The following is a 100,976-nucleotide window of genomic DNA, read 5'->3' as shown; positions in this document are numbered from 1 at the left end:
GTTGAAAGCACCGGTCTTGAAAACCGGCGTACGTTAATAGCGTACCTAGGGTTCAAATCCCTATCTCTCCGCCACTACATAGAAAGCCCGTTGAGAAATCAACGGGCTTTCGTCGTTTTGCCATTTAGCAATTTCCTTCAGTTACGTCTCCGGTTAGAAATATAACTCTCAAATGCGATGAGAAATGACCGACCAGTTCGTTGTACGGTTACTTATTGAAACTAACTGAATTTCAAGTATAAAAAAGCCCACGCTAATAGTTTGGGCTTTTCAATATCAGATGCTTGATGTGGCAATTAGAACTCTTTTGGTGCAAAACCTGTCATCACATCTAGGCGCAGCTCTTTACCCACTTTCGTTAAAGGGTGAACGATGACTAGGCCGCGAACGCGTTTCTTTAGTTTGCCGATATCAGCCTGTTCTTCTTTAGTGATTTCACGAGAGAATGGCATATCAAGCAGGCTTTTACGCTCTTTGTTTAGCTCGTAAGTTTGCTTGTGTTTTAATTGATTTAGCTTCTTCGTAAGCTCTTCAACTTCATTCGTGAATTTAGTAATCATTTCTTGATCACCACGAGAACGTGCCCCGTCAAGTTTACGCTGGCATGTATCTAGACGGTTGTGTAGCTTTTGAATATCAGTTTTAATGCTCATGGTAATTGGACTCAAATTTTTAATAGTCGAGGAGTATAGCATAGCTGAATTTCTACGCTCTACTATACTGCTTGATATCTCCATTTACTTGATTAATTCATTGCCTGAAGTCACTCCAGAGAAGAAGGCTTTGACGTTATTCAACGTAACAGAAGCAATGTTATTGAGAGCCTCATACGTGAGGAAAGCTTGGTGACCCATAAACAATACGTTATGGCATGCTGATAAGCGACGGAAAACGTCATCGACAATCACATCATTCGATTTATCTTGGAAGCACAAGTCTTTTTCGTTGTCGTAAACATCTAACCCGAGCGCGTCTATTTTGCCTTGTTTCAGTGCTTCGATTGCCGAGACAGAATCAAGCAGTTCCCCATGACTGGTATTAATGATCATTACATCATCTTTCATTTTTGCGAAGGAGTGTTCATTCAGAAGGTGGTAGTTTTCTATACTCATTGGGCAGTGAAGAGAAATGACATCCGCGTGAGTGTAAATATCTTCAATTGTACAGTAACGAGCTCCCATCTCTATTGCGAGTGGGTTTTCGTATGGGTCATAGCACAGCGGTTCCATGCCAAGCCCTTTTTAGATACGCATTGTCGCGATGCCAATTTTGCCCGTGCCGACCACCCCAACGTTTTTACCATAGAAATTAAAGCCAACTAAGCCCTCTAGAGAAAAGTTAGCGTCTCGAGTGCGTTGGTAGGCTTTATGTAAGCGGCGATTTTAAGGTCTCGTGGGTCTAAATCAAAAATCGGCAACACAAGTATACGAGCCAGGTCCCTTACTATTTGCAACGAGGGCCCTTCGGGAGCGTGTCATTGAACCGATTTATGCGTCATACAACTTGGAAAGTGCAGGCTATTACACTGCGTTGTTTTCCTTGCTTACTTTCGGTAAATAAGGAATCAATGACAGCGCTCTGAATCCTGCATCTTGAAGTCACTTGGGTATATAAAGTAAGACTTCATGGAAGCATTGAGTAGTTAAATTTGCTGATATTAAGTTTGCTTTAATATGGCCTTCTGACTAGCATTGCCTTTCTTTTGTATTCCTTTGTGTTGGTTAGGCGTTTCAAACGATGTCGATAAAGTGGTTGTCTCTATTCTTATGTTGTTTTTTATCTATGGGTGCACAGGCGGCAGTCGATCTTGTCAAAGTAGATAAATCGAAGCGCAGAATGTACTTGTTGGAAGAAGGCGTAGTCGTTAAGGAATATCGTATAGCGTTAGGGGCTAATCCTAAGGGACACAAACAAGAAGAGGGCGATAATCGTACCCCTGAGGGAGACTATACGCTTGACTACATTATCGAAGATTCAGCGTTTTACCGCTCTGTACATATCAGCTACCCAGACGCAATTGACCGTCTTGAAGCGCATCGAAAGGGAGTGTTACCTGGCGGCGATATAAAAATCCATGGTCTTAAGAATGGTGAGACGCAATCTTCTCAGTATATTCAGAGTTTTGACTGGACGAATGGTTGTATTGCAATTACTAATGAAGAAATGGAAGAGTTTATTAAGCTGGTAAAAATGGGAACCCCGATTTCCATTGAATGGTAATTTTTTCTTTCCGTAGGTTCCCGAGCGAGAGTGTAAATAGCATTTAATCCATGAATCGGCGAGGATAATCACTGAAGATACCATCCAGTTGCGGTAGGTGCTTTAGCTTCCTTGGGTTATTTACCGTATAGCACATTACTTTGTAACCGGCTTGCTGGAGCTTTTTGATCTGGCGTGCGCGTACCCAGTTAATGTTGAGGTTACAGCTATAAGCATTCACTTCTTCCAGTAATAGCCGATCTTTCTTGGTAAAAAATTCACTGAGTACCCCTAGGCGGTGACCACCGCAATGTTTATATAGTGCTTTTATGACTTCAGGGCTGAAGCTAGATAGAAGCATTTTTTCTTTAGATAGTGCCCCTTTAGCCAGTGTGTGTGCAAGCGTTTTAGCCACTTGTTCTGCGGGATGGTGGTCAACCTTAACTTCAATGTTTAAGTTGAGTTCATTCTCAGCAGCAAGAGTAAGCAACTCAGAAAGCGTCATGATTTTCTGGTTAGAAAAATCAGGGCTAAACCAACTTCCAAAATCTAAGGCCTTCAGTTGTTCTAATGTCAGTTCATCGACACGTCCTTGGCCATTGCTGCATCGGTTTACCTTATGATCATGGCAAACAACCAGTACATTGTCTTTGGTTGGTTGGACATCGACTTCGACCCAATTAAGACCGAGATCGATGGCGGCTTGAACACTGGCTCTGGTATTTTCTGGGAATTCTCCTGCCACGCCACGGTGGCCAATTAAAAGCGTTTGCATATACATTTTTACTTTGTAAGTGATTGGTTCAGATTGTACTCCTTTTTTAATCAGAACATAGGGATAGCTCAGTATCTAAAGAGATAAATCATGCTTAATTCGCGCATTTTAGGGACAAAACGCCCTTACTTAGTCGTCCTTACGATGGACAAACCTGTTGGGAATGCAACTTGAAGTAATATAAATGGTTGGACTTTTATACGCTTACCACCCATTTTTTAAAGGCAATGACTGTGTGAATACATCCTTTAATTATCAGGGAGAGCAGCATGAAAATTGGTGTGATTGGCGCAGGAGCGGTTGGCGTTGGGGTATGCAATTATCTTTTGACCCTGGGTAGCGTACGTGAATTAGTTCTATTGGATAACCATTTACAACGAGCAGAAGGGGAAGTTCTCGACTTTCGGCATACTGCTGCATTGACCTTTTCTAAGAATACACATATTACCGCTAGTGATGATTATCTGGATTTGTTGGAAGCAGATATTGTGGTTATTACCGCTGGTGCACAAATCAAACAAGGTCAGACTCGTATCGATATCGCGGAAATTAATGCAATTGTGGGGGTTGAGATCGCACACAAAGTGGAGCGAGTTGCGCCTAATGCAATACTTATCGTGGTATCAAATCCTTGTGACATTGTCGCACATTTTATTACGATGAATACGGGTTTTGATACGAACCAAGTGATCAGTAGCGGTTGTGTCATTGATACAGCACGCTTGATGAGTATTGTTGCAAATCGAGTGAACCTGGATCCTAAGAATGTCTTTGGTTATGTGTTAGGTGAGCATGGTAGTCTTTGTTTTATACCCAAGAGTGTGATTTCTATCGCTGGACAATCGGCTGATTACTATTGTGATGCTCATAATATTGAACGGATCGACGCCGATGAATTACTTGAAGCCGTAAAACAGGCAGGTTATGAAATCTTTCGCCGTAAACACAATACTGTTCATGGCATTGCAGCGAGTGTGTTTCGCATTATTCAAGCCATTAAAATTAATGAGCGCTCGGTGCTTCCAGTTGGCACCATGATGTCAGGGCAATATGACATAAATGGCGTTGTACTCAGTTTGCCTACGATTGTGGGTAAGAAGGGCGCAGACTCAGTACTGATTCATCCATTTAATGAAGATGAGCTAGAAACGCTTCAATCAATAAGTACCCATTTACGAATGATTGTTGAAGATGTCGCAAAGGCTACAGGACTAAGGATGTGATTTTCTGCGAGAAAGAGGCATATCTTACGTGTGAGAGCCCACAGGAAAGTGGGCATTTTTGCGTTTATGAGCCGCCGAAAAAAAACATAAAAAATGAGATTGTTAAATTTTTGAATGAGTAATAAAATACGAATTATTATTATTTGCGTTTGTGTATTGGTTTTGTGATGTCTCGTGTTTTGCTCGTAGATGATGATGTTCCATTGTGTGAATTATTAGAAGCAGTATTGCAGGAAGAGGGGTATACCGTTTCGTCCGTTCATTGTGGGGAGAGTGCTCTTCAGCATATGGAAGAGATGTCGGTGGATATCGTTCTTCTTGATGTGATGTTACCTAACCTTAGTGGTATACAGGTTGCACGTCGTATCTGTCAGCGTTTTGCGACGCCTATTTTGATGCTGACTGCTTTGAATGATGAAAACTCGATGTTAGAGGGCTACCAATCTGGAGCCGATCAATTCATCGGCAAGCCATTTAACGTTGCAGAGTTATTGATGCGAATTAAAGCGATTCTTCGTCGAGTGGGGCTAGAGCGACAAAGACAGGTGATGTACGGCACCGTACAAAGCATCAGTGAGCAACTGAATAGCTTACCGCTTACTGGTACCGAAGCTGAGCTATTGAACTATTTAGTGAAGAATCAGGGAGTGGTGATCTCGAAAGCGGAATTGCAAATCAAGGTATTGAAGAAAGAGCTTTGTCCTTTCGATCGTAATTTAGATATGCATATCAGTAATATCCGCCGAAAATTAGTGGGTGCTGGTCTATCGAAGCAACACATTAAAACGTTTCGTGGCAAAGGCTACAGCTACCTTGAGGTTGTGGCTAGTTGATGAAATTGGTTTGCCCTCCTTATATTGTTCAGCGTAAAGGTAGTCTTGCTTTCCAGCTCTTTACTTACATCACCGCCATCGTTTTTAGCATTTTGGCCGTTCAGGCGGTCGCTGAACAAGCGTTAGTCAGGGCCATGTTGAAGATCCCTCTGAGTGTAAAAGAAGAAATGTTGGATCTTGCCCATCAAGCGAATGTTCTTATCGAAGATGGTGATATGGATGAGCTCGCAGATTGGGCGAATGCACAGCACTTCTATTTGTTTGTCTTGGATGAAAACTATCAGCCGTTAACGCATCGAATGATGCATCCATACTTTGAATTTAAACTGAGATTCAAAAGAAGCCTTGATGAGCAACTCGAAGGTAGAGTAAGTCGACCGATCATCAATATTCCCTTAGTGAATAACAATAGCTTAGTTATTAAATTGCCTCACCAGTTGCATCCGGATCATGATTTTGTTTTGTATTTCAGAGTGTTAAAGGTAGTGATTGCGGCGGTGATATTGGCGCTGTTTTCATTGCTTCTAGCAAGACATTTGCAACAACCATTGGATCGATTAAGAGAGGCGAGCAAAAAGCTAGCGAATGGGGATTTTAATGTCAGTGTCGTAAATGAGTTGAAATCCAATATTCGCGAGTTTAACGAGCTAGCTCGTGACTTCGATAATATGACTAAAGAGATGCATTCTCTGGCTGAAAAGCAGCGTCGTCTGATTCGTAACGTTTCTCATGAGCTTCGTACCCCACTTGCTCGTCAAAACTTAGTCTTACATCTATTGCGTAAACGTGTTGGGGAAAGCGAACAAAGTTTAGTGACACGGCTAGAAGAAGAATCCAACGAACTGAATCATTTGATCGGTGAAATCATAGAATTTAGTCGACTGGAGAATGCACATTACGGCACAAAAATAACGTCCAGTGATTTAGAAGAGTTACTTGCTCCTCAAGTGGAGCGTTGTAAGATCGATTTGAAACCAGCGCAAGCATTGACATTTGTTTGTGATGCAGTGAACACGACTGTGCAATGTGATGAAAATTTAGTGCTACGTTGTTTGAACAACTTAGTAGGAAACGCCATTAAATATGCCGGCGATTCTGCGCGAATAGACATTTCACTAGCGGATAAGAATATCGAAACACATCGTGAAGTCATTATCACTATTGCTGACAATGGTCCTGGTATCCCTGAGGGTAAACTTTCGGATATCTTTGATCCATTTACTCGATTGGACGCCTCCCGAGACAAAAAGCAAAGCGGTTATGGGCTAGGGCTTGCCATTGTAAAGGAATCGATGCGAATGATGGGAGGCACCGTTACTGCATCTAACCGTGATGAAGGGGGGCTTGTGGTTACCTTGTCGTTTCGACAATAACAAAGTAGCGAAATGATAGAGGAGCTCAGCTACTTGCTCAAAAGAGCTATGAATTCCGATCTCTCTACACAACAATCCAAATGCAAAGAATGTAAATTTAATGCTAATGGTAATTATTATCATCTATATTCACACCTAAAATAATTCAAAGGGAATCGCACTGGTGGAATGTGTGGCCCGAAAATAACCGGAGTGAAGGATATGTTTACTAAGAGCCAGTTGGCATTAGTGATCGGTGCAGTGCTAGCAGCGCCTGCAGTGGCAGAAGTTCAAAAAACAGATGAGCACTTAGTGGTAGAAGGGCGCGAGTTCGGTTACAAAGCCGATACCAACAGTACGGCAATGCGCATGGAAATGATGCAACTGGAAACGCCAGGGCAAGTGGCTGTGATTGATGAAGCGGTTATCGATGAGCAACGTGCCAGCACATTAGGTGAAGTCCTGAAAAACGATGCGAGTGTCAGTGCGGGAGGCACAAGCCGTAACCGTGAGCGTTTCTCGTTGCGTGGCTTTGAACTGAGCAGCTCGGATGGCTTCCTGCGCGATGGGAGCCAGCACTGGTCACACTACCGTCAACCAATTGAGCTTTTAGAGCGAGTTGAAGTTCTTAAAGGTCCTTCAGGTCTCCTTTACGGCAATTCTGAACCAGGCGGCCTTATAAACATGGTTTCGAAGAAGCCAACAACAGAAACACAAGCTCATTTGAGCCAAGATATTGGTTCAAATGATCACTCTCGCACAGTGTTGGATGTGAGTGGCGCACTTAACGAAGCAGAAACGCTGCGTGCGCGTGCGATTCTTGCTAAAGAGAGCTACGGCTCATGGCGTGAATACGGTGATGGCACTAAGCCACAGACTGACCGCGTAGTAGGTGGTCTGGTTGTGGAATACGACATCACGGAAGATATCATGGTGTCGGCTCACTATGACCGTACTAAAGATGACGGAAGTGTTGATTCAGGTGCATACATTGTGGACGGTAAACCAGTCCGTGGTGATAAGTACATCTGGGATGCACAATGGTCAAAAATTGACAACGATGTAGAAAACTACGGCATCGATATCAATGCGCAAGTGACAGATAGCGTAAATGTGAAAGCGGGTTATAACCGTCAAGACTTCGAACGTTTTGATGTGGAATCTTATCCAAGTTTCAGTAAATACGCTCAAGATAACAAGATCATTCATTCAGGAAATGAGCGTACAGATAATTGGGTATTTGATACGGCGTATTTAGATGTGACCACAGATTTTTCTCTGCTTGGTAGTGAAAACACATTTTTGATCGGTGCTAACTATTTAAACTACAAATATGACCGCTTTCAAGAATACTACTCAGCAGTTGAAATTGAACCTGGTCAGACTGTTCCTCGCCCTGGTTACTCAGGAAAAGCAAAAGAGTCTACATCTGAGTACGATACTTGGGGTATCTATGCGCAAAATATGATGACAATTAACGATCACTGGCAAGTACTTGCGGGGGTTCGTTACGATGAAAAGCGCACTGATGAGCATACTGAAAGCCAAGTATCACCGAAGCTAGGTGTGATTTTCCACCCAGCAAGCAACGGCTCGATTTACGTCCAGTACTCTGAGAGCTTTATGCCTCAAGGCACAGTTAATAGCACTGATTACACTAACGATGGTGAAGATCTAGAAGCCGAACGTGGACTCTCTTACGAAGTGGGCACAAAGTGGGAATTGTTTGACGAGCGTCTATACGTTACGGGGGCGTTTTTCGATATCACCTTAGAAAACATCGCGTTGGATGTTGAAGACGGTGTGAATGCTAGTGGCGATGTGATGTACAAGAAGACTCAGGATGGTGAGCAAGTACACCGTGGTGCAGAAATCTTAGTGCAAGGTTTTGTGACGGATGCGCTTTCACTAACGGCCTCTGCCATGTACTTAGATGCGGAAATCACGCAAAGTGCGGATTACAAAGGCAATCGCCCTGCAGACGTTCCTGAGTTTTCAGCAAGTGTTTGGTCTAGCTACAACGTTCACAGTAACACCGATGTAAACCTAGGTTTATTTTATGAAGGTGAGCGCTACGGAGACGCAGCGAACACATTTAAGAAAGATGGGTATGCTCGCATTGATATGGGCGTGGCGTACACATACAAGTATGATGAGAACTTGGATATCGTGACTCGACTCAATGTGGAAAACGTGTTTGATACTCATTACTTCGCTGGTGGTGGTAGCACGAATAGCCAACAAGCAGGAGCGGGTGAGGTCGTGATCGGCGAAGGCCGAAATTATATGGCGGCAATCCAGTTCAAGTACTGAATAAGCTGACGAAGAAAGGGGAGGGGTAGGCTTCCCCTTTGCTATACCCAAGTCATTTTCGTTGAAACGCGAACCTTGAGATTACTTGGGTATAGTGTTTCTAGAATTAAGATATGTAAACTCGTATGAATCTAATGAAATCAAGTATTGCGTTGTTGCTCTCATCGGTTTTGATTCCCGTTCACGCGGAAAATCTTAACGATGCACAAGCCATGCAGAGTAAAACTAACCAAGCGTCGGCAGTGAGCCAAAAACGCATTGATATAAGTGCAGAAAAAGCGCTGACTTTAGAAGCTGAGATTGAACAGCTGCAGGAAGAAGTCAGCAATTTGACAATTTATCGCAACCACCTCGCGAGCCTTGTTGATAGCCAAAACCAAGAAGTAGAAAGTCTTAACGAGCAAATTGAGCAGATTGCTCAGACTCGTCAAGGCGTGGTGCCTTTGATGTACCACATGCTCGATGGTCTTAAAACGATTGTGGCGGAGGATAAGCCAATTCGTAAGGCGCAGCGTGCAGCGCGTATCGAAAAACTCGACGCTATGATGATCCGCGCAGATGTCACAGATGCTGAAAAATTCCGCCGAATTTTAGAAGCGTACCAAATTGAAATGGATTACGGCACTAAGATCGGTGTTTACCAAGGTAAGATCGCCTTGGGTAGCAAGGACCAAATTGAAGCTGATATTCTTTACCTAGGCCGCGTATCGCTTATTGCACGTAGCTTGTCAGGTGAACATTTCTGGCGTTGGTCACAGCAACAAAATGTGTGGCAAGCGGTTGATCCTAATCAAAAGCCAGATCTCGATAAAGCCTTTGCGATGGCAAACAAACAGATCGCACCGAGCATGCTTACTTTGCCTGTGTCTCTAAACGTTGCGGAGGGCAAATAAATGATGAAGAAATGGCTATCGGTCGCATTGATTTCTTGTACTGCGCTTCTCTCTCACGCCACATTTGCAAGCGATGCTCAAGCTTCAGCGAACAAAACCTTGCTGCAGAAAGCGCAACAAGAAAATCGTCAACAACAGTCGCACAACATCGCTCGTGAGTCTGGCTTTATGCAAACCCAACAAGAGCTGCAAGCAATGAAAAACAAGCTTGTGGCTGAGCGATCAGCGCTGCAAGCAGAAGCCGATACACTAGCGGTGACGTTCAGTGAAAATGAAGCGGAACTTGCGCAGTTAGAAGAAAAGCTACGCCTTGAAACTGGCAGCTTGGGTGAGCTATTTGGTGTGGTTCGTCAAAATGCTAAAGAGCTGGAAGCAGAACTTAAGTATTCTGTTACTGGTGTAGATGCAAACTCATACCAGCAAATTATCGACGATATCGTTGCCGCTAAATCACTACCAACGTTGCCGCAGCTTGACGCGATGTGGCGCAGTATGGAAGAGCAAGTTAAAGCAAGTGGTGAGCTGGCGAAGGTGTCATTCACTCTGCTTGATGGTGAAGGTCGTGAACAAACGGTCAACGGTGTTCGCCTTGGCTCATTGGCGCTGCTAAGTGACGCTGGTTACGTGAAGTGGAACGGTCAACGCGGTGATGCGGTGAATTACCTTCGCCAACCAGAAAATGGTCCAACAGCAAGCAGCTTAAAGACCGGTGACATCGACTCAGTGGTGATTGACCCCTCTCGCGGCATACTCCTTGAGCAACTAGCAAACTCGCCAACGATGGCCGATCGCCTGAACGCTGGTGGTGTGGTTGGTCAGATCATTCTTGGCTTGTTAGCGATTGGTTTGATCATTGCGTTGGTTCGCGGTGTATCACTAATGATTGCCCGTCATAAAATCGCCAAACAGCTTAAGAATCCAACTCAACCAGAAGATAACCCACTTGGTCGTATCCTTGCGGTATACCAAAAAGACAAACATCGTAGCGTTGAAGCATTAGAGCTTCGTTTATTAGAAGCGGTGGTGGATGAGCAAACGCATCTAGAAAAAGGTTTGTCGATGCTGAAACTGCTTGCGGCACTGGCACCGATGCTTGGTCTACTGGGTACGGTAACAGGCATGATCGAAACTTTCCAAGTGATCACTCAGTTTGGTAACGGTGATCCGAAAGTCATGGCTGGCGGTATCTCAATGGCACTTGTTACCACTGTACTTGGCTTGGTTGCTGCGATGCCGCTGCTTCTGGCACACAACGTATTGAGCTCTCAAGCTGAGAACATTCGCAATATCCTTGAGAAGCAGGGCATTGGTCTTGTGGCAGAGCAAGCGGAGCGTGATATGGCAAAAGGTCAAAAAGCACCGAACACTGTAGCGGAGAACGCAGCGTAATGGAGCAGATCCTACTCAACACATTGGGTTTGATCAGCCAGGATTGGGCCTCAACTTTGATGCGCTTCATGCAACAAGGTGGCCAAATTCTATGGTGGTTGGCAGCCGTTGTTGCGGTGTGCTGGTTACTGGTGATGGAGCGTGTTCTTTACCTAACAACGGAATTTCCAAAGGTGAAGAAACAGCTTTTTAAGCAGTGGTCAGCAAGAGCCGATCATCACTCTTGGTACGCGCATCAAATCCGCGAAGGATGGATTGCCAAAGCGCACATTGAACTGAACCAAAACCTTTCAACCATCAAAGTACTTGTGGCGATCTGTCCAATGCTTGGTCTATTGGGAACGGTGACTGGCATGATCACGGTGTTTGATGTGATGGCTACACAAGGCAGCAGTAATCCAAAATTGATGGCTTCGGGTATTTCACTTGCGACGCTGCCAACCATGGCAGGTATGGTTGCAGCACTTGCTGGCATGTTTGTGCATGCGCGCTTAAGCAAGGTGTGTGAGCGCAAAGCCCTCCAGTTAGAACAATCTTTAAGGAGTCAGAAGTGAGACTCGGACGTAGAACTCATCGACAGGATGAAGCACAGATCGACTTAACCTCGATGCTGGATATTGTCTTCATCATGTTGATTTTCTTCATTGTGACTAGCTCATTTGTGCGAGAGTCTGGTGTGGAAGTGAATCGCCCCCAAGCATCGAACGTGGTTAGTCAAAAAGACGCGGGCATTTTTATCGCGGTAACCGCAGCAAATGACGTGTACATCGATAAACGTTTGGTAGATATCGAGCGTGTGGAAGCCGCCATTGAGCACCTATTGCTTGAGCAGCCAGACGCGTCGCTTGTGATTCAAGCTGACGAACATGCTTACAACGGTACGGTTGTGAAAGTGATGGATGCGGCAAAGGGTGCAGGCGTGAAGAACATCGCGTTGGCGGCGGAGAAACCTTAATGGGCAGGCTGTTACTCGCACTACCAGCGTCAATAATGATTGCGGTGAGCCTGTTTAGCTTTATGGCGTGGATGATCGATAAAGGCAATCAACGTGCACCTAAACCTTCGGAGGCGGTGCGCTTTGATATGGTGATGGTAGAGAACGATGCTGATGTGCAACGTCGTCAACGCGCTGTACCTGAGCAGCCTGAACCACCAAAATCGCCAGAGCCGATGAATTTGTCTCAAGCTGCAACTCAAGCAGAGCCAATGAGCCAAGTAACGCCAATCAGTGCATTGGGTCTGAACACCGCACTGGATGGTATTGCGATCAGTGCACCGAACCTGAAAGGTATCATGGGTAACCAACAGGCAATGATGCTATACAGCCCAGAGCCTCGCTATCCAAGTAAAGCGGTTAAGCGGAAGATAGAAGGCTACGTGACGATGCGCTTTACAATCGATGCGACAGGCCGCCCTAAAGATATCGAAGTGATTGATGCTAAGCCTAAGAGAATGTTCGAAAAAGAAGCCATTCGTGCATTGAAGAAGTCGAAGTATCAGCCGAAAGTCGAAAACGGTGTTGCGGTCGAGCGCTTTGGGCAAACCAGAAGAGTGGAGTTCAAGTTAGCCAAATGATGAAGCAATTCTTAATTGGTGCAGTATTAAGCCTGAGTGCTTTTACCACTGTCGCGAATGAACTGAGTCAGTACACAGCAACTCGCGTTCAGCGTGCTCATAACCTAGCACAAGAAGAAAAGCTGCAAGAAGCCATCTCCACGCTTGAAAGCCTCGACTTATCTCGCGAATATGATCAAGCGTTTGTTGCTCGGATGCTGGGTATTTTCTATTGGCAAAATGAGCAAGTTAAGCCGGCTATCAAACAACTGGAGAGCGCAGTAAATAGCGGTCTTTTGAACGACGAGCAAGCTTGGCAAACACGTAAGATGCTGGCCGACATGTTGCTCAACGAGCAGCAGTTTACTAAAGCTCTGCCTCACTACTACGACTTGAGCAAATCAGTGTCAAAGAAGCAAAAATCGCACGATATTTGGTTGCGTATCGCACAGTCCCACTATCAGCTAAATCAATGGAACAAAGTGCTTTCTGCGATGGCTCGATACGAGAAGTTGGGTCTGCCAGATAAGATGGCACCACTGTCGATCAAATTGTCTGCGGAACTTGAACTGAAAAAGTGGCAACCCGCAATAGGTACGATCAAACGTTTGATAGCGATTGAGCCAGAGCGTGTGGAGTGGTGGCGACAACTTGTTGCGCTTTATTTGCGAGTGGATGATGACAAGCGCGCACTTGACTCTCTAGCCCTTGCTAAATTGCAAGGCGTTACCTTGAATCAAGATGACTTGAAACTTCTTGCTCAGCTGTATGGCAAGCGTGGTATCCCGGAGCGAGCAGCGAAAGTGTTGGCTGAGTTAAATGACATTAACTCAGACAGCAAACTGAAAGCACAACAAGCGACGTATTGGCAAATAGCGAAAGAGTGGCAGAAGTCGATTGATAGTTGGCGCGTAGCAGCCAAATTGGATCGTCAATACTATTGGAATCTGTCGCAACTGTTAGTTCAGGAAGGTCATTATCAAGATGCGCTTGTCGCTTTAGATAACGTTCCTGGACGCAAAGCGGATGTCGCATTGGTGAAGACTCGTGCGTACTATAAATTAAAGCGACTCGACGATGCCCTCGCTAACGCGAAACGAGCCAATGAGATTGAACCATCCACTCAAGCAGATAGTTGGGTGAAATACCTCTCTCAATTGCGTCACGCAAAAGAGAGTCAAAGCGGCTAGTCTGTTATTGAAAGAAGCCTAAAGACCTGAGTGCAAGCTCGGGTCTTTTTGTTTCAACCCTTCCAGAAACGCTATCGTTGCAGAATATTGAAACGTAAATAATGTAAATTAAATGCCAATACGAATGATTATCACTTAAATTGCAATTCATGGTTATTGGTGATGATTATTTTCTATGTTGTTCAAAAGCAAAGGTGTTCAAACTTGGGCTCGCCGCCTGCACATTTATGTTTCTATGGCGCTTTTAGCGGTGACGCTTTTTTTCGCGTTGACAGGGATTACCTTGAATCGCCCTGAGTTGTTCGAGCGCAGTGAACCCATCATCCAGCAATACACTCTGACTATTCCCTCTCAGATCCTTTTTGAAAGAGAGGGAAACTTTCAACCAAATCGTTCGGCGTTGTTGGATTTCCTTACTCAAGAAAATGAACAGCGTGGAATGCCATCAGCTTTGGACGTCTACACCGAAGTAGAAAATGGAGAATTGGTATTAGGCGAGCTTTCTTTGGATTTTAAAGGTCCAGGTTACAACGCCACCGTTTTTGTTGATATGACAACGGGCCAAGCTGAAATTGAAACCACCCACTACGGCATTGTTGCGCAGCTTAATGATTTACACAAAGGGCGTAATAGTGGCGACACGTGGAAGTGGTTTATCGACATAACAGCAGTGTTAATGGTGTTTTTTGCCCTGACTGGTGTGTGCCTGTTGTTACCAAAGAAGAAAACATTCAGAACGTCGATGCAGTGGATGAGTTTAGGCACCGTATTGTCGTTCGTTATTTATTTTGTTGCTGTGCCATAACAGGTCATATAGAGAGAACCCTATGTTAAACGCAGGTCGATTCTTCCGTCGCCCCCCTTTTTATAAGGCTGCACTTATAGCCGCGCTGATTCCACTTCCTCTTTTGGCGGAACCACTACCAGATAATGCCAAAGTCGATGTTGAATTTGAGTTACCAAAAATCGATACCTCAATGAACGCACGTCCTTATGTGGCGGTTTGGATTGAGGATGAGAAACGTAAACCAGTGAAAACCATCCAGCTTTGGGTTGGTAAAGATGAATGGTTAAAAGACCTTCGTAGTTGGTGGCGCAAAGTCGGTCGTTACGATCGTGAACTGGTTGATGCGGTAACATCAGCAACTCGCCCGGCAGGTCAATATCGCTTTGTTTGGGATGGTACCAACGATGACGGTCAGCGCCTTGAGCAAGGTGGCTATACATTGCATGTAGAAGTCGTGCGTGAGCACGGTGGTCGCAACTACCTGCGTCAAAAAATTCAGTTAGCAGACAAAGAAGCACGCTACCAAATCAAACCAACGGAAGAGACGGGCGTAATCACCGTCAATTACCAAGTCAAGTGATAGAGAAGGAGTAATAATGAAGACCAAAATGAAAGCGGTGGCACTAGCAAGCGTAATGGCAATGGGTTTAGCTGCGGCGACAACGGCACAAGCACATCCCCGTTGGGTTCTTCCTTCTCATTTCACGGTGTCGAAAGAAGGTGGTGATTGGCTAACGTTCGATGTAACCGCATCTCACGGTACGTTTGTTTTTGATAAACCCGCAGGTAGTGAACAAGCGTTTGTGATCATGCCAGATGGTCGTTCTGAGCGTCCTAATTTTGTCGTGCGCGGGAAACGCCGCTCGATGTTTGACTTCTATTTCGAAGAGGAAGGCACACACAAGGTCGCGATCAACAATCAACCGAGCTATTACACCCAATACAAGGCGGGCCGTCGTGACACGGTCAAACGGGCAAAAGCGAGTAAGGCTGACCGTGCGAGCGTTATTCCAGAAAAAGCACGCGATGTGGTGACTCTGCTAAGCTACACCCGTGCAGAAAGCTACGTAACGGTTGGTATGCCGACAGAAAAAGTGTTTGAAATCGAAGGTAAGTGGCTTGAGATGAAGCCGCTTACGCACCCTTCAGACATCATTGAAGGTGAAGAAGTGATCTTCCAATTTTTCTTTAATGGGGAACCTCAACAAGGTGTGACTGCGGAAATTACTCGTGAAGGTACGCTTTACCGCAACCATCAAGAGCAAATCGATGTAGTGAGTGATATAGATGGCAAAATTACATTCACGCCGGAAGTCGCTGGTCGTTACCTGATGAAAGCCAACTATAAAGGTGAGCTGAAAAACGACCCTCTAGCAGATAAAACCAGTGCGAATGTTCACCTGACGTTTGAAACTCAACTTAACTAAGCAAATTGTGGCTCACCGTTAAAGGGGAGCCACTTTGGAATGACCATGAACAGCACCTCCATTCTCAAAATCTCTTTATTGTTCTTCGGACTGGCATCGTTTCAGGCTATTGCACATTTTCCTTTGATGAGTTGCCATCTAGAACAAGAAAAAGTGATCTGCCAAGCTGGCTATTCGGATGGCTCAACGGCAGTGGACTTTGATGTCGAAATGTACGACTACGATGATAACTTGATTGCCAAAGTAAGAACCGATAGGCGTTCCATCGCAGAGTTCCCTCACCCGAAAACGGATTTCTATCTTGTGTTTGATGCGGGTCATGAAAACCCCGTCGAAGTAGATGTGGTTGAGTTACAAGAGAAATGAACACACAAATCGTTCGACCTAATAATGGTAATCGAGAAGGAAAGTGGGTGGCATTGACCGTCACCGTAATCCTTACGGCATCAACGTTCTTATTACCGTACCACCAAGCCGAGACCGAGCACTCGGAAGTGTTCGCTCATCAAGTGTCGATCACTGACCTTGCGCAAGAAGAGGTTGCCATGGTTGCTGAGCTCAAACTCGCTCATGAAGAAATTCGAGATCTTCGTGTAGACGCTGACACGTGGCCGGAAGTGAGTGAGTTAGAAGCATTTTGGATTGCACCATTTGTACAAGACCAAAGTTGGCAGCGTAAAGGTTCGCACCAATGGAAACGACTCGGTTCCGGACTTTATCTCGGGCTGAGACAGGATGAACAAGGTGCAGCGTCTATGCTCCTCGATAGCCGTAATGCTCAGGCAGACATCTGGTTTTCACAGGCTGTTGGTATTGTGCAAGCTAGCGCCTTGATGAAGCAAGAAGATCGTCAACGTCAAGGTTGGCTGCAAATCGTTCTCGTGCCGTCACCTTCTTCCAATTCACATGATCACTAAGTTCAACATAAATGAAAATAACGATGATAAAACGTGTTCTATTACGCCGTATTATGGCCGTAAGTGTGTTGCTTGCGGTCTCTGCTTCGAGCATCGCTGCAGATAAGCTAACTATTGGTATCACTCTGCAGCCTTATTACAGTTACGTTAAAGCTGTGGTAGGGGATAAAGCGGAAATTCTTCCGCTGGTGGATGCGGGGTTTAACCCACACAACTATTTACCACAGCCGAATGACCTAAAGCGCTTAAATCAAATGGATGTCATCGTGGTAAATGGCATTGGTCATGATGATTTTGCGCTGAAAGTGATTCAGGCGGCCCAGCGAAATGATCTTGTCGTGATTGAAGCGAACGAAGAAGTGCCTTTATTGCCTGCGATGGGGCAATCGGTGGGCAAAGGCGCGGTTAACCCGCATACTTTTGTTGGCCTATCGACCACGATTCAAAAGGTGTACACCATTGCGAGTGAACTGAGCAAGCTCGATCCTGACAATGCAGTTTACTACCGAAAGAATGCGCGTAACTACGCCAAAACATTTCGTTTGTTAAAGCGTGACGCCATGTTGTCTTTAGGCCAATTGAATACCGCTGGGATGAAAGTAGCAACGACGCATAATGCCTATGGTTATATCTTGCAAGAGTTTGGTGTCGATGTGGCTGCCGTGATTGAGCCTGCTCATGGCGTTGAGCCAAGTGCGAGCCAACTGCAAGGAACCATCGAGAAGATCCGTCAATCTGGCATCGATGTGCTGTTTTACGAACTGAACATGCCTAACCGCTTTGTCGATACGATTGAAGAAGCGACAGGTGTTCAGCTTTATCGCTTTTCGCACATGACGCATGGGGAATATGAAGCAGATAAAGTTGAAGTTGAAATGCGTAACAACGTGGCGACGCTAATCGACGCGATGAAGTTTGTAGCAAGTAAGCACGAGCAGGAGAAAGCCTGATGCTCGGTCCGTCTATTTCAATCGATGGGGTGAGCTTGCAGTACGGCGGTAACCTTATTCTTCAAAATATCCAAACTCAATTTGAGGCGGGTCAATGCCACGTGATCATGGGACCAAATGGTGGCGGAAAAACGTCGCTGTTACGTTCTGTGTTGGGCTTAACCCAATTTACGGGGGATATCTCGATGCATTGGCCAAACCTTAAGCAAAACCAGCAATTAGGCAAAATTGGCTACGTACCACAAAAGGCGATGTTTGAGGCAAGTTTACCTCTGACAGTGATGGATTTTGTGTTGCTTAACCAAACACGCGTACCTCTGTTTTGGCGAAGAAAAACCAAACAAACTCAACAAGCGCTAGCTCAACTAGATCGTGTGGGTATGGCTGCCCGCAGTGATCGTCGAATGGGGCAATTGTCCGGCGGTGAGCAACAACGCGTGTTATTTGCGCAGGCGTTATTAGATGATCCAAGCCTACTCGTGTTAGATGAGCCAACAACAGGCATGGACGAGCAAGGGGTTCGTTATTTAGAAGGTTTGATTCTTGAAGTGGTGGCAGAAGGAAAAACAGTATTAGCGGTTCATCACGATGTCACAGCGGTGCGCCGCTTAAATGCACAAGTACACGTAGTGAATCGCCAAATTGTGGCTTCAGGACATCATTTAGAAGTGCTAAGTCCAGAGCGTATTGAATCTCTATTTAAGCATTACACAGCAAAAGTGGAGGCCGCATAATGGAGTGGTTAAGACAACTCGCACTTCGTGGCGTAGAAGCTGGCTGGTTAAGTGAAAGCTTCGCTTACGCCTTTATGGTTAATGCGATTGTTGCTGCGTTAATTCTAGGTCCGCTGTTAGGTGGGCTCGGAACATTAGTCATTGCCAAGCGTTTAGCATTTTTTTCTGAAGCGGTAGGTCACGCAGCACTGACAGGCATTGCCATCGGCGTTTTACTTGGAGAGCCACCGGAAAATCCGTTTATTGGGTTGTTCAGTTTCTGCATGATATTCGCACTATTGCTGCATTTTGTGCGTAATCGAACCAATGTTCCTTACGATACACTTGTTGGGGTTTTTCTCGCATTGGCTTTGGCCGTCGGTGCGGCATTGCTGATGTACGTGGCTCGTAAGATCAACATTCATATGCTCGAGAACGTGTTGTTTGGCTCAATTCTCACGGTAACAGACAGAGACATCACGATTCTGGCGGTGAGCTGTTTGATTATCCTGCTACTATTGATCCCGACATTTAACCGAGTTTTACTCACCTGCATCAGCCCGGACATCGCGCGTGTGCGAGGCTTCAATACCAGTTTTTATGATTATTTGTTTGTCATGATGATCACTCTGGTGACGATTGCGGCGGTAAAGATCATTGGTGCAGTGCTCGTGGGGGCACTCTTATTGATCCCTGGCGCGACGGCAAGGTTGCTGACTAAGCGAATGGGTAGTTTCGTTCTGCTTTCATCATTGTTGGCCACCGTCGCTTGCCTGATTGGTGCCGTTCTTCCTATGGAGTTTGAACTTCCTATTCCGTCAGGTGCATCAATCATTATTGTCTCGGCAGCGTTCTTCCTAGCCGCGACGATTTACCGAATCATGAATAACGCGTGATCCTTAATCCGAATAATAGAATATGAATACAAAAAAAATAAAGATGAGCTTGAGTTTGGTGGTGATGAGCACATTGACACCATTTACGTTTGCTAAAGATATCTTAACCAGCACGCCGGTTACCTACATGATTTCACAGCAGTTGATGCAAGGAACGGGTATTGAAACGACGTATTTACCACCTAAACGTTATGGTATTGAGCGTGTCGCTAACTGGTTTGCGAATCAAGGTCAAGAGCAAGTGATTGAAGCGGGTAAGTCGGCAACGGTGGCGATTACTCTAGGGGCAATTTGGCACCAAGACCCGACTTATGTCTATGCAAGACAAGGTAATATTCGATTGATTGAAATTGATGCATCGCAAGCGATTTCTCCTCGTGCTCAAGGTGTTGCCGTATTGACTCTTGATAAGGGTAAAACGTCGAAGTACGCGTGGTTGAACTCGGTTAACTTGATTCGAATGGCATCGATTGTCGGAGAGGATCTGCAAAAAATTTACCCTGAGCACCAAGAGGCGATTGAGAAAAACCATCAGGGTCTCATGCTAAAAATGCGTGAACTGATTAACCAGCAGCAAGAAGCGATCTTTGAAATGGAAATGGATTCAGTCATATTACTCGATGAATCGTTGGAAGACTTTGCGTCAGGCAATCAACTGTTTGTTGCTGGTCGTCAATTCAAACCTGAGTTGGAGTGGTCAGAGGCAGATAAACATTCTTTAAAAGCTCAATTTGAACAGGATAAAACACTAAGGATCGTGACGAGTAGACGACCGTCAAATATGCTAAAGGCTCTGGTTTCACCGCACAGAATACTGCAAGTTGACTCTGTTGATCGTATGGGCAGTAAAAGTATCAAAATTGAGAAGCCACTCGCACGTTGGCGATTGTGACACGGTAAATACCACACAAATTATGAAGTGGAATGAAAAGTTCCCTTTTTTATTGTGATTTAGGTTAAATAATAACCAGAAATGTAGATGGTTTAGGGGGAAAGCATTTGTTTCAGCTGTGTTTCATTACTACCTTGTTACCTGTTCGTTGCGATTGATGTCTAATTTCTTGCTGTCGGGGCGAACCGGTACAAACAACTATATGGATGTTAACAATGAAAATGAAAACTCTAGCCGTTGCAGTGGCGGCACTAGCATGTGGTACACAGACTTTCGCAGCAGAAATCTATAACAGCGATGGCACGTCAATGTCTATCGGTGGTTACGTTGATGTGGGTATTGGTGAATACTTTGAAGACAATGTAGGCATACACCAAGTGTCTCCACGCATCAATGTCGTTGGTAAGCAAGACATTGGTAACGGCGTAACAGTCGATGCAAAAGGTGAGTGGGCTCTAAACTACCTAGACGGTGGCGATACTTCATTCACTACTCGTTTAGGTTACATTGGTGCGACGCACGCAGAACTTGGTCGTGTAGTAGCAGGTACTCAGTGGTCACCTTACTACGATGTAGCAGGCGTAGCGGATATGCCAATCGCGTTTGCCAATGACTTCTTGTACTACAATCACGGTAATTTAGGTACAGGTCGTGCGAATAAAATGCTGAGCTACAGTAATGCTTATGAGTTTGGCGACGGTTTTGGTTTAGGCTTAGCTGTGGGCTGGCAAGGTAAGTATGAAGGTTATGATGATCGTGGCCAAATTGCACTGGGCACAGAGCTAGCAGGTTTTGGTCTAGGCTACACATACAGCGGCGGTGATGTAAAGGTTGGTACTAAATCAGAGTCGGCGACGTCTCATGTGATTTCTGCTAATTACGGTGAATACGGTTCAGGTCTGTATGCAGCCATCGTATACGGTATGAATGATCATTTCTTCACTTACGATGGAACGACATACGCGAAAACCGTTCAACTTGACGGTCTATTGGCGTACGGCGTCAACGACTGGACATTCAGTGTGAACTACGAGTCGGTAGAAGACGACAAAGCGAGTAAGACGCTTTACAGCGAGTCGGCGATTCAAGCTGAATACGCTGTGACATCCGCTTTCTATACGTTTGCTGGCTACCAGTTTGACCTAGGCAACGATATTGGTAACAAAAAGAACGATTGGTGGACAATCGGCGCTCGTTACTACTTCTAATAAATAGAACCGTTTCTTCTGCCTAAACACATTTATTGTGTTGACGCCTACTCGCTATGAGTAGGCGTTATTCTTTTGCATTTTCTTGTGGAGGAGAGTCATCGCTTAGACTCAAAGAGAATGCGTAAAAATACCCGCAAGTTGCGGGCATTATTTCGGAATTAGATGAACGTTTACTTGGCTTCTAGCAGATCTAGGAAGAAGGCATATTCTAAGGCATCTTCTTTTAGTCGCTTGAATCGACCAGAGGCACCGCCATGACCTGCCTCCATATCGGTTTTGAAGATTAGGACGTTGCTGTCTGTTTTCATCTCACGCAGTTTGGCTACCCACTTCATTGGCTCAAAATATTGAACCTGCGAGTCGTGCAATCCTGTTGTCACAAGCATGTTCGGGTAATGTTGCGCTTTTATATTATCGTATGGCGAATAATCAAGCATGTAGTCGTAGTAGGCTTTATCGTTTGGATTGCCCCACTCATCGTACTCGTTGGTGGTTAGAGGGATGGATTCATCCAGCATTGTCGTAACCACGTCTACGAATGGTACGTGAGCACCAATACCACGATATAACTCTGGCGCTTGGTTGATAATCGCGCCCATAAGCAAGCCTCCGGCGGAGCCTCCTACCGCAAAAACTTTCTCTTTTGCACCATAGCCTTCTTCAACCAAACCTTTTGTCACATCAATAAAATCGTTGAAGGTGTTTTGCTTGGTTAACTTCTTGCCATCTTCATACCATGGACGACCAAGCATTTCAGAACCACGAATATGGGCAATGGCGTATACAAAACCGCGATTGAGCAAACTTAAGCGAGTCGAGCCGAAAGTAGGCTCAATGGTTGAGCCATAAGAGCCGTAACCGTATTGATAGATAGGATTTGTGCCATCTTTCTTGAACCGATCTTTACGATAAACCAGAGAAACAGGTACTTTCTTTCCATCACGAGCTGTGATCATTATACGCTCGGATTGATAATCATCGGCATTAAAATCGCCCAGTACAGGTGTTTGTTTCATGGTCTCTGACTCTCCGCTATTGAGGTCGAAATCATAGTAAGTACCTGGCGTAGTTAAGCTACTGTAGTAAATGCGAACCTTGGAATTGTCCAGTTCGTTGTTGCCAGTGAGATAGGCAGCAAAGGCGGTGTCGTTGAATGTTAGCGGGAACTCTTTCCCTGTTGAAAGCTGACGAATCTTGACGGTTGAGAGACCATCCGCGCGTTGCTCGTAAACTAAGTGATCATCAAACAAATCGAAGTCGACAAGCTGAGTCTCATTGTCAGCGGCGATGACATCTTGCCATTTAGCGCGATCATGCATTTCGTTTTTATGAACTTTCATCAGACGGAAATTTACGGCTTGGTAGTTCGTGTAGATGTAATACCAGTCATTGAGCTTCGCAATGCTGTATTCGATACCTTGTTCACGCGGGTAGAATGGCTCTGCTTTTGCGTCAGGATCGTTTGCATCAATTAGAGAGACACCACTGGTTTCAGTGCTGGAGTGCCAAATATAAACTTGCTCATTATCCTTACTTGTACTGAGGTAAGTGTAATAGGCGCTATCGGTTTCTTCGTAGATCAGTACATCTTGGCTTTGTGGCGAACCCAATACATGGCGGTACACTTGGTAGCCAAGCAGTGTTTGTGGATCTTTCTTGATGTAGTAGAAGGCTTGGTTGTCGTTCTGCCATGCTATCGCGCTTGATGCACCTTCAATTTCATCGTTGAGGTATTCACCTGTCGTTAGGTCTTTAATCTTGATGGTGTAAATACGACGACTGAGCGTATCTTCGCCATAAGCCAACATGTTTTCATTTGGGCTCACGTATAAACCGCCGATATTGAAGAACTCGTGCTCTTTCGCTAGCTCGTTGACATCCAAGATAACTTGCTTGTCTTTGCCAGCAAAATCTTTGGCTCGTAGATGCACTTCGTATTCATTGTCGCCTGTGACTTCATTCGAGTAGTAGTAACTGCCTTTACGAACCGGTACTGAATTGTCGTCTTTTGCAATACGGCCTTTGATCTCTTCGAACAGTTGCTCTTGAAAGGCTTCGGTGTGCTTTAGAACTGTTTCCGCATACTGATTCTCTTGCTCAAGATGCTGCAAGATTTCTGGATCTTTACGCTCATCATCACGCATCCAGTAGTAGTTATCGACACGAATATCGCCATGAATTGTCATTGCATGAGGAACTTTCTTCGCAACGGGTGCTTGTGTTTGTTGAGCAATGAGCTGCGATTGGGAGTGGTGGTTCATGGTTGGTATTCCTTGATTGCTGCATCCAGCGACGAGCGCGACCGATACGGCGAATGTGGTTAAAGTGAAACGCATCTGTATATCCCTATTTTGTACTTTGCTCGTTTTAGTATCAGCACCTCTTGTTGTTGAGAGTTAAGGTACGTTTGTATTCTTCCGGTGATGTATATAAGCAACGGCTCTTTTTAGCAAAGAATAGCGGAGATGTTAAATGCTAAAGCTGGCGGATGGGAGCTTGGAGACAAGAAGCGTGCAACAAAAAGAGACACACTTTTCAGCATGTCCCTTTGAATAAGGTGAGGTCACTAATTTAGATTGCCAATGGCATTTCGTTCGAGTGATCGTGTTTGTGATTCACCCAGCGTAATCCTAGCATTGCGATGATTGACATTGCCATCATCAAGACACCAAGTGGCATTTGATCTTGAGCCGGGAAAAACGACGCGAATAGTGTCGCAATACCCGCACCTAGGTTTTGCATACCACCCAAAATCGCACCACCCGTCCCCGCGTGATATGGGAATGGTGAGAGTGCGCCTGTTGTCGCTGCCGGGAACAAAATACCAGCACCCAAGAAGTAAATGGTTGCACCGCCAATCAGAGTTAACGCTGTCGTTAGACCAAACAGACCCGGAATCAACACGACTGCTGAGCCAACTAGGATAGCCACTAGACCTACATTCAGAGCGCGGCGCTCAGAGCGACGTTGTGCAATGTAGCTCGATAAGCCAGCGCCGACTAAGTAACCCGGGATCGGTAATACAAACAGCAAGCTTACTGTGGTTGCTGGTAAGCCAAGTACACCACCTAGTAGCACACCAGCCGCAGCTTCAAATACTGCGACACCAGCAAAAGTAGCAACAAGCACCAATAGGAAACCTTGGAATCGTTTGTCAGACAGTACGAACTTGTAGCTCTTTGCAACGGATTCATATTTGCGTCGCTCTTTTGGTAATGTTTCCATCATGCTTGTCATCATGGTGATCACAACGGCGATACCAAATAGAGCAAGGAATAAGTAGCTAGAGCGCCAACCGAAAGCTTCTGTTAGGTAACCGCCCAACACTGGTGCAATAAGTGGTGAGAAAATTACACACATGCTGATCAAACTGTTTGCGCGGTGCAGTTCTGCACCTTCAAAGCAGTCACGAGTCAGAGTACGAGACATTGCGCCGCCACAGCCGATCCCCAAGCCTTGAATAAAGCTACCTGCTAGGAACCATTCGTACTGGTGTGCGAACAGCGCCACCAACGTACCGATGATGTAGATGATTAAACCGACGATGATGATCGGTTTACGGCCAAGGCGATCAGACAATGGACCGTACACAAATTGCGATAGACCATAAGGGATTAGGTAACACGCCATTACCGCTTGAAGTGAAGACGCTGAAACTAAAAATTCACCCGCCATATGACCGATAGAAGGTACGTACATCGTTTGAGTCATTTGACCTACGGCAGTCAGGATTGCAATTAAAAAGGTAAGTTTCGCTAATGGAAACGAGGCGGGCATTTGCGTATCTCTCCAAAAAATTAGGGCGTAAAAAACTTTAGCTCTCTATGGCAGAGTGCAGAGTAAATTAATTGATTAGGGATTCTAGGCGCGAGATATTAGAGCTTGAATGCAGAGTTAGCAATCATAAAGTGTGAAGTTGAACAAGATAAAAATCTATGATTTTGATTAGAAAAACTAATCTTTTTTTGCAGGAGGGCTCAAGACAAAAAAAAGGAGCCGAAGCCCCCTTTGTAATACATGCGTTATGCGCGACCTGAAGCGTATGCGTATAGCAGTTCTAGTGCGATCGTCGCGCCCGCTAGAGCGGTTACATCACTGTGGTCGTAAGGAGGGGAAACTTCCACCACGTCCATACCCACGATGTTCATACCAGCAAAACCACGAATGATTTTCAGTATCTTGTCCGAGTTTAGGCCACCACATACTGGTGTGCCTGTCCCTGGAGCAAATGCCGGATCAAGACAGTCAATGTCAAACGTAACATATACTGGTTTATCAGCAACCGTGCGGCGTACCTCAGCCAGAATCTCTTCTACTGACATGTCGTTTGCCTGCATCGCGTTGATGACATTGAAACCGTGATCTTGTTGCTCATATTCAGTACGAATACCAATTTGCACTGAGTTCTTTGCAGAAATTAGACCTTCTTTCGGTGCATGGTAGAACATGGTGCCATGGTCGTAAGAACTGCCGTTTGCGTAAGTATCAGTGTGCGCATCGAAGTGAATCAGTGCCATTTGGCCATGGTGCTTCGCGTAAGCACGCAGGATTGGCAGCGTGATGAAGTGATCACCACCTAAACCTAGCATGGTCTTGCCACTCTTTAGAATTTCGCTTGTCGCTGCTTCTAGACGGTAAGTGAAATCCTCTGCGTCACCACAATCGAACACAAGGTCGCCGGCGTCGATCACTTTCAATTTATCAAATACGTTGAAGTCCCATGGGAACTTCTTGCCTTCCCAAGCAAGGTTGACTGACGCACGACGGATCGCATCTGGCCCCATACGAGCACCAGGGCGACCAGAAGTCGCCATGTCCAGAGGAACGCCAAGCACGACAACGTCAGCGTCTGCCGATACAGGGTTTTTGATGTACGGTCGACGTAGAAACGACATAGAGTTGGAGTAAAGCGAATAATCGGTTTTAGTAAACAAATCATTCATATTAGAAGTCCTCTAAATAGGTGTAGCCAGCTAAACCTTGTTCCAGCTCAGCTAGGATTTGTGCTTGTTCATTGGCTTCAACACGCTCGGAAACCAATTGTTTGTAATTGTCACGAATCGCATCTACGTCGATATGAACGTAACGCATCATGTCTTCTACGCTATCACCTTCGTTGATGTAGCTGATCTCAAATTGACCATTCTCATCAACGTTGACTACTGCACTGTGGGTATCACCAAATAGGTTGTGCATGTCACCAAGGATCTCTTGGTATGCACCTACTAGGAAGAAGCCCATTAGGTACGGCTTGTCTTTGCTCCATGCTGGTACGGGTAGCGTGCTCTCAATGCCTTGACCGTCAACGTAGTTGTCGATTGCGCCATCGGAGTCACAAGTGATGTCCAACATCACCGCACGACGCTCTTCCATATCACCTAGACCAGAAAGTGGTAGAACAGGGAATACCTGATCAATACCCCACGCATCTGGCAGAGATTGGAAAAGAGAGAAGTTCACGAAGAACTTATCCGCAAGACGTTCGCTCAACTCATCCAAAATTGGACGGTGGAAGCGGTTCTTAGCACTCATCTGGTGATTTAGCTCGAAGCAAATGCGCAGTGACAATTGCTCTGCCCATGCTCGTTGTTCGAGGTTCAGTACGCCAGTAGCAAATTGCGAGTGTACCTCTGCCAAATCACTTTGGGTATCATTATAAATTTCAATCAGAGCACGCGCATCGGTACCATCTTGTAAGTTCTCCCAGCTGCGCCACATATTCTGTAGCAAGATAGGGGCATCTTCTGCGGGTGCGAACACGTCTTCTGGCTGGTATGTTTCTGTACCAATCACGTTCGAAATAAGTACGGCGTGGTGTGCCGTCAATGAACGGCCAGATTCTGAGATGATCACTGGCATTGGTTGTTCGTACTGTTGGCATACATCGCCAACAGTATTGACGATGTTGCGTGCGTATTCAGCCAAACCGTAGTTCATTGAGTTCGAAGATTGACTGCGAGTGCCGTCGTAGTCGACCGCCAAGCCACCACCCACATCGAAGTAATCAATGTTTGCGCCCATTGCGCGCAGTTCACAGTAAAAGCGAGCAGACTCGTTCACACCATTGCGTACGTCACGGATGTTCGCCATCTGTGAGCCTAGGTGGAAGTGCACCAATTGCATGGTGTCGAGCTTGTCTTCGCGTTTTAGGCGCGCAATCACGCTTAATACTTGCGATGCAGACAGACCAAACTTAGATTTTTCACCGCCGCTCGCTTGCCATTTCCCCGCACCTTGAGACGCTAGGCGGATACGCAAACCGAGACGCGGGGTGACACCCAAACTTTTCGCTTCTTCAAGCACCAAATCAAGTTCAGTCAGTTTCTCGAGAACGATAAATACTTTATGACCTAGCTTTTCACCAATAAGCGCAAGACGTACGTATTCACGGTCTTTATAGCCGTTACATACGATCACAGAGCTGCCTTGTTGAGCAAGAGCCAGTACTGCAAGAAGCTCAGGCTTACTGCCGGCTTCAAGTCCTAGCTGCTTCGTCTCAAGTTGAGCTTGGCTTGCAAGGATTTCATCAACGACTTCACGCTGCTGGTTTACTTTAATGGGATAAACCAACAGGTATTTATTCGGATATTGGTATTCTTCAATTGCTTGGTTGAAAGCTTGGCAAATACCGTGCACACGTTGATGCACGATTTGCGGGAAGCGTACGAGTACAGGCAGATTTAACTGCTTCGCTTCTAGCTCATTCACAATGGCACTGAAAGGGATTTGGTGTTTACGGTCACTACGAGGTGATACATATACCTCGCCTTGGTCATCAATTCCGTAGAAGCCTTGGCTCCAGTAGTGAACGTTGTAGTCCGCGCGAATGCGGTCTAATTTGGATGCTTTTTCCACATCGAATCTCACAAAAATGTACTTAAGTTCTTAATTTAATAGAAGAGAAAGTACAAAAAAGCAAATCATGAGGCGATAACCTCATACCCTGACACGAACTCCGTGTGCGCGCATTAACGGACAAAAGCCAATTGGAGTCTAATGATTAAAATTACCCGTGTCGATTAGCATTTGTTATTAGTGAGGGGGTAACGATTTATTTAACAGAGTGTTCATCCTACTGTTATAGTTGGTCTGACCAGTAGGAAATTGGTTACGACGAATTATCAACATGATCAAAGGACAGATTTTTGCGGCTTCACAGAATTCAAGGGTACATACAGACGATGTATCTCGCGGAGTATCCAGATAAGCTAATGTTGCTTGATGGAGCAAGTCGGGCAGATATTCTTCATCTTAAAGACTTTATCGAGCATCAGCTTAATCGCCGTTTTTCCGACCTTAAATTAGTCATTGTCACCCATATGCATCCAGATCACGCTGGAGCTGCGCATAAGCTTCGTGAGTTGACAGGATGTAAAGTGTTGGCAGCAAAGCGAGAGCATCATTGGTATGGTGGTTTTGACGGTTGGCTTATGCATTTGACCGATTTAATTTTGGCTAGATGGATGGCGAACAGAATGCGCAAGCCGAAGCGTAATTTATGGTACTCGCGAAAGCTTCGTCCTGATCTTGAGCTATTGGATGGTGATACCATCCCTGGGTTTGAAGATTGGCAAGTGTTGGAAACGCCGGGGCATACCGACCGAGATTTATCGGTTTATCATCCAGAACAAGATTTGCTCTATGTCGCAGACTTAATGGTGCAGGTGAAGAATCACTTGATTGCACCGTTTCCTATCTTTCATCCGAATCAGTATCGTCAATCGTTGTTGCGAGTCTTTGAAATGAATCCAACATGCTTGTTGGTTGCCCACGGCGGAGAAGTCGATTTCGACCATACTGCTTATCAACATATTATGAATACTACGCCTACAAGACCGATCACACATTGGCGAGTGACAAAGGTAAAAATAAAAGGCTTGGTACGCTCTCTATTAAGAAACAAAAAAGCAAATTAAAGAAAGGCGTAAAGAGCCAGATGAGTGACTGTGAAGTTCACTCATCTGTAGCTACGGGGGATTATGGCGCCAGTAGGTGCGATTGGCTAGGGTCTACCAGAACTTTGTCTGCCATACCCTGACGGCCTAACAACATCATGTAGGTCATTTTACCACGGTTCGTTAGCGTAATATCGATTGGCCATTCTTGACCGCCCATACGCAGCATCGTGGTGATTACGTAACGGTGTTCGAATGTACCATTTGATGACTTCACCTTACGGTTTGCTTTCACTAGAGCTTTGCAGCGAACCACTTGCTCTAGGTGATAGACATCTGGGTGTAAATCGAATTCTACGTAAGATTGACCGTCTTTTTCAAAACACTCAAGGTTATCTACGTGAATAGAAGAAGTTTGTGCACCAGTATCAATGCGCGCTTCTAGGTGAGTAATCCCTAACTCAGGTAAGCAAATTGCTTCGGCGTTCCCAATGATCATTTTCTGATTCATAGTGTCATCCTAGCGACGAGTAACAGTGAGAGTCTAACGTGTAGACACTCACTTGTACCCACCTAAATAAGTTAAGATGGGTATTAAACAAATATCAACCTTTACCGCGAGTACGGTTAGCGTTTGGTTTTGCATTCTTCTCAATAAAATCGAAGATCATGCCAGCAACGTCTTTCTCTGTCGCAGTTTCAATACCTTCAAGACCTGGAGAAGAGTTAACTTCCATTACCACAGGGCCGTTCTTTGATTGAAGAATGTCGACACCACATAAGTTTAGGCCCATCACTTTCGCTGCGTTGATTGCCGTTGCGCGCTCTTCTTTGCTTAGCCTAACAAGTTGAGCTGAGCCACCTCGGTGAAGGTTCGAACGGAATTCGCCTTCTTTTGCTTGGCGTTTCATTGCTGCGATAACTTTGTTACCTACAACGAAGCAGCGAATATCAGCGCCGTTTGCTTCTTCAATGAACTCTTGCACCATGATGTTGGCTTTTAAACCCATGAATGCTTCGATAACGCTCTCTGCGGCTTTTGTTGTTTCAGCAAGAACAACACCGATACCTTGAGTACCTTCAAGCAGTTTGATAACCAGTGGAGCGCCACCAACGTTTTTGATCACGTCTTGGATGTTATCAGGGTGGTGAGCAAAACCGGTACGAGGAAGGCCAATACCTTGACGTGATAGAAGCTGCATCGAACGTAGCTTGTCACGAGAGCGGCTGATTGCGACTGACTCGTTCACACAGAACGTACCCATCATTTCAAACTGACGCACAACAGCGGTACCGTAGAAAGTGATAGAAGCACCAATGCGTGGGATCACTGCGTCGTATTTTGGCAATTCTTCACCCATGTAGCGGATTCGAGGGTTGTTACTCGTAATATCCATATAACAGTGCAGAGTATCGATAACATCAACTTGATGTCCGCGCTCTTCACCCGCCTGCTTTAGGCGCATAGTGGAATATAGATTCTCATTACGAGAAAGAATAGCAATACGCATGGCAATTCCTTAGTAAGTCAGTACCAAATTAAAAATGTAAGTATAGAGTATAGCGAGAGTGTGTGAATGATGTGACAGAACCCACTCTTCAACAACGATTTAGAATGGTGGTTGGACAACCACGTCGTCAGAGGGCGAACCTTAGGGGGTTTTCTTAATGGATAAAAACGAAAAAAAATAATTGAAACGATAAAAATAATTTATTGTACGCTCAGCCCTTACTGTGTGCGACTGTCAAGGGCTAGAGGAAGAAAAATATTGTGAAAAAGCAATATTTTTTGGAATGAATGTAAAGAAATAAAGTGATGATTTGACCACGAATATTAAACGTTTAGAGAATAGTTTAAAACGAATTTGGTAACTTAAGTTGCTATTTTGCCCCATGCACCGCGCCATCAATCACACCTAATAATACTTCTTTGATGGTTTGATAGCGCAGAGGTAATGTGCGGCTGCGTTTTCTGACTAAGAACAAATCCTCATAAACGGGTTGTTTTAGCTCCGCGACATACAATGCCTCTCTTAATGGAAAGCTCTCGACAGCGCTGCGCGGTAAAACGGTAAAGCCGAGCCCTTTGCTTACGGGTAAAAGTATTTGGCTGAGTTGGTTTACATATCCAGAACGCGGCATGCCACTGACTTTTATTTCATTTAGTAAAGGTTCGGCACATTGGTCGAAAAATAGTGTCATGTAATGCTCGGCGTCAGGGTGTCCGATAACACCACAGCTTTTCAGTAGTTCCGGAGTTAGCGTTGTTCCTTGGTAGGATTTCGGTAAGATCAGACACAAAGTCTCTCGACCAATTTGCTCACTTTGGAACACACTTTTATTTGGTGAGTGGGTCACAATACCCATATCAATTCGACCGTCAGCCACACCATTGAGTATGGACTGGTTCGGGGCTGCTTCTAACTGAATCGATAAGCCACGATGTTGCTTTTGTTTTTCTAATAGAGGCGGAAATAACATCAACGCGAGAGAACCAGAACACGCGAGCTTGCAATAACCTGCAAATGGGTCATCGAAATTTAAATCTTCTAATAGACTTTTCTCTTTCTCTTCTAACTCGAGCGCGTAGGCATACACCATTCGACCTTGCTCGGTCAGTTCAAAACTTTTGTTTTCACGTTTAATGAGAGGGTGATTACACGCCTGTTCCAACTTTTTTATATGCTGGCTTACCCCCGGCTGTGTCATATAGAGCTTTTCTGCGGTCTGAGTGAAATGACCGACCTCGACTAATGTTTTGAACGTGTGTAACCAAACAGGATTGAGCATAGAGTGTTGTGTGCTAAGACGTTTGTTAAGATAAGTTGCAGAAATAATAGCATTATGCAGGCGCTTGATCAGAAATGACAGGCAAAATAAAACCCCGCCTGATTTCCCAGACGGGGCTTATTCTCTTTTGCAGCAATCCAGCTACTATAGGTGCTCCCTGCATCTATCCTTGATTGTGGTTAAGTCCTTTAACCGAGTTCCTTGTTCATCGCCTTCCTAGCGGTGTCCATTCTGGCCTATCATCCTGACGGGCGAACTCTATCCAAGAGCTTAACTACATCCTTGCTGATAACTCATCCTAAGCTACCAAATCTTCATCCTGAAGATACCTAATCCATTAGGCTTTTTCCTGTTCCTGTCAACTTCCTGTCGACGAAGACAGTATTGATGTTTTGTTGATGACTCTCAATCGCCTTAGAAAAAAAACTTTTGCAGTATGCCTTGGTTTTGTTTTTATTATTCCTATAATTCAGTTGTTTACTATCAAATTCGCTTTGTTCTTATCTGGTGATGGGAGATTGGCTTACGCGGCTTGTAAGAGATCTCGCACAAAGATTCGGGTTGATGTATGGCAATGGCTCTATTTCCCTTTTTCTAGAATGTGATCAGTTTCACGATAAGTTCGAAAGCAAAGAGATTCCGTGATCACAGAGGGAGAACAGCTTCGGTTTTTAGATTGAGGATGTACTTGATTGCGTATCGTATTCGATAGGCGTAAGAAGATGGAACACGCACTTTACTCTTAATCGAAGAGTCGTTATTAAGATTTAATGACAGATGAATTACGGAACTTGATTGCCATTTTTCTGTCATATGTAATGAGTAACTTAACCGTATCATCAAGATGAAAATGGTTTAATTGGTTAAAAAATGAACGTGCAAAACCGATATTTATCATTATGCTGTGAAATTGGTCACAGTTAATTCGTTCTATCCCCTATAGATTGGAGGGGAAATAACCTTAGACAATAAGCTCATGAAGAGCGTTACCTATATAGATGAGGGAGATTGCTATGAAAAAGATGAGAAGGGCTCAGCTACACCGTGTACGTATCCAATACTGGAAAGATACGAAAACTGAGACTGCTAGAAAAGCATAGTAAACCACACTCGACGTCACTGAGCTGGCAATGGAATTCTAATGTTTCCCTTTAATTGCCAGCTCTACAAGCACTTAATACCAACTCCGATTAGTTCCTAATTATTCCTGTTTGTAAAAAACAAAAAGCCAGTCCTAAGACTAGCTTTCTCTACCATTGGTTTTTACGTTGTACTACCAGATTATAGGTAGTTTGCGTCAACCAATTCACCTGCTTTTACGCTGTTTACTTCTGGGCGAGCTTGTAGCCATGCTACTACCTGCGCTTTTTGTTCTTCTGTTGCGCTGCTGTAACGCTCAATTGAACATAGGAAGCCTTCGAATAGCTCAAGACCACCGCCACCAAAGCATAGGCCTAGGCCATCAATGTAGTCGATAAAGTCATCAACGAATGCATCGTAACGGTCAAAGTCGTTGATGTCAGTTTCGCAGCTGATATCGAAACCTAGAATTGCGAATTCACCTAGGAACAGCTTCTTACGAAGACGACGATTTTTGTTATCGATTTTATCTAGTTTCATGATTATCTCTCGTGGATGATTTAAATATACCTAAGTAACCTCAAGATGCTAGGTTCAGCGAGTGTGCCTTGATTACATACGAGGCACGAGTTGAAGTCACTCGAGTATAAACCTTATACCCCCAAACTTAGCTTAGCCCAAGCAAAATCGGGAGTATGTAGAGTGGATAGGTGCTTTATAGCATCTTTTAAACACAAAGTTCACAAAGATGGATTATTTCCGTCACTTTTCTCTTTCACACTTCCTTTCGAACATGATTCATAAACCGATAACTCACTCATACATTGGGAAAGTAACACCATGAGCAAGCAAACGTTCGATGCAACACGCTATAACCATAGTAACAACAAGCCTTTTGAAGAAGTACTGGAAGCGAGTTTGTCTCGTCGTAGTATCCTGAAAGGTGGGATCGGCATGGGGGCCATGACTGCGTTTGGTACATTTGGTCTGTCTGGATGTAATTCTTCAGGCTCAGGTTCGGTGGCTTCTGCTGGAAGTGGCTCGGGCGTATCAAATGCGGTACTGAATTTCGATTCCATTCCAGGCTCATTAACTGATGCGGTCGTTGTGCCTCCAGGCTACATCGCACAAGTTTTGGTGCCTTGGGGGACGCCTTTGAATGCACAAGGTAATGCCTGGAAAGATGATGGCAGCAACAGCAGTGCTGATCAACTTAACGCATTAGGCATGCATCATGACGGCATGCATTTCTTTCCATTGAACGACAGCACAAAGGATGGTTTGCTGTGCATTAACCATGAGTACATTGATACTTCGGTACTGCATCCAAATGGACCCACGGTAGAGAATGGTGTACGTACAATTGTTGATGAAGTCCGCAAAGAAATTAACGCACATGGTGTGTCAGTTGTTCGTATTCAACTAGAAGACAATATGTGGAAGTTGGTGGATACCGACCCACTAAACCGCCGTTACACTGGTGCGACAGTCATGGATCTGTCTGGTCCTGTTGCACACACTGCTCTCACCGTGACTCGCTTCTCGCCGGATGGTAGCCAAGCGCGCGGTACACTAAATAACTGTGGTAATGGCTCTACGCCATGGGGCACTTACCTAACGTGTGAGGAGAACTGGCCGGGTTATTTTGTCAATGCGGGGGTTCGTACGAAAGAGCAAGATCGTATTGGTGTGGATGACGAAAGTACGCGTTATTTATGGGAAACGCTAGCGGGTAATGCCGATGAGCGTTTGGATGAGTTTACGCGATTCAATGTCGAACCAACGGGAGTCACTGCGATGGACGATTATCGTAACGAAGCAAATGGCCATGGTTACATTGTTGAAATTGACCCTTACACGCAAAACTCTCGCGCTAAGAAGCGTACAGCGCTAGGTCGTTTCCGCCACGAAGGCTGTACATTCGGTAAGCTTGAAGCAGGTAAGCCCGTTGTATTTTACTCTGGTCACGATTCTCGTTTTGAGTATTTGTACAAATTTGAATCAGCAGCTGCCTGGGACCCTGCAGATGCAAATCCAGCGAACCGTTTGGCAACGGGTGATAAGTACATGGATGAGGGTACGCTCTATGTGGCACGCTTCAATGAAGATAGCACAGGTGCTTGGTTGCCACTGACGCTAAACGGAACGACCGTTTTTGGTGGTACGTTGGCAGACAGCTTTAACTCGTTGGCAGAAATCATTCTTAATACGGCTGGTGCGGCTGACCTTGTTGGTGCGACGCCAATGGATCGCCCCGAGTGGTGTACAGTAGGTCCATTCACCGGTTCTGTGTACCTAACGCTCACCAATAACACTAAGCGTAAAGACGATACCAACCCTGCCAACCCGCGTTTGAACAACAAGTTTGGCCATGTGATTCGCTGGGATGAAGGTGAAGCAGCAACAGAGTTTACTTGGGATATCTTTGTGTTTGGTGCTCCAGCAAATGGTGATGCGGATACTAACCGATCTAGCCTGACGGAGCTTAACCAGTTTGCAAGCCCTGACGGTCTGGCGTTTGATCCGCGTGGGATTTTATGGATTCAAACCGATAACGGTGCGGATGAGGTGGAAGAATACACCAACGACCAGATGCTCGCTGTCGTGCCATCAAAACTGATGGATGAAAATGGCAATCAGGTCGTGATTGGCGCAGATAACCAAGCTGAGTTGAAGCGATTCTTTGTTGGTCCAAACGGCTGTGAAGTCACGGGGTTTACCATCAGCCCAGATTACAAATCCTTGTTCGTGAACATTCAACACCCAGGTAACTGGCCATACAGTGACAATGCTGCGGAAGCCACACCAGCGGGGATGAAACTGCGCCCACGTGCCGCGACGGTTGTTATTCGCCGCGAAGACGGTGATGAAATCGGTGTTTAATCGACTGAATGGCGAGAATAAGAAAAGCCCTGCGTTTGCAGGGCTTGGTTAGTTTCAATGATTCAGTTGTCACTTAAAGCTTTTAGTTTAAAGAAATGGCACTTTATATTTCAGTAAGACTAGCTTTTAAGTGAGCCACCAGCAGTACGAATCACATCTTGATACCAGAAGAAGCTCTTCTTGCGCTTACGTTCGAGTGTGCCTTGACCATCGTTATGACGATCAACATAAATAAACCCGTAACGCTTGCTCATCTCGGCAGTGGAGTTAGCGACTAGATCGATTGGTCCCCAGCTTGTAAAGCCCATCAGTTCCACGCCGTCTAACATCGCTTCGTGCGCTTGCACTAGGTGATCGTTAAGGTAAGCGATGCGGTAGTCGTCTTGAATCTCGCCATTTTCATCGATTTCATCACGCGCCCCTAGGCCGTTTTCCACCACGAACAGTGGCTTCTGGTAGCGATCGTGTAGGAAGTTTAGTAGAACGCGCAGACCTTTCGGGTCGATTAACCAGCCCCATTGACTCTTTTCAAGGTATGGGTTTGGTACGCTATCGACGATGTTGCCGACTTCTTTCTGTTTCGGATCCGCACTCGCACAACCACTGGCGTAGTAACTGAATGAAATAAAGTCGACGCTTGCCGCTGCGATCTCTTCCACATCGCCCGCTTCCATCTTGATCTCAATGCCGTTTTCACGGAAGTAACGCTTCATGTAGCCAGGGTACTGACCGCGAGTTTGTACATCGCCGAAGAACAACCATTTGTTGTTTTCATGCATTGCCGCGAGAACATCATCAGGGTTACAGGTGTATGGGTAGTTGAGCGCGCCAAGCAACATATTACCAATCTTGCCGTTTGGTACGATTTGCTGACACAGTTTTACCGCTTTCGCATTTGCCACTAACTGGTGGTGAATGGCTTGGTAAATGTCTTGTTCACTTGCATTTTCTTGCAAACCCACGCCAGTAAATGGTGCGTGCAAAGACATGTTGATTTCGTTGAATGTTAGCCAGAGTTTTACCTTGTTTTTGTAGCGCTCGAGCACAGTACGTGCATAGCGTTCGAAAAATTCGATGACGCGACGATCGCCCCAACCGCCATAATTCTCAACAAGCGCGTAAGGCATTTCGTAGTGAGACAAGGTTACGAAAGGTTGAATATCGTGCTTCGCTAATTCGTCAAAAATTTTATCGTAGAACGCCAAGCCTTCTTCGTTCGGCTCTAGTTCGTCACCGTTTGGGAAGATTCGGCTCCACGCCAAAGACAGGCGCAGACAGTTGAACCCCATCTCTTTAAATAGCGCGATGTCTTCGGGGTAGCGATTATAGAAATCGATCGCCACGTCTTTGATGCCAGGCGTACGTTCTTCACGGGTTTGATGCGGACTCAAGATGCCGTTTGGCAACATGTCTGATGTCGATAACCCTTTCCCCCCAAGGTTGTACGACCCTTCTACTTGGTTTGCAGCAATGGCACCGCCCCAAAGAAAATGCTCAGGAAACGTAATCATGTTTCTCACTCTTTATTGTTTTGTAGTGTATGTTTTCAGTGTTAGAGAATAGTATAGGTCAAGGAGGGATTCTTGTATTGAGATCGTGCTTTTCTCAAACAGCGGGGATGCCTATTTTTAATGATGATTTTGTAATCGATAGAAATTCACGCCGATTTGAACAATAAGGTGAAGGTCAATCCATTTTGTTTATTCTTATGTGCGGTAATTTGCCCGTTCATATCGCGCATATTGTTTGCGGTGATCACGAATCCCAATCCTAAGCCTTCACCAATTTTCTTCGAGGCCTGGAAGGGTTCAAACATCGATTCTAGCTGCTCATCCGATACGCCACAGCCATTGTCACTAATGAGCAACTCTACCTGATTATTGGTTGGAGTCACGATAAGGTTTAGCTGCGAGCTTTCTGTATTTTTCATCGCATTTAATGCCTTAGAGACCAGGTTTCCTAACACCTGAAGCAATCTGTTCGCTTCGCCCATGATATTGGGTAAATCTGGGGAACGTCTCATTGTTGCACAGATCTATTTGCCACCACAGAGAGAGAGGGAAGAGGATTCGCTGATTTTCTTTGAGCACTTTGCTCGGCAGAATAAGGTGGTGAGCCAAGCATTAAGTGAGGCGCTTACTCATGGCCGGGTAACGTGCGTGAGTTGCAAAACGTGGCGATGCGGTTTGTATTGGATGATACGGTTTCGGTGATGGAAGTACTATCTAGCCGTCCCTCGTCAACGACCGAGGAGGCACAGTCTGGTGTACCACTTGCGATTCAACTGCATAACTTTGAACGTAAATCTTGCACGATACGTTGGTTAGGCATCAGGGCGGTATTGCTGGAGTGATGTTAGAGTTGGATTTACTTCATAGAACGCTCAATCAAAAGATGCAAACGTTTGGTCTGAACCGTTCTGATTACACCAGTTAGTTACGCACTTTGTTGGTAAAAAGGTCGGCCAAACTCTTCTTCTGTAGAGAGTACGGTGACTTTATCTCTGCCTTGTTTTTTGGAGTGATATAGGGCGTGGTCTGAGCGTGAAATCACATCGTGCAAGCTTTCAGTTTTATCCTTTTGAGCAACACCAAAACTCATGGTAACAGGCTTTGGACTATTCTCGAAGCAAGGTTCGGTTCTCACCAACTCTCTTAGCTTTTCTGCATGGGCAGCCGCCTGAGTTGCGGTATGACATGGCAGTACTATCATAAATTCATCCCCACCAAAGCGAATTACTTGAGCTGAAGGTGGTAAATACCTTGTCATTAGCTTGGCCACTTTCACTATCGTTTCATCACCCGACAGATGACCACAGGCATCATTAATGTGCTTGAAATTGTCGATATCAGTCATGATGATACTGAGATGTTCTTGTTTTAATCTGGCTTTTTCGACGATCTCAGGAATGACACCTTCCATTGCCCGACGGTTTAACAGCCCCGTTAAGGCATCCTGAGCGGAAAGTTCTTTAATTGAGGTGAGTAGACGTGCATTGATGAGCCAAAGCATACAAAAACTCATCGACACAACCAGGCAGATACTGAATAAGAAGGTGAGCTGGTGGATAAGCCCTGCTGTCATGAAACTGGTGAGCTCTACGTCGAAATGAGACCAAATGACCCGTGCGGCCATGAAAATGCTGAACCCGCATAGAGAAGTTGCCATACCAATCATTGGCAGTCGATGATCATTGTTTTCCCCTTTCATCATTGCAACAGCACTTGCGAGTGTTACTGTAGACAAATAGATACTAATGACAATAATTCGCATACGAATAGACGGGACGTGAAAGGTGAAATAATAGGTTAGCCCGCTTGCGATGGGCAAAGCGACCGTTAACCAATTCGCGACTTTGAGTGAGTAAGCGCGGAACACACTCACTCCATATAATGTGAGTAAGAAGCCTAGCAATATGATGGTATTTGAGGCAACGACAGTGACCCAATCGGATACGCCGTTTCGAAAACTTAGCAACATTGGGCCAGCACCAATGAACAACAGTGAAATAGCGAAGCACGTGAGCCCCGGAATTTTACGTTGGCTGTATTGGTAGAACATGAGTCCAATAGAGTAGATACAAGAGAAAAGAATAATGGTGAAATTGAGCGTTCTTATATCTAAAGAAAAGTTGTCCATGTTGCCTTGCCATCCTAGCATCCTGACTAAGTAGTTATTAATCCTTTACTTATTTGCAGTAAATGTTCGCTATCTTAGACTAATTCGTTTCCGTTGTCTTGGACCGATGACACTTTACAGCTAAATAGAAAGAAGCCCTTTCCGTGGGCTTCTGTGGTAATGGCTTAACGTGTAGAGTTTGCCAGTAGGATTTTTTGTTCAGATTTGTAGGTTAAGATACTCATGCAGACGATTACTACAGTGGGCACAATCCAGCTTGTAAAGTAGTGATATAGCGGCATGTTATTATCTAGACATTGGTTTGCTGCTTCTGGCATGTAACCGAGGATGTGCAATGCATCTACGCAGCCAAATGCCAGCGCGGTAAACACGGTTACGACAACCATCATCTGTGACATCTTGTTACGTATAGGCGCCATGATCATCAACGCAATCGCGACTGGATGAAGTGCCACAACCGTTGGCAATGTGATGGCTAGTAGCTGCTCAAGGCCTACGTTAGCGATCAACCCTGCCAATACCATGGTCGTGATCACGCCACCTTTGTAGCTCACTTTGCTAAACGTGTTGTCGTAGAACTCGCTGCCCGCAGTGGTGACACCAATCGCTGTGGTCAAACATGCCAGTATCATTACGGCACCTAGCAATAGTGAACCAAACGCACCGAAGTGATTAAAAGTGAATGCCGTTAGGATGTCACCGCCGTTGCTAAACTCGAAACCTAAGTACGAGCTAGTCGAGCCAATATAAGCCAATGAGGTGTAGACAAATGCCATTGCGATGGCGTACATCAATGCGGCGATAAGCGTGTACTTCGCCGTTGCTTTCGGGCAGTCCACCCCCATGCTGCGAATAGCACGGAAGATGATCCAACCAAAACCGATTGAACCTAGCGCGTCCATGGTCATGTAACCTTGCGTTAAGCCTTCAGCAAAAGCGCCATTGATGTATGGACCACTTGCTTGTGTGAGTTCACCTGCAGGGTAAACCAAAGCCGTGATCGATATTGTCACTAGGATTGCCATCAATGCTGGCGTCAGAACTTTCCCCAAGTTATCGATCAACTTACCTGGATAAAGCGAAAATAGGATGGTGATGACACAGAACGCGATGGTGAAAGGCACTAAAGCGGCGTCGCCAAACATGGGCGCGAAGCTAAATTGGTAAGCGACGGTAATGGCTCGTGGGATCACGAATGCAGGGCCAATCACGATAAACACCATCACCCAAAAACTGGTTGCCAAGGATTTAGGCAGAGCTGCGGTTAGATCGTAGCAGCAACGCCTGATGGGCGTTTTAAAGCAAATTGTAATTGCGCAGTTGCTGACATGGGTGATCCTTAATGGCGAAAAAATACCAAGGAATACGTTTACCTTGGTGTGCTGATACCGTAGCAACATAGGGGTATGGATACAACCCTGCAGTAGAAAATAAGCTGATCTGGTTGATGTATGTTTATGAAGTGGTGGATTGAACTGGACGCTAGGTTATAAGTTGGACTATATGACTTTTCATTTCATTAACACTCTATGTTCTGGTGATTTTTAGCTCAGTCTTTAGTGTTTTTTGCTAGTGTCGATGTTTATCAAATAAACAAGCTAGGGCATTGCGCCTTAACTTCTTGTTGCCAAGACGTTTACTTAGTGGTTTTCACCTTATCATCATAATTGGCAAAAAATTCTCATTCGCTATTGGGGGATTATCTCTTATCGATCACAACTCATTAACTTTTTGAGAAGTAAAATGGAAAAAGCGCACCTATAAATAGGCAAAATATTGCTTATCAGTTTAATGGTAAATAAGCGGATTTTTGCTTATCCCGTATGCTATTAAGTAATTCAATTAAAATAATGACTTATAAGATTGAAGCAGAATTGCCTAAGGTGGTTTGTTGTTAATTAGTATTTAGCATAGTGTGAACTTCAATCGCAAAACGACTACACGGAGAGTAATAATGAAAATGAACAAGCTGGTTAAGGCTCTGGCTGTTGCAGTAACTTCTTTTGGTATTGCTGCTAATGCTGCGGCGGAAGAGCGTAGCTACATTCTTGCCACTGCATCAACAGGTGGCACGTACTACCCAGTGGGTGTCGCACTTGCCACGTTGAGCAAAGTGAAATTGGCACCCAAGCACCACTTTTCTTTATCTGCAATTAGCTCTGCGGGCTCTGGTGAAAATGTAAAATTGCTCAATGAGAACGAAGCGCAATTCGCTATTCTTCAGGGGCTGTACGGCGCTTGGGCATGGTCTGGTGAAGGTCCTTACGCGAAAAGCGGTCGCCAAGATCAGTTGCGTTCAGTTTCTATGTTATGGCAGAACGTTGAACATTTTATTGTTCGAACTGAGTTCGCTACAACAGGCACAGTTACTGACCTAAATAACTTAGACGGCAAGAAGTTCTCTATTGGTAAGAAGAACTCTGGGACAGAAAACTCAGGTCGCCAGATCATGAAAGGTTTAAACGTTGACCCTGAAAAATTCAACCTTGCATTTATGGGCTATGGTGGTAGTGCGAGTGCACTACAAAACGGTACTATCGATGGTATGAATACGCCAGCAGGTGTACCTGTTGGTGCCGTGACTCAAGCCTTTGCGGCATTAGGTAAAGATATCTCTATTCTTTCGTTTACCGATGAGCAAATCAAAGAGGCGAATGGTACTTATAACCTTTGGACCAAGTACGAGATCCCTGCTAACACTTATCCCGGTTTGGATAAGCCAATCACAACCATTGCTCAACCAAATTTCCTTGCTGTGCGTGACGACATCTCGGAAGAAGACGTTTATCAGCTAACGAAAGCGGTCTACGAAAATTTACCATTCCTACAAGGCATCCACAAAGCGACCAAAGCAATGGCGATTGAAAAGGCGATTGCTGGTTTGCCAGTGCCTCTACACCCAGGTGCTGTCCGTTACTACAAAGAAATGGGCGTTGATGTCCCATCATCATTGATAGTGCAATAGTGCCCACTTTGCCCCGAGTAGAAGCTTGGGGCACTTTCGCCCGCGTTTAGGTTTTGAACTTTCTGAGATGGAACAAAAGGCAGCAGGATTTAGTGGCCTTTGAGTCGAATGTAACCTCGGGTAGCCACACACGCCTTTGAGCTTGGAGTAAGAGATGAGCGACTCAATTGAAAAGGGATTGCAGAAATTTGAGCTACCCACTCGCAGTGACTTCCCATGGGTGACCACCACCATTACGGTGTTTGGTGTCGTACTTTCTATTTTGCATATCTGGTTTAACACCTTATCGACGCTACCAGAGTTGTGGATCTCCGCCACCCATTTCGCGGGATTTGCCGTGATTTGTGCGCTTTGGTACCCGGCTCATATCTCTCTTAGACAGAGCAAAATGGCCTTGGCGGTAGACGTATTGATTGCATTGGGCGCGATCGCTTGTTTGATCTATATTCCTTTTGCTGAAGATGCCTTGTATGAACGTGGCGTGAAGTTTGTGACTAGTGACTGGGTATTTGCCATCATGGCCATTCTCATCGTGATTGAGCTGATCCGTCGCACAATGGGCTGGTTTATTCCGGTGCTGATTGTGGTGTGTTTGAGCTATGTTGTGCTGTGGGGGAAATGGGCGACGGGAATTTTTCATTTCCCCGGTTTGAGCATGGAAACCTTGCTTTACCGCAGTTTTTATTCTTCTGAAGGGATGTTTGGCTCCATTTCTCGCATTAGCTGGACGTTCGTGTTTATGTTCATCCTCTTTGGTGCGTTTTTAGTCCGTTCTGGCGTGGGGGATTACATCATCAATGTGGCTCGTGCAGCTGCTGGCAAAATCATCGGTGGTCCGGGCTTTATTGCGGTCATTGGCTCTGGTTTGATGGGCTCGGTTTCTGGCTCTAGTGTTGCCAATACCGTATCAACCGGTGTTATTAGTATCCCTCTTATGCAGAAAGCTGGTTTTCCTTCCCGTTTTGCAGCAGGCGTCGAAGCGGCGGCATCAACGGGTGGGCAGCTTATGCCACCAATAATGGGGGCTGGGGCGTTCATTATGGCGTCTTACACGCAAATCCCTTATGTGGATATCATCGCAGTATCGTTTGTGCCTGCGTTGATTTATTTTTTATCGGTCGCTTTTTTCGTTCGCATCGAAGCAAAACGCAGTGGCGTACAGAAAATCACGACGAGTGAAGAATCGCTAGTTAAGGTGCTTATCCGTGGATGGCACAATCTGATTCCACTTGTCGTTCTCGTCACGCTACTGGTACAAGGCTTCACGCCAACGTATGCCGCAGGACTTTCCATTATTTCTGTGGTGGTGGCATCTTGGTTCTCTAAAGAGCATAAGATGGGCCCGAAAGCGATCATCGAAGCGCTCTCTCAAGGCGCGAAAAATATGGCCACGACGGCGGTGTTGCTGGTGGGCATCGGTTTGGTGATCAATGTGATCAGTACAACCGGTATTGGGAACACCTTCTCACTGATGATTGATGGATGGGCAAATGGGGACTTGTTTATCATGTTGATATTGATTGCTCTGGCGTCTTTGGTTCTTGGGATGGGCTTACCAGTAACGGCCGCATACATTGTATTGGGGACGCTTTCTGCACCTGCTCTGTATAAATTGATCGCCGAAAATCAATTACTCGAGCTGATGATATCGGGCCAATTGCCAGAGCAAGCAAAAGCGATTTTTATGCTTGTGGCGCCTGATAAGTTGGAACTCTTGAATGCACCAATGGCATTAGAAACTGCAAAAGAAATGGTCGCGCTTGTGCCCGCTGACTTTATGGAAACTCTGCTAGAGCAAAGTTTGGGTATCGAGGCAGTAGGGTTAGCATTGTTGGCCGCGCACCTGATCATTTTCTGGCTATCACAAGACAGCAATGTAACGCCTCCGGTTTGTTTGACTGCATTTGCTGCCGCGACGATTGCCAAAACGCCGCCGATGCGCACAGGCCTAATGGCATGGAAGATTGCTAAAGGCTTGTATCTCGTTCCATTACTCATTGCCTATACCGGTTTAGTAAGTTGGGATGTGACCTCTGTACTAACCGTTGGCTTTTTTGCGATCATTGGTACTTACTCGCTCATCGGTGCGATAGAGGGGTATCTAGAAGGGCCTCTGAATCTCTTGCTCAGATTTGTTTTGCTGGCATCGGGTACGCTATTAGCGTGGCCAGATATTCCCATCTTGGTTCGTGTGGCTTGTTGCACTGTCTTTCTCGCGATTTTTGTTTACAGTGGTCGTAAGTTCAAATTACAACAATCTCAACTTTCGGTGTTATGAGAGGCCGTATGAAACCTGTCTATGACTACATTATTGTTGGTGGCGGTATTGTCGGTGTTTCTACTGCGTGGCAATTGCAGCAACGTTACCCAGACTGCTCTATTTTGTTAGTCGAGAAAGAAGCTGATTTTGCTCAGCACCAAACCGGACACAATAGTGGGGTGATTCATGCTGGCGTTTACTACGCACCGGGCAGTTTGAAAGCCGATTTTTGTAAGCGTGGTGTAGAGCGAACCCTCTCTTTTTGTGCGAAGCACGATATTCCAGTTGAGAATTGCGGCAAGCTTTTGGTCGCAACCAATGAGCAGGAAGTTGATCGCATGAACGCCCTTTATGAGCGTTGTCTTACCAACGGTATCGAGGTAGAACTGCTTGACAAAGCACAACTGAAATCGGCTGAGCCGCACATCACCGGTTTAGGTGCGATTTACGTTAAAGCGACCAGTATTGTCGACTATCGTTTGGTGACAGGGCAGATGGTAAAAGAGTTCCAAAAGCTCAGTGGACATGTGAGCTTGAAGACAGAAGTTATCGCGATAGAAGAGCAAGGCGAAGAAGTGCAAATTACTTGTACTCTTGATGGAAAAACCATGCACCTGAACGCCAAGTTTTTGGTCACATGCAGTGGCTTGATGGCTGATCGCATGACGAAGATGATGGGTATCCCTACCGATTTTCAAATCATTCCGTATCGTGGTGAATACTATCGCCTAGACAGCAAACATGACCACGTAGTGAATCATCTTATCTATCCAATCCCTGATCCTGATTTACCATTCTTAGGTGTTCATTTGACACGCATGATTGATGGCTCGGTCACTGTGGGGCCAAATGCGGTGCTGGGCTGGAAGCGAGAAGGATACGGGAAAGTAAATTTCAGCCTGCACGATACATTGAAAATGCTCAGCTTCCCGGGTTTTTGGAAAGTCACGCAAAAGCATCTTAAAACGGGGTTGGATGAGTTCAAAAACTCATGGTGGAAATCAGGGTATCTAAAGCGGGTCAATAAATATTGCCCAAGTATTCAAGTGGAGGATCTTAAACCTTACCCAGCAGGAATCCGTGCGCAAGCGGTTCTTTCTGATGGAACCTTGGTGCATGACTTCCTATTCGCAGAGAGCGCAAGAAGTCTACACGTATGTAATGCGCCATCGCCAGCAGCCACATCTGCCATGCCAATCGGAGAGTACATTTGCGATAAGGTAAATGGAAAGGTTTAAAAATAGCAAAGGCGACGTGGTCGCCTTTGGTTATTGAATCGATTCAGAGCTTAAGGTTTACTGTTTGGACAGAGAGCACCTTTCTTGGCGTGTCTTTCGATCATGTAGTCACCACGAGAACTGTGGAATACCATTGCATTCCAGATCTCCCCATTTTTTAACTCGAACTCGATAGCGTAGCGTGTACCCGCAACCACTTGAGTTCGGACTTGATTGATCTGTTTAAGCTTGTCGGTGGCGTTCATTTGATGCAAAACCATGTTAAGAGAGCGCCGTGCATCAGGGGTGACTTCAGACACTTTCCAGCCGCCAGCAAGCCCTTTTTCCGGCGAACAGATGGCCTGCATCTTTTTCTTCATCTCTTGAGACATCTGCTTGTCAACCGCAAGAACTGTATTTGCTAATGGTAGAACAGAAATTGAAAGCATCACTGTCCAGAACATCCTCACATTCATAAAAGCACTCCATTGTTTTATTCTTGAATCAGTATATACCTAATCAGTTGAACCTGCGGGGTTCGTTGTGATAACACTGGCCAAGTCTTGTTATTTAAACGCTCGTTATTCGATTTACATGAGCACATAGCGTATGAGGCTACTAACAATGAAGAGAGCTAGCACGCTTATTAACCAAATGCAGATGAACCAAAGAATCGGTTGGAATTTCATTAATGATACCCTTCTCCTTGTTTTATCTTGCCTCGAAATACCCAGTATGAGTAGACGGTATAAGCAATGATCAGTGGTAGTAATACCGCACTACCTGTGAGCAAGAAAATTAAGCTCTTATCTGGAGCGGCAACCTCTTGATAAGTCAGTGCAAAGGGGACTAAGTAAGGGAAAGTACTTACACCAAAAGCAACAGCAGAAATAAAGAATAGGCCTATTGCTAAAACATAAGCTTTTACTGGTTTGTGTTCTAGCAATGCTTTGAACAATTGCCAAATCAAAATGGCCGCAGCGATAGGTAAGATAAAAAACAGCAGCGAATTAGGCATAGAGAACCAGCGCTGAAAGACCAACTCACTACTAATTGGCAACCATAAACTGGCGATAAAAATACTCGCGACCATCGCCAATCCCCAGCGGCGGGCAACAACGTAGTATCGACGGATCATGTCTTCAGGCAGTTTAATTAGCAACCAACAAGCCCCGAGTAAAATGTATGCGCATACCAGCGCAACACCGCAAAACAAACTGAAAGGAGAGAGCCAGTCGAACCAACCTCCATTGTATGCTCGATCACTTACATCAATACCTTGAAGCAATGTACCCAACATGATGCCTTGCATTAAAGCCGCAGTGAAGGAGCCGATAAAAAAAGCGCTATCCCAAAGAAATTGTCCGCGTTGCGTTCTAAAACGGTACTCAAAAGAGACCCCACGTAAAATGAGCCCAAGAAGCATCAGAATAAGAGGGGCATAAAGAGCGGGCATGATAATAGAATAAGCGAGGGGAAATACAGCAAACAACCCACCTCCACCAAGTACTAACCAAGTTTCATTACCATCCCAAACTGGCGCGATACTGTTCATCATCATGTCGCGTTCGTCCTTACTATCTGCGCTGAGAAATAGGATGCCGATACCGAGGTCAAACCCATCGAGCACTACGTATATCAAGACTGCAAGCCCAATGAGCACGTACCAAATAAGTGCATAATCCATGTCTGTTACTCCCTAAGTCAGATGATTGGAGTGGGTGATGATGTCGGTTTCTGAACCGTCTGGAAGTCGACTGTCTAAGCCTTCTTCATAGCGTGTTGGCGACTTTCTCATCAGACGGAGAAGATAAAAGAATCCCGCACCAAATACGGTGAAATAGACAACGATAAATGCGGTGAGGGAGACACTCACTGCCGCAGCATCAATGGGAGAGGCGGAATTCGCTGTCGTTAGCAAACCATAAACGGTATAAGGTTGCCTACCGACTTCAGTGGTAATCCAGCCGGCTAATACTGCGACAAAGCCGCCCGGAGAAAAGAATAGACAAGTTCGATACAGGGCCGGAGAATCAAACAGTTTGTTATGTTTTCTGAGCCATAAACTCCACAACCCGATAAGAAGCATAGTGAACCCAATCGCCACCATTATGCGAAATGACCAGAAAACAATACTGACGGGTGGGTGCTCTTCTTCTGGGAAGGCGTCAAGCCCTTTCACTTCACCATTGAGATCATGCGTTAAAATCAGACTTCCTAATTTAGGAATTTCAAGCGCGTATTCTATTGTCTTCTCTTCTTCATTCGGGATACCAAACAAGATCAATGGCGCACCTTTATGTGATTGATAATGCCCTTCCATTGCAGCCACTTTGGCGGGTTGATGCTCCATTGTGTTTAGGCCATGCATGTCACCAGCAAGTATCTGTATTGGAGTGACGATCGCCGCCATCCACATCGCCATTGAGAACATGATGCGTGCCAACGGGTTATGCTTTGCTTTGAGTAAGTGGAACGCGGCTACGCCAGCGATGACGAAGGCGGTAGTTAAGTATGCTGCCAAGAGCATGTGAACTAGGCGGTAAGGGAAGGAGGGATTGAAGACAATATCCCACCAATCTTCCGGTATGAATTGACCGACCTCGTTGATGCTATAGCCAGCTGGCGTTTGCATCCAACTATTGACAGAGAGGATCCAGAACGCCGAAAGAAAGGTGCCAAAAGCAACGATACAAGTGGCAGCAAAATGCAGTTTCTCTCCCACTTTGTTGATACCGAAAAGCATGACCCCGAGGAAACCTGCCTCCAAGAAGAAAGCGGTAAGTACTTCGTAGCCCATGAGTGGACCAAGAACAGGGCCAGTTTTGTCTGCAAAGACACTCCAGTTTGTGCCAAATTGATAACTGAGAACGATGCCACTAACTACGCCCATGCCAAAACTGATAGCAAAAATCTTTAACCAATATCGGTAGATTTGCATGTACTGTTTGTTGCCTGTTCGCAAGTACAGCCCTTCAAGCACAGCAAGATAGCTTGCAAGTCCGATCGTAAATGCTGGAAAAATAATGTGAAACGAGACGGTGAACGCAAATTGAAACCGCGCTAAATCGATGGCAAGAGTATCCATTAGTTCTCTCCCTAGTACACATTATGTAGACAGTTAGTTACGCTGAATAAGTGGGAACAGATTAAAAACGATCGCTTTTCGTTATCTGGCGTAATACTTCATATGTTCGTGATCAAAAAGGGGGACAGGAACAATGAGCTTGAAGCGTTATTTTGAAAAGGTCTCACCAAAGTTTGAACCGAGAGGCCAGTACCACAAGTTCTACCCACTCTTTGAAGCTGTCGAAACCCTTTTTTATACGCCGGGTAAAGTGAATCACGGCGCTACCCACGTTCGAGACAGCATAGATCTAAAGCGCATCATGATTATGGTATGGTTAGCCGTTTTCCCCGCGATGTTTTGGGGCATGTATAACATCGGTCAGCAATCTAGCTATGCTTTGTTGTATGGTCTTGACCAAGCAGCAGCGAAACAAGCTATTGATGCTTCTTGGGGGCTGAGTTGGGTTTGGGGGTCGGTTGAAGCGGCGAGTCAAGCCGGTTGGGGGAGTAAGCTACTCGTCGGCGCGACCTACTTTCTACCCGTCTACGCGACCGTGTTTATCGTCGGTGGTTTTTGGGAAGTGTTGTTTGCCATCGTCCGTAAGCATGAAGTGAATGAAGGATTCTTTGTCAGCTCGATTCTGTTTGCCTTGATTCTCCCTCCAACCATTCCATTATGGCAAGCCGCGTTGGGTATCACTTTTGGTATCGTGGTGGCGAAAGAAATCTTCGGTGGTACGGGACGAAACTTCTTAAATCCCGCTTTGGCAGGACGCGCATTTTTGTACTTCGCTTATCCCGCTAACATGTCTGGTGGTGCGGTGTGGATTGCTGCGGATGGGTACTCTGGCGCAACACCACTTAGTCAATGGTATGAAGGCGGTCAGAGTGCCCTGATGAACAACATGACGGGACAACCTATCTCATGGGTGGACGCATTTGTTGGTAACCTGCCGGGCTCGATGGGGGAAGTCTCGACTTTGCTGATTGCACTCACAGGTTTGGTGCTGATCTTTATGAAGATAGCCTCATGGCGGATTGTTGCGGGTGTCTTTGTTGGCTTAGCCGTGACGTCGTTACTGCTTAATGCGATTGGGTCGAATACCAATCCTATGTTTTCTATGCCGTTCTATTGGCACTTTGTGATTGGTGGTGTAGCGTTTGGTACCTTCTTTATGGCGACAGACCCAGTATCGGCCGCATTCACTAATGGCGGTAAATGGGCTTACGGTATCTTGATTGGTGTGATGACCATATTTATCCGCGTACTCAACCCAGCCTACCCGGAAGGCATCATGTTAGCGATTCTGTTTGCCAACTTGTTTGCTCCTTTGTTCGACTACATGGTCAAAGAGAACAACATCAAGCGCAGAATGAAAAGGGCTAAACCTTCGTAAATGAGGCGAACTTCACTGAAGTTTGATTGAAAACTGCACTATATTAAAAAAGGTCAGAGACATGGGGTTTCTGACTTTTCTTTTATCAGGAGGACGAAGACGATGAGAATTAAGGCTATTCTCGATAGCCGTTTGGTGCTGTCGTTCTGGTACAACCTAGACTACTGCTTGTCTCTTCTTAGTAAAATCTCTGTGCGTTAATTTCCTCAATGCACTCGCATTGAGAAGCAATTTATTTGTTTGTTTTTAATCTTACGCTTAAGTGCGTAGGGTCATATGTATAAGGAAATTAACAATGAAACGTATCCCAGAACCGTTCCGTATCAAAATGGTTGAGCCTATCAAAATGACGACCTTGGCTGACCGAGAAATTGCCCTTAAACAGGCGGGTTTTAACCCCTTTCTGCTTCGCAGTGATGATGTGTATATCGACCTACTGACCGACTCTGGTACAGGTGCTATGAGTGATAATCAGTGGGCAGGAATCATGATGGGGGATGAATCCTATGCTGGCAGTCGCAATTACTACAACTTGTGTGATGCGGTAGAGCATTTCTTTGGTTACAAGCTCACTGTGCCTGCACACCAAGGTCGTGGTGCGGAGCAAATTTTGTTCCCTGCTTTGATTGAGCGAATGCGTCAAGTCAGGGGCGGTACAACACCGGTATTCATCTCTAACTACCATTTCGATACGACAGCAGGCCATATTGAGCTTAATGGTGGTAAGGCGATCAACGTGGTGACGGAAGAAGCATTTGATACTACGACCCCCTATGATTGGAAGGGCAATTTCAACCTTGGTAAGCTAGTGGAAACCATTGAAGAACATGGTTCAACTAACATCTGTGCCATCATTACGACGATTACGTGTAATAGCTCCGGTGGTCAGCCAGTGTCGATGGAAAACATGCGCAGCGTGTACGAAATTGCCACCCAATACGACATTCCTGTGGTGATTGATTCGGCTCGTTACTGTGAGAATGCGTACTTTATCAAGCAGCGTGAAGCGGGATATGAGGATAAGTCGATCCTAGAAATCATCCGCGAGATGTACCAGTACGGTGACATGTTAACGATGTCGGCCAAGAAAGACCCAATGGTGAACATTGGTGGTATGTGCTGTATTCGCGACCACCAAGAGTTGTTTCAGGCCGTACAGACTCGATGTGTTCCTATGGAAGGTTTTGTAACATATGGCGGTATGGCTGGCCGTGATATGGAAGCGCTAGCTCGTGGTTTGTATGAAGGGGCTGATGAAGATTTTCTTCATTACCGAATTAGTCAGGTACAGTACTTGGGTGAGCGTCTACGTGAAGGCGGAATTCCTATTCAATACCCAACCGGTGGTCACGCCGTATTCGTGGATGCAGCGAAAATCTTGCCACATATTCCCGCAGAGCAATTCCCGGCACAAGTGTTATGTAATGCTTTATACCTAGAAGCGGGAATCCGAGCGGTAGAGATTGGTTCACTATTGCTAGGGCGTGATCCAGAGACGGGCGAGCAAAAAGCGTCCGAGCTGGAGCTAATGCGTTTGACCATTCCTCGTCGTGTTTATACCAATGACCACATGGATTACATCGCTGATGCGATCATCGAACTTAAGAACCGAGCGCATGAGTTAAAAGGTTTAACGTTTGACTACGAGCCTCCGGTATTGCGCCACTTTACTGCTCGATTCCGTGTTATCGATTAGAATGGCATTGGATAGGAAAAAGGCCGCGAAATTCGCGGCCTTTTTAGATTCGAAAACATGGCTTCTAGTGATCATGCTAACTTTAGCGTGATCCGCACAAACTGTTCATCTTGGTACAGCACTTCGTAATTGAAGGTGTTGCTTGCATAAATACTGCCTAGGAACAAAGAGCGTTGGCTCATAGGTCCGCGGAAAAGCATCGAAATTGGTGCAATTAGGGCATTATTGTCGTCGAAGTGCTGGTTTAAGTTATCGGATAGCACACACAATAAGCAACCATGTTGATCATGAGATAAGTCGACATCTTCAGGACGAGAGAGCAATACGGTCGTGCCTAACTTTTTCTCGATTTCGTTAATTAAAAGTAAATAACTGTCGAGATGAGGTTGCGGATTACGCGGTTTATCGGCACCAACACAACGCTCAAGCAAGACTTCAAGGTTACCATTTTCCCCTTTTGCTTGTTGAGTTAATGACTTTAACGGCTTTTTAATCAGCTTGTAGCGATTGCTTTTTAGCTTAGGTTTAAGCCACTTCTGTAGCAGATCATTACGCTCTTTTTGGGGAAGATTTCGCGAGGATGCGTGGATTTTGAAGTGTAGGTGTAATAGGGCGTGCACCGCTAGTTCGCTAAGTAATTGGTTAGCATCTGCGGATGGTTTTGCCTGCTTAGAACTTTGCATTACACTCTAGGTTTCTCTTAGGAAAGATAATGGTGCCGAGAGAGGGACTCGAACCCTCACACCTAAGGCACTAGCACCTCATGCTAGCGTGTCTACCAATTTCACCATCTCGGCATCATGATACTCTGCGTAAGCAGAGGCTTCCGAAAGAAGCGAGTTAGATTGTATATCCAAAATCCATCAATTGGCGAGAATAAAATTACGTATTTCTCGTGTTTGATGTTTGATTGCGTATTTATTACTCAATTTAATGGTGTTCATGGCTCAGTTTTACCTTAAAGCCCTGCTTTTTATACAAGTATGGGCCTTGAATGGCATCTTTGCTTGATTCTTGAATGCTTGAACGTTTGCGTAATAAACATAATGAAACTCTCTTTTTGTTGACTATACTTGCGTCCCGTTTAAGTGGGAAATAGGGTATAGCTGTTCAAGCCCCTTACCCATACAAGCCGCCACATGGATCAGGCAGAGTGTTAATCTCGACCGCAGTGAATGACCCCACGGATCGGACCAGCTACGTTCAATTGCTTGTATAAGGTAAAAAATAAGATCTCGAACTATCCGTTCTATCACCAATTTGGATCTGCGAGTGCGCTGCCACTCGATACGTTGTTCCTTTCTTGTGCCAATTCCTTTGGCGTTTCTTTCTTTTTCAATGTTCAGTAGGTCCGATTCATGAGTGTTCTATTTAGTCTATTTGGTATTGTTGCACTATTAGGTTGTGCGTTCCTGCTGTAAGAGAGTCGTTCTTCAATCAACTGGAAAACCTTGGTGAAATGTTCGGTTTTGCGGACATTACGCTACAAGCGATTTTCGGTTATCTATTTACGCCTCTGGCGGGGTTGATTGGTGTCCCTAGTCACGAAGTTTTAGCGGCGGGTTCATACATTGGTCAGAAGGTGATAATGAACGAGTTCGTAGCATTCATTGACTGTGTACAGCACAAAGCGATGCTATCTCAACATACCCAAGTAATTATTATTTTTACGCTGTGTGGTTTTGCGAACATTGGTTCGATTGCGATTCAGCTAGGTTTTATCGGTGTGATTGCCCCTGAACGTCGTAAAGATGTGGCAAACATGGGGCTAAAAGCGGTAGCTGCGGGCACACTCGCAAACTTAATGAATGCTTGCTTAGCCGGTATCTTTATTTCGCTGTAAGTGATGGCCAAATAAATATTTGAACAAAACCCGTCTATATGGCGTTTTTTTTCTTATCTCATCAATACGTAAGCAATATGGCCTATTGCTTTGTGGCCGGTTTTAACTCATAACAACGGGTTACGTTACTATGTGCCTAAAAGTAAGGTTGATTCGTTCACCTTTAAGTTTCGCTGTTTTGGGCACGGCATGTTTCCAGTGATGCTGTAGCTCACCGGCCATGATCAGTAGAGAACCGGGGGAAAGTTCGTATTCAATTTGAGTTTTACAATGTAAATTTCTGAGCACAAAACGGCGGGTTTCGCCCAAGCTTAGCGAGGCAATGACGGGATTTGCTCCTAGCTCCGGTTCATTGTCTTGATGCCACCCCATGGAATCTTGTCCATTGCGATATAAATTGGCCAACACTGAGTTGAATGTGGTTTGAGCAACGGCTTCACTGCGCACTTTGAGCTCATTTAGATCTGGAGTTAATGGGGAGGGGGGCATGGTTAGGCCGGAGTATGTATAAGCAGTATCACCATACCAAGCTTGTAGACGTGGCTGACGCACCGAACGACCAAATATCATAATGTGTTCTTGATGCCACGGTAGTGTCGATCTCAAACGAGAAAAATAGTGCTCCGCTTCTATTTCGCTTAGAAAATCAGGTTGGTAGTAGATTCTGCCATGACTGACATCTTGCCAAAATGAGCTTTCAAATAAATCACCTTGTTTATCCATATTGGTCATCCTGTTTTGGTCATAAAATTGCGGAATAATTCCCCGCACCATTAGTGGTTTTGGTTATGATTACTATAGGTAAGTTATTTAATTGTGGTGAATACTTATCACTTTTGTGTGTCAAATTATGGGGGGTGGCGCATGTCTTATTCACCCAAAAAGCAGCACTATTTTGTACTTTTCTTTGCCACTTTTATTTTGGTCTGTGTTGCGACGATAGAGCTGTTGCATCAAAGCCAGAACAAGCTGCGCCAAGAGCGTACGCAAGTCAAAACTAAAGAGCAACTGTCGCTTCTAGGAGCGAGCTTAGAAGCCTCTTTAATGGCTGACATCTATAAGGTCAGTACGCTTGCGGCGACCATTACTTTGCTGCCCACGCATGATTATCATGAACTGAATAGGATTGTGAATCACATTCTAGATAAAAGCCGACACATCATCAGTATTGGTATTGCAGAAAATGAGGTTTTACGTCGAGCATATCCGAGACAAGGCAACGAGAGCGCTGTTGCTGAGCATTCTCGTATTCTGGAAGAAAAAGCCAGAGAGATTGAAGACATTGTTGTCGCCGGCCCGGTGAGCCTAAAAGAAGGCGACCTGATCCTTACTGTGCAGGTGCCAGTATTTTTTGATCCTCCCATTAATAAGAACTACTGGGGGTCCATCAGGGCGACGATCGATTTAAAAGCGCTATTTCAAGATATTGGCGTGCTGAATTTCTCGTATTTATACCCTTTAACCATTAGAGGTTACGATAACCTTGGTCAGTATGGTGATGTGTTCTTTGGCGATCACAATGAATCAAAACAAGTGTATGGAAGAGAGAGGGTTCACTTTCCTAACGGAGGGTGGCTCATGGCAGTACACTCTAATGGTGAATCAGATAACCAAGTGCCTTGGTATATTTTTAATTTGGCTCGAATAGTTGGTTATTCGATCTTATTGGTCTTAATTTGTGCGATGATCGTCATCTACCGCTTGTATAGCATTGCAGATAGCCGTGCCTTACACGACGAGCTTACTAAATTGCCTAACCGTCGCTATTTCATGCAATCTTATAAACAGCAGTTTGAAATCGCTCAGCGATACAAGAAGCGCTACAGTTTTGCATTGATTAATATTGATCTGGATAAGTTTAAACATATCAATGACACTTTCGGTCATGATGCTGGCGACAAGGTATTGATCGCTTGTGCTCAGCGCGTGAAGCGTACTCTACGTCGTTCCGATATTGTCGCGCGCGTAGGAGGCGATGAATTTTTGGTATTAGTGCACAACCCCGAAACGGAAGAAAATATTCGAGCACTCTTAAATAAACTCAGAAAGGCGCTGTGCTCTACACCCGTAAAATATGACGGCCAACAGATTTACTTTAGAGCCAGTTTGGGTTATGCCGTGTTTGATTCTGAGATTGAGTCCCCTGAAATGATGATGAAGATTGCTGATGACTGGATGTACAGGCAAAAGCGTCGTGTCGCGGGAAGGGATAAGTAATGGGGAAATCATTTTGCTGAGAAAAGCATAAGTAATAATGCCATTGGTGGCATATTTATACTCGATTGCATTTTGCAATTGCATATTGCAACTTGTTGCTTAAAAAAGCGACAGTGTGCATGAAAAAGAACGGTGTGTCGCAAGTTTAAAGTTGGCACGTATAATGCAATTACTTAACTGACCCTTATTAAGCCGAGGGTCATCTAGCCAACTGACGTTGTTAGTGAATACAGATTGTTCACAGATATATATCGCCAATCACCTTTATTGTGGTTGGCGTTTTTTCTTTTTACAGTTCAATCGATTGAATACCACCCTCTGAGTTTTCAGATTCATGACATTTGCTATAACAGCTTGGCTGTCTTGGGCACACCGCGCCTCTAGAACAAATTAACCTTGCCTGTGTTTGAATTCCTCGTTCAATCCAATTGATGTTGAGGATTTTGGCGATGGTGGTGAGATCTTTTTTGATATGCGGTGGAATTACGCTACTTCCCCCTGATGCGACACACAGTGACTTGAGTTCTTCTGCGATGGATAACGCATCCCCTCCTTGAGCCGAGATAGCGGGATTAAGATCGATACCCGCACACAACACACGATTGTTACCAGCAGGGTCAACAATATTGATCGACTCACAACAGTATATCCTTGGTTCATTCCCCACGTTTAAAATTGAAATTTGAGCAGAGCTGGTATCAAGAGGTTGTGATAACCGTCTAAATACCGCCCAGTGTTGACAAGGATCGTTAACCGTGCGCATGTTTCCCCACGGTAGAGGGATACCGTTACCGCGATAGACCGCTTTTAATTTACCCGGGCCATAAGCATCAAAATAGTGCCAGTGAGGGTATGGGGATACGACCGTCATACGTCGCATTGCGACAGAGGGAGAAACCCCCGCTTTTTTATGTACCGAGATTTCGTAACCTGAGCGGTCAAGTAACTGGCGAAAAGGTACTTTCGGACACAATAACGCCCCCGCAAAGAAACTAGATTCAAAGTCACGCCATGCTTGCAAAATGTCTTGAGAGTTAAGACCAGAGTCTGATGCCGATCCGTCAGGTTGATCCCAGTTGTTTTGTTGGCCGATGGACAGTACGTTGCTCATTCCATCACTACTGTGTAGTACTCGATGGCCAATATAAACCGCAAGATCGTATTTCAGCCGGGTAGGGTAGTCACGCATGAGCTTGTTGAGGTAAATGGTGCCTGGTGCTTCCATAAATGAGGTTACCAGTTGCTTGGCGCTGACGCCTAGTTCATCAATGACGTCTTGTGGTGCTCGCTCTACCCAACGAATGTTCAATCCCATACTTTTAGCGATATCAATCAGATCTTCTACTGATAAATTTAAGCGCTTCAATCCGACCTCTTCTGCTGCACGCTCTAAGTCTGGGAAATGGTTTTGGTGGTTTTCTTGGTGAGCACGAATTAACAAGTGGGCAAACTGCCTGCCAGTGATACCCGTTTGGGAAAGCATCTCAGGAATGGCAATTTGCAGAATATCGTTAGAGAACAAAAAGCTTGGTTCTAACGCCATGCCATTGATGCCACCTCGATTGCCTTTGTTAGGGGTGATCGCTTCTAGCTCTGGCTCATCGTCTAAAAACCAAGCTGGTTCTTTTTGAAAAACTTCGGCAATCACCTCTAGCATATCGACGCTAGGAACCCGCTTTCCTCGTTCTATCATCGAAAGGTACGAAACGGATGGTGCGTACTCCGGATTAATTCTTACACAACGCGCAGACAAATCCTCCATCGTTAAATGGTTATTTTTCCTTAAGTTACGAATCTTCGTCCCTAAGAAGTGAGATTGGCGAATGAGGCTTTTTGACACAGACATTTTGTAAAATTCACACTGTAAAATTTTTGTTGTGAAATTGTAGTCAATATTTCGCTAGTCTTCATAATAAGCAGGCAAAGAAATTTACTCTCCACTTCACAAATTTGCCTGAAACTTAAACGTCAGTTTTAAGTTTTTACTCTAACTAGTGTGTTAAGTACGAGGATATGACGATGAATATGCTGAACTTCGATAAAAAAGAAACCCAACAACAACGTCCGTTTATCGCTGAAGCTGTATTTGCCGTCGAAGCGGTAAGTGCTGAGCAGCAGAGTGAGAAACAGGTGAAAGCGAAGCAACTACTCGACCGTATGTTTCCGTTGGAAAAAGGGTCACACCAAGATGTTTCAAGCTATGTGATTGATTACCGACATGTGCTGGTTTTCTTTAAAGATGGAACCCATAGTGGCCTGAAAAGCCCAAAACACTTTGTGGCTTATACGGGTGAAAAAGAAGACCCAAAATCCATTTTGTTTAAAGACGAGTCAGGCAGTCATGTTGAAGTGCTGTTTGGTTGTCATAAAGGCACGGGATGTATTGAGCTAATGGATATCAATGACATCCAACTCGAAACACGTACGACATTCAGCCCAGAGCTAACGGGCAATGCAACAACGGCGATGCGTCACTGGATTAGTCTTATTAAAGGCGATAAGAAAGGCAAACCAATGGCGTGCAGTGAAGATAAAGAATATACGGCTAAAAATGGTGAAGATTACTTTTTAAGTTACTGTTACAGAATGGATTAATTTACATTCAAGAGTCAGAATAACAAACCCCCAAGCATAAGCTTGGGGGTTTGTGTTTTGAAAAAGCCGTTTAGACGGGCATGACACGGTTCCGGCTTAGCTGTTTGGCTTCATAGAATTGTTTATCAGCTTTATTAATCAGCGATTCTAGCGTATCAACGATTTGGTACTCTGCCACGCCAAATGACGCAGTGATGCTTTGTACCTGTGTGCCAGAGCGTTTATCGGTGACGCGTAATTTTTCAATCATTCGCCGCAGTCTGTCTGCGTACTTGAAACCAATGCGAAACGACTTGTTTGGTACAATCAACGCAAATTCTTCCCCGCCAAAGCGGTAGGCACTAATACCATCTCGACAGCTTTTTCTGATCGTGACTCAGTGAGATTCGTAAGAAAAGTTGGAATATGGTTTCATGTAAAGCAAGGAGTGTCTTGTGAGCATTAAGGTGGGTCTGTACTGGTTTACAAATGATTTGAGAGTTCATGATAATCGATTGCTGCAACATGCATCCTCAGAAGTAGAAAAGCTCATTTGTCTGTATTGTTTGCCTAAAATTACGCCTTTTTTGGCACACTTTGCGCAAGAGCGTGAGTTTGGTCGGGTAAAACAACAATTTTTAGAGCAATCATTACATGATTTAGATAAATCTCTTATTGGGTTTGGGCAGCGATTATTTACAACGGTATGGGAGCCGCGAGTGGCGATCATCCACGCCATTAAGCAGTCAGGTGTAACGCACCTTTATGTAGATGCAGTTCCTTCTTCTGATGAGCAAAGTGTGATCCAAACCATCAGAACTCAATGTCCGCACATTTGTGTCGTTCAACATCATAATCGTAGTTTGTTCAACATTGTGCAGCTCCCCTTTACTCTCGATGCATTGCCCAAGACCTTTACTCAGTTTCGAAAAAAGACCGAGAAGCAAAAGGTCAAGTTACCCGATGAAATGGTTAAATCGCTTCCCCCACCACCTCCTGAATTAGATTGGCTTGTCTTATTAAGCTCGGATGAGGAAAGCAAATCAGCGTGGCTAAAAGGTGGTGAGCGGGCTGGGCTGATACATTGTGAACGATACTTTTTTTCGTCATTGGCGAGTCAATATAAAGACACTCGTAACAGTCTTGATGGTATAGACAACTCAACGAAATTCTCTCCTTGGCTAGCACATGGCTGTATTTCACCGAGGACCATTTTCGCAATGCTGAAGCACTATGAATGTCTCAATGGAGCGAATGACTCTACCTATTGGATTTATTTCGAACTTCTTTGGCGTGAGTATTTCTATTGGTATGCTCGCAGATACGGAAAGCAACTTTTTCAATTTGCTGGTATTCGAAACCAGCCGCCGCTTACCACATTTTATGCGCATCGCTTTTTGCAATGGAAGAAAGGTGAAACGCCTTTCCCTATCGTAAACGCTTGTATGCACCAACTCAATGAAACGGGCTACATGTCGAATCGTGGCAGGCAATTGGTTGCAAGTTGTTTGGTGCACGAACTTGGCCTTGATTGGCGCTATGGCGCAGCATATTTTGAATCACAACTGATCGACTACGATGTGGCATCGAACTGGGGAAATTGGCAATACCTGGCTGGAGTCGGAGCCGATCCGCGAGGGTCACGACAATTCAACCTCGAAAAACAGACGCAGATGTATGACCCATATATGGAATTTATTGACCGATGGCAAGGCCGTTGTGCTGGCGCCCAGTTGGACAGCGTGGACATGGTCGATTGGCCTATCGTGATGGAAAGCCAAGAAAAAACCTCGTCCTAGGAGAAGCCGTAATGCAATTTGAAGCCGTACGATTGGTTTTGGGCGATCAACTCAACAGTGAGCATTCTTGGTTTAAACAACCTGACGAAAGCATCCTCTACCTGATTGCAGAGCTTAAGCAAGAGAATACCTACGTGACGCACCATATTCAAAAAGTGTGTGCGTTCATCTCTGCAATGGAACTGTTTGCAAAAGAGCGCCAAAGCGAGGGTCATCAGGTCTTGTATCTTTCTTTAGATGACACCCAGCCTTTCGATGCTCTAGAGCAACTCTTACAGCATTATGTGAGTGACGTTGGTGCAATCAAGTTTGAATATCAACGCCCAGATGAATACCGACTTTTGGAACAGTTAACGAGACTCAAGATTGAAGGGGTTGTGACGCGATGCGTTGATACTGAACACTTTTTATTACCTTTTGAAGAGATTGAATCACAGTTTCCGCAAGGTAAGCACATCATGATGGAGCACTTTTACCGCCGCATGCGTAAGCGTTTTAATATCTTGATGCAAGATGGCAAACCGTTAGGAGGGAAATGGAATTACGACGCTAATAACCGAAACAAGCTCAAAGCCAAAGACATTGAACAACTGCCACATCCCTTGATGTTTAGTACTGATGTGAGTGTGATTACTGATCGGTTAGCGCGACATAACATCAAAACAATAGGCAACCTTGGGGGGGATTTGATCTGGCCGATCAATCGCGCGCAAAGCTTGTCCTTACTCGCTCATTTTTGCAAAGTCTGTTTACCACTGTTTGGTCGCTTTCAAGACGCGATGACGGGGAAGCATGATGCTAAGTGGAGCTTGTATCACAGTCGGATTTCTTTCTCGCTTAATAGCAAGCTGCTGCACCCCAAAGAAGTGATTGATGCGTCACTCAAGGCATTTCATTCCAACGCTGATATTGATATCTCTCAAGTTGAGGGTTTTGTACGACAGATACTAGGCTGGCGGGAATACATTCGCGGCGTTTACTGGGCAAACATGCCTGCTTACCAGAAAAAGAACGAATTGGGAGCAGAAAGAAAGCTGCCCAACTTCTTCTGGAATGGCGAAACGAAAATGGCGTGCATGCGAAACGCAATTGGGCAGTCGCTAGATTATGCCTATGCGCACCACATCCAACGTTTGATGGTCACGGGTAATTTTTGTTTGCTAACGGAAGTCGACCCCGATCAAGTGGATGAGTGGTACCTCGGCATCTATGTCGATGCCATTGAATGGGTAGAAATGCCGAATACGCGAGGGATGGCGCTATTTGCTGATGGTGGCATTGTTGGCACAAAACCCTATGCGGCGAGTGGTTCTTACATCAACAAAATGAGCGATTACTGCAAGGGCTGCCATTATGACAACAAAGCACGTAGCGGTGAAGGCTCCTGTCCATTCAATAGCTTATATTGGCGCTTTATGAACAAACACGATAAACGTTTAGCAACCCACCCACGAATTAGGATGATTTATCGCTCTTGGGACAATATGGAAGAGCAGCAACGTCAAGCGATACTGGATACCGCAGAACACTACATAGAAAACGCGGAGAACTTGTGATGGAAATACTCATCGTCGGTGGTAATGGTGGAATTGGTTTGGCGATGGTGCAACAAGCAGCGGCTCGTTTTCCTCATGCTCGGTTGCACGCAACGTACCGCAATCAAAAGCCCAGTTGGTCGCATCCTCATGTTATCTGGTATCAAGTGGATGTGACGCAAGATGCCCAAGTCAAAGCGCTCAGTGAGCAAATTGAACAAGTTGATTGGTTAGTGAACTGCGTGGGTATGTTGCACACTCAAGATAAAGGCCCAGAGAAGAACCTTAATGCGCTCGATGCGGATTTTTTCCATCTCACCATTGCTGTGAATACTCTGCCGAGTTTGCTGTTAGCGAAATACTTTACACCCAAGCTAAAACGCAGTGCCGCGCCCAAATTTTCCACCATATCGGCCAAAGTCGGCAGCATAGGAGATAATCAACTAGGCGGTTGGTACAGCTACCGCGCATCAAAAGCGGCGTTAAACATGTTCCTTAAAACCATGTCGATAGAATGGCATCGAATGGTCAAACATGGCACGGTGCTTTCACTTCATCCAGGTACGACGGATACCGCCTTATCAGCCCCATTTCAAGCGAATGTGCCTGAGGGTCAGTTGTTTACACCAGAACGTGTGGCAAATGATTTATTGAGCTTGATAGAAAACTCAACCCCTCAAGATAGCGGGGCATTTTGGGCTTATGATGGCACGTTATTACCTTGGTAAAAGATCAGGGCCTTTAAAAGTTAGAATCAAAAAGAGACGATGGGCGAGTGCCCTACATTTTCTTTGTTTTTACTTCTTCGACAACGCTCAGAACAATAAATGATCTCTTCCCAATTTCGCGCCCACTTCTTTCGCCAAGAAAATGGGCGTTTACACACAAGACAAACCTTTATCGGCAGATTGGACTTAAAACCTTTCATCGCTCTGATTGTTCACTCCTCTTGGTTTCACCTTGCTTGATACCGCTTGATTTTAGTCGAGTGTAGCTGTTTGTTGAGTATAGCTATTTGTTGAGTAGTGCTACTTGTTAGGAGTGGCTACCTGTAGCATGAGGCTATTTATCGAATAAATACAGGTAATCGCCGTAACCTAGGCTCGCCATCTTGTTGACAGGGATAAACTCCATCGCAGCGGAGTTCATGCAGTAACGTAACCCGGTTGGTTTTGGACCGTCTTTAAATACGTGACCAATGTGAGAATCACCAAATTTACTGCGGATCTCGGTGCGAGGGTAGACCAATTTAAAGTCGGTCTTCTCGACGATGTAAGCTGGGTTAATTGGTCGAGTAAAGCTTGGCCAGCCAGTGCCTGATTTGTACTTGTCGGTAGATGAGAAAAGTGGCTCACCAGACACAATATCAACGTATATTCCGGCTGCCTTGTTGTCCCAGTACTTGTTGTCAAAAGGACGCTCTGTTCCCTCTTCTTGGGTGACGTAGTACTGTAGCTCGGTCAGTTTTGCCTTAATCTCTTTGTCGGAGGGTTTAGTGTAAACCTTTACTTTGGTTTGTAATTCCTGTTCTTCAATAAGCTGACGTAGTGTTTTGGGATTCTCTTGGCGATCGTCACCAAAAACTTTATCTAAGTATTTGTCTCGGCCAGATGCGTAGCGATAGTACTTATATTTCAAGCTACTCTTTTTGTAGTAATCTTGATGATACGTTTCTGCGGGGTAAAATTTTTCAAACGCGATCAGTTCTGTTTTGAGTGGCTTTGGATAGATCATTGCTTTATTGATTTCCATCATAAATTGCTCGGCAATCTGCTTTTGCTCTGCATTATGGTAGAAAATTGCAGGGCGATATTGAGAACCACGATCGACAAATGAGCCTTTGTCGTCCGTAGGATCGATATGACGGAAGAAATAATCTAGCACTTGCTCGTAACTCACTACGTTAGGGTTAAACTTCACTTCGATGACTTCAATATGGCCAGACTTTCCCGAAGAGACTTGGCGATAGGTCGGGTTTGCTAAATCACCACCTGAATAACCAGACACAACGTCCAATACTCCCGGCAATTGTTCTAAATCCGATTCAGTACACCAAAAGCAACCACCCGCTAATGTCGCAATGTCGGTAGTGCTCGATGCGTTGGCTTTACCCATGGTGTCGGCAGTCCCCACTTTGCTGAGTAGAATAAGCAGGACAGGAGTAACCAAAGCGAATGCCCACAGCAACTTAGATACTTTCTTCATAGCAGCCTCAAACGTTAGTTTCGTTATCAGTATTACGTAACAAGACAGGATAAGGCGTGAAAAAATTGCAGTGTTGTTGAAAATTCCTTTGCCCTTTTTGACCAGAAAGTTACAGTAACGGCACGAAACAAGCACTCATCGAGCGAAAGTAGAGTCGGTGAGTTGGATAGCAATATGAGGGAAACCATGCAAGCAGAAGTTAAATGGGTAGAAGGCTTTAAGTTCCTTGGTCAGTCTCAATCTGGTCATTCAGTGGTGATGGATGGCAACGGCGGCGCAACGGCACCAAGCCCAATGGAAATGGTATTAATGGCTGCTGGTGGTTGCAGTTCTGTAGACGTTGTTGATGGTTTGAAAACGGCGGGTCAAAAAGTTACTTCTGTTAACGCAAAGCTTACAACGGAGCGCCGTGAAACAGCACCGCGAATTTTTACACAAGTGAATATCCACTTTGAAGTTTCAGGGGAAGACCTAGACTCCGAAATCGTAGCTAAAGTAGCGGCAGATTCACTAGAGAAATACTGCTCAGTGTGTTTGATGCTCGGTAAAGGCGTAGAGATGACTCATAGTTGGGAAATTGTATAAACCCCTTTGCAAAATCACAAAATAGGAAAGAGAAAAGCGCGAGCTTTTCTCTTTTTTTATCAATATTTTGCATTACTCTATTAACGTCAAAAGTTGTAGGAATAATCCAGTGACCGAATTAGAAAAAATGATGTCTGGGCAAGTCTTTGATGGTGGAGACGAAGAGATTGATGCGATTCGTACGAATGCAACCAAAACGTTACTCAAGTTGAATAGCAGCACCGATGCCGAAGAGCGTATTACCTTACAAGCAGAGCTACTAGGCAAGGTGGGAAATAGCTATATTCAACCACCATTTCATTGTGAATTTGGTAAAACCATTGAGATCGGCGAGCAGACTTTTATCAACATGAACGTGGTGATGCTTGATGGAGCCAAAATCACCATCGGTAGCCACGTTCTTATCGGCCCTAGTGTTCAGTTTTATACCGCTTCGCACTCTCTGGATTACCGCAGTCGACTCAAGTGGGAAACGTTTTGTAAGCCGATCACAATCGAAGATAGTGTCTGGATTGGTGGCAACTCGGTGATCAACCAAGGCGTGACCATTGGTGCTCGCTCAGTCATTGCAGCTAACTCAGTGGTAAACAGTGATGTCCCACCAGACTGCCTTTACGGCGGCACGCCTGCCAAGTTGATTCGTCGTCTGGATCAAGAGAACTCGTTAAATGCTGCACCTGAATAGCGCGCAAAATTATGTAGAACATGCGTAGATTGGAAATATAATGCCTTATAAATTTCTAATCAGTGATGACAAAAATGAGAAAGTTCTACGTAGTTGAGGGTGATATCAACGCCAAGAAAGCAAAATTAGCTTATCCAACATTGGTTTTGTGTGAGAAGTGTGTCAATCACTATGTCGTCATTAGCGAAGGTGAGAGAACGTATCAAGAATGTACTAAATGTGGTGCAGATAAGTCTTAACGTCTCCCTGAATGGTAAAACACAAAAGCCACGGTTTCATTCTAAAAACTCGTGGCCTGTTTGTTTTAGCGTGCAAAGATGTATGTCGATGAGTAAAGACTAGTCAATTTTTACTGTCGCCCATACAAAGCGGTGGTCAGAAGACACTTCTTTATCTGTACCTCGATCCCTAACTCGAGAGTCATTAAATAACAAACGACCCTCTTCGCCTTTTGCTTGCCAATATACGCCTGTATCTACCACATCAAGGTCAGCAGATGGCACCGCGTAATCCACTCGTGAGCCAAACGTTGCAGTGCGTGTTTCTGGGTTAAGGGTGACCTTTGCTGTTGTCTTCGTGCGTTGCCCCTGCTGATTCTGGTGTGTTCTGTTGGCCGACGTGATCAACAGTTTGATTAACTAAAGAATCACTCATTAGCTCTAATACACCGTTGAATCGAGCGTCTGTTGCATTGCCAAATTCAGTATCTGCGTTTAAGTCCCCCCATCAATTAAGGGCGGCGTATTCTAAATTATCAATTCCAATAATAAACGTTTGCGGCGATCGTCTGACTCGTTTGGGGCAGCAGTTAACGAACTTAGAATGAGATTGCTTTTTGAATCAGCCATTTTGCGTATTTCGAGCGAGAGTGAGGAAAAGAGTCTCGAATAAGAGATTTTCATTGAGAATAAGACCATCTAAACTACTCGCCAGAAATGACCTTGATATTGGAAAGAAGAAAATGAAATACGACTGGATCTTGTTTGATGCTGATGAAACCTTGTTTCACTTTGATGCCTTCAAAGGTTTGCAGCTGATGTTTTCTCGCAAAGGCGTAGATTTTACTGAGCAAGACTTCGTGCACTACCAAACGGTCAATAAACCACTATGGGTCGATTATCAAGATGGTAAAGTGACGGCAGAAGAGTTGAAGCATAAGCGTTTCACCGAGTGGGCTGAAAAGCTGAGTACGACGACGGCAGAATTGAACAGTGCCTTTCTAGAGGCGATGGCAGACATCTGTACGTTGTTGCCAGGCGCAAAAGAGCTGATGGAAGCGCTGCATGGTAAAGCGAAGATGGGGATCATCACCAACGGGTTTACCGAACTGCAAGCGATTCGACTAGAGCGTACAGGAATGGCGAACTACTTTGATCATGTGGTGATCTCTGAGCAAGTTGGCATCGCGAAACCGGATTTAGGTATCTTTGAATACGCGATGGGGCAAATGGGCTACCCATGTAAAACTCGAGTACTGATGGTGGGGGACAACCTGCATTCCGATATTCTTGGTGGTCATAATTTTGGCATTGAAACTTGTTGGTTGAATACTACCGGTGCAAGTGTTGATGGCCAAATAGCACCAAACTATACGGTTGCTTCATTAGATGAGCTAAAAAGTATCCTTGTTGCGTAGATATCGTAGATTACCTAGGTGACCTTGGCTACCTAGCATGCAAAGTTCGTCTTAACCTGCTAAAAAGGCTTTAGGGACCGGATTGAAAACACCATCGAATGCACGATGGTGTTTTTGTTTTATTCATCAACTATCACATTATTCATCAACAATCACGGCTTCGAGGTTCCCCCATGGCTCAAGTGCGACATCTTGCCCGCCGTTCCAAATAATAATCGGCAAAGGATCGGGTTTAACATATTCAGAGAAAGTGGAATCTGAAATTAGATCGGTCGATTTGACGGGGAACACCAGCAAGTCAGCAAACATAACCTGTTGATCGTATTTTAGAATATCGGCCACTTTCCCCCAATAAACAAAATCATTGGCTTCCATCCATTCTATCGTGGGATTGGTCTTGAGTATTTGAGATGCTGGTGGATACTGAATATCAACGTCTAGCACTATTCCCTCTGTGCTGTCTCTTAATCTAACTTGAATCCCATCGTTAATGTTCTCGGTATAGGTGAACTGATCGGATGGCGGCTCGATTAATTGCGCTAAAGTAGCCGGGTTAGAAAAGTCCATACCGGGTAGGTAACGTTCCAAAGCGATGATCGGATCAAACCCGCCGATGTTGGTTTGTGCCTCTAAGACGCTGAACCTAGGTTTAGGGTCGGATTCTTCTGGGTTGATGACATAGGTCGACCATTCTGCTCGATAGCCATTGAGGTTTTGTCCCACCGATTGATAAATATTCAACGATACGGCGTAAACGGCTTTATGTTGCTCTGGATAAAAACGCATTTTGGCGAGCTTAAATGAGGGGGGTATAAAGGCTTTTTCAAATGCACGGACACGATGAGTGGCAATTTCAAAGTTGATAAACAGCGTCTTTGGTGCGTTCAGCAGTGAGAAGAACATCTTCGGTTTTTCTATGCCATAAAGAATGCCCAGACCTTGGTAAATATCTAGTAGAGCATAGTATAAGGTTGGTAGGGTGTGGGCTGGAAGCACAGCGGGTTGAGATTGAGCGATACCAAACAGCGTTGCAAATACGTCTTGTGGATCTTGCCCTTCCAGAACACAACCGATGAGGTGGGTGAAAAGCTCTGAACTATTGCTCGATTGTGTCGCTAGCGCACATGCACTAACACCACCAGCAAGTACTTGAGCAGGAGAAGTGACGGGTTGAACTAGGAACTCGCTCGTTTCCGCCAGTACAAATGCTTGTGGTGATCCTATAACGAACTGCCCCCATGGAAAGTCATGGTGGATGTCGATAGACCTTGGCTTGGTTGTGACGAACTTAGCACTGACCGAACTGCCATCGTAATAATAGCGGGAGACGCTTCCCATTGGCCCCAAGACTGTTTCACTTGCATCAAGATACCACTGTGAAAAGTGCAGGCGTTTGTTGATTTCTGTTCTGTCGGCTTTTTTTGTCTTGAGCGGAACCGTCCAATGTAAATTGCCCTCATTCGTTAGCAGTGTGCCGGACCATTGTTGAGGCAATGAGGTGAGTTGTATTTGCGCTGGTGTTAGATTGGATAGTTGCAACAAGTCAGTTCCAGGCGTCGCTTTATAGCTGGCAAATCGATACAGATACGTGGTGTCACTTCCTGAGAGTTGAACAAACGTTTTTAAGTCGACTTTATAACCTTGCTCCGCACGGGTAGTGAGTCCGATATCCGCGATAACATAGAATTTTTTCGGGAATAAAATCTCTCTTAACCGTTGCCATCCCTTTTCTTCGAGGAATGTGTCAAAGCGCGTGGCATCCGCTGGAGAACGATCAATGACGACTGGTTTGACGCTCGTGATCTGGTAGGGTGGAAAGATGCCAACACTGCTTGAAAATGCGTGTATTTGGGAGGGGGCGAGCTCCCATATGATGAGCCCGCGATCGTTTATCTCATAAGGAAAAATGGGGGGCTCCTGACCGGAGATGGTGGCTTGTCGAAATGCCGCATCTAGCCTTGCTCCGCCAAATACGTTGTTTCTAATTTCCGTCAGTATCTGCTTTTCTTCTAATGAGATACGGAGTGCGGGGTTGGTGTTGGCAAGTGTTGTTGAGCCTATCAAAGTGCAAAACACCAGGCTGACAACCATTGTCAGTCGAACGATCGCTTGAGTATTCATGAAAGGCCTCCTTGCCTACATTAGATATGTCACCAAGCAAGTATAGTTAATCCATAGGAAGATAATTTTAGCTTTTAAAATATCCATTGGAAGTTACTGGGTTGTGGTATGTAAGATAAGCAAAGAAGACAAGGGAAAACGCCGAATAATCAGCGCTGTCAGTGGGGAGCTTAGTCTACTTATGATTGCAGCTCTTTTTCACCCAGTTTGAAATAAATCTTGCCGACAATGACTTCAGAGATCAAGATGGTGAACACGACGGCAAAGAAGGCGACCACACCATTCCATGGGCCACTGAAGTTGATTTTGTCACCAAACAACAGGTTGATGGCTTCAAGCATGATGAATTTCGACCCGACTAAAATGACGTATGTCGAAAGTCCGCGATAGATCTTCGGGGCAGTGCCAGGTTTTGATTTAAAGTACTCTGCAATTTTGTGTTCTGCTTTAATTGAAAGTTTCAGGAGCAACTGAAGTAATAGTGCTGCTGCAAACGAAATCGTAAACGAATCAATGGTCACGAAATCCCAATATTCGTCGTAGAAGTTCAGTACCGTCAGGTCTACCAATACCGCTAAGGTATAACCAACAAACAGACGTTGTGGCGTGTTAAAACCGTAGACTTTATCTGCTGCGCTCATAAGAACCCTCAATCAAATAGTGAACAAGTTTGCAAAGCCTTGCCTTGCGCTGATGGAATAACTATAGAAGTTCATTTGATCTAAAAATTGCCATTTTACGACATGTGCTCAAATGAAAGGCAGTAGGCCGTCTATAAATGCCGGCGCAAACCGCGTTAGAATGGAATTTGATTATGGGAAGGAATCATTATGGCAGACATTAAACAGCTCGATAGTAAAGTGGTGTATCAAAACAAGTGGATGACGGTGCGAGAAGATAAAATTTTACGCCCGAGCGGAGCCGAAGGGATTTATGGGGTGGTGGATAAACCAAACTGCGTCGCGATTCTGGCAATCGACCATGGGGAGATCCACTTAGTTCAGCAATATCGTTACACCATTGGTCAACGTTGCTGGGAAATTCCTCAAGGGGCATGGGAGTCAAACCCAGATGCTAACCATTTAGAATTAGCGAAAGGCGAGCTGCGCGAAGAGACAGGGCTACAAGCGGGGACGATGGTGTATGTTGGTCCTCAGTTTATCGCGTATGGATTTTTGAATCAGACTTGCCATGTTTATTTTGCTAGTGACTTATGTGACGTTGGCAACCACCTTGACGCCGAAGAAGAAGATCTCATAGCGCGTTCTTTCCCTGTTGAAACATTCGAACAGATGATGATCGATGGTGAAATCAAAGACTGCGTTACCATCGCCGCGTATGGGTTAGCCAAGCTCAAGCGTATTGTGTAGCTTTCCCGGTTAAGGCTGTGCTTGCTCCCCGTCATTCGGCCAATCTCGTACGTGAACATCCATCTGTGGGAAAGAAATTTCGATACCATGTTGTTTAAACAGCTTGTCAATTTTTGAGTTGATGATGTGTAAGGTTGGCAAGCGATGATCAATTGAATTTATATAGACACGTAACTCAAAGTCCAAACTGCTTGCACCAAAAGACAAGAAAAATACCGAAGGTGCGGGATCGTCAAGCACAATAGAATGCTCTTTGGCGACATCATAGAGTAGTTGTTCTACTTTTTCGATGTCGGAACCGTATGCCACGCCAATCGGTATAACAATTCGTGTAATGGAATCGCTGAGTGACCAGTTTATCAGTTTTTCAGTAATAAACGTTTTGTTGGGTACCACGATTTCTTTATTGTCCCAATCAATAATGGTCGTCGCTCGTGTCTGGATTTTACTAACCGTACCGGAGAGATCATTAATAGTTACGATGTCTCCAATGCGGATTGGGCGCTCAAATAATAAGATCAAACCAGAAATAAAGTTAGCGAAAATCTCTTGCAAGCCAAAACCGAGGCCCACACCAAAGGCCGCGACCAGCCACTGCAATCTTGACCATTGAAAACCGAGAGTAGAAAACGCAAACATGACACCAGCCATTAAAATTAAATAGCGTAGAAGAGTCGTTATCGCGTATCCCGTACCAGGACCAAGCTCTAGCTTTCGCAACACCAACAATTCCAAAATACCAGGTAAGTTGCGGATACCAACGAAGGTCACTAAGAGTGTGATAACGGCATAAATGAGCGATTGAAGTGTCACGTCAACCAATGTTGAACTACCGCTGATCACTTCGCTGACTTGCCATACGATAACTTTATCGAGCCAACTGGTCATTTCTAAAGCACTAGACCAGAGTGTAAGCAGCGCGATGACTAAACCGATTAAAGACAATCCTTTCAATAGCGTGGTCGATTGTTCATTTATTTCTTCGCTATCCAAGCCCTGAGCGTCAACGTCTGGTAAGTTTTCTTTTAGCCGAGCTATTTCCTCGGGCTCTTCCTCTTGTTCGTGCAGTTGTGCAATTAACTCTTCACGTCGTGCGAGTAAACGTTGATAATTTAGTTGCCGATATTCAAGTTTAAGCCAGCGTTCTCCCAGCTGATAGATAAATAACCCACCTAGCAGCAAGAAAATGGTCATCTGCTGATAGACTAGGAACAACCAAGATGCAACAGAAAGCCCCATCACACTCAATATGATGATGGCAATAAACGAACCCAAAATAATGCCCTTCAGCAAGAAGAATCCCACCCCTTTATGAAGCGGAGCAGGAAGTACCAACGAAATCCGGTCAGACTTAAGTAATCCTAAGTAGCCGAAGGTCATTATTGTTATCAAAATTAAAAATAATAGCCTTGAAACTTCGGCTTGTTCATTGTTTGCGACAACTTCGGCGAAAGTGACGGTGAGTAAAAAGGCAGTGATAGGAATGCAGAGTTGGTTACTCTTAACATTAAGAAAAGTACAGACCTGACTTGGCCACTTGAGATGAACCTCTAACAGCCCATTTTCTTCGCTCATACCATGAATGAGCTCTAAGACGAACAGAGCAAAGGCGCTTGCCATTATTAGTACTTTTGAGTCGTTAAAATTAGGAGAAGGCCAGAGCCAATATAACATCATGGCAGTACAGGCAAACCATATTGGTAGAATGAAAGCACGGCATATCACCAATAATAATAGGGAGACACTGTTTTGGAATCGGTCCTTTATAGGGTGACCATATACTTTTTTATATTGAGCACTCAAACGTATGGAGTAAGCATCGGACTTCCGACGGAGATAAAACAAAATTAGGGTGTAAGTCAGCACAAGTATGCTTACAAACAGTAATGAAGAACGGTTTAAGCGTTCCGACATGGATGAAATAGGATGTGAAGTTCCAAACCACACCTTAGGGTCAAAATGAGCCATGTTTTGCCACAAAGGTGGATTACTTCGTGCCCAGAGTTGTTGCTCTTTCAGAAAATTACGTGCATTTTCAACCTCCAATGCGTATTGATTAATGCTTACCTGCAGTTTGCTTAGTGCAATAATCAATTTCTCATAGTCGTCAATAAGCTTTTCAAGTAGTTGTTTAGAAAGAATATTTATACGATCTGTCGGTTGTGCAGGCGTATCATCGTTCTCTTGTGTAGACGTACTACTTTCTTTGTCTAATAACTGGGTGAGTTCATATTTTCGAATGTGAGCATGTGCGATCTTATCAGGGATCACCCTGTCTTCTACCTTTTTGGGTAGCCTTCGTAATTGAACGCGAAGAGAGGTGCCAAAGGCGGGGCTGTTTTTTAACCACGCTATGTTTTCTCTTACCAAGCTTTGCTCTTCGGATAAGTTGTGTAGCTTCAATTGGTATTGTTGGGTGGACACTCGAGTGTCATCGATATCAAGTAATACACTTTCCAGTTCGCCTGCGCGCTGACGTAATTGATCAATATCTTGTTGTACTTTTTTTGATGGGTCGACGATCCTCTCTGCGCTTGCTTTTGCTTCAGCAATTAATACTTTTACCGAGGCTTGCTCCAATTTTGTCAGATTATTTTGCAGCTTTTCTAAAACGGGTGAGGCTAACTCTAGTTTTTTTTCGAGTAGTTGCTGCTTGAGTTGAAGTAATTCAAAGCGTTCATCCAAGCTTTGTAAAGCCATAGACGTGGCTGCTTGTTTTAACTTCAATCCTTTTAAACGTGTCGCTGCAAGCCATTGGTCGACTTGAGAATGTGATGAAGGTTTGATGATAGTATCTTTATCTGTTTTGACTAACGTTGCTTTTTCTATCTCTTGATTGAGTTTGGCGAGCGAAACGGGCAGTGTTTTTCGATCTTCGTTAAGTTGTGTTAGGTTTTGAGCATTGGAGCTCAAAGTAAACTGCCATTGATTGATGGCGGCTTGAAGAGATGAAATTGATTGCCAGAGGTCATTGTAATTTGTCGTTTCCTTTGTATTAAATATGTCTAATGAGTTTGCTTGAGCGATTTGCTCCAGAAGTTGTTTTTTTTGTGCTGGGAATTGATGGATAACATTTTGATAGTTTTTGGTTAATGACTGCTGTGTCGCAAATGCAATGATTTCTTTCAAAAGGGTTTCGTATTGTGCGATCTTGGTTTTATCTTTGGGGGATTCATTATTGAGTCGTGTGATTTCACTTTTCAAAAAATCAGTTTTTGGTAAATTTTGGGCAGTAACGAACGCAGATGTGACCAAGAATACAAAGGCGAAGAACCCCACATAAATCTTATATAATCCACTGTTTAACCGTATCTTCAAACTCTACCTCAACTTGCTCTAATCTCGTAAAAATAAGTGTATACGCTAGTTTAGATGGTCGCCTGTTTTCCGTACCCTAAAACAAAAAACGCCCCAGTGTGAAGTGGGGTGCTGTCATGCACCTATTTGGTGATGCATAGATGGCGATTTCTGCGGTAGTATTCTTCTAGTTAGGTATGCTTGGCAGAACTCTAACGTAGATATTGATTGAAATTACCAGTCAAAAGGGTGTAGAAACGGTAACGCTAGTGAGACATATGATATTGTCGCAACAGAGAAGGACTCCTCGTGCAGTACGTAAAAATTAAAGATTCAATTGTTGAACAGATAGAAGCGGGCACGCTCTCCCCTCGACAAAAGTTACCTGCGGAGCGAAAATTAGCCGAGTCCTTCAACACTACACGTGTCACTTTACGTGAAGCATTGTCGTTACTGGAAGTCGAAGGCCGGATCTATCGTGAAGATCGCCGAGGTTGGTTTATCGCGCCAGAGCCATTGCGTTACGATCTAACACAAACGCTCAACTTTCAGGCTATGGCTAAGGCACAAAACCGCATACCAAAAACACAATTAGTCGCGGCGAAAAGTACGTTAGCGAATAAGCAAGCGACACGCTTATTGGACTTGCAACCGTTTTCTGATGTCTATCGTATTGATCGCGTACGTTATCTGGATGAGCGACCAGTGGTATACGTGACGAATTACGTTCGTCCAGATATTTTTCCAAACCTATTGGATTTCGAACTCACTGGCTCGTTAACAGATATTTGCCGTGAACACTTTAGTGTCGTGTATCAAAGCACTCGTTATCGGATTTCTACGAGTACGTTAATGGGGGAAATGGCTCAAGCACTTCGCGCCACCTCTGGCACTCCTGCGATGGTAATTGAACGCATCAATTACAATCAACATGGTGAGCAGATAAGCTGTGATATCGAATATTGGCGACATGATGCCATCAGTATTGAGTCTGTTACAGCGTTTACTCAATAGTAGCGCATTTACCGTTTGGGAGCGTGTCACTGAAGCACTTTCTTTGTTAAATAAACAATATCGTCAAGCAACTTGGAAGAGCCAACTATTACTCTGTGCTGTTTCCCTTGAACTTGAATCAGTGACCACGCTCTGAATGCTACCTCTTGACGTCACTTGGGTATAGGATCTGTTGGGGCGTTTATTTTTATTATGAGTTTGGTGTCTTGCAACTATTGATATATAGAGGAACCATTTTAACTTAACTTTAAACTGGCTAATGAAAACACTTGTTAGGATAGAGGCAATAGCTATCAGCTAACTATCGATTTAGTCTAAAATTTGTATTGGATATATTTATAGCCAAATATATCTATTAAATAATGACTAATCAAAATTTTTTAATGTTCCGAAGTCATTTCTGGTCTTTATTAATGCTCTCTATTGTTCGAGTATTTATAAGCTCGAAGTTTAATGTAAGTAAAGAGCACATTATGAAACGTATAATCACTCTAGCAAGCCTTGTCACCTTGACAGTGGCACCGGGCACCTTGCTCGTAGGTGGTTTCTTTTGGGCGGGTAATACTGAGACCATAAGTGGGGATGTTGTTGATAGAAAACAAGCAGCATACGAGATAGGATTTGATATGATTAAAGACTAACAGAGAATGGCTTCAAGTCCACATCGGAAAGAGTTTGTCAATAGTTATGGTAATGTTGACCGAAAATCATTTTCTATTACTAATACGAAAGTAACGGTGGATGAGTTTCCTCAGTATTATGGCGAAAAAGTCTATCAATCAGTATTAAAAGTTAAATATGAATATCCTATTCGTGAACTTAGGTGTCGTTAGGTTTTATTATAAATTTATTTTTTAAGTAGCGACTTATTGATATTGAATAATGGGGGTGCCCCCCATTATATTTATTTTCCACGAGGAGCTTACGAGTTGGTGGTTATTGCGCTTTGCTATTAATTATCCCACATTACGTTATTTTTTTCTCGTGACGCTGCAGTAAGAAGTTCAATTAATGGAAGCGCCCTATTTTTTAAGCTAACAGCATGCTCTGTCATATCTTCGTCATCTGAAAGGCTTTTTATTTCTGGCAAATCACTTTCATTATCGAGCGCGATTTTTAAATTATTGAGTGCCGCTGGCACGTCATCGGCGAGGATCGCACCTGGGATCTCGGTACTATGCCCCATCATTTTAAGCATATGTAAAGCTATATCGTGGAACATGATGACGTTTGAATAGGATTTACAGCTAAATGTGACAAGCATCGTTAGTTATCCTTATGATTGAATAGATACTTTGGTAATCTTAGCTCATATTTTTTCTTATGGAGCTGAAAATTAGATGACCGATAAAGTGTTAGGTACCGAGTTGGGAAAGTTTGGCTACACTGATTGTTTTGGCTTTAAATACAAGATCAAAGGATGAAAGTGATAGGGGGCACTTTACCTTTATGATAGCCTCAGTGTTTAAAACTCAGATGCAAAAGGTGAGTAAAGATAATGAAAGTATTCAGCAATTTTGATAGTGGCAGTATTCACGTAGTGAACGCGGATGACAAAAATAACATCCGACTAAAAATACCGAATGACAACATGTCAGAATTCTACCAATGGTTTCACTTTCGTCTAGAGACAGAAGCCGAGCAATCGCACACGATTAAATTATTGGATTTGGCAAAATCAGCCTACCCGGAGGGCTGGCAAGGTTATGATGTGGTGGCGTCTTACGACCGTGAGGAATGGTTCCGTATTCCCACTGAATTTGATGGGGATACCCTGACCTTTACTGTGATTCCTGAGCATCGTTCTATCTACTTTGCTTACTTCGCACCTTATACGTACGATCGACACCTAGACCTGTTACACATGGCGCAAACTGCTCACCATTGTCAGTTAGAAACGTTAGGCCACACCATCGATGGCAACGACATGAGTTTATTGACTTTTGGTGAGCCAGAAGAGGGCAAAAAGAAAATTTGGATGATCGCCCGTCAGCACCCGGGTGAAACCATGGCTGAATGGTTTATGGAAGGGATGATTCAACGCCTTCTTGATGAAAATGATGCCGTTGCGCGTGCGCTATTAGAAAAAGCAGTGTTGTATGTTGTTCCAAATATGAACCCAGACGGCGGTATTCGTGGTCACTTGCGCACTAATGCAGTCGGTGTGAATTTAAACCGTGAATGGCAAACCCCATCTATGGAAAAAAGTCCGGAAGTATTCCTAGTACGTGAGCGAATGTTAGCAACAGGGGTGGATATGTTCTTGGACATTCATGGTGATGAAGCGATTCCATACAACTTTGTTGCCGGCTCTGAGGGGATTCCATCCTACGATGAGAACCTTGCTAAGTTAGAGGCGATGTTTAAGCAGGCGCTTTTAACCATTACGCCAGAATTCCAAGATAAAATTGGTTATGACAAAGACGAGCCAGGTAAAGCTAATTTAACGGTAGGCTCTAATTGGGTTGCGGAGCAATTTAAGTGCTTGTCTTATACGATTGAAATGCCATTTAAAGATAATAACAACTACCCAGATCCGCTTTATGGCTGGTCGCCGGAGCGAAGTGTGTTGTTTGGTCAGGATGTCTTAACGGCAACGCTTGCCGTTTCGGACGAAATTTGACCACATACATTCACAGTCCGCTTTTTGCGGGCTGTGCTACCTGTGAGCGATTCGACGCATCTATTTGCTAGAGTTGCTACCGTTTATGTGATGGCCGGTGATGAGAAACAGCTCGCACCAACTGGCTCTTTAGGTGAAGAAGTGCAACGTTTCGAAGACATGTTTGATGATGTTAGCAATGGTATGGATACAAACGATGTTGCGACAGGCTTGAACGAAAAGCTCGGTTCTGAGCCAGCGTCTGTCACTGGCTATCGGAAGGTTACATCCAGTTGAAGCGGTTGGCGGAACGTTCTCCGCCAATCATGGAAGATCTTCATGAGTTTGAAGGCGCTAAGCGCAGGTTATTCACAAGGCGGTGCCATATGAATCATCGCTAATCCGCCTAATGAGGTCTCACGGTATTTCTTGTTCATGTCTTTACCGGTTTGATACATAGTTTCGATAACTTTATCTAATGATATAAGGCATTTACTGGTGCGCTTTAAGGCCATGCGAGAGGCGTTGATGGCTTTAATTGCCCCCATCGCGTTTCGTTCAATACATGGCACTTGAACCAATCCCCCAATGGGGTCACAAGTCATACCCAATGAGTGTTCCATGGCGATTTCGGCGGCGATACAGATTTGTTCATTACTGCCCCCTCTTAGTGCCGTTAAACCCGCAGCGGCCATAGAAGAGGAGACACCAACTTCACCCTGACAGCCAACCTCTGCACCCGAAATCGATGCATTCGTTTTGTATAAGATTCCAATCGCACCAGCGACAGCGAGAAAGTCTTTAAGTTGCTTAGTGTCGAGTTCTTTGATGAAGCGATGGTAGTACATCAGTACTGCGGGAATCACACCCGCAGCACCATTGGTTGGAGAGGTCACGACTTGTCCTCCTGCCGCATTCTCTTCACTGACAGCAAAAGCAAACAAGTTAATCCAATCCATGATCTCCATTGGATCATTTTCAATCGCCGCATTGGCTTCAAGTTTCTTCAGTAGATTTGGCGCTCGGCGAGTGACGTTCAGCCCACCTTCCAAAATTCCTTCGGTATCGAAACCTCGTTGCATGCAAAGTGACATCACTTTCCATATTTGTTGTGCTTTTTGGTCAATGTCTTCTTGTTCACGAAATGCGCGTTCGTTTTGAAGGATCATTCCACCGAGGCTTAGACCGTTTTGTTCAGCTTTTTCCAGCATTTCATCAGCAGAAGAGAACGCGAAGGGGACTTGCACTTCCGTTTCGTTACAGCCGTGTTCTAGTTCTGCAGCGGTAGCGATGAAGCCTCCGCCGATGGAGTAGTAAGTTTCGAACGCCACTTGTCCGCCTTCAGCATCAAATGCGGTGATCATCATACCGTTCTCATGCAAGGGAAGATTATCGCTGTGGAAGACAATATCGTGAGCATAGTTGAACGCGATCACATGGACGCCTGAGACCGATAGAGTGCCATGTTCAATAGTATGTTGCAGTGCATTTTTGGCGCTCGACATTTTGATGGTATCAGGACGATTTCCCATCAAGCCAAGTACAACGGCACGGTTAGTATGATGGCCTTTTCCGGTCAGTGACAAAGAACCATAAAGGTCAACTTGCACCTTGTGTACTTTCGACATAGAGTCACTCAGTAGTTGAGTGAAATGGTAACCTGCAAGCATTGGACCATTAGTGTGTGAACTGGATGGGCCTACACCAACCTTAAAAATATCGAAAATCGACAGCATAATGAACTTCCTGTAGCCGTAGACCTTTCGCAAGGTCATTTAGAATAACATTGTTAAGTAGATGTTAATGTCGGGAGGGGGTATTGGCAAAGTGAATTTTTGTATACAAATCATTCAGTGCAAATTGGGGAAATGAGAACTTGGTAATGACGTTAGATAAGGTGGTCCTCGTTCTTGGTAAGCGGTTAGTGAACGATGAGCTGACTCTCGAGGGGCGAACTCGAGTAGAAGCATTAGTTGAGGCGTTAACGGATTTGCGCGTTGAAACGACGGCATTAGTCTTTTGTGGTGGCGTGACACGGGGTCAAACCGTCTCTGAAGCCGATGCCATGCTCACCTACTTTCGTCAGCTAACAGCCTCTGATTTCATGCCTTTTCCTCAGAGCCAAATCATCCTAGAAAACCAGTCACTTAATACAGTGCAGAATATGCAAAATTCAGTGGTAGCGTTGCAGCGAAGCGGGCTTTGCAAGAAGGACCAGCGGATTCAAGTCTCGTTGTTGTCCAATGATTACCACTTAGAGCGCATTTTAGAGATTCAAACCTTGATGGATGAACAAGGCTTACTGCGTGTGCTCAAAACGGGGAGTTTAGAGGCGGGGATTGAGTTAGATATTCCGATTGATATTAATCACCACATCAGCGCACACTATCCTCATGTTGGTACTTACGCTGAGGCGTTTTTATTGTCTGATGAACTCACAACGTATCGTGTGTATTTGGAGGGAGTGAAGAACAAGGCGTTTAAGCGAGACTTAGTTCAGGTGCAAGCCAAACCATTAGCCATTGCTCTCAAGGCGATAGAAAATCTCCAAGCTTTGCCTTTAGAACAAGAGGTTCTACGTCAAATCTCAGAAATGAAAAAGGCCATCGAGATGACGGCCATTGATGATTCAGTTCTAGCAGCAGAGCAAGCGTTGACGGTGCTCCATCCGATCCTCACAGCGTTAAATCAACGCCTCGATCCGGAAACTAGCGCTTTAGCTCGCGGTGAGTACGTACAGCACTCAATACAATCTAAGATTGCGAAAGCGTAATGAGGGTGAGGCTACGATGGGTTGCTTTCTTTGTGGTTGCTACGATAGTACTCCCACTGCTCAATGCGTTCATTTTCAGATAGAAGACAGTAGGTTATGCGTTCACCATTTTCCGTTACAGTTTCAAGTTCCCCGCCTTGTTGTACGCAGTATACTGCCGCTGGGTTTGACATTGATGTGTACTCTGTAGAGCGAGTTGCGCCTTCATAAGTTGAACAACCTGCAAGAACCATCGTGGCAGACACTGCTGTCATTAAACTTGTTTTTTTCATTCTTTATCTCCACATGGGATGAGCGACTATTGCGTTGATTATAGGAGACTTTAAGAAAAAGATTGTCTTCTGTTTGTTAAAAGCATGATCCGGTTAGGATATTTTAGAAATTGCTCGCTGTTTAAACAATTTGGCTTCAATCGTATCCAAATTGAAACTTGGGAAAGCCGATGAAATTCGGTAGTATGCGTGCAAAATATTCATAGCGGAAACCTCGATGAGACATCTAAAATCGACCACGCACCCAGATATTGAACATCTGGATGATAAAATCATCTTTCAGCGTAATGCTGCGCGAGCCATCGTGTTAGACGGTGAAGATGTATTACTACTCTATACAGAGCGTTACCACGATTACACTTTGCCGGGCGGTGGTATCGATGCGGGTGAAGATGTCATCGCAGGCTTGGTTCGTGAGCTAGAAGAAGAAACGGGGGCGAAGAACATTCATAGCATTAAGCCATTTGGTATTTTTGAAGAGTTTCGTCCTTGGTATAAAGAAGATGCAGACGTGATGCATATGGTTTCGTATTGCTATACCTGCAAAATAGATCGTGAACTGGGTAAGACCGCTTACGAAGACTATGAGGTGAAGAATGGTATGCGACCAGTCTGGATGAATGTACACGAGGCGATTGCACACAACGAAAAGACCATGGCAGAGAGCCCGAAAAAAGGGATGAGCATTGATCGCGAAACTTTCCTTCTACAGTTGATCGCGAAGGAACTGTTGTAATACCAATAACAGTAAGTAAATGAACAGTTATTTAGTATGATTGGGATAATAACCCACCGATAAAAAGTCAACGCCAGTCATAAAAAAGTCCGAGTTCCTCCCCCGGAACTCGGACTTATTCCAGACGCGCAAGCGAAGCGTCATTCTTATGTTCTATTTCGATACTCTAATTTTGTATCAATATGTTTATGCCAATAACAATAGCCGCTTTGTATTTGCTGTGTAAATAATTAATAGGCAAAAAATATTGATTTTCATTTTTTTCGTAAAGACCTGTGATCAATATCTACACATATTGCAAGTTTTTTGGCTAGATTCTCACCGCTCGTATTGGATTTCTTAATTTTGAGATAGATTAATTGAACTTTTCGACGCGTGTTGGAAGTGAGATCACGTACTTAGGGATTCATGACGCAAGGAAATGTAATTTTACATGCTTCTGACTTTGGCTGATTCATCATAAATCGATCAGCGGTGGCAGGCGGCCTAGGTCAATAAGTGGTTGCGGGTGATGTACCGATGGCGATGAAAATAATAATAAAGGCTGAAAAGAGTCACTGCGCAGTTTACTAACATCAACTAATTGCTCTAACGCATAAAAACGTTGGACGTATTGTTGCGTCTCTTTTGGCAATGTTAGCAGATTAAAATCGTCGGTTCCTGCTCGTTTTATTGCTCTTGCAACTCGACCTTCTCCAGCATTGTATGCCGCTAACGTTAGGGTGATGTCGTGGCCAAATTTTTGATATAGGAACGCTAAATAAGCTAGCGCAGCTTGAGTGCTAGCTTCGGCGTCAAACCGTTGGTCATTGTCTGATGACACCTGTAATCCAAATCGTATTGCGGTCGCCGGAATTAATTGCCAAAGCCCGGCAGCATTTGCATGGGAAACCGCATCTAGGTTATAGGAAGACTCCAACATTGGCACTAATACCAAGTTAGCTGGCAGCGACTTCAGCTTTAATTGTTTAAAAATGTGGTCTATCAATGAGCTGGCTGAATCAAGACGTTCGGCAATTTGCGACTTATAAGGGACGAGCACTTGATATTGGTGTTGAATATCATCACGGTGTGGTTTTGCATGAGCGGATGAGGAGGGACTCACTAAAGATAAGGCAACGAAAAGAAAGCCCACAGAGGAACGCCGGGAAGGTATTAATGTCTGCGGGCAGAGCGAAAATCGCTTAGAAAGAGCGCTCTTCATAAGTATGTTGCACAGGTTGCTTGAGTTGACTGACTAACTCTTGGAACGCTGCAGAGCTTTGGCCATTACTCTGATTGTCCTGTTGGCATTGTTTCACAAAGGATTCCAACAGTGTCCATTGCTTTCTTGCTTGCGTGCCAATTTTAGATGGCAAGGCATTGAAGATTCGGTTCACACTGGCTTCATTACACGGCAACCCAAGAGCTCGCATTAGCTGGCTTCTTTCACTTGCAGAGCGACCAAGCTGATTCAAAATTGGCATTTGCTTTAGAATGTTTTCGTTTAGCGAATCGCCATCGAATTGCAAATACAATGTTTTTTGTTGTTGAATCAGCCCCAATAGTTGTTGGTAGAGTTTGACGTCTTCTGCGATAGAGCGAACAAACTGCTGAATGTGCTGTGATGCCGCCGTTGCCATGCTTGACTCCTAATGAGATGCGTTATTCGTGCCCAGTGTGGAATTGCATCACTGCTTTCGACAGCGCTTTGGTGTCGAGATTCAGCTCGCCACGTGCTAATGCGCTGCGGATCTGTTCGACCTTTGTCATGTCAATGTCTGGCAGTGATTGCATTTCTGCTTGAGCACGGTCTATAGCCGCGGTATTTGCTTGAAATGCGGGCTCTCGGTTTTTGCTCTGTACGATAGGTTCGACAGGCTTTTTGCTCGCTTGCTGAAATTTAGTTTGTGGGACATGACCGCCCGTGACTTTATCGATTTTCATGTTGTGGTCCTTAATCATCATGTTCTAAATCGATTAGGCGACCAGGGTTTGATGAACATTAAACTTTAATTTTTACTCGATATCGATACTGGATGACGAGTAGTAAAGTGAGAAAATGTTACCTTGAGTCCAAAATCAGAATTGAGTATGGACTTGATTCACCCCTGTCACAACCGCCCGAATGACTTTACCTGAACCGATGTTCTCAACCTTAATCTGATGTCCTCTCTTTCCGTTTTCTAAGGCGACGCCCTTGGTGCTAGCACTAAATCCATCTTTGCTAGCGATGATGATCACTTCGTTGCCTTTTTCAATAAGTGGCGGAGCGCTGAGGTTGGTTGGATCAATCATTTGGCCAGCTCGAATACGGCGAATGGTTTCTAGCCCAATGGCTTGGTTTGTCTGTGTGTAGAAGTCGTCTTGACGAGAAATCGTTCGCGACTCAATTTTTAAGTTTGAGGTTGAGATGGATTCGTTACGTCCAATCGCAGTGGTGGCAACGAGAACCGGAAGTGTCACCTTAGATTTGATAGTCACATTGATTCGCCATTGAGAGTTGACATCTTCACAACTGACAGCTCGTTTTAAATTACCAATAGGCAACGGACGATTATCTCGTCCTGTGATTGCCAAAGGTGAATTACAAACGGGCAGATGATTGGCAGAACCTGGTACCCAAATTTGATAGTCCAGTTGATAATTTCCCCATTGGCGGGACTGTGCGACTTGCGCTACTTCTTGTTCAAACTGTTCGCTGACGATGGCTTTGAGCTCATCTACCGTCAGGGTTTTCTCATTAGCAATGGCATTCAACGAGCTTGCAATCAGAGCCAAACCGCAAAGCAGCATGATTGAGGGAAATCGACCTTTCCCCTTCTTTTGAATGGTTTCCGCAATCCGGAAGCGATGCTTCCCTGTCTGTTTATAATTCATTGATATATAAGAATAATTTTTATGGCATACATCTTGTTTTAATATTCGATGTATTCGAGCCGACTTTAAGGAAAGATGCATGGCGATCACATTCGAAAATGCGTTAGGTGTACATCCAGAGGCACTCAATTTTCGCGTTCAGCGTACCAAAGTCCTCGCCAGTAACCTAGCAAATGTTGATACACCTGGGTACTTGGCAAAGGACCTAAGTTTCACCACCGTGATGAATCAAATGTCAGCGGGCAGTGTGAACAAACCAGTGCCGAAGCTTCAGGTTGAGGCGCAATATTCGGTGCCTTACCAAAACAGCAAAGACGGCAACACTGTAGAACTGGGCGTGGAACAAGCCAAGTTCACGCAAAACAACATGGACTTTCAAACCAGCCTGACGTTTCTCAACATGAAATTCAGTGGCTTGGCGAAAGTGATTGAGGGACGTTAAACATGTCATTTACTGATATCTATTCGATCACTGGCTCGGCGATGACGGCGCAAACCGTTCGTCTGAACACGGTAGCCAGTAACCTGGCCAACGCCGATGCAGTGTCTTCGAATCCGGATGATGCCTACAAAGCACTGAAGCCAGTGTTCGCAACTGTGTATCAAAAAACACAGCTGGCGACGGAAAACGGTGTTTATCCGAATGCGGAAGTGCGCATTGTCGATGTGGTGCAGAATGCGGGTCAGGCAGAAAAACGCTTTGAGCCAAACAACCCGCTAGCGAACGATGAAGGATATGTGTACTACCCAGACATTGATGTGGTTTCAGAGATGGCAGACATGATGTCCGCAACGCGCAGTTTTGAAACCAACGTGGAAGTGTTGACGAATGTGAAAAGCATGCAGCAAGGTCTGCTTCGACTAGGGCAGGGTAATTAATGAGTCTCGCACAATACACCGCGCTTTCTTCTGATGCGCCAGTCGCGACCACTGCTAGTGGCGACACAGGTGGCATTTCCGCGAACCCGTCGGATATGAACAGCGCAACGTCACTGCAAAACGAGTTTATTTCGCTAATGGTGGCACAGATTCAAAACCAAGACCCACTTAACCCGCTTGATGGCACGGAGTATGTCAGCCAGTTAGCGCAATTTTCTCAGGTTCAAAGTACCGAAAACATGTCGATGCTCATGCAAAACAGCATGGTATTGCTCGACAACATGCAGGTACTTTCAACGGCGGGCTTGGTTGGTCAAACCGTGTATGTATCATCAAACGAGTTTGAACTTGGTGAAGGCTTGCAAAGTGGCAAAATTGAGCTAGAACATGGCTCGAACCAAGTCGCATTGGTCGTCAAAGATGAATTCGGTCAATCGACCAAAGTCCCACTAGGTGCACACGGTGCGGGTGACGTCGAGTTCTCTATCAGTCCAGAAGAACTTGGTTTGAAGCCGGGCAAATACACCGTCGCGGTGGAAGTTCAAGAAGGGCAAAAGAGCCCAAATGTTTTGCTGGCAGGCACGGTTGAGCAGGTACGTATTCCTAGCTCAGGTGGCGCAGCACTGGTCAATGTCCAAGGCGTTGGCAACGTTCCTTTCTATCAAATCACTCAGTTTGGTGCTTAACCAAATAAGGAAATCAGAGGTTATTTATGAGTTTTAACATCGCACTTAGTGGTCTGGACGCGACCAACACAGAGTTAAATACCATCAGTCACAACATTGCCAACGCATCAACGTACGGCTTTAAAGGTGGTCGCACAGAATTTGCAGCGGTTTACAACGGCATGCAACCGGGCGGCGTAGAAGTCGCGTCGATTTCTCAGAACTTCGATAAGAATGGTTCGGTGACAGGCACAGGTCGTGCAATGGACTTGGCGATCAACGGCAGCGGCTTCTTTGTGACGAAAGATCACATGGGTCAGATGCTTTACACTCGCGCAGGTGTGTTTGGTACTGACAAGAACAACTTCGTAACCGCAAATAATGGTGCCAAGTTGCAAGGTTATAGCGTAGACAACAATGCTAACCTTCAAACTGGTTCTGTTGGTGATATTAAAGTTTCTACGTCTTCACTAAATGCTAAAGCAACCGATAACCTTGACTTTGTGGCGAACTTTGATGCAAGCGCAACGGCAGTCGATCAAGCGATTTACCCATTTGATTCTTCCGATCCAAACTCATTCAACTCTTCTTACACCAGCAAGGTTTATGACTCACTTGGCAACTCGCACACAGTAACTCAGTACTTCACGAAGACATCAGATAACGAATGGCAAGTGAATGTGGAAGTCGACGGTGCGCCAACGATACCAGCAACGGCTCAAACGGTTCAATTCAATACCGATGGCACGCTGGCATCTCCAACGGGTTCTTTCAACGTTGCATTCCCTGCGGCGGGCGCAAACGCAATGAGCATTGATATCAGCTTGAACGGCAGCACTCAGTTTGGCGCTGCGTTTGGCGTGAGCACTAACAACCCTAACGGTTACACTTCAGGTGAGCTTGCGGGCGTTCGAGTGGAAGACAACGGTATGGTTTATGCGACTTACACCAATGGTCAGTCTCAGTTACAAGGTCAGGTTGTATTAGCCGATTTTGCTAACACGCAAGGTCTATCGAAAGTGAGCGGCACGGCATGGACACAGAGCTTTAGCTCAGGCGCACCAATCATGGGTGTTCCGGGTACGGGCACATTGGGTGACTTAACACCGGGTGCGTTAGAAGGCTCTAACGTCGACTTAACTAGCGAACTTGTCGCGTTAATGACGGCGCAGCGTAACTACCAAGCCAACGCGAAAACCATTTCGACCAATGACAAGCTGACTCAAGCTCTGTTCAACGCGGTGTAATGGGAGAGTCGCATGGATAGCTTGTTATTTACTGCCACGTCGGGTGCGAGCCGAGTCCTCAAGGCTCAGCACGTGCGTTCGAACAACTTGTCGAATGCTGACACCGCAGGTTTCCGTGCCGATATGGAGCGCGTTCGCAGTGTTGAACTACAAGGTTCGGGCTTTGATGGCCGCACCATGGTGGTGACCAACTCCGCCGCAACGCGTTTTGATTCTGGCGACATCATGAAAACTGGCCGCCCTCTCGATGTGGCGATCATGGGTGAGGGTTACCTCACCGTTGAAACACCTGCTGGCAATGAAGCTTACACGCGAGCGGGCAATATCAAAGTCGATACCTTTGGCGCAATGAGTATCAATGGCTTCCCTGTTGTGGGTGAAAACGGCCCTATGGTGGTGCCTGATTTTCAGAAGATTGAAATCAGTGAACGTGGCCGTGTGTCTGTCATTCCACCGGGTGGCGGTGCAGAAGTGGAAGTGGGCACCTTAAAGCTAGTAAAACCGACAATCAACCAACTGCAAAAAGAGAGCGACAGCTTGCTACATAGCGTAGATGGCGTGCCTTTCCCTGCGGATGAAACCGTGCAGCTTTCTCCAGAGCACATTGAGGGCAGTAACGTGTCTGCCATTGATGAACTGCTGAGCGTGATGTCGCTGACGCGTAACTTCGAAATGCAAGTACGCATGATGAAAACCGCAGAAACCTTGGCGCAAGCCGGAAACAAATTGATGGCGGCGAGATAACCCTTACACGAAGGGATTCTCGTCCAAAGGAGATAACCAATGCATTCAGCATTATGGGTAAGTAAGACGGGCATGGCAGCTCAAGATACGAAAATGACTGCCATCTCTAACAACCTAGCGAACGTCAACACGGTCGGCTTTAAGCGCGATCGCGTGGTGTTTGAAGACTTGTTCTACAGCATTCAGCGTCAACCCGGTGCGCAAGTCGACCAAGTGAATGAACTACCAAGCGGTGTTCAGCTTGGTTCCGGTGTTCGTGTTGTGGGAACGCAGAAAGTCTTCACTCAGGGCAACACTCAAAATACCACTCAAGAGTTGGATTTAGCGGTGATGGGACAAGGCTTTTTCCAAATCGAAAACTCTGACGGTCAGATCATGTATACGCGTAATGGTCAGTTCCACATCAACTCAGAGGGTTTGATGGTCAACAGCCAAGGCTTGCCACTGGAACCGCAAATTCAAATCCCAGACAACGCGATTTCGTTCTCTGTGGGTGTGGATGGCACGGTAACGACAACCTCTGCAGACGATCCAACGCCGCAGCAACTGGGTCAGATTACGCTAGCGAAGTTTATCAACCCAGCGGGTCTAGAAGCTGTTGGTGGCAACTTATTCCGCGAGACAGAAGCAAGTGGTCCTGCGGATGAATTGATTGCGGGCGAAGACGGTGCAGGCAGCATCAAACAGGGGGCTTTAGAAGGCTCAAACGTGCAAGTAGTGGAAGAGATGGTCGACATGATCACCACTCAACGCGCGTACGAGATGAACGCCAAAGTAGTCTCTGCCGCAGACGACATGCTGAAGTTTGTCGCGCAATCGATGTAAGTAAGAAATTGGTGATGATGAAGGAAAAAGCAATGAAATGGCTATCGAAGAGTTGGGCAGTTGCCGTCGTGTTGCTGGTGGGGTGTGCGGGTCGTGATGAATTTATTCCACCCGAGCCAAACACAGAGGAATACGCGCCACCAGTGTTGGATTACACCTTGCCAGAGACCAAGTCCGGCAGCCTTTATCGTCACCAATACACAATGACGTTATTTCAAGATCGCCGAGCCTACCGAGTCGGTGATGTTTTGACCGTGCAGCTCTTTGAAGAAACCTCTTCAAGTAAGAAGGCAGGCACACAGTTTGGCAAAAGCTCAACCGTAGACTTTGCCGCGGCAACCATTGGCACCCAAACCATTGATGAGCTAGGCGTGAGTATTGATGGCAGCCGCAACTTTGATGGCAGTGCATCCAGCTCGCAAGGCAACAAATTACAAGGTGCGATCACCGTGACTGTGCATGAGGTATTGCCAAATGGTGTGCTTCGCATTAGCGGTGAAAAATGGCTGCGACTCAACCAAGGCGATGAATTTATCCGGCTCACAGGCATTGTGCGCGTTGATGACATCAACCGCAGCAACCAAGTTTCTTCTCAGCGTATTGCTGATGCTCGTATTACCTACGCAGGTCGCGGCGCATTAGCCGATAGCAACGCAGCCGGGTGGCTGACGCAGTTCTTCAACAGCCCATGGGTACCATTCTAATGAAGTCTATTAACGCATTTTTTACTTCTTTTCTATTGGCTTTGTCCTTGGGACTTCCTGCCACTTCACAAGCTGAAGTGGAAATTCCGATCATGGATTTGGTGGATGTTCAGGGCATCCGAGAAAACCAATTGGTTGGTTACGGTTTAGTGGTGGGTTTGGCCGGTCAAGGTGACCGTAACCAAGTGAAATTCACCGCTCAATCCATTACCAACATGCTGCGCCAATTTGGGGTTCAGATTGATGACAGCATGAACCCAAAATTACGTAACGTGGCGTCCGTAAGCGTTACCGCATCCGTTGACCCAATGGCTGGCCCAGGTCAAACACTGGATGTAGTGGTTTCCTCTATCGGTGATGCGAAAAGCTTGCGTGGTGGCACATTACTGTTGACGCCACTGCGCGGTATTGATGGCGAAGTGTATGCCATCGCTCAAGGCAGTGTGGTGGTGGGGGGCTTATCCGCCGAGGGTAAAAGTGGCTCTAAGGTAGAAGTAAACACACCAACCGCAGGTCGCATTCCAAATGGTGCAACGTTGGAGCGAGAAATCGAAACTGACTTTAACCAGCGTGACGAAATTACTTTGAATCTACGCAAACCAAGCTTTACGACAGCAAAGAACATCGCCCGTGAAATCAACAATACCTTTGGCCCAAATGTGGCAAAAGCGATCAACAAAGCGCGTGTAGAAATGCGTGCGCCAATGGATACCCAACAGCGTGTCACCATGATGTCGATGTTGGAAGAAATGAGCGTGGAAGAAGGCCGTAAACCGGCTCGAATCGTATTCAACTCTCGTACGGGTACTGTGGTGATTGGTAAGAATGTTAAGGTTGGTGAAGCGGCAGTAAGCCACGGCAACTTGACCGTTCGAATCTCCGAATCTCAACAAGTCAGCCAGCCTAACGCGTTTGCTGATGGTGAAACCAAAGTCGTGGATCAAACCCAAATCGAAGTAAACGAAGATCAGGCGCAAATGGTGATTTGGCCTCCGGGTACGGAACTGAACACCATTGTCAACGCTGTAAACAGCTTAGGTGCTACGCCAACGGATCTGATGTCGATTCTGCAAGCATTGAACGAAGCGGGTGCGCTTAATGCTGAACTTGTGGTGATTTAAGGAGTTAGCGATGAAGTTAGATACGAGCGGCGATCAAGCTCAACTCAATACCATGCTGTATCACGACAACAGTGCCCTAGCGAGCATCAAGAAAAGTCGCGACCAAGAAGGTGCTCTTGAAGTGGTTGCGGGTCAATTCGAGGCGATGTTCCTACAAATGGTGCTGCGTCAAATGCGCAGCAGCAGTGATGTATTGGCCGACAAAGACAGCCCGTTTGCTAGCCAGCAACAAGGCGTGTTTCGCGATATGTACGATGGACAATTAGCGATGGAGTTGGCGAAAAAACAGAACTCCGGTATCGCCAATATGCTGATCCAGCAACTTAGCCCTTCAATGCGCGAAGTGGCGTTCGACCAATCACGCAATGTCTCTCCAGCAAACGATGGAAAAGAGGTCAGTCTTGAACGCAAATCACAACTTGAAAAGGGTGACATCGCGATGACAACCGATGCAGTTAATCCCATGCAGCAAGCGGTCGCCTCTGTTAAACAAGTGCTCGGTGAAGCCGGAATGACGACCGCGTTTACTCAGCCGCTGATTAGGAAAATGGAGCTGTAAATGAACCTTGTGAATATCGCCCTTTCAGGCTTAAACGCGAACCGTGTGGCGTTGGATGTGACCGCGCAAAACGTGGCTAATATCAACACACCGGGATACAGCCGACAACAAGCGCTGATGGCATCCGTTGGTGACGGTAAGTACAACAAACTCAGCCCTGGCATGGGTGTTGAAGTGACGAGTATTCGTCGCGTAACGGACCAGTTCTTGGTTAAGCAAACATGGTCTACTAACAGTTTAGCGGCTTATTCGGCAGGCTATACCAGCGCGATGAGTCAGCTTGAGAACACGCTTGGCGCTGATGGATTCAGTGTTTCAGCAGGTTTAGATTCCTTTAACGCCGCACTTAATGATGCCACGGTAAAACCGGAATCGATTCCATACCGTCAGCAAATCATTAATGAATCAGAAGCGTTAGCGCGTCGTTTCAATACGCTAACTGAGTCTCTTCATAATCAACACAAAGACATGAGTGACCAGCGTACTGCGGCGTTGAACCATGCCAATAGCTTGATGGCGAACATTGCTGATGTGAACAAGCAGATAGTCGAGATGCAAGGCATAGGCGGTAACCCAGCTCAATTGATGGATACTCGTGATGCGTTGATTGGCGAACTTTCTCAGATTGTTGAAATCAAAACGACCGACCAACCAGACGGCAGCATGCAAGTGACACTGGCTTCTGGTCAGCCATTGGTGATGGGATCGGATTACGGTCAGCTAGCGGCAAAACCAAACCCAACTGACCCATATCTTGCCGATTTGAGTGTCGATTTTGCATCGCAAAGCTTTGTCATTGACCACTCGGTAGGCGGCAAGTTGGGTGCGATTAACGATTATCAAACCGAAGTGCTAAAGCCAAACCAAGTTGCTTTGGATGACATGGCTAAAGCGTTGGCGGATGAATACAACGCAGTGCTGGCAACAGGGCAAGATCTCAACGGCAATCCGGGCACACCATTGTTTAGTTACGATCCTGCAAACCCTGCTGCAAGCCTAACCATTACCGATATCAGCGCGGAAGAATTAGCATTCTCCAGCGACGGCACGCCGGGTAATGCGGATGTATTGAATGACCTGATTCAACTTAGCAATAAGCCGGTTTCAGTCACTGGCTATGGTTCGCTGAGCTTGAACGATGCGTTCACCGCAATGGTCGGTGAAACAGCGATCAAAGCACGCCAAGCAGAAGCGGATTACGAAGCCAAAGCCGCAATGAACAAACAAGCGCATGCGGCGCGCGACAATGTTAGCGCCGTTAACAGCGATGAAGAAGCGGCAAATCTGATGACATTCGCTAACGCACACAACGCCAACATGAAAGTTATTAGCACCGCTAACCAGCTCTTCGACTCTGTATTGCAGTTATTCTAAAAGGAACCCGAGATGCGAATCAGTGACAGTCAATTTAGCCAGTTGATGCTGCAAAGTCTGCAAACCAACAACGCAGGTTTAGGGCATGTTCTTCAACAAATGGCCACGGGTGACCGATTAACCAAGCTTTCTGATGACCCAATGGCGTCGATTAAGCTGCTGAACCTTGAGCGTGAAAACAGCGCGATCGGCCAGTATCAAAGTAATATCGCCAACCTGAAAACCACACTTTCTGCCCAAGAAACCCACTTGGACTCCATTAATGAAAGCCTAAAGAGCGTGCGTGATTTGGTGCTTTGGGGCGCGAACGGCACATTAACCGATGAAGACCGCAGTGGCATGATCATCGAGCTAAAAAGCTACCGTGATTCGATTGAGTCTTCATTCAATGCCCAAGACGAAGAAGGCCACTACCTGTTTTCAGGTACTCAGACGGACAAGCCTGCGGTGAGTAATGCTGGTGGTGCGTACCAAGTTGATGGCAACAGCGACAAACGCGTGGTAACCGTTGCAAAGGGCGTGACCATGGATTCCAATATGACGGCAAAAGAGATCCTGGAACTTGGTGGTGGCGATAATGTGTTGAACCAAATCGACGTTTTGATTGCGGAATTTGAGAACCCGAGTCCGAATTTTCAAGCGGAGGTAGACGCGAGCTTATCTGCGATTGATGATACCTTGGCGAACGTACTGGGAGCGATGACAGAAATCGGTGGTCGCCATAACAACCTTGACCTAATGGACAGCGCACACGGTGAAAACAAACTGTTCGTTGACAAGGTGACCAGTGACTTATCGGCATTGGATTACAGTGAAGCATCAGTACGTTTAAGCAACTACATGGCCGCGTTACAAGCAACGCAAGCTAGCTACGTGAAGATCAACGATCTCAACCTGTTTGATCGTATTTAAGGAAGTTTTGTATGGTGATGAGCACAGTAGAGGTAAGACCCCATAGCATACGCTTAGGTGGGCAAGAACAAGCCTCTATCATGCCAACCCGCTCAGCGGATTCGAGCAGTGCGATTAAGCCGCGTCCTACGCAAGTTCAGGCTGACACCGCGTCAGCCTATTCTGTTTCCGGTATTCAGCTTACTCAAGGTCAGCAACAAGCAACAGCGGTACAAATTGCCTGTAAATCGTTGCAAGTGATTGGTAAGGAGCTGACTCAAATCAAGCGAGGTTTGACACAAGCCGTCAACCAAGGTGCACAGAATGTCCCTGGTCTGCAAGAAGGGCTCGTTCGTTCTAAAGCATCGATTCAACAAGTGGTTGAGCAAGCTCGTTTTGATGGGCAGAAAGTGATTGATAACGAACTGCACCTCAAGCTGGATAAAGCGGATATCCGTCGATTCTCGATCCCCGGTTTGAACGTGCATCGTTTGAGTGAGAAAGCTGAGCAAATCCGCTTGGACTTTCCGCAAGGCCAATCGGTGATGATCCAATTCGATGGTCAAGCCGATGGTGCACGTACCGTGAAAATGCTCGACCGCAGTTTGATTGCGATGGGCATGCGAGCATCACTGGCAGAAGATGGCACCATCTTGTTTGAAGCGCACGAGACTGCATATCAACAAATGCAGCAAAAAGTGTTAGTGACGGGTGAAGGTCATCGTTTTCCTGCAGGGCAAGCGAATGTGCTGAACCTAAAATCAGAACCGGATGGCATCGCTGAGTTAAGCTTTGATTTAGGCTCTCGTGATGGCATCAAACAGACCATCGCCAAAGTGAACCAGCATATTAGACAAGTGCAAAACAGCTTGGAAGAAGCCAAAGTGTTTCACGGTGAATTGAACTTACAAATGCGCTCTGTGCAGAGTCAATCTAACCAGATGAGTGTTGCTGATGTAAATGCGAAGCTCGATGACTTTATGGCAAGCTCAGGCCAGTTTAGCTCGACATTCCAAGCGCTCAATGCACAAGCGAATGTGCGTCGCCATACCGTGGTGGCGCTGTTGAAATAGCCCTTCAAGAACACTCCAAGATTCCCTTCTCAATTCACCAGTGGTTGCGTAACCTAGAAACGAGTTGGGAATCACCGCTATATAATCCTGAACTCTATTCCACTTGTTCCACCGATTCCGCCACTGAGCGATGCAGTTTTTGGAATAACCATCCCAATCCAATCAGTGATGCGCCTAAGCCTAAGAAGCTGATCGCACGCCAGAAACCATCCAGTGAGCTTACATCCCACAAGAACACCTTCAGCGCGACACACGCTAACACTGCCAGACCAATACGCTGAATTGTCATTGCTTTACGTGTTGCGCCTACCCAAGTCAGTATGCCACCGACAATCAACCCGGCAATCGAGTAGGTAAAAAGCTCAGCCATGCCAGTCGGTTGAGCTAGGGTCATCGAGACAGGTTGCCAGAACTGACGAACCGACATACCTAGCCAAGCGGTCGCTAAGATAAGCCCAAAACTTGCGACTACAGGGCGCGGGATCTGTAATGTGTTCCAACGCTTGTAAGTGGTGACTAGTAAAATAACCGCAGGCAGCAGCCATCCGAGTGACAGCATGTTGAATACAGGCATAGACTCCGCGGAAACATTATTGATCATCAACGGCGACTCAAGGCTATTGAGTAGCATCATCAATACAACAAAGGTGCCCCAAAGCAGGTAGCTGTAAGCTTGATAAACCCGTGCTAGTTTCTGCGCAAACTGGCTGCGATAGCTATAAACCAAACCCATCACTAATGCTTGGTTAGCAAACACAATCGCCGAAGTGAAATCGATGTCGCCAAGGTAGCCGTATTGCCCTGTCAGCCAGTAGTTGGTTTGGGTGAACACCGCCATCAAGAACACATGTAAGAACGCACCTTCAAACCAATTGGCGAGCTCTGTATCTGAGCGATGCAATACGGTACGTGCGTAAGCAAGAATTGCCAAAGAAGGCAGATAACTGATCAGTACCCAAGCCCAGTGACCAGCATTGACAGGCTGCCACTGTGGAATAAAAGGTAATAAGGTCAGACGAACGACCAAGATGCCCATTGCGACTTTCACGGCCCAATTGGCAGGGCGGAACAGGTTAATTTGAGTTTGCAGCGCCATTACCGCCACTTGGATCGAAATGGCAGTGGTGAACCAAGTGTCACTTAGCCAAACAAAAGCCGTTCCGGCAATGATGGCATGCATGATGGCAGAACATTCCAGTGCTACAGCTTGAAGACGGTGTCCAAGTACTAGGTAATAAAATGCGACGAGTGCGGTGAATGCGGTCCAACCCAGAACGTGACGGCCCATAAACTCATCGGCGTAGAGCAAAGTTATCAGCGCCATTGATGGGGCGAGGACAAGCAACAACATCAGCGCGATTGGTGAACGATCACCAGCAAGGGTTTGGCAAAGTGTTCGTAGTGCGGTCAAAGTAATGCTGACTGCCAATGCCACTAATACCCATGTTTGTGCGTCGGGCATGTAAATGGACTCTAGTGCAATGGAGAGCAGAAAAATTGCGGTTGCGGTAATCAACGTGCTTGGAAGGAATAAGCGTAAAGACCAACTTTGGCGAATCGCAGGTAGCCAGATTAATGCCAGCAGAAACGTATATAGATACAGCATTTGTGTGATATTAATTGTCGGCATCCGAGCGAGTGCAGACAGCATCAAAAGAACAAGTGTCAGTGCGATGGCTGTTGGCGGATGCGTCCACTTGCCGTGGCAATGACGATAACGTGGATGGAGTGCCCACCCCAGCCTTGGTACAGCAAAGACCAGATATAAGGTTAATGATAGGAAGATACCCAACCATGAGAATAACGTGTCAGTTGGCAGGCGTTCGATCAAGACCAACATCCACAACAGGTGAGGGATAGTAATACTAGGCGACAGCCACGCTCGCTGGACGGATTGCATCAATAAGGTCGCGGCGAAGGATATTGCGCTGATGTAGCTCGCCAATAGGTAGTAATTGGGCTCGGTTCCTGCAACCCACAACGGCGCTGAATATCCACCAATGAGACCAAGCACAGCCATCAACGGGCCTTGGCGCAGAGACAGCGCAAGACTAGAGAAAGCGGCACCCGCTAGGATAACTAAAGAAACACTCGGCAATAGCAGCTGATAAAAAACAAAGGCAAAAATGACGGTGCAGTAAACGCCAGTTAAGCCTGTTCCGGCAATGGCAGCGGGGACATACGTAAAGCCGTGAGCTCGTTTGGCACGCTCGGGGTTTTTCTGCTCTTTGCGGTGGAACCATTCGCCTGCGAGGACGGTGGCAAGGGAGAGCGAGAAGGCAATGGTGACGCGCATCAGAGGGGAGAGTTCAATATGACTGCCAATCACTTGCACTAAATAGCCACCACCAATCAGCATGGCGATCGCGCCAACCCAAACTAACCAGTTCTCTTGAATGTTGGCTAGTAACTTATTGGCTTGTTTTTCAAACACCGACTCGTTGATTTGATTAAGGCGAGCAATATGAACGTCATCGGAGTCTGGATTGCAAGGTTCAAATATTAGTTTTTGCTGATGTTGCAATTGTTCGTTGACGGCGAGTTCTTGGATAGGATCTGACGCGATCTCAAGATCATCTAAGGTGGTGAATGCATTCGATGAAGAGGGCGATGACTCAACATTTGACGTCGGTTCAAAGCGTTGCTGGCTTTGAGGTGTGACGCACTCGGAAAGGCTTGAGCGTAACTCAGCTAACTCTTTATGCAGTTGAGATATTTCATCTTCCAATCTCGACACTCGGCCGACCGCCTTCAATGTAATGAGCATGGCGAAAAATGCCAAAATCACCGCTAATAAGGTAAACAACGCGTACTCCCTATCTAACAATGATGACGAATGTTCTGATTTGTCATCGCTTGTATTATTAAAGGTTAGTCCACTGTGTTACAGGCGAGCGAAATGTACAACATGGGTCGTAAAATTTGGGAGATGAGCGATTCATTATTAATGAATGGCAATGAAAACTGACAGCTTACCAATAGTGGGCTAAGTTCAAATTTTTCAATTATTTTAATTTCTTAGCGAATTAACTCTTATTAAGCAGCAAACTCTTGTGCTTGTTTGTGTGCGTTGAAAGAAGAGGTAACTGGCGCATCAAAGACGAAAATATCCTTGATGCGACTTCGTGTTTTATGATTCAGATTTAGTTAAGTTTACCCTCATCTAACGCTGCACTGACCCAAACCAGAGGTGCATTCCAGTTGATGGTGATCTCATTGAGCGACCAGGCATTGATATTGTCTTTGTAACAGGTTTGACCGATACAATTGCCTTTCATGCCCGCGGCAATAGGGTCACTAAAGTTGATGGAGTTTGGCCCTCCAATCAGCGCACCGGGTGCAGGTGCGGGTGAATTTTCATCAACGGCTTTTGCCCAGAAGCGGTGATGTGGATTTTGCGCTGCGCGAGTGCCGTAGCCTGTGACATATGAGATGTTCATTGGGTTTGCGCCCAGTACATAGTCCATCGCGTTGGCTACGGATTTCAAGTAGCGTATATCTTGGCTAAAGTCGTTGGCATAGATAAGGAAAATGCTGCGATTTACAAGGTTGGAATTTGAACCCCAAGGGTAAGACTTCACGCTGTAAGGAATGTGGTAGCCTTCATTTTTCATCTGGCCTACGTATTGGTTTGCGGTGTGGATAATCGCCTGACGTGCCTTAAGGGTCACGCCCTCTCCCAAGGTATGTGGCACAACCGCTAAACTGATGGTGCCAAGTGGCGCAGTATATTGCCAGAAGATGTCGCCATCGGTGGCCTGATTACCTTTTGGTGTTTCTAGGTAGTGAGGTGAAGCTTCTAGGAAGGCTTTATAGTTAGGGTTTCCTGTCGCAATAAAGAGCTCAGTTGCCGCCCAGTAAAAATCATCGCTTAGTGACAGATCATCATAAGGGCCAGAGCCGGTAAAGTTGTCATAAGCATAGATCTCAGGTAAGCGATTTGCCGCTTTCCAAGCGTTTTCAGCCGCCGTTAAACACTGTTTGGAGAAGCTCGCATCGATGTTTTTCCAGATACGTGAACATTGAGCACCAATTGCGGCAAGGTTGAGTGTTGCTGCTGTACTTGGCTGACCAACATAACGTTTTTGAGTGTCTTTGTGTGGAGGGAGAGGCATCCCTGTCCATACTTCATCGGCAATTTTATGGAACGCTAGGTGTGAACCATCAACTTTGCTCAGTTGCAACTTTTTGCCATCTGACTGGTCACCAATTGGCGCATACACCATTTTGCCTTGCGGAATTTGCATTGCAAGCATGAACTCTATATTCCAACGTGCTTCAGAAAGCAGCGCATTGACCCCGTCTTGTGGCTCAGGAATTTTTGCCGAGCCATCAGAGAATGGCAGCGCAGCGCCCTCGACCCATGTGCCACGTTCGTACAAATTTAGCAGGGTCCATGTCGTGATGCCGCTATTCACCGTGTATTTACCGTGATCGCCAGCATCATACCAGCCACCCGTGACGTCAATCGAAAAGTCACAGCCAGGCCAGTCATTGCCCCATGCGTCTTGCTTGTCGTAGCAGGTGACAATATCTTTAGTATGGCCAGCAGGTCTTGCTAGGTCGTCCCGTTGGACATATTGTGGCTTAATCTCAATACCACTGCGGTTTTGGTAAAAATAGGAAAACGCGTCGTGCTTCAATGAGTGGTAGATGTCATTGCGAATATCAAACGGGAACCCCGTTTCGTCATCAACGGTGATGGTCAGCCCTTTTTGCTGTGTGGTGTAATGAGACAGATCGATGCGGTGCAGATTTTCACCCGAGGCTGTATTGAGGCCAAACGGCGTGGTTTGGCCTAGGTCAATACTGATACCTTGTGCATTTTTAAGTGTCCAACGCAGTGGTTCCGTAGATTCAGACGCCACGAAAATAAATTTGTCGGCCTTTGGCAAAAAACCAACCTGGTTTTGACGAATTGGTGAGGTTTCTGCGATATGAATATACGGCTTACCGTCAATGGAAACGTTGGTGATACAAATGGTGGCAGGCTTCTGTGCGCCCATTTGGAACTGAAACTCACCGCCAGCGTCGCTATCGTGCTGCTGAGTAAATTGATAGCGATAAGACTGTGTGGTTTTACCAATCCGCGTGTCTTCAGTAAAGTAGTGAGTATAAGGAGGACCTTCATGTTGAATTAGGGTTTTAACCTGAGTATCGACATCGGCTCTCGCATCGAAACTGATGGTGTACTCTTGGCCTTTCTCAAGCCCCACACCACCGTGGCCTAAAATAATGCTCCAAGCATTGGTGCCAGGATTGGTTATCTCCATGCACGCTTCGTCGCCACTGGTGTCAATCGAGCCCCCCGCTGTCCACCAGCCATCGATGCCATTGGTAAAGTTGCCATTTCTAATCATTTCATCTGCTTGAGAAGCAGCGGTGAATGACAGTGAAATAACAAGGGATATGAGCGTCATATTCTGTTTTTTCATAGTGCCTCCGTATTCATTAAAGTAAGCTTACAAGGGCAATGTGTGGTTGGATATTGAACGATATGTGATTGTGAACTTGGTGGGCTTTGGTTTTCGAGTTCGTGATTGCACTTGCGAGATTAGGCCAGTACATGAATCAGTTTCATCGCAAAATGGATTATTGTGGGTCAGTAAATGGAAGTTTAATGAGGTCGTATAAAAAGCACTAAGGCTCGATTATAGTCTCAAGTCATTGTCCATGTTGAGATTGCCATTTGCCGTTTTGGCATGGCGAGGCGGGTATTCGAGTGTGTAACCGCATTGGTAGAATATTTTTGACTACGCCCTCGTTTTTCACTGTACTAGTATGGAAAGGTATCGAGAAGGTGCAGGGTTCTGGAGATAAGTGCAGGCGATTGGGTGCGGAAAAGAAGATAGGTTATTTCTAAATTTTCGCATTGACGTCAATGTTAAGGATCGCAACAATGCGCCATTATTCCACTTCAAGGCTACATTATGGCACCGCAGACTAACCGAAAAGACTTACACCTAGACGCTGTTTTACATCATGACATGAGTATGAAACACAAAACAGCGGGTTTCGAGTCTGTCGAATTTGAACATTGCGCTTTGCCAGAATGTGATTTTAAAGGCATCGACTTATCTACAGAATTCTTAGGTCACCAACTGGCGTTGCCATTTCTTATTAGCTCAATGACGGGCGGCGCGAAAGAGGCCGAGATCATTAACTGCCGCTTGGCAGAGGCTGCGAGTGAAATGGGTATTGCGATGGGGGTTGGTTCGCAGCGCGTAAGCTTAGAAGACAGTTTACATTCAGGGTTAGGTAAAACCATTCGTGACCTAGCTGATGGCGTGCCTTTGTATTCCAATTTAGGTGCCGCCCAACTAAGAGATAAACAGCGTCTCGACAATGCACAACGCGCAGTCGACT

The 100,976-nt window shown here is 45.4% G+C and carries 92 protein-coding genes, 1 tRNA gene and 5 pseudogenes (1 of these 98 only partly in view); 59 read left to right on the top strand and 39 right to left on the bottom strand.

All coding sequences use genetic code 11. The features are described 5' to 3' along the window. Positions 1-296: 296 nt before the first annotated feature. Together ACVA54_RS09985 and ACVA54_RS09980 are read right to left on the bottom strand one after the other, a co-directional pair. On the bottom strand, positions 297-653 hold the full coding sequence (locus tag ACVA54_RS09985) for a YibL family ribosome-associated protein (RefSeq protein ID WP_119464274.1): 357 nt from the start codon (positions 651-653) through the stop codon (positions 297-299). Between the two features lie 84 nt (positions 654-737). Continuing rightward, positions 738-1,382: pseudogene (locus ACVA54_RS09980) on the bottom strand (NAD(P)-dependent oxidoreductase); the annotation flags it as partial. A gap of 355 nt (positions 1,383-1,737) precedes the next feature. Between ACVA54_RS09980 and ACVA54_RS09975 the strand changes: the two are divergent. Beyond that, positions 1,738-2,220 (top strand): L,D-transpeptidase family protein, encoded by a 483-nt coding sequence (locus ACVA54_RS09975; RefSeq protein ID WP_099078343.1) that lies wholly within the window; start codon positions 1,738-1,740, stop codon positions 2,218-2,220. Between the two features lie 43 nt (positions 2,221-2,263). Here ACVA54_RS09975 and ACVA54_RS09970 read toward each other — a convergent pair whose 3' ends face one another. Beyond that, positions 2,264-2,974, bottom strand: coding sequence for a glycerophosphodiester phosphodiesterase family protein (locus ACVA54_RS09970; protein ID WP_099078356.1), 711 nt, complete (start codon positions 2,972-2,974; stop codon positions 2,264-2,266). Positions 2,975-3,243: 269 nt separating this feature from the next. On the opposite strand from ACVA54_RS09970, the gene ACVA54_RS09965 reads away from it, so the two are divergent. The 20 genes from ACVA54_RS09965 (at position 3,244) to ACVA54_RS09870 (ending at position 21,511) form a co-directional block, all read left to right on the top strand. After that, positions 3,244-4,197 carry a lactate/malate family dehydrogenase gene (locus ACVA54_RS09965; RefSeq protein WP_119464275.1) on the top strand — a complete coding sequence of 318 codons (954 nt, stop codon included), beginning with the start codon at positions 3,244-3,246 and terminating at the stop codon, positions 4,195-4,197. Between the two features lie 167 nt (positions 4,198-4,364). Further along, positions 4,365-5,030: a response regulator transcription factor gene (locus ACVA54_RS09960; RefSeq protein WP_446649567.1), complete on the top strand. Its 666-nt coding sequence runs from the start codon at positions 4,365-4,367 to the stop codon at positions 5,028-5,030. After that, the gene (locus ACVA54_RS09955) at positions 5,030-6,403 is read left to right on the top strand and encodes a histidine kinase sensor domain-containing protein (RefSeq protein WP_446617374.1); all 1,374 of its coding nucleotides are present in this window, start codon (positions 5,030-5,032) and stop codon (positions 6,401-6,403) included. The genes ACVA54_RS09960 and ACVA54_RS09955 overlap by 1 nt, the downstream gene beginning before the upstream one ends. 201 nt (positions 6,404-6,604) lie before the next feature. Beyond that, a complete protein-coding gene (locus tag ACVA54_RS09950) occupies positions 6,605-8,695 on the top strand; it encodes a TonB-dependent siderophore receptor (protein ID WP_446649566.1) in 2,091 nt (696 codons plus the stop codon). 125 nt (positions 8,696-8,820) lie between these two features. Then, positions 8,821-9,588: a DUF3450 domain-containing protein gene (locus ACVA54_RS09945; protein ID WP_172438056.1), complete on the top strand. Its 768-nt coding sequence runs from the start codon at positions 8,821-8,823 to the stop codon at positions 9,586-9,588. Beyond that, entirely contained in the window at positions 9,589-10,977 is a 1,389-nt protein-coding gene (locus tag ACVA54_RS09940; protein WP_446649565.1) for a MotA/TolQ/ExbB proton channel family protein, read from the top strand. Then, a complete protein-coding gene (locus ACVA54_RS09935; protein ID WP_099078336.1) occupies positions 10,977-11,531 on the top strand; it encodes a MotA/TolQ/ExbB proton channel family protein in 555 nt (184 codons plus the stop codon). The genes ACVA54_RS09940 and ACVA54_RS09935 overlap by 1 nt, the downstream gene beginning before the upstream one ends. Next, complete coding sequence (locus tag ACVA54_RS09930; protein ID WP_099078335.1) at positions 11,528-11,932, top strand: ExbD/TolR family protein; 405 nt, start codon at positions 11,528-11,530, stop codon at positions 11,930-11,932. Before ACVA54_RS09935 ends, ACVA54_RS09930 begins: the two co-directional genes overlap by 4 nt. Further along, positions 11,932-12,552: an energy transducer TonB gene (locus ACVA54_RS09925; RefSeq protein WP_099078334.1), complete on the top strand. Its 621-nt coding sequence runs from the start codon at positions 11,932-11,934 to the stop codon at positions 12,550-12,552. The genes ACVA54_RS09930 and ACVA54_RS09925 overlap by 1 nt, the downstream gene beginning before the upstream one ends. Further along, on the top strand, positions 12,549-13,721 hold the full coding sequence (locus ACVA54_RS09920) for a tetratricopeptide repeat protein (protein ID WP_119464282.1): 1,173 nt from the start codon (positions 12,549-12,551) through the stop codon (positions 13,719-13,721). Before ACVA54_RS09925 ends, ACVA54_RS09920 begins: the two co-directional genes overlap by 4 nt. Before the next feature lie 175 nt (positions 13,722-13,896). Next, the gene (locus ACVA54_RS09915) at positions 13,897-14,526 is read left to right on the top strand and encodes a PepSY-associated TM helix domain-containing protein (RefSeq protein ID WP_446649564.1); all 630 of its coding nucleotides are present in this window, start codon (positions 13,897-13,899) and stop codon (positions 14,524-14,526) included. A 22-nt stretch (positions 14,527-14,548) separates the two neighbouring features. Then, on the top strand, positions 14,549-15,088 hold the full coding sequence (locus tag ACVA54_RS09910) for a DUF2271 domain-containing protein (RefSeq protein WP_099078331.1): 540 nt from the start codon (positions 14,549-14,551) through the stop codon (positions 15,086-15,088). A gap of 16 nt (positions 15,089-15,104) precedes the next feature. Then, the gene (locus tag ACVA54_RS09905; RefSeq protein ID WP_099078330.1) at positions 15,105-15,935 is read left to right on the top strand and encodes a DUF4198 domain-containing protein; all 831 of its coding nucleotides are present in this window, start codon (positions 15,105-15,107) and stop codon (positions 15,933-15,935) included. A gap of 45 nt (positions 15,936-15,980) precedes the next feature. Then, positions 15,981-16,301: a hypothetical protein gene (locus ACVA54_RS09900; RefSeq protein ID WP_099078329.1), complete on the top strand. Its 321-nt coding sequence runs from the start codon at positions 15,981-15,983 to the stop codon at positions 16,299-16,301. Next, complete coding sequence (locus ACVA54_RS09895) at positions 16,298-16,852, top strand: DUF6162 family protein (protein ID WP_099078328.1); 555 nt, start codon at positions 16,298-16,300, stop codon at positions 16,850-16,852. Before ACVA54_RS09900 ends, ACVA54_RS09895 begins: the two co-directional genes overlap by 4 nt. Positions 16,853-16,875: 23 nt before the next feature. After that, positions 16,876-17,802, top strand: coding sequence for a metal ABC transporter solute-binding protein, Zn/Mn family (locus tag ACVA54_RS09890; protein ID WP_099078327.1), 927 nt, complete (start codon positions 16,876-16,878; stop codon positions 17,800-17,802). Next, positions 17,802-18,536 (top strand): metal ABC transporter ATP-binding protein, encoded by a 735-nt coding sequence (locus ACVA54_RS09885; RefSeq protein WP_446649563.1) that lies wholly within the window; start codon positions 17,802-17,804, stop codon positions 18,534-18,536. The genes ACVA54_RS09890 and ACVA54_RS09885 overlap by 1 nt, the downstream gene beginning before the upstream one ends. Continuing rightward, entirely contained in the window at positions 18,536-19,411 is an 876-nt protein-coding gene (locus tag ACVA54_RS09880; RefSeq protein WP_099078325.1) for a metal ABC transporter permease, read from the top strand. The genes ACVA54_RS09885 and ACVA54_RS09880 overlap by 1 nt, the downstream gene beginning before the upstream one ends. Before the next feature lie 22 nt (positions 19,412-19,433). After that, the gene (locus tag ACVA54_RS09875; protein ID WP_446649562.1) at positions 19,434-20,303 is read left to right on the top strand and encodes a metal ABC transporter solute-binding protein, Zn/Mn family; all 870 of its coding nucleotides are present in this window, start codon (positions 19,434-19,436) and stop codon (positions 20,301-20,303) included. A 215-nt stretch (positions 20,304-20,518) separates the two neighbouring features. After that, a complete protein-coding gene (locus ACVA54_RS09870; protein WP_446608901.1) occupies positions 20,519-21,511 on the top strand; it encodes a porin in 993 nt (330 codons plus the stop codon). Between the two features lie 173 nt (positions 21,512-21,684). Here ACVA54_RS09870 and ACVA54_RS09865 read toward each other — a convergent pair whose 3' ends face one another. From ACVA54_RS09865 to speA, 4 genes are all read right to left on the bottom strand, one after another. Further along, on the bottom strand, positions 21,685-23,850 hold the full coding sequence (locus tag ACVA54_RS09865; RefSeq protein ID WP_446608900.1) for a S9 family peptidase: 2,166 nt from the start codon (positions 23,848-23,850) through the stop codon (positions 21,685-21,687). Positions 23,851-24,085: 235 nt separating this feature from the next. Continuing rightward, positions 24,086-25,291 (bottom strand): multidrug efflux MFS transporter EmrD, encoded by a 1,206-nt coding sequence (gene emrD / locus ACVA54_RS09860; protein ID WP_446580678.1) that lies wholly within the window; start codon positions 25,289-25,291, stop codon positions 24,086-24,088. A 245-nt stretch (positions 25,292-25,536) separates the two neighbouring features. Continuing rightward, positions 25,537-26,457: an agmatinase gene (gene speB, locus ACVA54_RS09855; RefSeq protein ID WP_099078320.1), complete on the bottom strand. Its 921-nt coding sequence runs from the start codon at positions 26,455-26,457 to the stop codon at positions 25,537-25,539. 1 nt (position 26,458) lies between these two features. Then, positions 26,459-28,369, bottom strand: a complete 1,911-nt coding sequence (speA, locus tag ACVA54_RS09850; protein ID WP_446649561.1) for an arginine decarboxylase — start codon at positions 28,367-28,369, stop codon at positions 26,459-26,461. A 326-nt stretch (positions 28,370-28,695) separates the two neighbouring features. On the opposite strand from speA, the gene ACVA54_RS09845 reads away from it, so the two are divergent. After that, positions 28,696-29,430, top strand: a complete 735-nt coding sequence (locus ACVA54_RS09845) for an MBL fold metallo-hydrolase (protein ID WP_172438054.1) — start codon at positions 28,696-28,698, stop codon at positions 29,428-29,430. A 61-nt stretch (positions 29,431-29,491) separates the two neighbouring features. On the opposite strand, the gene ACVA54_RS09840 is transcribed toward ACVA54_RS09845, so the two are convergent. The 4 genes from ACVA54_RS09840 to ACVA54_RS09825 form a co-directional block, all read right to left on the bottom strand. Beyond that, on the bottom strand, positions 29,492-29,920 hold the full coding sequence (locus ACVA54_RS09840; protein ID WP_099078317.1) for an ATP-dependent zinc protease family protein: 429 nt from the start codon (positions 29,918-29,920) through the stop codon (positions 29,492-29,494). A 94-nt stretch (positions 29,921-30,014) separates the two neighbouring features. After that, positions 30,015-30,920 (bottom strand): 30S ribosomal protein S6--L-glutamate ligase, encoded by a 906-nt coding sequence (gene rimK / locus ACVA54_RS09835; protein WP_099078316.1) that lies wholly within the window; start codon positions 30,918-30,920, stop codon positions 30,015-30,017. 370 nt (positions 30,921-31,290) lie between these two features. Next, a complete protein-coding gene (locus ACVA54_RS09830) occupies positions 31,291-32,199 on the bottom strand; it encodes a LysR family transcriptional regulator (RefSeq protein ID WP_119464293.1) in 909 nt (302 codons plus the stop codon). A gap of 1,281 nt (positions 32,200-33,480) precedes the next feature. Beyond that, on the bottom strand, positions 33,481-33,819 hold the full coding sequence (locus tag ACVA54_RS09825) for a YggL 50S ribosome-binding family protein (protein WP_099078313.1): 339 nt from the start codon (positions 33,817-33,819) through the stop codon (positions 33,481-33,483). A gap of 300 nt (positions 33,820-34,119) precedes the next feature. On the opposite strand from ACVA54_RS09825, the gene ACVA54_RS09820 reads away from it, so the two are divergent. Then, on the top strand, positions 34,120-36,162 hold the full coding sequence (locus ACVA54_RS09820) for a PhoX family protein (protein ID WP_446649560.1): 2,043 nt from the start codon (positions 34,120-34,122) through the stop codon (positions 36,160-36,162). Between the two features lie 119 nt (positions 36,163-36,281). On the opposite strand, the gene ACVA54_RS09815 is transcribed toward ACVA54_RS09820, so the two are convergent. Together ACVA54_RS09815 and ACVA54_RS09810 are read right to left on the bottom strand one after the other, a co-directional pair. Beyond that, complete coding sequence (locus tag ACVA54_RS09815) at positions 36,282-37,673, bottom strand: glycoside hydrolase family 1 protein (protein ID WP_099078311.1); 1,392 nt, start codon at positions 37,671-37,673, stop codon at positions 36,282-36,284. Positions 37,674-37,819: 146 nt separating this feature from the next. Next, a pseudogene (locus ACVA54_RS09810) lies at positions 37,820-38,170 on the bottom strand (ATP-binding protein); the annotation flags it as partial. A 7-nt stretch (positions 38,171-38,177) separates the two neighbouring features. Between ACVA54_RS09810 and ACVA54_RS09805 the strand changes: the two are divergent. Beyond that, positions 38,178-38,598: pseudogene (locus ACVA54_RS09805) on the top strand (sigma-54-dependent Fis family transcriptional regulator); the annotation flags it as partial. Here ACVA54_RS09805 and ACVA54_RS09800 read toward each other — a convergent pair. Further along, on the bottom strand, positions 38,599-39,801 hold the full coding sequence (locus tag ACVA54_RS09800) for a GGDEF domain-containing protein (protein ID WP_099078355.1): 1,203 nt from the start codon (positions 39,799-39,801) through the stop codon (positions 38,599-38,601). Between the two features lie 164 nt (positions 39,802-39,965). Then, positions 39,966-41,225: a branched-chain amino acid transport system II carrier protein gene (gene brnQ, locus ACVA54_RS09795; RefSeq protein ID WP_446649569.1), complete on the bottom strand. Its 1,260-nt coding sequence runs from the start codon at positions 41,223-41,225 to the stop codon at positions 39,966-39,968. Between the two features lie 530 nt (positions 41,226-41,755). On the opposite strand from brnQ, the gene ACVA54_RS09790 reads away from it, so the two are divergent. The 3 genes from ACVA54_RS09790 to lhgO all read left to right on the top strand — a co-directional run bounded on the left by ACVA54_RS09790 (position 41,756) and on the right by lhgO (position 46,264). Further along, a complete protein-coding gene (locus ACVA54_RS09790; RefSeq protein WP_099078308.1) occupies positions 41,756-42,766 on the top strand; it encodes a TAXI family TRAP transporter solute-binding subunit in 1,011 nt (336 codons plus the stop codon). A gap of 154 nt (positions 42,767-42,920) precedes the next feature. After that, positions 42,921-45,044 (top strand): TRAP transporter permease, encoded by a 2,124-nt coding sequence (locus ACVA54_RS09785; protein WP_446642907.1) that lies wholly within the window; start codon positions 42,921-42,923, stop codon positions 45,042-45,044. An 8-nt stretch (positions 45,045-45,052) separates the two neighbouring features. Next, complete coding sequence (gene lhgO / locus ACVA54_RS09780; protein WP_099078306.1) at positions 45,053-46,264, top strand: L-2-hydroxyglutarate oxidase; 1,212 nt, start codon at positions 45,053-45,055, stop codon at positions 46,262-46,264. Positions 46,265-46,314: 50 nt separating this feature from the next. On the opposite strand, the gene ACVA54_RS09775 is transcribed toward lhgO, so the two are convergent. The 4 genes from ACVA54_RS09775 to ACVA54_RS09760 all read right to left on the bottom strand — a co-directional run bounded on the left by ACVA54_RS09775 (position 46,315) and on the right by ACVA54_RS09760 (position 49,331). Continuing rightward, a complete protein-coding gene (locus ACVA54_RS09775; protein ID WP_446580665.1) occupies positions 46,315-46,719 on the bottom strand; it encodes a cystatin domain-containing protein in 405 nt (134 codons plus the stop codon). Positions 46,720-46,833: 114 nt separating this feature from the next. Further along, on the bottom strand, positions 46,834-46,932 hold the full coding sequence (locus ACVA54_RS09770) for a DUF2474 family protein (protein ID WP_099078304.1): 99 nt from the start codon (positions 46,930-46,932) through the stop codon (positions 46,834-46,836). Beyond that, a complete protein-coding gene (cydB, locus tag ACVA54_RS09765) occupies positions 46,932-47,930 on the bottom strand; it encodes a cytochrome d ubiquinol oxidase subunit II (RefSeq protein WP_099078303.1) in 999 nt (332 codons plus the stop codon). Before cydB ends, ACVA54_RS09770 begins: the two co-directional genes overlap by 1 nt. Positions 47,931-47,942: 12 nt before the next feature. Continuing rightward, positions 47,943-49,331 carry a cytochrome ubiquinol oxidase subunit I gene (locus ACVA54_RS09760; RefSeq protein WP_099078302.1) on the bottom strand — a complete coding sequence of 463 codons (1,389 nt, stop codon included), beginning with the start codon at positions 49,329-49,331 and terminating at the stop codon, positions 47,943-47,945. 133 nt (positions 49,332-49,464) lie between these two features. Between ACVA54_RS09760 and ACVA54_RS09755 the strand changes: the two genes are divergently transcribed. Both ACVA54_RS09755 and ACVA54_RS09750 read left to right on the top strand, forming a co-directional pair. Beyond that, entirely contained in the window at positions 49,465-50,709 is a 1,245-nt protein-coding gene (locus ACVA54_RS09755; RefSeq protein ID WP_446580663.1) for an NADH:ubiquinone reductase (Na(+)-transporting) subunit B, read from the top strand. Between the two features lie 295 nt (positions 50,710-51,004). Next, positions 51,005-52,405 (top strand): tryptophanase, encoded by a 1,401-nt coding sequence (locus ACVA54_RS09750; RefSeq protein WP_099078300.1) that lies wholly within the window; start codon positions 51,005-51,007, stop codon positions 52,403-52,405. A gap of 71 nt (positions 52,406-52,476) precedes the next feature. Here ACVA54_RS09750 and ACVA54_RS09745 read toward each other — a convergent pair whose 3' ends face one another. Both ACVA54_RS09745 and ACVA54_RS09740 read right to left on the bottom strand, forming a co-directional pair. Further along, positions 52,477-53,088 carry a DUF2913 family protein gene (locus tag ACVA54_RS09745; RefSeq protein WP_099078299.1) on the bottom strand — a complete coding sequence of 204 codons (612 nt, stop codon included), beginning with the start codon at positions 53,086-53,088 and terminating at the stop codon, positions 52,477-52,479. Between the two features lie 30 nt (positions 53,089-53,118). Beyond that, positions 53,119-53,202: transfer RNA gene (locus ACVA54_RS09740), tRNA-Leu, on the bottom strand. Between the two features lie 644 nt (positions 53,203-53,846). Between ACVA54_RS09740 and ACVA54_RS09735 the strand changes: the two are divergent. Continuing rightward, a pseudogene (locus ACVA54_RS09735) lies at positions 53,847-54,248 on the top strand (nucleoside transporter C-terminal domain-containing protein); the annotation flags it as partial. Between the two features lie 120 nt (positions 54,249-54,368). On the opposite strand, the gene ACVA54_RS09730 reads toward ACVA54_RS09735, so the two are convergent. Further along, positions 54,369-54,971, bottom strand: a complete 603-nt coding sequence (locus ACVA54_RS09730) for an alpha-ketoglutarate-dependent dioxygenase AlkB family protein (protein WP_099078298.1) — start codon at positions 54,969-54,971, stop codon at positions 54,369-54,371. A 141-nt stretch (positions 54,972-55,112) separates the two neighbouring features. On the opposite strand from ACVA54_RS09730, the gene ACVA54_RS09725 reads away from it, so the two are divergent. Further along, on the top strand, positions 55,113-56,465 hold the full coding sequence (locus ACVA54_RS09725) for a diguanylate cyclase (protein WP_099078297.1): 1,353 nt from the start codon (positions 55,113-55,115) through the stop codon (positions 56,463-56,465). A 289-nt stretch (positions 56,466-56,754) separates the two neighbouring features. Here the strand turns inward: ACVA54_RS09725 and ACVA54_RS09720 are convergent, their stop codons facing one another. Next, entirely contained in the window at positions 56,755-58,311 is a 1,557-nt protein-coding gene (locus tag ACVA54_RS09720) for a DUF3612 domain-containing protein (RefSeq protein WP_446642285.1), read from the bottom strand. A 173-nt stretch (positions 58,312-58,484) separates the two neighbouring features. Here ACVA54_RS09720 and ACVA54_RS09715 point away from each other — a divergent pair, with 173 nt between their 5' ends. Continuing rightward, complete coding sequence (locus ACVA54_RS09715; RefSeq protein WP_172438053.1) at positions 58,485-59,060, top strand: hypothetical protein; 576 nt, start codon at positions 58,485-58,487, stop codon at positions 59,058-59,060. Between the two features lie 70 nt (positions 59,061-59,130). On the opposite strand, the pseudogene ACVA54_RS09710 reads toward ACVA54_RS09715, so the two are convergent. Then, positions 59,131-59,430: pseudogene (locus ACVA54_RS09710) on the bottom strand (GGDEF domain-containing protein); the annotation flags it as partial. A gap of 64 nt (positions 59,431-59,494) precedes the next feature. Here ACVA54_RS09710 and ACVA54_RS09705 point away from each other — a divergent pair. Genes ACVA54_RS09705 through ACVA54_RS09695 form a run of 3 tightly spaced genes read left to right on the top strand, consistent with a single transcriptional unit; the run spans position 59,495 to position 63,101 of the window. Further along, positions 59,495-60,838, top strand: a complete 1,344-nt coding sequence (locus tag ACVA54_RS09705) for a DASH family cryptochrome (protein ID WP_446649559.1) — start codon at positions 59,495-59,497, stop codon at positions 60,836-60,838. A gap of 11 nt (positions 60,839-60,849) precedes the next feature. Beyond that, on the top strand, positions 60,850-62,394 hold the full coding sequence (locus ACVA54_RS09700) for a cryptochrome/photolyase family protein (protein WP_446608895.1): 1,545 nt from the start codon (positions 60,850-60,852) through the stop codon (positions 62,392-62,394). Next, on the top strand, positions 62,394-63,101 hold the full coding sequence (locus tag ACVA54_RS09695) for an SDR family oxidoreductase (protein WP_446617376.1): 708 nt from the start codon (positions 62,394-62,396) through the stop codon (positions 63,099-63,101). Before ACVA54_RS09700 ends, ACVA54_RS09695 begins: the two co-directional genes overlap by 1 nt. Before the next feature lie 26 nt (positions 63,102-63,127). Here ACVA54_RS09695 and ACVA54_RS09690 read toward each other — a convergent pair whose 3' ends face one another. Further along, positions 63,128-63,301, bottom strand: coding sequence for a DUF2256 domain-containing protein (locus ACVA54_RS09690; RefSeq protein WP_446649558.1), 174 nt, complete (start codon positions 63,299-63,301; stop codon positions 63,128-63,130). 134 nt (positions 63,302-63,435) lie between these two features. Further along, the gene (gene msrB, locus ACVA54_RS09685) at positions 63,436-64,578 is read right to left on the bottom strand and encodes a peptide-methionine (R)-S-oxide reductase MsrB (protein ID WP_119464301.1); all 1,143 of its coding nucleotides are present in this window, start codon (positions 64,576-64,578) and stop codon (positions 63,436-63,438) included. Positions 64,579-64,764: 186 nt separating this feature from the next. Between msrB and ACVA54_RS09680 the strand changes: the two genes are divergently transcribed. The 3 genes from ACVA54_RS09680 to ACVA54_RS09670 all read left to right on the top strand — a co-directional run bounded on the left by ACVA54_RS09680 (position 64,765) and on the right by ACVA54_RS09670 (position 66,087). Beyond that, positions 64,765-65,163: an OsmC family protein gene (locus ACVA54_RS09680; RefSeq protein ID WP_099078289.1), complete on the top strand. Its 399-nt coding sequence runs from the start codon at positions 64,765-64,767 to the stop codon at positions 65,161-65,163. A 109-nt stretch (positions 65,164-65,272) separates the two neighbouring features. Beyond that, entirely contained in the window at positions 65,273-65,848 is a 576-nt protein-coding gene (locus ACVA54_RS09675) for a sugar O-acetyltransferase (protein WP_446596669.1), read from the top strand. Between the two features lie 74 nt (positions 65,849-65,922). Continuing rightward, complete coding sequence (locus tag ACVA54_RS09670; RefSeq protein WP_446580648.1) at positions 65,923-66,087, top strand: hypothetical protein; 165 nt, start codon at positions 65,923-65,925, stop codon at positions 66,085-66,087. A gap of 99 nt (positions 66,088-66,186) precedes the next feature. On the opposite strand, the gene ACVA54_RS09665 is transcribed toward ACVA54_RS09670, so the two are convergent. Further along, on the bottom strand, positions 66,187-66,351 hold the full coding sequence (locus tag ACVA54_RS09665) for a hypothetical protein (protein ID WP_446617328.1): 165 nt from the start codon (positions 66,349-66,351) through the stop codon (positions 66,187-66,189). Between the two features lie 458 nt (positions 66,352-66,809). Between ACVA54_RS09665 and yjjG the strand changes: the two genes are divergently transcribed. After that, positions 66,810-67,484, top strand: coding sequence for a pyrimidine 5'-nucleotidase (gene yjjG, locus ACVA54_RS09660; RefSeq protein WP_099078286.1), 675 nt, complete (start codon positions 66,810-66,812; stop codon positions 67,482-67,484). Between the two features lie 138 nt (positions 67,485-67,622). Here yjjG and ACVA54_RS09655 read toward each other — a convergent pair whose 3' ends face one another. Both ACVA54_RS09655 and ACVA54_RS09650 read right to left on the bottom strand, forming a co-directional pair. Further along, on the bottom strand, positions 67,623-69,605 hold the full coding sequence (locus tag ACVA54_RS09655) for a hypothetical protein (protein ID WP_446649557.1): 1,983 nt from the start codon (positions 69,603-69,605) through the stop codon (positions 67,623-67,625). 179 nt (positions 69,606-69,784) lie between these two features. After that, positions 69,785-70,246, bottom strand: coding sequence for a hypothetical protein (locus tag ACVA54_RS09650; protein ID WP_119464303.1), 462 nt, complete (start codon positions 70,244-70,246; stop codon positions 69,785-69,787). Positions 70,247-70,435: 189 nt separating this feature from the next. Here ACVA54_RS09650 and ACVA54_RS09645 point away from each other — a divergent pair, with 189 nt between their 5' ends. Beyond that, positions 70,436-70,975, top strand: a complete 540-nt coding sequence (locus ACVA54_RS09645; protein ID WP_446649556.1) for an NUDIX domain-containing protein — start codon at positions 70,436-70,438, stop codon at positions 70,973-70,975. A gap of 9 nt (positions 70,976-70,984) precedes the next feature. Here ACVA54_RS09645 and ACVA54_RS09640 read toward each other — a convergent pair whose 3' ends face one another. After that, positions 70,985-74,293 carry a mechanosensitive ion channel domain-containing protein gene (locus ACVA54_RS09640; protein WP_446649555.1) on the bottom strand — a complete coding sequence of 1,103 codons (3,309 nt, stop codon included), beginning with the start codon at positions 74,291-74,293 and terminating at the stop codon, positions 70,985-70,987. 288 nt (positions 74,294-74,581) lie between these two features. Between ACVA54_RS09640 and phnR the strand changes: the two genes are divergently transcribed. Further along, complete coding sequence (gene phnR / locus ACVA54_RS09635) at positions 74,582-75,286, top strand: phosphonate utilization transcriptional regulator PhnR (protein WP_099078282.1); 705 nt, start codon at positions 74,582-74,584, stop codon at positions 75,284-75,286. 473 nt (positions 75,287-75,759) lie between these two features. After that, on the top strand, positions 75,760-75,927 hold the full coding sequence (locus ACVA54_RS09630) for a hypothetical protein (RefSeq protein ID WP_446608891.1): 168 nt from the start codon (positions 75,760-75,762) through the stop codon (positions 75,925-75,927). A 311-nt stretch (positions 75,928-76,238) separates the two neighbouring features. On the opposite strand, the gene ACVA54_RS09625 is transcribed toward ACVA54_RS09630, so the two are convergent. After that, a complete protein-coding gene (locus ACVA54_RS09625) occupies positions 76,239-76,550 on the bottom strand; it encodes a DUF1840 domain-containing protein (protein ID WP_099078281.1) in 312 nt (103 codons plus the stop codon). A gap of 234 nt (positions 76,551-76,784) precedes the next feature. Here ACVA54_RS09625 and ACVA54_RS09620 point away from each other — a divergent pair, with 234 nt between their 5' ends. Beyond that, positions 76,785-77,909, top strand: coding sequence for a M14 family metallopeptidase (locus ACVA54_RS09620; protein WP_099078280.1), 1,125 nt, complete (start codon positions 76,785-76,787; stop codon positions 77,907-77,909). 42 nt (positions 77,910-77,951) lie between these two features. Beyond that, the gene (locus ACVA54_RS09615) at positions 77,952-78,185 is read left to right on the top strand and encodes a hypothetical protein (RefSeq protein ID WP_446649554.1); all 234 of its coding nucleotides are present in this window, start codon (positions 77,952-77,954) and stop codon (positions 78,183-78,185) included. Between the two features lie 68 nt (positions 78,186-78,253). On the opposite strand, the gene ACVA54_RS09610 is transcribed toward ACVA54_RS09615, so the two are convergent. Beyond that, positions 78,254-79,624, bottom strand: coding sequence for an L-serine ammonia-lyase (locus ACVA54_RS09610; protein ID WP_119464305.1), 1,371 nt, complete (start codon positions 79,622-79,624; stop codon positions 78,254-78,256). Positions 79,625-79,770: 146 nt separating this feature from the next. On the opposite strand from ACVA54_RS09610, the gene ACVA54_RS09605 reads away from it, so the two are divergent. Beyond that, positions 79,771-80,661: a YdcF family protein gene (locus ACVA54_RS09605; RefSeq protein ID WP_099078277.1), complete on the top strand. Its 891-nt coding sequence runs from the start codon at positions 79,771-79,773 to the stop codon at positions 80,659-80,661. Positions 80,662-80,672: 11 nt separating this feature from the next. Here ACVA54_RS09605 and ACVA54_RS09600 read toward each other — a convergent pair whose 3' ends face one another. Continuing rightward, a complete protein-coding gene (locus tag ACVA54_RS09600) occupies positions 80,673-80,933 on the bottom strand; it encodes a putative hemolysin (RefSeq protein WP_119464306.1) in 261 nt (86 codons plus the stop codon). A gap of 217 nt (positions 80,934-81,150) precedes the next feature. Between ACVA54_RS09600 and ACVA54_RS09595 the strand changes: the two genes are divergently transcribed. Continuing rightward, the gene (locus ACVA54_RS09595) at positions 81,151-81,669 is read left to right on the top strand and encodes an NUDIX hydrolase (RefSeq protein WP_446649553.1); all 519 of its coding nucleotides are present in this window, start codon (positions 81,151-81,153) and stop codon (positions 81,667-81,669) included. 457 nt (positions 81,670-82,126) lie between these two features. Here the strand turns inward: ACVA54_RS09595 and ACVA54_RS09590 are convergent, their stop codons facing one another. From ACVA54_RS09590 to flgA, 4 genes are all read right to left on the bottom strand, one after another. After that, positions 82,127-82,873 carry a lytic transglycosylase domain-containing protein gene (locus ACVA54_RS09590; protein ID WP_446644346.1) on the bottom strand — a complete coding sequence of 249 codons (747 nt, stop codon included), beginning with the start codon at positions 82,871-82,873 and terminating at the stop codon, positions 82,127-82,129. Then, on the bottom strand, positions 82,854-83,291 hold the full coding sequence (gene flgN / locus ACVA54_RS09585; RefSeq protein ID WP_099078273.1) for a flagellar export chaperone FlgN: 438 nt from the start codon (positions 83,289-83,291) through the stop codon (positions 82,854-82,856). Before flgN ends, ACVA54_RS09590 begins: the two co-directional genes overlap by 20 nt. 22 nt (positions 83,292-83,313) lie before the next feature. Then, on the bottom strand, positions 83,314-83,595 hold the full coding sequence (gene flgM, locus ACVA54_RS09580; RefSeq protein ID WP_099078272.1) for a flagellar biosynthesis anti-sigma factor FlgM: 282 nt from the start codon (positions 83,593-83,595) through the stop codon (positions 83,314-83,316). 135 nt (positions 83,596-83,730) lie between these two features. Continuing rightward, the gene (flgA, locus tag ACVA54_RS09575) at positions 83,731-84,528 is read right to left on the bottom strand and encodes a flagellar basal body P-ring formation chaperone FlgA (RefSeq protein WP_446631801.1); all 798 of its coding nucleotides are present in this window, start codon (positions 84,526-84,528) and stop codon (positions 83,731-83,733) included. Positions 84,529-84,607: 79 nt separating this feature from the next. Between flgA and flgB the strand changes: the two genes are divergently transcribed. From flgB to ACVA54_RS09515, 12 genes are read left to right on the top strand one after another with little or no spacing between them, the layout of a single operon-like run. Then, positions 84,608-84,970: a flagellar basal body rod protein FlgB gene (gene flgB / locus ACVA54_RS09570; protein WP_099078270.1), complete on the top strand. Its 363-nt coding sequence runs from the start codon at positions 84,608-84,610 to the stop codon at positions 84,968-84,970. Positions 84,971-84,972: 2 nt separating this feature from the next. After that, positions 84,973-85,407 carry a flagellar basal body rod protein FlgC gene (gene flgC / locus ACVA54_RS09565; RefSeq protein ID WP_099078269.1) on the top strand — a complete coding sequence of 145 codons (435 nt, stop codon included), beginning with the start codon at positions 84,973-84,975 and terminating at the stop codon, positions 85,405-85,407. Further along, a complete protein-coding gene (flgD, locus tag ACVA54_RS09560) occupies positions 85,407-86,093 on the top strand; it encodes a flagellar hook assembly protein FlgD (RefSeq protein ID WP_099078268.1) in 687 nt (228 codons plus the stop codon). The genes flgC and flgD overlap by 1 nt, the downstream gene beginning before the upstream one ends. 26 nt (positions 86,094-86,119) lie before the next feature. After that, the gene (flgE, locus tag ACVA54_RS09555; RefSeq protein ID WP_099078267.1) at positions 86,120-87,319 is read left to right on the top strand and encodes a flagellar hook protein FlgE; all 1,200 of its coding nucleotides are present in this window, start codon (positions 86,120-86,122) and stop codon (positions 87,317-87,319) included. Positions 87,320-87,331: 12 nt separating this feature from the next. After that, positions 87,332-88,063, top strand: a complete 732-nt coding sequence (gene flgF, locus ACVA54_RS09550; protein WP_099078266.1) for a flagellar basal-body rod protein FlgF — start codon at positions 87,332-87,334, stop codon at positions 88,061-88,063. 39 nt (positions 88,064-88,102) lie between these two features. Next, complete coding sequence (gene flgG / locus ACVA54_RS09545; protein WP_005432423.1) at positions 88,103-88,888, top strand: flagellar basal-body rod protein FlgG; 786 nt, start codon at positions 88,103-88,105, stop codon at positions 88,886-88,888. Positions 88,889-88,920: 32 nt separating this feature from the next. Next, a complete protein-coding gene (flgH, locus tag ACVA54_RS09540; RefSeq protein ID WP_099078265.1) occupies positions 88,921-89,592 on the top strand; it encodes a flagellar basal body L-ring protein FlgH in 672 nt (223 codons plus the stop codon). After that, entirely contained in the window at positions 89,592-90,713 is a 1,122-nt protein-coding gene (locus ACVA54_RS09535; RefSeq protein WP_182852673.1) for a flagellar basal body P-ring protein FlgI, read from the top strand. Before flgH ends, ACVA54_RS09535 begins: the two co-directional genes overlap by 1 nt. A 10-nt stretch (positions 90,714-90,723) precedes the next feature. After that, a complete protein-coding gene (locus ACVA54_RS09530; RefSeq protein ID WP_099078263.1) occupies positions 90,724-91,272 on the top strand; it encodes a rod-binding protein in 549 nt (182 codons plus the stop codon). Beyond that, entirely contained in the window at positions 91,273-92,646 is a 1,374-nt protein-coding gene (gene flgK / locus ACVA54_RS09525) for a flagellar hook-associated protein FlgK (protein ID WP_446580629.1), read from the top strand. Positions 92,647-92,658: 12 nt separating this feature from the next. Continuing rightward, a complete protein-coding gene (gene flgL / locus ACVA54_RS09520; RefSeq protein WP_099078261.1) occupies positions 92,659-93,558 on the top strand; it encodes a flagellar hook-associated protein FlgL in 900 nt (299 codons plus the stop codon). Between the two features lie 11 nt (positions 93,559-93,569). Beyond that, entirely contained in the window at positions 93,570-94,610 is a 1,041-nt protein-coding gene (locus tag ACVA54_RS09515; protein ID WP_099078260.1) for a flagellin, read from the top strand. A gap of 94 nt (positions 94,611-94,704) precedes the next feature. Here the strand turns inward: ACVA54_RS09515 and ACVA54_RS09510 are convergent, their stop codons facing one another. Together ACVA54_RS09510 and ACVA54_RS09505 are read right to left on the bottom strand one after the other, a co-directional pair. Then, a complete protein-coding gene (locus ACVA54_RS09510) occupies positions 94,705-97,377 on the bottom strand; it encodes a DUF2339 domain-containing protein (protein ID WP_446649568.1) in 2,673 nt (890 codons plus the stop codon). Positions 97,378-97,753: 376 nt separating this feature from the next. Beyond that, entirely contained in the window at positions 97,754-100,045 is a 2,292-nt protein-coding gene (locus ACVA54_RS09505) for a glycoside hydrolase family 9 protein (protein WP_119464312.1), read from the bottom strand. Between the two features lie 495 nt (positions 100,046-100,540). Here ACVA54_RS09505 and fni point away from each other — a divergent pair, with 495 nt between their 5' ends. Then, positions 100,541-100,976 carry the 5' end (the start) of a type 2 isopentenyl-diphosphate Delta-isomerase gene (gene fni / locus ACVA54_RS09500; protein WP_119464313.1) on the top strand. Its footprint extends 602 nt past the window's final position, so the window shows 436 of its 1,038 coding nt (coding positions 1-436); it begins with the start codon at positions 100,541-100,543; its stop codon lies off the right edge, out of view.

The organism is Vibrio sp. PNB23_22_6 (assembly GCF_052877535.1).
Note: the sequence above shows the minus strand (reverse complement) of the source record. Positions and strands in the feature narration are given on the sequence as shown.

Coding starts and splice junctions, on each gene's coding strand:
- msrB (WP_119464301.1), bottom strand. CDS start 64,578: ATGAAGAAAGTATCTAAGTTGCTGTGGGCATTCGCTTTGGTTACTCCT.
- ACVA54_RS09975 (WP_099078343.1), top strand. CDS start 1,738: ATGTCGATAAAGTGGTTGTCTCTATTCTTATGTTGTTTTTTATCTATG.
- flgH (WP_099078265.1), top strand. CDS start 88,921: ATGAAATGGCTATCGAAGAGTTGGGCAGTTGCCGTCGTGTTGCTGGTG.
- ACVA54_RS09645 (WP_446649556.1), top strand. CDS start 70,436: ATGGCAGACATTAAACAGCTCGATAGTAAAGTGGTGTATCAAAACAAG.
- ACVA54_RS09515 (WP_099078260.1), top strand. CDS start 93,570: ATGGTGATGAGCACAGTAGAGGTAAGACCCCATAGCATACGCTTAGGT.
- ACVA54_RS09510 (WP_446649568.1), bottom strand. CDS start 97,377: ATGCTCATTACATTGAAGGCGGTCGGCCGAGTGTCGAGATTGGAAGAT.
- ACVA54_RS09895 (WP_099078328.1), top strand. CDS start 16,298: ATGAACACACAAATCGTTCGACCTAATAATGGTAATCGAGAAGGAAAG.
- ACVA54_RS09840 (WP_099078317.1), bottom strand. CDS start 29,920: ATGAATCAGAAAATGATCATTGGGAACGCCGAAGCAATTTGCTTACCT.
- ACVA54_RS09950 (WP_446649566.1), top strand. CDS start 6,605: ATGTTTACTAAGAGCCAGTTGGCATTAGTGATCGGTGCAGTGCTAGCA.
- ACVA54_RS09790 (WP_099078308.1), top strand. CDS start 41,756: ATGAAAATGAACAAGCTGGTTAAGGCTCTGGCTGTTGCAGTAACTTCT.
- ACVA54_RS09925 (WP_099078334.1), top strand. CDS start 11,932: ATGGGCAGGCTGTTACTCGCACTACCAGCGTCAATAATGATTGCGGTG.
- ACVA54_RS09745 (WP_099078299.1), bottom strand. CDS start 53,088: ATGCAAAGTTCTAAGCAGGCAAAACCATCCGCAGATGCTAACCAATTA.
- ACVA54_RS09720 (WP_446642285.1), bottom strand. CDS start 58,311: ATGTCTGTGTCAAAAAGCCTCATTCGCCAATCTCACTTCTTAGGGACG.
- ACVA54_RS09985 (WP_119464274.1), bottom strand. CDS start 653: ATGAGCATTAAAACTGATATTCAAAAGCTACACAACCGTCTAGATACA.
- yjjG (WP_099078286.1), top strand. CDS start 66,810: ATGAAATACGACTGGATCTTGTTTGATGCTGATGAAACCTTGTTTCAC.
- ACVA54_RS09890 (WP_099078327.1), top strand. CDS start 16,876: ATGATAAAACGTGTTCTATTACGCCGTATTATGGCCGTAAGTGTGTTG.
- ACVA54_RS09650 (WP_119464303.1), bottom strand. CDS start 70,246: ATGAGCGCAGCAGATAAAGTCTACGGTTTTAACACGCCACAACGTCTG.
- flgM (WP_099078272.1), bottom strand. CDS start 83,595: ATGAAAATCGATAAAGTCACGGGCGGTCATGTCCCACAAACTAAATTT.
- ACVA54_RS09940 (WP_446649565.1), top strand. CDS start 9,589: ATGATGAAGAAATGGCTATCGGTCGCATTGATTTCTTGTACTGCGCTT.
- ACVA54_RS09630 (WP_446608891.1), top strand. CDS start 75,760: ATGAAACGTATAATCACTCTAGCAAGCCTTGTCACCTTGACAGTGGCA.
- ACVA54_RS09700 (WP_446608895.1), top strand. CDS start 60,850: ATGCAATTTGAAGCCGTACGATTGGTTTTGGGCGATCAACTCAACAGT.
- flgG (WP_005432423.1), top strand. CDS start 88,103: ATGCATTCAGCATTATGGGTAAGTAAGACGGGCATGGCAGCTCAAGAT.
- ACVA54_RS09690 (WP_446649558.1), bottom strand. CDS start 63,301: ATGAAAGGTTTTAAGTCCAATCTGCCGATAAAGGTTTGTCTTGTGTGT.
- flgL (WP_099078261.1), top strand. CDS start 92,659: ATGCGAATCAGTGACAGTCAATTTAGCCAGTTGATGCTGCAAAGTCTG.
- flgN (WP_099078273.1), bottom strand. CDS start 83,291: ATGGCAACGGCGGCATCACAGCACATTCAGCAGTTTGTTCGCTCTATC.
- ACVA54_RS09755 (WP_446580663.1), top strand. CDS start 49,465: ATGAGCTTGAAGCGTTATTTTGAAAAGGTCTCACCAAAGTTTGAACCG.
- ACVA54_RS09785 (WP_446642907.1), top strand. CDS start 42,921: ATGAGCGACTCAATTGAAAAGGGATTGCAGAAATTTGAGCTACCCACT.
- flgF (WP_099078266.1), top strand. CDS start 87,332: ATGGATAGCTTGTTATTTACTGCCACGTCGGGTGCGAGCCGAGTCCTC.
- flgC (WP_099078269.1), top strand. CDS start 84,973: ATGTCATTTACTGATATCTATTCGATCACTGGCTCGGCGATGACGGCG.
- ACVA54_RS09775 (WP_446580665.1), bottom strand. CDS start 46,719: ATGAATGTGAGGATGTTCTGGACAGTGATGCTTTCAATTTCTGTTCTA.
- ACVA54_RS09770 (WP_099078304.1), bottom strand. CDS start 46,932: ATGAAATTCCAACCGATTCTTTGGTTCATCTGCATTTGGTTAATAAGC.
- ACVA54_RS09730 (WP_099078298.1), bottom strand. CDS start 54,971: ATGGATAAACAAGGTGATTTATTTGAAAGCTCATTTTGGCAAGATGTC.
- flgB (WP_099078270.1), top strand. CDS start 84,608: ATGGCGATCACATTCGAAAATGCGTTAGGTGTACATCCAGAGGCACTC.
- ACVA54_RS09800 (WP_099078355.1), bottom strand. CDS start 39,801: ATGGACAACTTTTCTTTAGATATAAGAACGCTCAATTTCACCATTATT.
- ACVA54_RS09535 (WP_182852673.1), top strand. CDS start 89,592: ATGAAGTCTATTAACGCATTTTTTACTTCTTTTCTATTGGCTTTGTCC.
- ACVA54_RS09760 (WP_099078302.1), bottom strand. CDS start 49,331: ATGGATACTCTTGCCATCGATTTAGCGCGGTTTCAATTTGCGTTCACC.
- ACVA54_RS09875 (WP_446649562.1), top strand. CDS start 19,434: ATGAATACAAAAAAAATAAAGATGAGCTTGAGTTTGGTGGTGATGAGC.
- ACVA54_RS09910 (WP_099078331.1), top strand. CDS start 14,549: ATGTTAAACGCAGGTCGATTCTTCCGTCGCCCCCCTTTTTATAAGGCT.
- lhgO (WP_099078306.1), top strand. CDS start 45,053: ATGAAACCTGTCTATGACTACATTATTGTTGGTGGCGGTATTGTCGGT.
- ACVA54_RS09620 (WP_099078280.1), top strand. CDS start 76,785: ATGAAAGTATTCAGCAATTTTGATAGTGGCAGTATTCACGTAGTGAAC.
- ACVA54_RS09695 (WP_446617376.1), top strand. CDS start 62,394: ATGGAAATACTCATCGTCGGTGGTAATGGTGGAATTGGTTTGGCGATG.
- ACVA54_RS09885 (WP_446649563.1), top strand. CDS start 17,802: ATGCTCGGTCCGTCTATTTCAATCGATGGGGTGAGCTTGCAGTACGGC.
- ACVA54_RS09935 (WP_099078336.1), top strand. CDS start 10,977: ATGGAGCAGATCCTACTCAACACATTGGGTTTGATCAGCCAGGATTGG.
- ACVA54_RS09680 (WP_099078289.1), top strand. CDS start 64,765: ATGCAAGCAGAAGTTAAATGGGTAGAAGGCTTTAAGTTCCTTGGTCAG.
- ACVA54_RS09715 (WP_172438053.1), top strand. CDS start 58,485: ATGAATATGCTGAACTTCGATAAAAAAGAAACCCAACAACAACGTCCG.
- ACVA54_RS09655 (WP_446649557.1), bottom strand. CDS start 69,605: ATGAATACTCAAGCGATCGTTCGACTGACAATGGTTGTCAGCCTGGTG.
- ACVA54_RS09725 (WP_099078297.1), top strand. CDS start 55,113: ATGTCTTATTCACCCAAAAAGCAGCACTATTTTGTACTTTTCTTTGCC.
- ACVA54_RS09905 (WP_099078330.1), top strand. CDS start 15,105: ATGAAGACCAAAATGAAAGCGGTGGCACTAGCAAGCGTAATGGCAATG.
- ACVA54_RS09600 (WP_119464306.1), bottom strand. CDS start 80,933: ATGAAAAAAACAAGTTTAATGACAGCAGTGTCTGCCACGATGGTTCTT.
- ACVA54_RS09825 (WP_099078313.1), bottom strand. CDS start 33,819: ATGAAACTAGATAAAATCGATAACAAAAATCGTCGTCTTCGTAAGAAG.
- ACVA54_RS09970 (WP_099078356.1), bottom strand. CDS start 2,974: ATGCAAACGCTTTTAATTGGCCACCGTGGCGTGGCAGGAGAATTCCCA.
- ACVA54_RS09945 (WP_172438056.1), top strand. CDS start 8,821: ATGAATCTAATGAAATCAAGTATTGCGTTGTTGCTCTCATCGGTTTTG.
- ACVA54_RS09605 (WP_099078277.1), top strand. CDS start 79,771: ATGACGTTAGATAAGGTGGTCCTCGTTCTTGGTAAGCGGTTAGTGAAC.
- flgA (WP_446631801.1), bottom strand. CDS start 84,528: ATGAATTATAAACAGACAGGGAAGCATCGCTTCCGGATTGCGGAAACC.
- ACVA54_RS09845 (WP_172438054.1), top strand. CDS start 28,696: ATGTATCTCGCGGAGTATCCAGATAAGCTAATGTTGCTTGATGGAGCA.
- ACVA54_RS09965 (WP_119464275.1), top strand. CDS start 3,244: ATGAAAATTGGTGTGATTGGCGCAGGAGCGGTTGGCGTTGGGGTATGC.
- ACVA54_RS09750 (WP_099078300.1), top strand. CDS start 51,005: ATGAAACGTATCCCAGAACCGTTCCGTATCAAAATGGTTGAGCCTATC.
- flgE (WP_099078267.1), top strand. CDS start 86,120: ATGAGTTTTAACATCGCACTTAGTGGTCTGGACGCGACCAACACAGAG.
- ACVA54_RS09610 (WP_119464305.1), bottom strand. CDS start 79,624: ATGCTGTCGATTTTCGATATTTTTAAGGTTGGTGTAGGCCCATCCAGT.
- ACVA54_RS09625 (WP_099078281.1), bottom strand. CDS start 76,550: ATGCTTGTCACATTTAGCTGTAAATCCTATTCAAACGTCATCATGTTC.
- ACVA54_RS09880 (WP_099078325.1), top strand. CDS start 18,536: ATGGAGTGGTTAAGACAACTCGCACTTCGTGGCGTAGAAGCTGGCTGG.
- ACVA54_RS09670 (WP_446580648.1), top strand. CDS start 65,923: ATGAGAAAGTTCTACGTAGTTGAGGGTGATATCAACGCCAAGAAAGCA.
- ACVA54_RS09505 (WP_119464312.1), bottom strand. CDS start 100,045: ATGAAAAAACAGAATATGACGCTCATATCCCTTGTTATTTCACTGTCA.
- cydB (WP_099078303.1), bottom strand. CDS start 47,930: ATGGATTATGCACTTATTTGGTACGTGCTCATTGGGCTTGCAGTCTTG.
- ACVA54_RS09870 (WP_446608901.1), top strand. CDS start 20,519: ATGAAAATGAAAACTCTAGCCGTTGCAGTGGCGGCACTAGCATGTGGT.
- emrD (WP_446580678.1), bottom strand. CDS start 25,291: ATGCCCGCCTCGTTTCCATTAGCGAAACTTACCTTTTTAATTGCAATC.
- ACVA54_RS09960 (WP_446649567.1), top strand. CDS start 4,365: ATGTCTCGTGTTTTGCTCGTAGATGATGATGTTCCATTGTGTGAATTA.
- ACVA54_RS09830 (WP_119464293.1), bottom strand. CDS start 32,199: ATGCTCAATCCTGTTTGGTTACACACGTTCAAAACATTAGTCGAGGTC.
- ACVA54_RS09900 (WP_099078329.1), top strand. CDS start 15,981: ATGAACAGCACCTCCATTCTCAAAATCTCTTTATTGTTCTTCGGACTG.
- ACVA54_RS09915 (WP_446649564.1), top strand. CDS start 13,897: ATGTTGTTCAAAAGCAAAGGTGTTCAAACTTGGGCTCGCCGCCTGCAC.
- ACVA54_RS09590 (WP_446644346.1), bottom strand. CDS start 82,873: ATGAAGAGCGCTCTTTCTAAGCGATTTTCGCTCTGCCCGCAGACATTA.
- ACVA54_RS09820 (WP_446649560.1), top strand. CDS start 34,120: ATGAGCAAGCAAACGTTCGATGCAACACGCTATAACCATAGTAACAAC.
- ACVA54_RS09865 (WP_446608900.1), bottom strand. CDS start 23,850: ATGCGTTTCACTTTAACCACATTCGCCGTATCGGTCGCGCTCGTCGCT.
- flgD (WP_099078268.1), top strand. CDS start 85,407: ATGAGTCTCGCACAATACACCGCGCTTTCTTCTGATGCGCCAGTCGCG.
- rimK (WP_099078316.1), bottom strand. CDS start 30,920: ATGCGTATTGCTATTCTTTCTCGTAATGAGAATCTATATTCCACTATG.
- ACVA54_RS09955 (WP_446617374.1), top strand. CDS start 5,030: ATGAAATTGGTTTGCCCTCCTTATATTGTTCAGCGTAAAGGTAGTCTT.
- ACVA54_RS09595 (WP_446649553.1), top strand. CDS start 81,151: ATGAGACATCTAAAATCGACCACGCACCCAGATATTGAACATCTGGAT.
- ACVA54_RS09530 (WP_099078263.1), top strand. CDS start 90,724: ATGAAGTTAGATACGAGCGGCGATCAAGCTCAACTCAATACCATGCTG.
- ACVA54_RS09815 (WP_099078311.1), bottom strand. CDS start 37,673: ATGATTACGTTTCCTGAGCATTTTCTTTGGGGCGGTGCCATTGCTGCA.
- speB (WP_099078320.1), bottom strand. CDS start 26,457: ATGAATGATTTGTTTACTAAAACCGATTATTCGCTTTACTCCAACTCT.
- ACVA54_RS09920 (WP_119464282.1), top strand. CDS start 12,549: ATGATGAAGCAATTCTTAATTGGTGCAGTATTAAGCCTGAGTGCTTTT.
- flgK (WP_446580629.1), top strand. CDS start 91,273: ATGAACCTTGTGAATATCGCCCTTTCAGGCTTAAACGCGAACCGTGTG.